This is a genomic window from Rhizobium sp. rho-13.1 (assembly GCF_007000305.1).
GTDB classification, from domain to species: Bacteria; Pseudomonadota; Alphaproteobacteria; order Rhizobiales; family Rhizobiaceae; genus Rhizobium; species Rhizobium rhododendri.
The window spans coordinates 57672-145242 of record NZ_SCFL01000012.1 but is presented as its reverse complement, the minus strand read 5'-3'; the positions used below and the strand labels follow the sequence as shown (position 1 = coordinate 145242).

80 protein-coding genes, 1 tRNA gene and 4 pseudogenes (1 of these 85 running past the window's edge) are annotated in these 87571 nt (G+C 60.3%); 44 read left to right on the top strand and 41 right to left on the bottom strand.

Going from position 1 to position 87571, the window contains the following annotated elements; translation table 11 throughout:
* Positions 1–505: 505 nt before the first annotated feature.
* Positions 506–1978 (bottom strand): sensor domain-containing diguanylate cyclase, encoded by a 1473-nt coding sequence (locus EQW76_RS22130; protein ID WP_142831434.1) that lies wholly within the window; start codon positions 1976–1978, stop codon positions 506–508.
* Between the two features lie 325 nt (positions 1979–2303).
* Here EQW76_RS22130 and EQW76_RS22125 point away from each other — a divergent pair, with 325 nt between their 5' ends.
* The 3 genes and pseudogenes from EQW76_RS22125 (at position 2304) to EQW76_RS22120 (ending at position 4208) form a co-directional block, all read left to right on the top strand.
* Positions 2304–2897 carry a hypothetical protein gene (locus EQW76_RS22125; RefSeq protein ID WP_142831435.1) on the top strand — a complete coding sequence of 198 codons (594 nt, stop codon included), beginning with the start codon at positions 2304–2306 and terminating at the stop codon, positions 2895–2897.
* Positions 2898–3151: 254 nt separating this feature from the next.
* Positions 3152–3368 (top strand): annotated as a pseudogene (locus tag EQW76_RS29905) (IS3 family transposase); the annotation flags it as partial.
* Between the two features lie 231 nt (positions 3369–3599).
* A complete protein-coding gene (locus EQW76_RS22120; protein ID WP_142831436.1) occupies positions 3600–4208 on the top strand; it encodes an MFS transporter in 609 nt (202 codons plus the stop codon).
* 215 nt (positions 4209–4423) lie between these two features.
* On the opposite strand, the gene EQW76_RS22115 is transcribed toward EQW76_RS22120, so the two are convergent.
* From EQW76_RS22115 to EQW76_RS22090, 6 genes are all read right to left on the bottom strand, one after another.
* A complete protein-coding gene (locus EQW76_RS22115) occupies positions 4424–4924 on the bottom strand; it encodes an NUDIX hydrolase (protein ID WP_142831437.1) in 501 nt (166 codons plus the stop codon).
* Between the two features lie 142 nt (positions 4925–5066).
* Entirely contained in the window at positions 5067–5954 is an 888-nt protein-coding gene (locus EQW76_RS22110; protein ID WP_244615495.1) for a glycerophosphodiester phosphodiesterase family protein, read from the bottom strand.
* 30 nt (positions 5955–5984) lie between these two features.
* On the bottom strand, positions 5985–6845 hold the full coding sequence (locus EQW76_RS22105; protein ID WP_142831438.1) for an ABC transporter permease: 861 nt from the start codon (positions 6843–6845) through the stop codon (positions 5985–5987).
* Entirely contained in the window at positions 6842–7702 is an 861-nt protein-coding gene (locus EQW76_RS22100; protein ID WP_161990993.1) for an ABC transporter permease, read from the bottom strand. The genes EQW76_RS22105 and EQW76_RS22100 overlap by 4 nt, the downstream gene beginning before the upstream one ends.
* Positions 7699–8739 carry an ABC transporter ATP-binding protein gene (locus EQW76_RS22095; RefSeq protein WP_142831439.1) on the bottom strand — a complete coding sequence of 347 codons (1041 nt, stop codon included), beginning with the start codon at positions 8737–8739 and terminating at the stop codon, positions 7699–7701. Before EQW76_RS22095 ends, EQW76_RS22100 begins: the two co-directional genes overlap by 4 nt.
* Before the next feature lie 98 nt (positions 8740–8837).
* On the bottom strand, positions 8838–10061 hold the full coding sequence (locus tag EQW76_RS22090) for an extracellular solute-binding protein (RefSeq protein WP_142831440.1): 1224 nt from the start codon (positions 10059–10061) through the stop codon (positions 8838–8840).
* Between the two features lie 137 nt (positions 10062–10198).
* On the opposite strand from EQW76_RS22090, the gene EQW76_RS22085 reads away from it, so the two are divergent.
* From EQW76_RS22085 to EQW76_RS22075, 3 genes are all read left to right on the top strand, one after another.
* Entirely contained in the window at positions 10199–11347 is a 1149-nt protein-coding gene (locus EQW76_RS22085) for an ROK family transcriptional regulator (RefSeq protein ID WP_142831441.1), read from the top strand.
* Positions 11348–11809: 462 nt separating this feature from the next.
* Complete coding sequence (locus EQW76_RS22080; RefSeq protein WP_142831442.1) at positions 11810–12910, top strand: porin; 1101 nt, start codon at positions 11810–11812, stop codon at positions 12908–12910.
* 227 nt (positions 12911–13137) lie between these two features.
* Positions 13138–13923, top strand: a complete 786-nt coding sequence (locus EQW76_RS22075) for a class I SAM-dependent methyltransferase (protein WP_142831443.1) — start codon at positions 13138–13140, stop codon at positions 13921–13923.
* 106 nt (positions 13924–14029) lie between these two features.
* Here EQW76_RS22075 and EQW76_RS22070 read toward each other — a convergent pair whose 3' ends face one another.
* Complete coding sequence (locus EQW76_RS22070) at positions 14030–15007, bottom strand: acyltransferase (RefSeq protein ID WP_161991072.1); 978 nt, start codon at positions 15005–15007, stop codon at positions 14030–14032.
* A gap of 468 nt (positions 15008–15475) precedes the next feature.
* Between EQW76_RS22070 and EQW76_RS29460 the strand changes: the two genes are divergently transcribed.
* Together EQW76_RS29460 and EQW76_RS22060 are read left to right on the top strand one after the other, a co-directional pair.
* A complete protein-coding gene (locus EQW76_RS29460) occupies positions 15476–16084 on the top strand; it encodes a helix-turn-helix transcriptional regulator (protein WP_202617196.1) in 609 nt (202 codons plus the stop codon).
* Positions 16081–17442 (top strand): HipA domain-containing protein, encoded by a 1362-nt coding sequence (locus EQW76_RS22060; protein ID WP_142831336.1) that lies wholly within the window; start codon positions 16081–16083, stop codon positions 17440–17442. Before EQW76_RS29460 ends, EQW76_RS22060 begins: the two co-directional genes overlap by 4 nt.
* Positions 17443–17742: 300 nt before the next feature.
* Here the strand turns inward: EQW76_RS22060 and EQW76_RS22055 are convergent.
* From EQW76_RS22055 to EQW76_RS22020, 8 genes are all read right to left on the bottom strand, one after another.
* A tRNA-Val gene (locus tag EQW76_RS22055) sits at positions 17743–17818 on the bottom strand.
* A 222-nt stretch (positions 17819–18040) separates the two neighbouring features.
* The gene (locus tag EQW76_RS22050) at positions 18041–19321 is read right to left on the bottom strand and encodes a TRAP transporter large permease (protein WP_142831335.1); all 1281 of its coding nucleotides are present in this window, start codon (positions 19319–19321) and stop codon (positions 18041–18043) included.
* Positions 19312–19887 carry a TRAP transporter small permease gene (locus tag EQW76_RS22045; protein ID WP_142831334.1) on the bottom strand — a complete coding sequence of 192 codons (576 nt, stop codon included), beginning with the start codon at positions 19885–19887 and terminating at the stop codon, positions 19312–19314. Before EQW76_RS22045 ends, EQW76_RS22050 begins: the two co-directional genes overlap by 10 nt.
* A 98-nt stretch (positions 19888–19985) precedes the next feature.
* Positions 19986–20960 carry a TRAP transporter substrate-binding protein gene (locus tag EQW76_RS22040; protein WP_142831333.1) on the bottom strand — a complete coding sequence of 325 codons (975 nt, stop codon included), beginning with the start codon at positions 20958–20960 and terminating at the stop codon, positions 19986–19988.
* A 176-nt stretch (positions 20961–21136) separates the two neighbouring features.
* Positions 21137–22018 carry an amidohydrolase family protein gene (locus tag EQW76_RS22035; protein WP_142831332.1) on the bottom strand — a complete coding sequence of 294 codons (882 nt, stop codon included), beginning with the start codon at positions 22016–22018 and terminating at the stop codon, positions 21137–21139.
* 1 nt (position 22019) lies between these two features.
* Positions 22020–23156 (bottom strand): mandelate racemase/muconate lactonizing enzyme family protein, encoded by a 1137-nt coding sequence (locus tag EQW76_RS22030; RefSeq protein WP_142831331.1) that lies wholly within the window; start codon positions 23154–23156, stop codon positions 22020–22022.
* A gap of 4 nt (positions 23157–23160) precedes the next feature.
* Complete coding sequence (gene kdgD, locus EQW76_RS22025) at positions 23161–24066, bottom strand: 5-dehydro-4-deoxyglucarate dehydratase (protein ID WP_142831330.1); 906 nt, start codon at positions 24064–24066, stop codon at positions 23161–23163.
* Positions 24067–24135: 69 nt separating this feature from the next.
* Positions 24136–24873 carry a FadR/GntR family transcriptional regulator gene (locus EQW76_RS22020; protein WP_142831329.1) on the bottom strand — a complete coding sequence of 246 codons (738 nt, stop codon included), beginning with the start codon at positions 24871–24873 and terminating at the stop codon, positions 24136–24138.
* 143 nt (positions 24874–25016) lie between these two features.
* Here EQW76_RS22020 and EQW76_RS22015 point away from each other — a divergent pair, with 143 nt between their 5' ends.
* From EQW76_RS22015 to EQW76_RS21980, 9 genes are all read left to right on the top strand, one after another.
* Positions 25017–25814: an NAD(P)-dependent oxidoreductase gene (locus EQW76_RS22015; protein ID WP_142831328.1), complete on the top strand. Its 798-nt coding sequence runs from the start codon at positions 25017–25019 to the stop codon at positions 25812–25814.
* A 397-nt stretch (positions 25815–26211) separates the two neighbouring features.
* Positions 26212–26301 carry a K(+)-transporting ATPase subunit F gene (kdpF, locus tag EQW76_RS22010; protein ID WP_111221508.1) on the top strand — a complete coding sequence of 30 codons (90 nt, stop codon included), beginning with the start codon at positions 26212–26214 and terminating at the stop codon, positions 26299–26301.
* Positions 26302–26334: 33 nt separating this feature from the next.
* Positions 26335–28038 carry a potassium-transporting ATPase subunit KdpA gene (gene kdpA / locus EQW76_RS22005; protein WP_143123246.1) on the top strand — a complete coding sequence of 568 codons (1704 nt, stop codon included), beginning with the start codon at positions 26335–26337 and terminating at the stop codon, positions 28036–28038.
* A gap of 10 nt (positions 28039–28048) precedes the next feature.
* Positions 28049–28204, top strand: coding sequence for a hypothetical protein (locus tag EQW76_RS29455; protein ID WP_162854780.1), 156 nt, complete (start codon positions 28049–28051; stop codon positions 28202–28204).
* Between the two features lie 43 nt (positions 28205–28247).
* Complete coding sequence (kdpB, locus tag EQW76_RS22000) at positions 28248–30314, top strand: potassium-transporting ATPase subunit KdpB (protein ID WP_142831326.1); 2067 nt, start codon at positions 28248–28250, stop codon at positions 30312–30314.
* Positions 30315–30369: 55 nt separating this feature from the next.
* Positions 30370–30936, top strand: coding sequence for a potassium-transporting ATPase subunit KdpC (kdpC, locus tag EQW76_RS21995; protein WP_142831325.1), 567 nt, complete (start codon positions 30370–30372; stop codon positions 30934–30936).
* A 50-nt stretch (positions 30937–30986) separates the two neighbouring features.
* Positions 30987–33698 carry a sensor histidine kinase KdpD gene (locus EQW76_RS21990; RefSeq protein WP_142831324.1) on the top strand — a complete coding sequence of 904 codons (2712 nt, stop codon included), beginning with the start codon at positions 30987–30989 and terminating at the stop codon, positions 33696–33698.
* Entirely contained in the window at positions 33695–34387 is a 693-nt protein-coding gene (locus tag EQW76_RS21985) for a response regulator transcription factor (RefSeq protein WP_142831323.1), read from the top strand. The genes EQW76_RS21990 and EQW76_RS21985 overlap by 4 nt, the downstream gene beginning before the upstream one ends.
* Positions 34388–34563: 176 nt before the next feature.
* On the top strand, positions 34564–35625 hold the full coding sequence (locus EQW76_RS21980; protein WP_142831322.1) for an aldo/keto reductase: 1062 nt from the start codon (positions 34564–34566) through the stop codon (positions 35623–35625).
* Between the two features lie 45 nt (positions 35626–35670).
* On the opposite strand, the gene EQW76_RS21975 is transcribed toward EQW76_RS21980, so the two are convergent.
* The 8 genes from EQW76_RS21975 to EQW76_RS21940 form a co-directional block, all read right to left on the bottom strand.
* Positions 35671–37521 (bottom strand): ABC transporter ATP-binding protein, encoded by a 1851-nt coding sequence (locus EQW76_RS21975; RefSeq protein ID WP_142831321.1) that lies wholly within the window; start codon positions 37519–37521, stop codon positions 35671–35673.
* A gap of 35 nt (positions 37522–37556) precedes the next feature.
* Complete coding sequence (locus EQW76_RS21970; protein ID WP_142831320.1) at positions 37557–38315, bottom strand: DUF1028 domain-containing protein; 759 nt, start codon at positions 38313–38315, stop codon at positions 37557–37559.
* Position 38316: 1 nt separating this feature from the next.
* Complete coding sequence (locus EQW76_RS21965) at positions 38317–40104, bottom strand: gamma-glutamyltransferase family protein (RefSeq protein WP_142831319.1); 1788 nt, start codon at positions 40102–40104, stop codon at positions 38317–38319.
* Between the two features lie 21 nt (positions 40105–40125).
* Positions 40126–41010 carry an ABC transporter permease gene (locus EQW76_RS21960; RefSeq protein ID WP_142831318.1) on the bottom strand — a complete coding sequence of 295 codons (885 nt, stop codon included), beginning with the start codon at positions 41008–41010 and terminating at the stop codon, positions 40126–40128.
* Positions 41007–41954 (bottom strand): ABC transporter permease, encoded by a 948-nt coding sequence (locus EQW76_RS21955; protein ID WP_142831317.1) that lies wholly within the window; start codon positions 41952–41954, stop codon positions 41007–41009. Before EQW76_RS21955 ends, EQW76_RS21960 begins: the two co-directional genes overlap by 4 nt.
* A 57-nt stretch (positions 41955–42011) precedes the next feature.
* Complete coding sequence (locus tag EQW76_RS21950) at positions 42012–43520, bottom strand: ABC transporter substrate-binding protein (protein WP_142831316.1); 1509 nt, start codon at positions 43518–43520, stop codon at positions 42012–42014.
* 69 nt (positions 43521–43589) lie between these two features.
* The gene (locus EQW76_RS21945; protein ID WP_142831315.1) at positions 43590–44321 is read right to left on the bottom strand and encodes a FadR/GntR family transcriptional regulator; all 732 of its coding nucleotides are present in this window, start codon (positions 44319–44321) and stop codon (positions 43590–43592) included.
* Positions 44322–44563: 242 nt separating this feature from the next.
* A complete protein-coding gene (locus EQW76_RS21940) occupies positions 44564–44803 on the bottom strand; it encodes a hypothetical protein (RefSeq protein WP_142831314.1) in 240 nt (79 codons plus the stop codon).
* A gap of 263 nt (positions 44804–45066) precedes the next feature.
* Between EQW76_RS21940 and EQW76_RS21935 the strand changes: the two genes are divergently transcribed.
* From EQW76_RS21935 to EQW76_RS21920, 4 genes are all read left to right on the top strand, one after another.
* The gene (locus EQW76_RS21935; RefSeq protein ID WP_142831313.1) at positions 45067–46857 is read left to right on the top strand and encodes a GGDEF and EAL domain-containing protein; all 1791 of its coding nucleotides are present in this window, start codon (positions 45067–45069) and stop codon (positions 46855–46857) included.
* Positions 46858–47082: 225 nt separating this feature from the next.
* A complete protein-coding gene (locus tag EQW76_RS21930) occupies positions 47083–47442 on the top strand; it encodes a PAS domain-containing protein (RefSeq protein WP_202617198.1) in 360 nt (119 codons plus the stop codon).
* Positions 47443–47454: 12 nt separating this feature from the next.
* Entirely contained in the window at positions 47455–48765 is a 1311-nt protein-coding gene (locus EQW76_RS21925) for a sensor domain-containing diguanylate cyclase (RefSeq protein ID WP_142831312.1), read from the top strand.
* 98 nt (positions 48766–48863) lie between these two features.
* A complete protein-coding gene (locus EQW76_RS21920; protein WP_161991073.1) occupies positions 48864–49991 on the top strand; it encodes a 4-coumarate--CoA ligase in 1128 nt (375 codons plus the stop codon).
* A 70-nt stretch (positions 49992–50061) separates the two neighbouring features.
* Here the strand turns inward: EQW76_RS21920 and EQW76_RS21915 are convergent, their stop codons facing one another.
* The 5 genes from EQW76_RS21915 to EQW76_RS21895 form a co-directional block, all read right to left on the bottom strand.
* A complete protein-coding gene (locus EQW76_RS21915; RefSeq protein WP_143123244.1) occupies positions 50062–50268 on the bottom strand; it encodes a hypothetical protein in 207 nt (68 codons plus the stop codon).
* A gap of 20 nt (positions 50269–50288) precedes the next feature.
* Positions 50289–50645: a hypothetical protein gene (locus tag EQW76_RS21910; protein ID WP_142831309.1), complete on the bottom strand. Its 357-nt coding sequence runs from the start codon at positions 50643–50645 to the stop codon at positions 50289–50291.
* Positions 50646–50665: 20 nt separating this feature from the next.
* Positions 50666–51136, bottom strand: a complete 471-nt coding sequence (locus tag EQW76_RS21905) for a hypothetical protein (RefSeq protein ID WP_142831308.1) — start codon at positions 51134–51136, stop codon at positions 50666–50668.
* Between the two features lie 25 nt (positions 51137–51161).
* Positions 51162–52568 (bottom strand): efflux transporter outer membrane subunit, encoded by a 1407-nt coding sequence (locus EQW76_RS21900; RefSeq protein WP_143123243.1) that lies wholly within the window; start codon positions 52566–52568, stop codon positions 51162–51164.
* Between the two features lie 121 nt (positions 52569–52689).
* Positions 52690–53310, bottom strand: a complete 621-nt coding sequence (locus EQW76_RS21895) for a TetR/AcrR family transcriptional regulator (protein ID WP_142831343.1) — start codon at positions 53308–53310, stop codon at positions 52690–52692.
* 107 nt (positions 53311–53417) lie between these two features.
* On the opposite strand from EQW76_RS21895, the gene EQW76_RS21890 reads away from it, so the two are divergent.
* From EQW76_RS21890 to EQW76_RS21870, 5 genes are all read left to right on the top strand, one after another.
* Positions 53418–54494: an efflux RND transporter periplasmic adaptor subunit gene (locus EQW76_RS21890; RefSeq protein WP_142831306.1), complete on the top strand. Its 1077-nt coding sequence runs from the start codon at positions 53418–53420 to the stop codon at positions 54492–54494.
* Complete coding sequence (locus tag EQW76_RS21885) at positions 54491–55570, top strand: efflux RND transporter periplasmic adaptor subunit (protein WP_142831305.1); 1080 nt, start codon at positions 54491–54493, stop codon at positions 55568–55570. The genes EQW76_RS21890 and EQW76_RS21885 overlap by 4 nt, the downstream gene beginning before the upstream one ends.
* Positions 55567–58638, top strand: coding sequence for an efflux RND transporter permease subunit (locus tag EQW76_RS21880; RefSeq protein WP_142831304.1), 3072 nt, complete (start codon positions 55567–55569; stop codon positions 58636–58638). Before EQW76_RS21885 ends, EQW76_RS21880 begins: the two co-directional genes overlap by 4 nt.
* A 149-nt stretch (positions 58639–58787) precedes the next feature.
* A complete protein-coding gene (locus tag EQW76_RS21875; protein ID WP_244615468.1) occupies positions 58788–59858 on the top strand; it encodes an alpha/beta fold hydrolase in 1071 nt (356 codons plus the stop codon).
* 41 nt (positions 59859–59899) lie between these two features.
* Positions 59900–60334: a hypothetical protein gene (locus EQW76_RS21870; protein ID WP_142831302.1), complete on the top strand. Its 435-nt coding sequence runs from the start codon at positions 59900–59902 to the stop codon at positions 60332–60334.
* A 34-nt stretch (positions 60335–60368) separates the two neighbouring features.
* On the opposite strand, the gene EQW76_RS21865 is transcribed toward EQW76_RS21870, so the two are convergent.
* Entirely contained in the window at positions 60369–60896 is a 528-nt protein-coding gene (locus EQW76_RS21865; RefSeq protein ID WP_341798994.1) for a GNAT family N-acetyltransferase, read from the bottom strand.
* Positions 60897–61139: 243 nt separating this feature from the next.
* Between EQW76_RS21865 and EQW76_RS21860 the strand changes: the two genes are divergently transcribed.
* Positions 61140–61385 (top strand): hypothetical protein, encoded by a 246-nt coding sequence (locus EQW76_RS21860; protein ID WP_142831300.1) that lies wholly within the window; start codon positions 61140–61142, stop codon positions 61383–61385.
* A 64-nt stretch (positions 61386–61449) separates the two neighbouring features.
* Here EQW76_RS21860 and EQW76_RS21855 read toward each other — a convergent pair whose 3' ends face one another.
* Entirely contained in the window at positions 61450–61686 is a 237-nt protein-coding gene (locus EQW76_RS21855; RefSeq protein WP_143123242.1) for a DUF2934 domain-containing protein, read from the bottom strand.
* Between the two features lie 125 nt (positions 61687–61811).
* Here EQW76_RS21855 and EQW76_RS21850 point away from each other — a divergent pair, with 125 nt between their 5' ends.
* Complete coding sequence (locus EQW76_RS21850; RefSeq protein ID WP_143123241.1) at positions 61812–62054, top strand: hypothetical protein; 243 nt, start codon at positions 61812–61814, stop codon at positions 62052–62054.
* 83 nt (positions 62055–62137) lie between these two features.
* Here EQW76_RS21850 and EQW76_RS21845 read toward each other — a convergent pair whose 3' ends face one another.
* From EQW76_RS21845 to EQW76_RS21825, 5 genes and pseudogenes are all read right to left on the bottom strand, one after another.
* Positions 62138–62884 (bottom strand): GGDEF domain-containing protein, encoded by a 747-nt coding sequence (locus tag EQW76_RS21845; RefSeq protein WP_142831297.1) that lies wholly within the window; start codon positions 62882–62884, stop codon positions 62138–62140.
* Between the two features lie 235 nt (positions 62885–63119).
* Positions 63120–63227: pseudogene (locus tag EQW76_RS29900) on the bottom strand (IS630 family transposase); the annotation flags it as partial.
* A 66-nt stretch (positions 63228–63293) separates the two neighbouring features.
* Positions 63294–63845: pseudogene (locus EQW76_RS21835) on the bottom strand (transposase).
* A gap of 132 nt (positions 63846–63977) precedes the next feature.
* Positions 63978–64175 (bottom strand): hypothetical protein, encoded by a 198-nt coding sequence (locus EQW76_RS21830; RefSeq protein ID WP_143123240.1) that lies wholly within the window; start codon positions 64173–64175, stop codon positions 63978–63980.
* A 559-nt stretch (positions 64176–64734) separates the two neighbouring features.
* Entirely contained in the window at positions 64735–65046 is a 312-nt protein-coding gene (locus EQW76_RS21825; RefSeq protein ID WP_142831296.1) for a hypothetical protein, read from the bottom strand.
* A 388-nt stretch (positions 65047–65434) separates the two neighbouring features.
* Here EQW76_RS21825 and EQW76_RS21820 point away from each other — a divergent pair, with 388 nt between their 5' ends.
* The 6 genes from EQW76_RS21820 to EQW76_RS21795 all read left to right on the top strand — a co-directional run bounded on the left by EQW76_RS21820 (position 65435) and on the right by EQW76_RS21795 (position 71891).
* Complete coding sequence (locus EQW76_RS21820) at positions 65435–66415, top strand: sugar phosphate isomerase/epimerase family protein (protein ID WP_161990991.1); 981 nt, start codon at positions 65435–65437, stop codon at positions 66413–66415.
* 55 nt (positions 66416–66470) lie between these two features.
* On the top strand, positions 66471–67535 hold the full coding sequence (locus tag EQW76_RS21815; protein WP_142831294.1) for a substrate-binding domain-containing protein: 1065 nt from the start codon (positions 66471–66473) through the stop codon (positions 67533–67535).
* 70 nt (positions 67536–67605) lie between these two features.
* Positions 67606–69129 carry a sugar ABC transporter ATP-binding protein gene (locus EQW76_RS21810; RefSeq protein ID WP_143123239.1) on the top strand — a complete coding sequence of 508 codons (1524 nt, stop codon included), beginning with the start codon at positions 67606–67608 and terminating at the stop codon, positions 69127–69129.
* 25 nt (positions 69130–69154) lie between these two features.
* Positions 69155–70135 carry an ABC transporter permease gene (locus tag EQW76_RS21805; protein WP_161991074.1) on the top strand — a complete coding sequence of 327 codons (981 nt, stop codon included), beginning with the start codon at positions 69155–69157 and terminating at the stop codon, positions 70133–70135.
* On the top strand, positions 70132–71007 hold the full coding sequence (locus EQW76_RS21800; protein ID WP_142831292.1) for a MurR/RpiR family transcriptional regulator: 876 nt from the start codon (positions 70132–70134) through the stop codon (positions 71005–71007). The genes EQW76_RS21805 and EQW76_RS21800 overlap by 4 nt, the downstream gene beginning before the upstream one ends.
* Positions 71004–71891: a ribokinase gene (locus tag EQW76_RS21795; protein WP_143123238.1), complete on the top strand. Its 888-nt coding sequence runs from the start codon at positions 71004–71006 to the stop codon at positions 71889–71891. Before EQW76_RS21800 ends, EQW76_RS21795 begins: the two co-directional genes overlap by 4 nt.
* Here the strand turns inward: EQW76_RS21795 and EQW76_RS21790 are convergent.
* On the bottom strand, positions 71888–72328 hold the full coding sequence (locus EQW76_RS21790; RefSeq protein WP_142831290.1) for an RbsD/FucU domain-containing protein: 441 nt from the start codon (positions 72326–72328) through the stop codon (positions 71888–71890). The two genes, EQW76_RS21795 and EQW76_RS21790, sit on opposite strands and share 4 nt — an antisense overlap.
* A 364-nt stretch (positions 72329–72692) precedes the next feature.
* Here EQW76_RS21790 and ugpC point away from each other — a divergent pair, with 364 nt between their 5' ends.
* The 5 genes from ugpC (at position 72693) to EQW76_RS21765 (ending at position 78673) form a co-directional block, all read left to right on the top strand.
* Complete coding sequence (ugpC, locus tag EQW76_RS21785) at positions 72693–73754, top strand: sn-glycerol-3-phosphate ABC transporter ATP-binding protein UgpC (protein WP_143123237.1); 1062 nt, start codon at positions 72693–72695, stop codon at positions 73752–73754.
* Positions 73755–73827: 73 nt separating this feature from the next.
* On the top strand, positions 73828–75489 hold the full coding sequence (locus tag EQW76_RS21780) for a sugar ABC transporter substrate-binding protein (protein ID WP_142831288.1): 1662 nt from the start codon (positions 73828–73830) through the stop codon (positions 75487–75489).
* Between the two features lie 128 nt (positions 75490–75617).
* A complete protein-coding gene (locus EQW76_RS21775; protein WP_143123249.1) occupies positions 75618–76712 on the top strand; it encodes a sugar ABC transporter permease in 1095 nt (364 codons plus the stop codon).
* Between the two features lie 10 nt (positions 76713–76722).
* Positions 76723–77655 carry a carbohydrate ABC transporter permease gene (locus EQW76_RS21770; RefSeq protein ID WP_142831287.1) on the top strand — a complete coding sequence of 311 codons (933 nt, stop codon included), beginning with the start codon at positions 76723–76725 and terminating at the stop codon, positions 77653–77655.
* A gap of 91 nt (positions 77656–77746) precedes the next feature.
* Complete coding sequence (locus EQW76_RS21765; protein ID WP_142831340.1) at positions 77747–78673, top strand: ribokinase; 927 nt, start codon at positions 77747–77749, stop codon at positions 78671–78673.
* 36 nt (positions 78674–78709) lie between these two features.
* On the opposite strand, the gene EQW76_RS21760 is transcribed toward EQW76_RS21765, so the two are convergent.
* A complete protein-coding gene (locus EQW76_RS21760) occupies positions 78710–79639 on the bottom strand; it encodes a LysR family transcriptional regulator (protein ID WP_143123236.1) in 930 nt (309 codons plus the stop codon).
* Positions 79640–79798: 159 nt separating this feature from the next.
* Between EQW76_RS21760 and EQW76_RS21755 the strand changes: the two genes are divergently transcribed.
* Together EQW76_RS21755 and EQW76_RS21750 are read left to right on the top strand one after the other, a co-directional pair.
* Complete coding sequence (locus EQW76_RS21755) at positions 79799–80626, top strand: alpha/beta hydrolase (protein WP_142831285.1); 828 nt, start codon at positions 79799–79801, stop codon at positions 80624–80626.
* 72 nt (positions 80627–80698) lie between these two features.
* Positions 80699–81601 (top strand): glyoxalase, encoded by a 903-nt coding sequence (locus EQW76_RS21750; RefSeq protein ID WP_143123235.1) that lies wholly within the window; start codon positions 80699–80701, stop codon positions 81599–81601.
* 207 nt (positions 81602–81808) lie between these two features.
* Here EQW76_RS21750 and EQW76_RS21745 read toward each other — a convergent pair.
* Positions 81809–81979, bottom strand: a pseudogene (locus EQW76_RS21745) (Fic/DOC family N-terminal domain-containing protein); the annotation flags it as partial.
* 324 nt (positions 81980–82303) lie between these two features.
* Between EQW76_RS21745 and EQW76_RS21740 the strand changes: the two are divergent.
* Together EQW76_RS21740 and EQW76_RS21735 are read left to right on the top strand one after the other, a co-directional pair.
* On the top strand, positions 82304–83461 hold the full coding sequence (locus tag EQW76_RS21740; RefSeq protein WP_143123234.1) for an alpha/beta hydrolase-fold protein: 1158 nt from the start codon (positions 82304–82306) through the stop codon (positions 83459–83461).
* Between the two features lie 221 nt (positions 83462–83682).
* On the top strand, positions 83683–84711 hold the full coding sequence (locus EQW76_RS21735; protein ID WP_142831282.1) for a GH25 family lysozyme: 1029 nt from the start codon (positions 83683–83685) through the stop codon (positions 84709–84711).
* A 31-nt stretch (positions 84712–84742) separates the two neighbouring features.
* Here the strand turns inward: EQW76_RS21735 and EQW76_RS21730 are convergent, their stop codons facing one another.
* Positions 84743–86068, bottom strand: a complete 1326-nt coding sequence (locus EQW76_RS21730; RefSeq protein WP_143123233.1) for an FAD-binding oxidoreductase — start codon at positions 86066–86068, stop codon at positions 84743–84745.
* Between the two features lie 238 nt (positions 86069–86306).
* Between EQW76_RS21730 and EQW76_RS21725 the strand changes: the two genes are divergently transcribed.
* Positions 86307–86783: an Lrp/AsnC family transcriptional regulator gene (locus EQW76_RS21725; protein ID WP_111218735.1), complete on the top strand. Its 477-nt coding sequence runs from the start codon at positions 86307–86309 to the stop codon at positions 86781–86783.
* Positions 86784–86796: 13 nt separating this feature from the next.
* On the opposite strand, the gene EQW76_RS21720 is transcribed toward EQW76_RS21725, so the two are convergent.
* Positions 86797–87571 carry the 3' portion of an ABC transporter ATP-binding protein gene (locus EQW76_RS21720; RefSeq protein WP_143123232.1) on the bottom strand. Its footprint extends 887 nt past the window's final position, so 775 of the gene's 1662 nt are visible here — the last part of the coding sequence; its start codon lies beyond the right edge, outside the window — the gene reads right to left on this strand; it ends in the stop codon at positions 86797–86799.

Genomic DNA, 87571 nt, shown 5'->3' with positions numbered 1-87571 from the left:
ACCATCAAATCCTCAAACGTACTTTCGGGATCATTTGAATGAGGGGATTCCTGAGATGTGTGACCAGAAAATACGGCATTGCTCACCTGTCGAAATCTGCTCTTACACAGTATGGCTGCGGTAGTACATGTCGAATGATATGCGCGGATTTATTCGGGGCGGACTCGATAGCTACACTATTTGATAAATTCGCAGCCAATTAACGGCCTTCCCCAGTGGAACAGTCAGCCAACATAGAAGGGTGGAAATTAGTAGATTGAAAAGGGCCCGCCGGGCAGTGGATGGCGGGCCCTCTTTGGCACAGACGCGCTACAAATTGTGACATCGGCACTGTAACCTGCGATGGTTAACAAATTTCGGACGACTATTGGGGAAAGCGCTATCGAATATGCGATAGTTACAGCTAGCGCTCGCCAAAGCGATCAAGCATTTCTCGCAGCTGCTGGTTCTGCTGAACCAGATGCGCCTGTAGCTTCACGGCTGGTTGGCCGGCAACCTGCTTATCTCAGCTATCACGGCTCTGTCGCCCGTCAGCCACGCCCAGTTGGCTCCGAAGCCTTTCGTAATGTGCGCGTTTTGCTTCGTACATCTTGAGGTCTGCGCGTTTAACGACGTCTTCCATGGAGTCGTCGGCGAGACTGGTTGCGACACCGCATGAGATGCTGAGGGGCATGCTGGAATAAAACTGGTTGTTGATCGACAGCAGTTCGTTGATGGTTTCAACGGCTATGCTTGCGGCCTTGGCGTCTGCGCCTGGCATCAGAACTGCGAACTCGTCGCCGCCGATGCGACAGGCATGGTTGGGGGGTGAAATCGCGCCGCTCAGAATTTCGCCGAACCGCCTCAGCAGAGCGTCACCCACGTCATGCCCGTACTCGTCATTGGCGCGTTTCAGGCCGTTGAGGTCGATGATGATGGCCGAGACGGGTTGAAGCGATTTCCGCTCCAGACGGCTCAATTCTTCGCTGTAAAAAGCGCGATTGTAGAGCTTTGTCAGGACATCGTGTTTGCCGAGATATTCGAGATAGGCTTCCGCCTTCTTGCGGGCAGTAATGTCAGCGAGTGCGACCTGCACCCTCGACCAATCGCGTTCGTAACCGGGGAAGACGGAAAAGTGCAGCAGGATGTGACGGGGCGACCCATCGAGCGCATAATTGACGACCTCGCGATGGTGATGCAGGTTGCCATTCCACAACTCCATCAGTTGCTCCCGAAACGGCTTTTCCATATCGTCCCGGAAAATCTCGGTGATCCGCTGAAGAAGTTGCGACCGATCCGCCGCGCAGAAGAGATCGAGTGTCGCCTGATTGACGTCCAGCACGCGGATCTCGCTCATGCATTGCCTGACGAATTCCGGATGGACGTCCATGAAAGTGCGGAAATCCGTTATCCCGCGATCCCGTATGGTTTCCAGCAATGTCCTGATCTGGCTGAAGTCTTCAATCCAGAGAGATACGGGAGAATGTTCAAAAATCCCTTCGGCGTAGCTGCGTTGCGCAATCTCTGCGCGGCGGGCCGTCTCACGGTCCGTGACGTCTTCAGTCGTCAGCAACACCCTTGAGAGCGTCTCTTCGGCGCCCGGCATAATCATGCCGCGAAGCTGAATATCAAGCCTTCGGCCAGTCAGGGTGTAATTCACCGTCGCGCTTGAAAACGATGGCTTGCCGTCAAAAAGCGCTGCAAGCTCGTTCACATGCGTCTCGAGCATGTCGTCACGAAACACGGTGGCCATATTCGCCCGGAGATGTTCGACGTCTCTGGCCTCGACCAGATCGAGCGTCCACCTGTTCACGTCGAGGAGGCGAATGCGCCTGGAGCATTCGGCGACACGGGACAGATCCTCTTGCAAGAATCCTCGAATATCGGTTACGCCTTCCAATCGCCAGTCATCGAATAGCTTTTTCACCTCGCTGAAATCTTCGATCCACATGGCGATTGGGGCGAGGTTGAAAAGTTCGGAATCAGGCACAGACGACATCACGTGTCCTTAGCGTCAATCGAGTAGGCTTCGTTTTATACAGTCTGCTATTAACGAACGGTTGGGGACGGCACGATGACGGCTTTTTCCACCACCACCACGCTCTTGGTGTCCGTGGCCGGGATCATCAACCCCGACCAATCCATTTAGGCGGGTCGGCAGCGCTTCCAATGTCAACGGCTTTGCAACGATTTATATTCCTCAAGAAGTTGAGACGCACCCTAGCTCTGGCATGGCCTTTTCAGCGATGCCAGGTGCGCTATGGTAAACACACCCGCATGGACGATAGCCGGGCAGTCGTGCGGCGCAACGAGAGGAAGCGTATATGGCATTGGATGCGGCTGGTATGAGCGCCGAAGGCTTCTCACATGTGCGTGTCATAGTCGGGATGGTTCTTGGCTTAAGTCTGGCGAGATTGGTCAATGGCCTGACGCGCTTCGTGCAGCACCCTGGAAGTATCAAGATCTACCCGATCCATTTGGGCTGGGTCGTTTTCCTTCTCATCACCATCATTCATTTCTGGTGGTACGAATTCAATCTCAGGCTGGTCCCGATATGGACCTTCCCGATTTACTTCTTCCTGATTGTCTATGCGATGCTCTACGCGGCGTTGACAGCCCTGCTTTTCCCCGATCAGATGAGTGAATACAGCGGCTACGAGCAATATTTTGAAGCTCGCAAACGCTGGTTCTATGGCGTTTTCGCCCTGACGTTCATCATCGACCTCGGCGACAGCCTGATAAAGGGATCAGACTATTTTGCAGCCCTCGGAACCGAATATCTTTTTCGCCAGTCCATATTTGCGTTCTGCGCCGTAGCCGCGATGTTCGTGCCTGGCAAAGGTTTCCAGGCACTGTTTCTCATCGTCGGAACGCTCTACCAGATCAGCTGGATTCTGAGAGTTTACGATCTGCTCTAACGGCAATCCTCGTCACGAAAACCCAAGACCACCGCGTTCTGGCCGAGCGGGAGATCATGTCGCAGCATCAGCCTATTTTGATGCCTAACTGTTTGAACTGAAATGCTGCAATCGCCATTCGATCCACGCGCATGGACCGCCCGGGTTTGTCGCAGGACCCACCACGAGAGACGCAGGGTCTATGTCCCCGCAAGACGGCGAACAAATTTTCTCCTGAAGTCTCCGTGCCGTGCGAACGGTGCCAGAGCAGGTCACATGACGCCCGGCATCCGTCGCAGTGCACTGCCCTTTCCTTTATCGCAGAATAGATCGGCCGCTCGGCACAGACGCTCAAGGCGTGGACGAAGAAGGCACAGGTCGAGGGAGGCAAGCGGGCAGGCCTGCCAAACGACGTGACCGAGACGGTGAAGGCTCCGGAACGGGAGAGCCGGGGGAGGTCGTCACGAGAACGAGAATTTGCGCAAAGCCTCTACAAATTTTGGATTGGACCTATCCCCGCAGCCCAGCCTTTGGTCACAATCGGACAATGTTCGATTTTCCCAAGCGGTAAAGCAACTAGATGAGGACATGAAACGGGAAGCTGCGCCCCAGCGACGAAGTCACCGATAAACATCGTCCCCGTCTGTTGAATTTAAGTGAGATGTTGGCGCTCCCTCCGGTCTTTGTCATGACCGGCATGCTCGGACTGGTCGCAGCCGTTCTTTGGGCGACGATCTACAGGATCCTCGACACTTCAAAGGCACCAATCAAGCCGAACTTAATCTCATCAAAGAGAGGGGAGGGGTGCCGGAACTGAGCGACCGACTACAAAGCGAGCAGGCAGGAAGGAGTGCATTTTCGTGGCACGACCTGAAATTTGTCCTGAGCAAGAAGAAGCTGTGGGGGATCTACATCGGACAATTCAGCTATCTGGCATCGGCCAATTTTTTCTTGAGGTGGTTTCCGACCTACCTTGTTCAATATCGCCACCTGGATTTTATCAAGGCGGGATTTTACGCATCAGTACCGTTTCTTGCACGGTTTGCTGGCGTGTTGGTGTCGGGCTTCCTGTCAGATGCGCTGCTTCGGGCAAAATTCAGCCTCAGTGCATCGCGCAAAATTCCGGTCCTCACCGGCATCGCTTTGTCCATACTGATCATTGGTGCTCAGTTCGATGATAGCCCGCCGTTGATTATCCTCTTTTTGGCAATCGCGTTCTTTGGCACCGGCATGGCTTCGATCACCTGGTCTTACGTTTCAGCGCTGGCGCCGGAGCGCCTTGCCTCCATCGAGGCGGCGGCCGTAAAAATGCAAACCCGTCCACTCCGCTAGCGGCATGTCGCTCGAGATAGGTAATCGACAACAGAAACCGGTGGATGCTGACGGCTTTTACCGAATGTCGGATCCGGCTTGCGCCCCTCAGGTGCCGACGGCTGTGATCCGCGAACAATCGCCGGCCCCGAGCACATCAGGAGCCGCGTGGACATCGCTTGCAGTCCAACTGCGGATGTCAAACGTCGGCGGAAGTCAGAAAGTTGGTCAACCAGTTACCAGGTATCGGGCTTGGGGCATATGAACTGGTTTGCCAATTCCCGCACGCTTGAAATCAGGCACTTCAAATCGGGCTCGTGGACGGCTGCCGCGGCTGCGCCGGGGGAAAACCAGCGAAGTTCCCGCTCATCCTTCTGAGGGAACTGGCTGTCCAGTTCGAGAACGTTGAGAAGATGGACCTGAACAACGGTCAGGACGCTCTCCTCCTCACTCAGCTTTTTCTTGTAGGTGTAGTAGCCGCAAGGCTTCTTGCGAACGCGCCCTCGTACCCCGGCTTCGTGCCATGCCTCACGCTGGGCGACTTCGTGAGGTTTTTTCTTGGCAAAGCCCCAGCCTTTCGGGATGATCCAGCGGCCAGAATTACGGCTCGTAATCAGCAGGACCTGAATGGGCTCTTCCCAGCCGGGCACGAGCCTGAAGCAAAGGGCAGCATATTGCTTGTCGGTAGGCGACGATCGCTGCGCGCATCGTCGGCGTTTTTTCTTCTCATTCAGCATTGGTCCGGGAACTCAACGAGAAAGACCTTATCGGCAAGCATCGGATTGCCGGTTGGGACGAAGTCACGGTGCCTGCGCTTAAAAGCGATTGCTTGAACAAAAAGGGTCAATGCACCGACCATGCCTCCGTCCACGATTGCCATCATGCGGGGCCTTGCGCGGCATCGCTTGTCAACCAGGCCTTGAATGCCTCAACTTCGTCTGTCTGGATTGCGCCGACCCCGGCTTCCTTCAGCGCGCCCCAAACCTGACTTGGTTCGCTTAACGCCCGTGTGTCGTTGTAGGCGAGGCAATGGGAGACATCGAGCGTGTTGATCCATAGCCGGATGTTCTGGCGCTCCAGTTCTTCGCGGCCTGCGGCGAGATCGGCAATGTCGGAAAATTTTACTTCTATCATCGGCGCGCGAAGCCGTTCGATACGGCGGAGATCCTCCGCAAATTTGCCGTTTGGACGCACCTGGAACATCGGCATATGTGGAATACGTCCGAACCAGTCCTGGTCGATGAGCGCGAAACGGTCCGCCGTCGGATCAATATCCGTCTTTACCAGAACTTGTCTCTCCATTCCGAGCCTCAGCACCGTACTCATGACGAGCGGCAGATCACGGATGAACTTCGTATCGATATTGATGGCAATGCGTCCGCGCGCTTCTTCGAGCATTTCTGCAAGGGTTGGCACGCACTCTTCGGTGGCGGTTGCATGCGCTCCACCGGCGCCAGCGCGCAGCATGGCGCGACGGAGGGAGGAAAACGGCATGTTGCCAACTTTCCCCGTTGCCGTTGTCGTTCGATCGAGAGTTTCGTCATGAATGACCACAAGCACCCCGTCGGCGGACGACTGGGCGTCGATTTCCACCATCTCGACGCCGAGCGCGATTGCAGCACGAATGGAGGCAAGCGAGTTTTCCGCCGTCGTCTTCCAGACGCCCCGATGGGCGATGGTCAGGATCGCGGGGTTGCTGCGCGTCGTCATCTCGAGGACGTCGCCGTGGAAAGCAGGAATACGGTCAGTGGCAGGCGCGTGTTGCATAGTTTTCGACTTTCGACAGGTTGGGACGCATCAGATCTTGCCCATGCCCGCTGCCATCAGGTCGTCGCGCAGGATGCGTCCGGCAATGATGAAAACGATGAGCGCAGGCAGGAGGAGGATGAAGGAGATGATAGAGGCCAGCGGGAGCTGTATCGAATAGGGATCGAGATACATGTAGAGCTTGATCGGCAGCGTCTCGACGACCGGCGCGCCGACGATGAAGGACTTGTCGAATTCCTCGAAACTGCCGATGAACGACATCAGTCCACCGGCGAGAAGCCCGGGGACGGCAAGTGGCAGTATGATGTGGGCAACGATGCCGGCAGTGCCCGCGCCAAGCGAGCGTGCGGCATGGATCACGTCGTCAGGAATGGTTTCGAGCGTTGCGCTCATCAGCCGGATCATCAGCGGCAAGGTGCCGACGATCTGCACGAGGACCACGCCTAAGATGGAGTAAGAGAGCCCGAGCGTCATGAAGAGCTTCCCGATGCCGATCGCCACAACGAGGCCCGGAATGATGATCGGCGCAAGAATGAAGATCTCCACCAACCGCTTGAGGCGGAATGGAAAGCGGGCCATCGCCCAAGCCGTGGGGAGCGCCAGGAAGGCGGTTGCCGATGTCACGACCACGGCAATCAGGATACTGTTGATTGCGGCCCGCAGAAGGCCCGGATCTGACAGGATGATCGTCCAGCGGCTTGCGGTATAGTTCCGCGGCACGACAAGCGGCGGCTGCCATCCGTCCGCAATGCTCCAAAGGAACATCAGTGCCAGTGGCAGCGCAATGGCAAGAAAAAGGGCGCCGTAAAGGCCGATCGCCACCGGGAGACGATCTTCCTGTGTGAAGTAGCGGCGACGGCGCGGTGGTGCCGCGGCAATGGAGAGCGTCATTGATGGCCTCCCTTCGCATTTCCAGCGCCGATACGATCGGTCAGCGCGTAATAGGCCATCAGGACCAGAACCGCGAAGAGGCTCAGCAACATGCCCATCGCATAGACCTGCGGAAAATGTCCCTGATTGAACTCGTTGACCATCAGGACCGAGAGCGGCCGGGCAACGGGCGGACCGACGATATCGGGAATGGCATATGAGCCCATCGAGCCGATGAAGGTCAGAAGAATTGCAGCTGTGATACCGGGCATGGCAAGCGGCACCTCGACGAACAGGAACGTCTTGATCCGCGATGCGCCGAGGGTTCGCGATGCAAAACGGATATCTTCGGGAATGGCCGCGAAAGCGCTGGTGATGATCAAGGTCATGAACGGGATCTGTTTCCAGACGCTGGCCAGAATGACGCCAACACCCCAGTCGTCGCGCACCAGCTTGGGAAGACCGAGGCCAAAAGGTGCGATGACACGATCGACAAAGCCGCCGCGTTCGAACATCACGATGACCATCAAGCCGACGATAATGCCGGGCACCGCCATGGGAAGTTTGTACAGGCCGCTGAAAAGCTTGCGTCCGAGAAAGCTCCTGCGGATCAAAAGAGCGAGTGGCACCGACACGAGAATGGAAACGATAACGGGTGCGACGCCGTAATAGATCGACGTCTTGAGGCCGCGCAGCATGGACGGCCTGGTAAATATCCGAACATACCACTGCAGCGTCAACACTCCGTCGTCATTGAGAAAGCTGCCAACCAAGGTGGAAAACAGCGGCCCGCCAAAGAAGAGCAGCAAATAGCCAACGCCCGGCGCCAGCAACAGCGGCACAAAGAAGCGCCGGTCTCGAAGAAGAACGCCCATCATGCCGCTTCCCTTGCTGGCCGGTCATCGAGACGATGGGCGACGTCGGGAAGAGCGAGCGCAACCCTGCTGCCGACCTCGATCAGGTTGTCGGCCCCGGCCTTGCTGACCTTGATCACCTGGCCGGCAATCGAGATGGTGTAGAGCGCGCTGGCACCCAGGAAGGAAAGGGCGGTGACAGTGCCGGGTCCCTCGGCGTCGACAATGATTTTGATATTTTCCGGTCGCACGGAAATCTGGGCCGCGCCCGCAGACCCGGAATCGAGCAACACCGACTGCCCCCAGGGAAGCCGCGCATGTCTGCCATCGGCATGGACGGCGATGATGTTGGTCTGGCCGAGGAAGCCTGCCGTGAATGCGTGCCTCGGCGAGCGGTAGAGATCGAGCGGCGTGCCAATCTCCACCACCCGGCCTTCGTTCATCACGACGATGCGGTCCGACATCGCCATCGCTTCGGCCTGGTCGTGGGTGACATAGAGGCTGGTGGTGCCGATGCGCCTGTGCAGTTCGACCAGTTCGTGGCGCAGCATTTCGCGCAGCTTGGCGTCGAGGTTCGACAGTGGCTCATCGAACAGCAGCAAGCCGGGCTGCATGACAATGGCCCGTGCCAGGGCAACGCGCTGCTGCTGCCCGCCCGAAAGCTGACGCGGCATGCGATCGACAAGTCCGGTCAGGTTGCAGATCTCGAGCGCATGGGCAATGCGGCGCTCGCGCTCCCCTGGGGGTACCTTTTTCATCCTTAGCCCGAAACCGAGATTTTTCGCCACCGACATGTGGGGAAACAGTGCGTAGGACTGAAAGACCATCGCTATGTCACGCGCTTCCGGCGGCGCCGTATCGATCCGCCGCCCGGCCAGGTGAACTTTTCCGCTGCTCGGTGTCGTGATGCCCGCCAGAATGCGAAGGAGCGTCGACTTCCCGCATCCAGACGGTCCGAGAATGGTTACAAATTCGCCCCGCTCAACGCTGATCGAAACCGGATGCAACGCCCGGCTCAGGCCGTAGGCCTTGGATATATCGGTGATTTCGAGTTCGCTCATGGCTATCTACTCCGGCCGGGGGCGATGCTGGTCCTTGATCGACGGAGATCACAGCACGGCTGATGGGCCGATCTGAGATGTCTCCGGTCGGTTGGCCGCTACTGGTTGAGCACTTTTTCGTCCAGTGCCTCGCCGAGCGCGGTCGACATATCCCAGAAGGCTGGCACCGAGAGGCGCGGATAGACGCTGGCCGGCAGCATGTGGGTTTGGGCGGATGCGGAGATCAGGTTGTCCGTCACGTCGGTGCGAGGGGACCGCGAGGCCTTGTTTTCCAACTTCCAAAGCTGGAATTCCTTGCTCATCGCCATGTCGACCAGCAGGAGTGCTGCCGCAACATGCTTGGCGTTGGCTGGCACGATCATGGCGTCGCCCGAACCGACCTGGCCTTTTTCCAGCAAGGTGAGGCGAAAGGTATCAGGCAGTTGTTTCGTCGAGAGGAAGGTCATCACCTGGTCTTCCCAGACCGTGCCCATGTACAACTGTTGATTATTGATCAGGTTGAGTGTGTCGGCATTGCCATTGGTGAGTTCGGCGACGGACAGCAGGCGGCGGTAGTAGCTCCACACCGGATCGAGACAATCCGATTTCATAGCCCAATCTTCGGCTTCCTGAGCGGTCTGGGCATAGTTGGTCAATTGCTTGCGGCAATCACCGGTGAGGTAGCTGAGCGCCACGGAGTAGATGAACCCGCTGCCGGATCCACCCTTGGACGGAAGGGTGACGCCAAGACGTTTTGGATGCTTCTCGGCCCACACGAGCAGTTCGTCGAAATTCTTCGGGACTTCCTCCGGCTTGACGAAAGCAGCGTCATAGCCGATCGCCGTCTGATTGAGGTGAACCAACGGAAAGCTGCCGCCGTGCGGTTTGCCGAAAACAGTGTCGGCAAGCGTCGGATCGTAGCTCCTCATATTCGGCAAGATCTTGGTCAGCGCAATATTGCCTATCACGCCTTTCGAAGAGAGAAGCGGAAAGCTTCCCCCTCCTGTGAAATAGGCATCCACAGGCGCATCCTGCCCGGCCTGCTGAACGACAATGAGTTGCTGGTTGGCCTGCTCGCCATTGACGTCGTGATATTCGACGTTGATGCCATATTTGGCTTTGAAGCGGGTGATCAGTTCCTGCCACGTATCGCTGAAGCTGCCAGCGAAATTGTACATCGTTACCGTACCCTCGGCCTTCGCGGCGGGAACAATGATGTCGTAGAAATTGTCGCGGGTCACCTTTGCCAGATCGAAGTCGAGATTTTTCATATTCGTATCTGCTGCTATACAAGGCGAAGCAAACATCGCCAGTAAGGCAATCGCACAGGACTTCAATGACATGGGTTCCCCTCAGCCGCATTGGAAGATGGGGCTAAATACTACACATTAGGTGTAATATTTATGACAGTTTCGTGAAGTCTGCTTGAGAGCGATACTCACCGTTGCAGATAATAAGCCTACCGGTTAATCCAGACGCCATGGTTTCAGCAACAGACGCCTCTTTTGAGCTCGATCGCCGCCCTCTCGCCAGCGATAATGAGCGATTGATACTTGATATCGTCAGACGGCACGGGCCGATCGCGCGTGCGACAATTACTGCGCACACAAACCTGGCCCAGCAATCGGTTCACCGGCTGGTCGAGGGGCTGATTGAGCGCGGGTTGCTCCAGACCGGCAAACCGCTACGAGGCAGCCGGGGCCAGCCAAGCCCGACGATTGAACTGGTCAAGACCGCAGTCTTTTCGATCGGGATATCCATCAATACCGATTCGGCGGTGTTGTGCATCTCGGACTTCGGCTGTGGCGTCGTTGCCCAGGAGAAGCTTTCAATCGCACCGCATGACCGGACGGAAACACTGGTCGCCCTGACCCGGACACTGGATGCGTTGCTTGTGAAGCACGCAATTGCGCGCGAACGGCTGATTGGCCTCGGCTTTTCCATGTCCGGCTTTTTCGTTTCGAAAAACCACATTTTCAATGCACCGGAACCATTGCGGCAATGGTCCCTGATCGATCTTCAGCCGATCATGGAAAGTGCATTCCGATTGCCTGTCTGGTTGGAGAATAATGGAACCACGGGCGCGATCGGCGAGAGCCTTCGCGGCGTCGGTCTGTGGTGCCAGACATTTGCCTATCTCTCGTTCAATTACGGATTCGGCGGCGGCCTCATCCTCGATGGCAAGCCATTCCATGGTTTCTATGGAAACGCTGGCGAATTGAGCGGCATTTACAACGCGGATGAGGCAGCGCGCAGGCCGGCGCTTCAGTATCTCATGCAAAGGCTGCTGGAGAACGGCGTTGATGTCTCGTCGGTGGAGATGCTCTGCGAAACGTTCGATCCGGCGTGGCCGGGCGTCAGCGACTGGCTGACGGAAGTAATGCCGCAACTCAATCGGCTCATCGCAAGCTTGATTGCGGTCATCGACCCCCAGGCGATCGTGCTCGGCGGCCAGTTGCCTCGCGCGCTCGGAAACATGATGATCGAACGCGCCGTCATGCCCTCGACGCGCAAGCACCGCTACGACATTGGACCGCAGGAGGCCAAACTTCTCCTTAGCCAGACCGATGGCGATGCAGCAGCTCTCGGCGCCACCCTATTGCCGCTCAAAGTCCGATATTTCCTTTAGAGACTATCTCAAAGCCTCGAGCATCCCGACCCGCGCCACGTATCTAGCCCGTCAGCGCTGCATGGACGGATAGTCGCTTGCGAACGCATAAAGGACCGCCGGCGCGAGCCAATCAGCGTTCGACGGCAGGCCAGACTCGAAGCCATCTGATGATGGATCGGCCTCATGCGGCCATAAATTGTAGTCCGCTCACCCGGTTTCTCGTTGCCTGCCGGGTCGCACGTTGCAAATGAGCAATGTCCCAACATCGCTTTGTACCTAAATTGCATCACCGAGTAAGTCGGCGTATTTTCTGTGTAACGGCTGGCGTTTCAGCGGATCGTGCAATGCCCAAATGCATCCGATATGCGTTGGCGCTCGCGACCCGGTTTGTAATCACTCCCCCGCGCAAATCTGTTTGACGCGCATTTTCACTTGTCGGCAGGCTCATTATTAGCCTGCTACATTTATGGGGGTTGATACGTGAATATGGTAAAACCGCTTCTGGGCTTTGGGTCCGCGCTCTTTGCAATCTCCCTTGCCCACGCTGCCAAGGCAGCCGATGCAGCAATTGCTGCAGAGCCCGAGCAGCTTGAATATGTTCGTCTCTGCGACGCCTATGGCGCAGGCTATTTCTTCATTCCAGGCACTGAAACCTGCCTCAAGATCAGTGGCACGGTGCGAACCGAGGGAAAATGGCATAATCCGTATAACCCGGGAACGGGTGGCGACTACGGCACGCTTTGGCACTCGCGCGCCCAGATCGCGGTCGATACCGCATCGGATACCGAATACGGCGCGCTGAAGACAGACAGCATCTACCGCTTCGACTGGCAGGAAGGCGTGACAACCGATAAACTGGTCTGGGCCAATATCAGTCTGGCTGGCTTTACCATTGGCAAGATAGATTCGGCATATAACCTTTACATGGGTTACGCCGGAAACGTCATGAACGACGATATCGTCTATGACGGCCCGCCCGAAATCAACCAGATTACCTACAACTACGATGCCGGAAACGGCATCACGGCTGTCGTTTCGCTGGAAGATACGAACTCTGGCGCTGACCTGTCCGCCTATAACGGCGCCTGGGTCCAGTCCAAGACCAACGAATATATTCCGAACGCCGTTGCCGGTATTGGTTTTAAATCCGGTGCCTGGCAGATCCGCTTTGTCGGTGGTTACGATGCTATCGTTGAAGAAGGAGCCGTCAAAGCGCGCGTCGATGCAGATTTCGGCATCTTTAAAGCGTTTCTGATGGGCGGTTGGAACACGGACGGCAACAAGCTCAACAAATATGCCGGCTCGAACCTTGATCCGTCGGCTTGCCCGGCTGGCCATGCCGAACTGTGCGGCTGGGGCGACTGGGCATTGTGGACCGGCGTCACTCTGCCGATCGACGAGAAACTGCAGGCAAATGGCCAGGTAGCCTTCACCGACTCGAAAATCCTTCAGGTGACAACCAATATTCGGTGGAGCCCGGTTAAAAACATGCTGGTCGAGCCGGAAGTTACCTATACCAAGTTCGACTCGGTAAATCAGGAGCAATGGGCTGGCATCCTGCGCCTGCAACGCAGCTTCTAGTGCGACGACAATTACTCTGAGACAAACAGGAGAAGCCTGGCATTTCGCCCGGCTTCTCCAACACGCTTCGAGCCGAAGTCTGCAACTTTGTTGTTCTGACCAACAGCGCTCGATGTGCCGCTTACGACTTTCATACGAGTGCCGAGATGGAATGGTAAAACTGCTCTCGGCGCGCAGAGATGCCTACATCCTCTGTTCCTGATGGCTCACCTGAGCGGAGATGCAAAATGAAATCAAATGAAGTCGCCAACTGCTGGGAGGCCAACGCCGAAGCCTGGACCCGGCTGACCCGTGCTGGCTATGATGTCTATCGCGACGTTCTCAATACGCCGGCTTTCCTGGATATGCTCCCTCCGGTGGCTAACCTGAAGGGGCTGGACCTGGGCTGTGGCGAAGGGACGAACACGCGTGCGGTCGCACGTCTCGGTGCACACCTTACCGGGCTCGATATCGCGCCAACTTTCATCCGACATGCCCGCGAGGCGGAGCAGCAGGATCCCATCGGTATCGACTACGTGCTGGGCGATGGCCTGACGATCGATTTTCCGGATGCGAGCTTCGATTTTGTCGTCGCCTTCATGTCGATGATGGATATGGCAGATCAACGAGCGGTCTTCTCCGAGGTGCAAAGGGTATTGAAGCCGGGTGGATTCTTCCAGTTCTCGATTTTACACCCATGCTTTGTACCGCCAACCCGGAAGAATATTCGCAACGAAGCAGGCGAACCCATCGCTGTGCAGGTCGCGGACTATTTTGAAGAACCGGACGGCCAGATTGAGCGATGGACCTTCTCCGCGATACCCGCAGAACAGCGAGTGACGGAGAAGCCCTTCGAGGTACCGAGATTTCATCGAACGTTGACCACTTGGGTATCGATGATCGTCGAAGCCGGGCTGCAAATTGAAGCGTTTGGCGAACCTCGCGCAACCAAACAAGTCGCCAAATCTCAGCCATCTGTGGCGGACACGCGCATTGCCCCACTCTTTCTCCACATCAGAGCACGAAAGCCGTAGGCTCGTCGTTGACCGATCCTGGGACGAGAACATCAGCACGCCGGATCTGCCTACGGTTTCGCAATGAACCCTCTTGCATGGCGGTGATGCGGCAGGGGCCGTTTCGCTACAAATCCTGCGATTTTGGTCGTTCGAGCTTCGTCCAGCTGGACTTCGAGGCAAGGCGGTTGATCGGGCGTTCCACCAGCAGGTAACAGACTTCTGCGATGGCAAGGGCAGCGACGATTGAAACGATGGCGTTCATGTGGCCCAACCGGTCGAACTTGAGGACGGCGGCGAGCACGATGCCGTGGGTGAGATAGAGCGAATAGGACGCATCGCCGAGTTTCTCCAGAGGCGACAGCAGGCGCGCGGGCCAGCGCCCGCAATCCTCGAGCGCAATGCAGCTTGCAAGCAGCAGCCCGGCGGGTAGCCCCCAGACGATAATGCGGTAGGGCGTCATGTCGATGTGGGCAAAGGCTGTTGCGGCCAGGAGGACGACGCTGCCGGCCAGGCCTATCAGTGCGACGCCAGCGGGGATGGGTTTGCGCAACTGTGAAATGCCGAGACCGAGGACAAACTCCAGCAGCATCGGCGTGGTCCACTGGATCATGGCGGGCGCCTGCCAGTCGTAGAGGCCGAGGGCGACCAGTGCGCAGAGCAGGGCGGAGGCGACCACAATCGGACGGGTGGTGAAAAGCGCTGCCGCAAAGACGGCATAAAACAGCATTTCGAGGTTCAGCGTCCAGCCCGGCACGAACAGCGGCCAGATGTGACCGCCGGGGTCGAAATGCGGAATGAACAGCATCGACAGGATGATCCGCCGGGCATCGAACGAGAAGTTTGACAGTAGGCCGAGGGCCGATGCGCCGCAGACGGCAAAGGTGACGAGCCAGTAGAGCGGGGCTATCCTCAGCAATCTTCTGGCCAGGAAAACACGCGGCGTCTCGCGCGTCCCGACGGTGCCCATGATGAAGCCCGAGATCAAAAAGAATATGTCGATGCCAGCTCCACCAGCATCAAAAGCGCCGTCGCTTAAATGATAGAAAAGGACAAGAAGGGCTGCAATTGCCCTCAGGCTCTGTACAGAACGTAATTTTTCCAAAATGAAATCCAGGTACGGTTGCTCTTCAAAGACGACCGATAGCCCCGTGACGTGACCATATTGTGCTGTTCTGTCATTGGGGTGGCGGTGGCTGATTTTGCCACCATCGCCCGTTGCGTCATGCCATCCTCGTTGACTGGTGTAGCATGGTGGTCAGTTTGACCAGCTGAAAGCCTCGCCACGGCTCGTCTTCGAGCCAACTAATGGTCTATCGCGTGATAAACAGTGAGGCGAAGAATAGGCTGTGAAAGCCTGCCTTTCTCACATGACGAGGATGGCATCACACACACCAGATACGTTGTTCGAGTTTATCAAGCTGCTCCCGATCGGGTGCAGACCACTACGGTATTATTCAATTGTGCGACTTATGATCCCGTACAGGATCAATGACTGAGTTGCTCCCATACGGGATCAATGTCCATTGATTTGGCGGACCTCCGCTGCTATGTTCCCGCTCGGGAGCGAAATATGGCAAAGAACCCTAAATTTCCGAAGAAACAGCACGCTCTTGTTGGCACTGATAATGTCCAGGATTTGGCGCGACGGCTGGCGGCCGGCGAAGCTTCTGCCGATGTGATCAAACGCATCAACGAAAGTATGGCCGCCCATAGCAGCATCATCAAAACGATATCGTCGGCCGGAGAGATCGCCAAGGTATTATCGCAGATCAGCGAGACCGGGAAGATCATGGAGAGGTTCAAGGTCTCGCCCCCAAAGGTCGATCTTAAGCTCCCCGATCCTTCGCAAAGGATACAGGCCTCGCTACCGCGGCCTCTCGACGACTTGCCGTCGTATATCCCGCCAACGATGGCGGACACCTGCCCGGACGTGCCTCACTCAAACCTTTCAAGCGCACCCAAGAAAGCCACGCAGATCAACACGCCGGGCGATCTCGGCCAAATGATACGCCGTGCCCGAGAAACGCGCGGGCTTTCCCAGCAAGCCTTTGCGGACCTAGCCGGCGTTGGTCGACGGTTCATTTCCGAACTTGAAAACGGCAAGGCAACGCTCGAATTCGACAAGGTGCTGACGGTGCTGCGGGCCGCCGGCATCTCGATGTTTGCAAGAGACCGATGACGTCGATGGATGTTCTGGCTCTTGATGTTCGCCTCGACGGCTACGACCACCCTGTCGGCATTCTGGTACGCGATCCAAACGGCGCAATCGCATTCGCCTATCGCAGCGACTATGTTTCCCGTAGCGATGCCACGCCGTTGTCGCTATCCTTACCGCTTGGGACAAATCCATTTGAAGATTTGGTTGCTCGGCCATTCTTCGACAATCTGCTACAAGAGCGGGACAGCGCGTTGTCGGACATCATGGCGCGCGAGGGACTGTCGCGTGACGATGTTGTGGGGCTTCTGTACCATCTCGGCAAGGATTGCGCCGGTGCGCTCTCCATCCTGCCGGCCGGCGCGGCACCGACAAAGGTGCCCGGCGAATACGGAAAAGATTACCTTCCGCTCGACCTCAACCGCCTTGAGGCGATCGTCGATGCGCTACACAAGCGCAAACGCTTGCCTGCTGGAATAGAAGACCCGTCGCCCCTGGCAGGCATGCAGAGCAAGATCGCTCTGACACTCCTGCCGGACGGATCACTTGCCGAGCCTGTTCCAGGCTCAGGCGCACCGACCACACATATCCTCAAGGTGCCGGACCAGGACCATCTGCAAGACGCCCTTCTTGAGAACGAGGCAATGCGCCTGTCGCGGTCGCTCGGTTCCGATACCGCCGACACGGTGGTTTTGCCACTCGGCGGGCTTAATACGCTGCTTGTGACCCGATTTGACCGGGCCCTTAACCAGCAAAACCGCATCGTCCGAATCCATCAAGAGGACTTTGCCCAGGCCTTGGGCTTGCCTGCGTCCCTGAAATACGAACGACGTGGGGCAGGCAACCGCCGCTTCGACGTGTCTGCGATCCGACGAGTCCTCGAAGCGACGATTGATCCGGCCGGCGCCAAGGAGATTTTCATCCGGGCGACACTGTTTGATCTCCTGGTCGGCAACGCCGACGGTCATGCCAAGAACTTCGCCCTGCTTTACGAGCGGGGAGGTCGCATACGCATGGCGCCACGCTATGACATCCTGCCAACTCGACTGGATGAGGCTTTAACGGATGAGCTCGCCTATCGGATCGGCGAAGCGGAGACGCTCGACGAGATAACGACCGACAATTTCGACTTATTCCTCAAGACGCTTGGTGTCGATGGTGCCGCCGCGCGCCGGCGCATCCGCGTCAACTACACCACATCCATTGGCGGCGAGCTTGACGACCATCTAGACGATCTTGGACAACGCGGCCTGAAACGGCTTGCGGATCTCATCGCATCGAACATCAGGACGCTTTTCGATGCGTTCGGACTGGAGGTTCCAGAGAAAGCGAGGGATCGCGATGCCTTTATCGGCAGAGGTGGCGGATGGCTGTTAAGTTGATTGCGGCGGCATAGCCTTGACGACGGCGGCGGTGAAGTAGCGTCGTTTCGACACTGGCCAACAAGAGCCTTTGGCAAGCCACGCAGCTCTCAGCTAATCGCTCAGACGCGCAGGCAGAACTCCGTGACCCGGGATGCAGAACTTTGATGTGTTCGACCAGCCAGGCCTCATGCGGGATTTCGTAGGGGCAGAATAGCGGGCGCCGACATCGTCGGGCAGAGTACGAAAAGACGGAAATTGTCCCACTTTTGGCGGTGGAAAAGCCAAATAAAAGTCAAAGAAAATATGATTTTGGTGAGATGGTGGGCGATGACGGACTCGAACCGCCGACATCCTCGGTGTAAACGAGGCGCTCTACCAACTGAGCTAATCGCCCGTCGCATTCGCTGGGAAACTTCCAGCTGCGTTCGGTGGCCGCTTTCTAGTCTTTGCGAAAAAAATCTGCAAGAGCGAATGTTCATAATTCTCGGCTTTTTTTCGGGTGGTGACAGCGGTCGGTCGCAAATTCCCTCGCCTGTCAGGGCGACCGTCTATCGCCACTCGGCCGGTCATACAGTGGCCTCCCGATCAGGGGATCCGGTGGTTCCGGCGGCCCAGCTTATCGGAAGATATCCTGCACCAGCATGGACGTTTCCGGAACCAGCGTTACGATCATCAGCGTCACCCAGAGTGCGAGCATGAACGGCCAGATCGACTTTACCACCGTGCTGACCGGTACTTCGCCGATGGCGCAGCCGAGGTAGAATGCTGCTCCAACCGGTGGTGTGTTGAGGCCGATGGTCGAGTTCAAGAGTACAATGATGCCGAACTGGACGGGATCCATGCCGTAATGGGTGACGATCGGCAGGAAGATCGGCGTGCACACCAGGATATGGGCGGCCATATCGAGGAAGATGCCGAAGATGAACAGCGCGATGTTGACGAGGATGAAGATCACCCAGGGCTGCGTGCTGATATGGCTGAGCGCATCGCCGGCCATGTCGGCAACGCCGTAGATGCTCATGAGGTAGCCGAACATGGTGGAAATGCCGATCAGAAGCAGCACCACGCCCGTGGTTTTCGTCGCCTTGGCCACCGCCTTCAGGAAGCTCTCAAAGGACAACGTGCGATAGACGAACACCGTCAACAAAAGGGCATAGAGTACGGCGACGGCGCCAGCTTCTGCGGCGGTAAAGACGCCCGAAAGGATGCCGCCGACGATGATGACGATGATGAAGAGGCCGGGCACGGCTGCCGCAAGGCTTCGCCAGACTTCGGTCCAGCCGGGGAAGACGCCCTTGGCATAGCCGCGCGACCGCGCCACGAAGTAGGCGGTCATCAGGTTGGCGATGGTGAGAATCAGGGCGGGAATCGCGCCGGCCATGATCAGCGAATTCATCGAGACGAGGCCGCCGGCCGCCAGCGAATAGATGATCATGTTGTGGCTTGTCGGCATGAGAGCGCCGACGAGAGAGGAATAGGTGGTGACGTTGACCGCATAATCGGCATCGATGCCTTCGCGCTTCATCAGCGGAATGAGCGCCGAGCCCATGGCGGAGACGTCGGCGACAGGCGATCCGGAAACGCCCCCGAACATCGTGCAGGCTACGACATTGGTCATGCCGAGACCGCCCCTGACATGGCCGACCATCGCCTTAGAGGCGCGGATGATGCGGTCGGCAATGCCGCCATACATCATCAGCTCACCGGTGAAGATAAAGAACGGGATCGTCAGGAAGGAGAATGTCCCCATGCCAGACGCCATGCGCTGGAAGACGACCGCCAGTGGCAGGCCCTCATAAAGCACGGTGGCAATGGAGGAGAGGCCGATGGCAAAGACCACCGGCATGCCGAGTATCAGGCCTACGACGAAGGTCGCGCAGAGAATGATCAATGCCATGAGGGGATTACCTTGATTTTCAGGATGGCGGCGATGATGCGTTCGACGGCGAATAGGGCGATCAAAAGGCCGCCGGCGGCCAGCGGCACGTAACTCCAAGCCTGTGAAATCGGCAGGCCGGCATTGAGGTAGGGTGCCATCTCCACCGCAAGCTCGGCGCCGCTGTAGGCCATCGACAATCCGAAGACGATCATGCCGAGATAGACGATGATCTCTGCAGCCATCCGAAATGGCTCGGGCGCCAGATTGAGCAGCGAATCCATGCCGATATGCCGCCCGTCGCGCACGCCGACGGCCGCCGCAAAGCAGGTGACATAGAGAATGACGACCAGCGCGAAGATTTCCGTCCAGGCCGGCGAGTCGTTCAGCACGTAGCGCCCGAAGATCTGGTAGAGGACGGCCGCAACGATCAGCAGCGTACCGAGCACCGCAAATTTCAGGCAGATCCGCGAGAGCCAGGCGTTGAAGGCGAAGAAGCGGCCAAGCGGGCCCGTCGTATTGACGGTCGTCCGGATCGTCTCGGCACGCGCGGGGTCGATGGGCGGTGCATGCGGATGCGCAGCCATGGGCGGTCTCCTCGGATGATGATCGTCAGGCGGAGTGGATAGCCGTCACCGCCACGCAGTGGTCAGGGCCGACGCGCTGTCACGCGCCGGCGGAGACGTTATTTCGTGGCCTTGATGGCGGTGATCATGTCCTTCAGGGCGGGATCGGTGACGAACTGATCGTAGATCGGCTTCATCGCGGCCTCGAACGGTGTCTTGTCGATGGTGATGACCTCGACGCCGGATGCCTTGACCTTCTCTTCGGACGTCGTTTCCATGGCGTCCCAGAGCTGGCGCATATAGGTGACCGATTGTTTGGCGAGCTGGCGGACCTGCGTCTGTTCGGCCGGTGTGAAGCTGTCGTAGACGCGCTTCGACATCAACAGGACATCCGGGGACATCGAGTGTTCGGTGAGCGAGTAATACTTCGCCAGCTCATAGTGGTGGAAGTTGTAGTAGCTCGGCCAGTTGTTTTCGGCACCGTCGATCAGCCCCGTCTTCAGGCCGGTATAGACTTCACCCGTCGGCATAGGCGTGGCGTTGGCGCCGAGCGCCTTCATCATCGCCACCCAGACATCCGACTGCTGGACGCGGATCTTCATGCCCTTCAGGTCTTCCATCTTGCGCACCGGCTTGGTGGTGTAGAAGGAACGCGAGCCGGAATCGTAGAAGGCAAGGCCGACCAGTCCGTGGGCATCGCAATCGGCGAGGATCTTGTCGCCGATCGGCCCGTCGAGCACTGTGCGCATCTGCGCCTTGTCGTGGAACATGAAGGGCAGGACCGGCACCATCATCGCCGGGCAAATGGTGTTCAGCGTTCCGGCATTGACGCGGATGAAGTCCAGCGCGCCGAGCTTGACCTGCTCGATCGTGTCCTTCTCGCTGCCGAGCTGCGAGTTCGGGAACACCTTGATGGTATATTTTCCGTCCGACGCCTTGCTGAGCGCGTCGCTCATGAACTGCACGGCTTTGACGGTCGGGTAGTCCGGTGCCTGGACGTCGGCCGAGCGGAACTGGCGCGCCTGTGCCGGCGCGAACGTGCCGAGTGCCAGCAGGCCGGCAAAGGCAGCAGTGATGATCTTGCTGTGCGTCATTGTTTCTCTCTCTCCCAGTACGAAACAAAATGGCCGTGCGCTTTGGCTCTGTCAGAGAGCGAGGCGCCGGTTAGGCGTAGAAATCGATGTTGCAGGGGATCGGGACGTTCAAACGCTACTCGACGCCCCGCTGTCCTCCCATGCCGATGCCGAAACCTCCCCGTTCCGGCAAAACCTCAAGCCACCGTGCCGTTGGCAGGCAAAAATCCAAAAAGCTGCTGCGGATTATCGACCAATGCCAGCTTTCGGGCATGGTCATCCGAAAGCCAGCCAAGCACGGTATCCGCCAGCGCAGCATCGTCAGGATATTGCTCCTGCTCCCGCGCCAGATTGTGCGGCCAGTTGGTGCCCCAGACGATCCGCTCCGGCGCATGGGTTGCGATTGCACGGGCGACCGCCGCGATATCGGCAAAGTCAGGACCGCCGGATTTCGACGATTCATAGCAGCCGGCAAACTTAAACCAGCAACGGCCGCCATCGATGAGCCGCTTCAGCGCTGCGACCTCTGGTCCGTCAGGCGCCGCGCCCGCAAAAAACTTGCCGTGATGATCGAGAACCCACCGTGATTTCAGCGTCGCGAGCCGCGGTTCATGGCTGATGATGTCGCTGCCGTCGAACTGTATCGCCAGCATCCAGCCCCGGACATTTGCCTTTGCGTCAATATCCTCGAGAGCCTCCAGCCCGATCCCCCCGCCAGGCAGATCCATGATCCGCGCTCCCACGACGCCGGCCTTAGCGAGCGCGTCGAGTTCGGCGTCGGTCGTGTCTGCATCGATGACCGCAACGCCGCGAGCGCTGCTGCCCATTTCGGCCAGGCAGGCCATCAGGTTGCCATTGGCGCGCTGGTGGGAATTGCCCTGCGTGATCACCACGCGCTCGATGCCGAGCCACCCCATCAGCTGACGATATTGCGATGGTGTCGGCAGGTCGTCGGCGGGCAGAGGCGGTCCGCCGGGAAGTGCCGGGAAGCCGGGCAGGTACATATGCGTCTGGCTGTCGATCGCACCGGCGGGAAGGGCGATGCGCGGCTTGCGGCCGGAGAGGGGGCGGACGAGCATGTCAGTCGTCTCCCATGCGGAACTCGGCGAGTGCCGCGCGGTCGATCTCGATGCCGAGCCCCGGACCATCCGGTATCGCCACGACGCCGTCGACGTGTTCGATGGGCGTCGTGATGACGGCCTGGCGGAAAGGATTGTCGGTGCGGTCGAATTCGAGGATCGGCTCGATAGGATTGACCCGCACCGGGTTGGGGATCATCGACGCCATGAACTGCAGTGCTGCGGCGATATGGACCGCAGTGCCCCAGACATGCGGCACGACGCGCACGCCATGCAGCGCCGCCATGTCGGCGATGCGGCGGGCTTCGGTGAAACCGCCTACGCCGCAAAGGTCCGGCTGGATGATGTCGATGGCGCGGCTCTCGATGGGCTCCTGCATGCCCCAGCGCGTGTGCCAGGTCTCGCCTCCCGCCACCGGGATAGGCTGGCCTGCGCGCACCGCGCGATAGGCGCCCAGTTGTTCCGGCACGACGGGCTCCTCGAACCAGTCGATGCCGTGTTCGGCGGCGCGCTTGCCGAGCGACACTGCCTCGATGACATCGTAGCCGTGGTTGGCGTCGATCATCAGCCGGGTGTGCGGTCCGATGGCTTCGCGCACGGCGCGGATGACGCGCAGGTCCTCCTCGACATCGAAACCGATCTTGATCTTGACCGCATGAAACCCTGCCTTGGCATGGGTTCCCATCTCGTTGGCATTGTCCTCAATCCGGTCGACGCCATCGCGTTTGAAGCTGCCGGTGGCATAAGCGCGGACGCTCTTGCGGAAACGACCGCCCAGAAGGGTGGAGATCGGCACGCCGAAATGCTTACCCTTGATATCCCAGAGCGCAATGTCGATGCCGGACAGGGCGGTAATGGAAAGGCCTCGTTGGCCCTGGTCGCGCAGCGCGTTGTAGAGGACCGCCCAGATCTTTTCGGTCTCCAGTGGATCGGCACCGATCAGCCGGCTTGTATAGGCAGCCACAACTGCCGCATTCGGTCGCGCGGGGCCGAGGCATTCGCCCCATCCGATCGTGCCGTCGTCGCAAACGATCTCGACGAGCATATGCGCGCGGCGGTCGAAGCGCATCGATGCACTTTCGAAGGGCACCGGCAGGCGGTATTCGAGCAGGTGCGTGTTGACGGCAGCGATCTTCATCGGCCTAGCGCTTCCAGGGCGAAATGAGCTTCTCGAGCATGGCCTCTTCGTCCCGCGTCAGGTCTTCCAGCGGCGGCCTGACCTTGCCGGCATCGAAACCCTGCAGCCGCACGCCGGCCTTGATGGCAGCGACGGCATAGCCCTTGCGGCGATTGCGGATCGCCATGAACGGATAGAAGAAGTCCTTGAGGATCGTCTCGCAACGGGCACGATCGCCGGAACGGAGTGCTTTGTAAAAGTCGACGGCAAGATCCGGCACGAAGTTGAAGACGGCCGACGAGTAGGTGGTAAAGCCGGCGCCGAGATAGGCTTCGGCGAAAAGCTCGGCCGTCGGCATCCCGCCGAGATAGGTGAGACGATCGCCGAGGGTCGCGGTGATCTGGCGGACGTTGCCGATCTCGCCGGTGCCATCCTTGAAGCCCACCAGATTAGGGCAAGCATCGCAAAGACGCTGCAGGGTGTCGACCGACAGCACCGAGTTGTCGCGGTTATAGACCATGACGCCGATATCGACCGACTGGCAGATGCGCTTGATGTGGGTGAAAAGACCTTCCTGCGGCGCATCGATCAGGTAATGCGGCAGCAGCAGGATGCCATCGGCGCCTGCCTTCTCTACGGCCTGCGCCAGTTCGACGCCGACATGGGCGCCGAAGCCACAGCCGGAGACGATGGCGGTCGAGCCGGCCGCTTCCTTGGCGGCCTTGACGATTGCCGGAATTTCATCGGGCGACAGCGAGAAGAACTCGCCAGTGCCGCCAGCTGCAAAAAGCACCGGCGCATCGTAGCTGGAAAGCCATTCGATGTGGCGCTGATAGCTTTCCGGCTGGAATTTTTCGTCCGCCCCGAAATGGGTGACGGGAAAGGATAGAAGGCCGGCACCAAGCGCGGTCTTGATTTCTTGTGGTGTCATCGGGTTCCCCTCCAGGCTCCTCCAGCTGCATTTGTCGTATAGGCAGCAGAGCCCATTGTCAACAACTCATCATACAGGTTTGCGTTGCCCGCGCAACAGTGTGCGGTAGCGGTCCTGGCTGCCCCTGAGGTGGCGGCGCATGGCGGCCCGGGCGGCTTCCTCGTCGCCGGCAGAAATGGCGGCGACGATCTGTTGATGCTCGTCGTCGATGAGGAGGATGTAGGTCGACTGGTCGGCTTCGTTCTCTCCGTCACGGATGGCAGCACGGGGAATGATGCGCGGTCCGATCATCGACAGGAATTCGCGAAACCGACCGTTATTGGTCGCTTCGGCGATGGCCAGATGCAGCGCGAAGTCGGCCTCGCTGGTCGGCACCCCGGCGTCGAGACAGTCGCGCACGGCGTGGTGGCGCTCGAAGATAGCCTCTTCCTGGGCCGGCGATCGGCGTAGGGCAGCAAGGCCCGCCGCCTCGACTTCGACGGCTGTTCTTAACTCCAGAAGCTCGATAACCGAGGAAACACGGGCGTGATCGAGGCTGCCGAAGGCCTGGATCTGGGCAGGCGGGTCCAGCACGAAGACACCTGCACCCTGTTGCGCCTCGACCAAGCGGTCGGCGCGAAGAGCAGCGATGGCTTCGCGCACCACCGTTCGGCTGACCCCGTGGGTTTCGGTCAGTTGCGCTTCGCTCGGCAGCTTGCTGCCCGGGGGGAACTGGCCGGCGGCGATGGCGCGGCGCAATGTGTCGCTGAGACGGGCCACCAGGGTCTGCGACTTTGCTTCGGTTTGTGACTTAGGCTGTAGGGCCACGCCGTCGGTTCCTTCGATCTGCAAGACTTCTATCGTGGAAATGCCTATATCATATCGGCGACATAAGCCATGACGAAGCTGCATCGTTGACGCAAATCCGCCAACATGTATGATGAGTTGGAATGGGTTTGGAGGAGTTGGATATGAAGAGATTGCTGGTGACCGGCGCTGCCGGCGGTTTGGGCCGGGCAATGCGCACACGTCTGGCGTCGATGGCGGATGTCATCCGGCTGTCGGATATCGTCGAGCTCGGTAAGGCTGAAGCCCACGAGGAAGTGGTGACCTGCGACCTCAGCGATGCCGAGGCCGTCGATCGGCTCGTGGAGGGTTGTGAAGGTATCCTGCATCTGGGCGGCATCTCCGTCGAAGACAAGTTTTCCAAGATCCTGAATGCCAACCTGCTCGGCCTCTACAATCTCTACGAGGCGGCCCGTGCCCACGGAAAGCCGCGCATCCTGTTTGCGAGCTCGAACCACACCGTCGGTTTCTACAGGCAGGATCAGCACCTCGACACAGTCGCGCCGATGCGCCCCGACGGGCTTTATGGCGTGTCGAAATGTTTCGGCGAGGCCCTCGCGCACATGTACTTCGACAAGTTCCAGCAGGAGACTGCCATCGTGCGGATCGGCAGCTGCATGGAAAAGCCATCCAATCATCGGATGCTGTCGACTTGGATGTCCTTTGACGATTTTGCCAGCCTGATCGGCTGCGTCTTTCGCGCGCCGATGCTGGGATGCCCGATCATCTGGGGCGTGTCGGACAATGACAGCCGCTGGTGGGACAATTCCGCCGCCTCCTTCCTGGGTTGGCATCCGAAGGACAATGCCGAGCGCTTTCGTGCCGAGCTGGACGCGGCCGTCGTTCGCCCCGATCCCCGTTCGCCCATGGCCGTCTACCAGGGCGGGCAGTTCACGCAGGATCCGATCTTCGTCGAGGATTGAGGCAACTCTGCCCACCCGCTAAACCCGGCTGCCTCCTCGAGACAGCCCGCAGTCGCGGCCTCTGCTCGCGGCTGTGTCACACGCATGCCGCATTTTTTTTGCGAGCGCTCTCTGCCCCGAGCCCACGCAGACTGCAAAACCTCCAAATCTTTATAGCTTTTTTATATGGGCCGCCGCGATCACGTCTCGAACGTTTATGCGGATCGGGTACATATCATTGGTGCGGGAAGCGCGTGCTTTCTCGCCGGGCGTAAGCCCTGTGGCTCCCTGTTTCTCGACAATCTGAAAGGACATGCGCGCGATGGATATCGCCATGCTTGGCATCGTCATCATCTTTTTCGGGCTTTGTTTTGCCTACACCAAAGCCTGCGACCGTCTCTGAAGAGGAATAACACCCATGCTGTTCGACTACATTTTGAGCGGTGCGGTGACCGTCTTCCTGACGGTCTATCTCACCTATGCCCTCATTCGCCCAGAGCGCTTCTGATCCGCCCGGCGCCGGGACCTGAAAGATAACCCCATGACCCTCAACGGATGGCTTCAGATCCTGCTTTTTTGCGGGATCGTCATAGTGCTCGTCAAACCGCTCGGCGGTTACATGACCCGCGTGTTTGCGGGCGAGCGCACTTACCTCTCGATCGTGCTCGGCCCTGTCGAGCGCGGCCTTTACCGACTTGCTGGCACCAGCGAGCGCGAGGAGCAGCACTGGACCTCCTATGCGTTCTCATTGCTGATGTTCAATCTTCTCGGCGTCGTCGTGCTCTATGCACTGCAACGCTTCCAGGCGGTGCTCCCCTACAATCCCGCCGGCATGGCTACCGTGCCGACAGACCTGTCGTTCAACAACGCCGTGAGCTTTGTCACCAACACCAACTGGCAGAACTACGGCGGCGAAAGCACAATGTCGTACCTGACACAGATGGCAGGCTTCACGGTCCAGAACTTCCTGTCGGCAGCGACCGGCATGGCCATCGCGATGGGCCTCATCAGGGGCTTTTCGCGCGCCTCCGGTAAGGCGATCGGCAATTTCTGGGTCGATATGACCCGCGCCACATTCTACATCCTGCTGCCGATCTGCATCGTCATGACGCTGGTCTTCGTCTATCTCGGCGTGCCGCAGACGCTGGGCGCCTATGTCACGGCAACGACGCTCGAAGGCGCGCAGCAGACCATCGCTGTCGGCCCGGTCGCCTCGCAGCTGGCGATCAAGATGCTCGGCACTAATGGTGGCGGCTTCTTCAATGCCAACTCAGCCCACCCGTTCGAAAATCCGGATGCGATTTCCAATCTCATCCAGATGGTGTCGATCTTTGCCATCGGCGCGGCCCTCACCAATGTCTTCGGCCGGATGGTCGGCAATCAGCGGCAGGGCTGGGCAATCCTCGCAACGATGGGCATCCTGTTTGTCGTCGGTGTCGGTGTCACCTACTGGGCCGAGGCTGCCGGTAATCCCTTGATGCATGCCTTCGGTCTGCAGGGCGGCAACATGGAAGGCAAGGAAGTGCGCTTCGGCGTGGTGCTTTCCTCGCTCTTCGCCGTCATCACCACGGCGGCCTCATGCGGCGCGGTCAACGCCATGCATGGTAGCTTCACGGCGCTCGGAGGCCTTATTCCGCTGATTAACATGCAGCTCGGCGAAGTCATCGTCGGCGGCGTCGGCGCAGGCTTCTACGGCATCGTGCTGTTCGTGATCATCGCCATCTTTGTTGCCGGCCTGATGGTCGGCCGCACGCCGGAATATCTCGGCAAGAAGATCGAGGCCAAGGAAATGAAGATGGCGATCCTTGCCATTCTTTGCCTGCCGACCGCGATGCTGATCTTCACGGCGATTGCCTCCGTGCTTCCGAGCGCCGTTGCCTCCATCGGCACGGCCGGGCCGCATGGCTTCTCGGAGATCCTCTATGCCTACACCTCGACGGCTGCCAATAACGGTTCTGCCTTCGGCGGCCTCTCGGGCAATACGCCCTGGTACAACATCACGCTTGGCATCTCGATGCTGATGGGTCGCTTCCTGGTGATCATCCCGGCTCTGGCGATTGCCGGATCGCTGGTCACCAAGAAGCGGGTCCCGTCGTCCGCCGGGACATTCCCGACCGATGGTCCGCTGTTCGTCGGCCTACTTGTCGGCACGATCGTCATCGTCGGTGGCCTGACCTTCTTCCCGGCGCTGGCGCTCGGACCGGTGGTCGAGCATCTGATGATGATCGCCGGACAGACATTCTGAGGTCTTCCAGATGATCCTGCGACACATGCTGCGCAAACGTACACGCCCTCGCGCCGGTTCGCCGGCACGAGGGCCGGCAGCCACGACCCGCGCCTCGGACGTCATCCTGATGATGATGGCCATCCTGCTGGTCGTGCTTGCCGCTTTCAAAATCCTTCACGGCTGACCGGCCCATCCGATCACGCTTCCTCTTTCGCTGGAGTCTCTCAATGAGCCAGGCAAAATCTGCGAGTATCCTCGATAGTCGCATTCTCATACCCGCCATCGGCGGTGCATTCGCAAAGCTTAACCCGCGTACGCTTTCCAAGAACCCGGTCATGTTTGTCGTTGCGACAGTTTCCCTGCTGACGACGGTGCTGTTCATCCGTGATCTGGCCACCGGCGGAAGCAATCTCGGCTTTTCGCTGCAGGTCAATATTTGGCTCTGGTTCACGGTCCTGTTTGCCAATTTCGCCGAAGCTGTTGCCGAAGGGCGCGGCAAGGCGCAGGCGGCCTCGCTGCGCAAATCGCGCACGGAAACCCAGGCCAAGCTGCTGCAGTCGGGAAGCCGGGATGCCTTCACCATGGTGTCTGGCACGAGCCTCAAGGTCGGCGATGTCGTGCTGGTCGAGGCCGGTGACATCATCCCGTCGGACGGCGAAGTGATCGAAGGCGTTGCCTCCGTCAACGAGGCGGCAATCACCGGCGAATCCGCCCCTGTCATCCGCGAGTCCGGCGGCGACCGTTCGGCTGTGACCGGCGGCACGCAGGTGCTATCCGACCAGATCCGGGTCCGCATCACCGCGGCTGCCGGCTCGACCTTCATCGACCGCATGATCGCCCTGGTGGAAGGCGCCGAACGTCAAAAGACCCCGAACGAGATCGCCCTCAACATCCTGCTCGCCGGGATGACGCTGATCTTCGTTCTCGCTACCGCCACGATCCCGAGCTTTGCCTCCTACGCCGGCGGCTCGATCCCGATCATCATCCTGGTCGCGCTGTTCGTCACGCTCATCCCGACCACCATCGGCGCGCTACTGTCGGCCATCGGCATTGCCGGCATGGACCGTCTGGTCCGCTTCAACGTGCTCGCCATGTCGGGCCGCGCCGTGGAAGCTGCCGGTGACGTCGATACGCTGCTGCTCGACAAGACCGGCACGATCACGCTCGGCAATCGCCAGGCAACATCCTTCAGGCCTGTGCGGGGTGTTACCGAGCAGGATCTTGCCGACGCTGCGCAGCTGGCCTCGCTTGCCGATGAAACGCCGGAAGGCCGCTCGATCGTCGTGCTCGCCAAGGAGAAGTACGCGATCCGTGGCCGCGACATGACGGCGCTGTCGGCCACCTTCGTGCCATTCACGGCGCAGACCCGCATGAGCGGCGTCGATGTCGATGGATCGTCGATCCGCAAGGGTGCCGTCGACTCCGTGCTTGCCTATGTCACCGGCGCCGGTGCGTCTTCCGGCAGTGCCGATCATGACGTCGTGCGCGAGTTGCAGGCTATTGCCGACGAGATCGCAAAATCGGGTGCGACACCGCTGGCCGTTGCCCGCGACGGGCGCCTGCTCGGCGTCATCCAGCTCAAGGACATTGTCAAGGGCGGCATCCGCGAACGCTTTGCCGAACTGCGCCGCATGGGCATCCGCACCGTGATGATCACGGGCGACAATCCGATGACCGCAGCGGCCATCGCTGCCGAAGCCGGTGTCGACGACTTCCTCGCCCAGGCGACGCCTGAAATGAAGCTGGCGCTGATGCGCGAGGAACAGGCCAAGGGCAAGCTCGTCGCCATGTGCGGCGACGGCACCAACGACGCCCCGGCGCTGGCCCAGGCCGATGTCGGCGTGGCTATGAACACCGGCACGGTTGCGGCACGAGAAGCGGGCAACATGGTCGATCTTGACAGCGATCCGACCAAGTTGATCGAGATCGTCGAGATCGGCAAGCAGTTGCTCATGACCCGCGGCGCGCTCACCACCTTCTCGATCGCCAACGACATCGCCAAGTATTTTGCGATCATCCCGGCCATGTTCATCGCCTTCTACCCGCAGCTGAAGGCGCTCAACATCATGGGGCTGGCCTCGACGCAGAGTGCTATCCTGTCAGCGATCATCTTCAACGCATTGATCATCATCGCCCTGATCCCGCTGTCGCTGAAGGGTGTCAAATACCGGCCTATCGGTGCCGGCGCGCTGCTCAGCCGCAATCTGCTCATCTACGGTCTCGGCGGCGTCATCGTGCCTTTCATCGGCATCAAGGCAATCGACATGATCGTCACGGCGCTTGGCCTTGCATAACCCGCGTCGCCACCGCCGCATTCTCGCTTTCACCCCAACCAGGGAGTACTCATAAATGCTGAACCAGCTCCGCCCCGCCATTGTGATGATCGTCGTGACCACGGCTCTCACCGGCCTTCTTTATCCGCTGGCAATGACCGGCGCCGCCCAGGCGCTGTTTCCGACACAGGCCGCCGGCAGTCTTGTCGTCAAGGACGGCAAGGTCATCGGCTCCAGGCTGATCGGACAGGCGTTTGCCAGCGACCGATATTTCCACGGACGTCCGTCTGCTGCCGGCGATGGCTATAATGCTGCCAGTTCCGGGGGCTCCAACCTCGGCCCGACCTCGAAGAAGCTGATCGACCGCGTGAAGGCCGACTATGAGGCCGCCAAGGCTACTAATCCGAATGCAGAGGTGCCCGCCGATCTCGTGACCGCTTCCGGCAGCGGCCTCGATCCGGCCATTTCTCCGGAGGCGGCATACTTTCAGGTACCCCGGATTGCCAAGGCTCGCAACTTGGACGAAGCCAAGGTAAAGACGTTGATTGACACTGTCGTCCAGGGCCGCGAACTCGGCATTCTGGGCGAGGCCACGGTCAACGTTCTGGCTCTCAACCAGGCTCTTGACGCCATGGCCACCTAACAGGCCTTGGCCCGCCCCCGGGCATGGGCCAATTGCGAAAGAACGACGTCATGTCTGCAGGCGACCGCGATCAATTGCTGAGACCTTCACCCGACGCCCTGTTGGAGAAGGCCCGGGCGGAAACACGCGGTCGCCTGAAGATCTTTCTGGGTGCTGCTCCGGGGGTCGGCAAGACCTACGAGATGCTTGTCTCCGGGCGAGCCAAGATCGCCGACGGTTTCGACGTCGTCATCGGCGTCGTCGAGACCCATGGGCGCACGGAAACGCAGGCCCTGCTTTCCGGCTTCGAGATCGTCCCGCGCGTCAAGCTGCCCTACAAGGGGCAGCTGCTCGAGGAGATGGATCTCGACGCTATCCTCGCCCGGCGACCGGACTGGGTGCTGGTCGACGAGCTGGCCCACACCAACGCGGAGGGCAGCCGCCACCCGAAACGCTACCTCGATGTCAAGGAGCTGCTCGACCGCGGGATCAACGTCTACACGACCCTGAACATCCAGCACGTCGAAAGCCTCAACGACGTCGTATCGCAGATCACCCGAATCCGGGTTCGCGAGACAGTTCCGGACTCGATCATCGACATGGCCGACGACGTCGAGATCATCGACTTGACGCCGGACGATCTCATCAAGCGCCTGCACGACGGCAAGGTCTATGTCGCCAAGACGGCGGAGCGGGCGCTGACGAACTATTTTACGCCGGGCAACCTCACGGCCCTGCGTGAACTGGCCTTGCGCCGCACTGCCCAGCGCGTCGACGACCAGCTTTTGACGCACATGCAGGCCAATGCGATTGCCGGGCCCTGGGCCGCCGGCGAGCGTATTCTCGTCTCCGTCGATGAAGATCCGCGCTCGGCATCGCTGGTGCGCTACGGGGCGCGGATGGCATCGCGCCTTCGGGCGCGGTGGTCGGCGGTCTATGTGGAGACAAACCGTTCGATCAATCTCTCGGAGACGGAGCGCGACACGATCGCGGCCACCCTGAGGCTTGCCGAACAGCTGGGCGGCGAGGCGATCACCATTCCGGGGCGGGACGTCGCCGAGGAACTGCTGCAGCACGCCGCCAGCCAGAACGTCACCCATATCGTCACCAGCGCACCGCGCAAGCGGCGCTGGCGGGACACCTTCTTGGGGTCGGCATCGGACGCGCTGATCCGGCGCGCCGGCGATATCAGCGTCCACGTCATTTCCGGCAACGACAAGGATGCGCCGGTGGCAGGACGGGGTGTCGCCAGCGCCACAGCCGTTCCGTCGTTCGACTTGAAAGCCTATCTCCTTGCCACCGGTTATGTCGTCATCGCGCTGATGGTCGGCGCACTCCTCGACCAGTTCCTCGATGTCCGCAACCTGGCACTCGTCTTCCTGATGGCGGTGCTGACCTCGGCTGTCATGCACGGGCTGCGGCCAGCGCTCTATTCATCGGTGCTCGGTTCGCTGGCCTTCAATTTCTTCTTTCTGCCGCCGCGCTACACCTTCACGATCAGCGATCCCGAAAGCGTGCTGGCGCTGTTCTTTTTTTTCGGCGTGGCGATCATCGCCAGCAACCTGACGGCAACGGTGCAACGGCAAGCCGCTGCCGCCCGCCATCGCGCCCGGACCACTGAAGACCTGTATCTGTTTTCGAAGAAGCTCGCCGGCACCGGCACGCTGGACGACGTTCTGTGGGCAACGGCCTTCCAGCTGGCCTCCATGCTCAAGGTTCGCGTCGTGCTGCTGTTGCCGGAAGACGGCACGATTGCCGTCAAGGCGGGCTATCCGCCGGACGACACGCTGGACGACGCCGACATCGCGGCTGCGCGCTGGGCCTGGGATCATAACCACGCCGCCGGTCGCGGCGCCGATACGCTGCCAGGCGCCAAGCGCCTCTATGTTCCGCTGCGCACCGGCCGCTCGGCCGTCGGCGTGATCGGCCTCGACAGCGATCGGCGCGACGGCCCGCTGCTGACGCCGGAGCAGCAGCGCCTGCTGGACGCGCTGGCGGATCAGGCCGCACTCGCCATCGAGCGCATTCAGCTCGTCGGCGACGTCGACCGCGCCAAGCTTGCCGTCGAAGCGGATCGGTTGCGATCGGCATTGCTGACCTCCATTTCCCATGATCTGAAGACGCCGCTGGCGGCCATCCTCGGTGCTGCCGGGACGTTGCGCGACTATCTGGATTCGATGACTGCCGAGGACCGCGCCGACCTACTGTCGACCATCGTTGACGAATCCGAACGGCTGAACCGCTTCATTGCCAACCTTCTCGACATGACGCGCATCGGGTCGGGCGCGATGGAGCCGAACAGTGCGCTGTACTTCATAGAGGATATCGCCGGCAGCGCGCTTCGGCGGAGCGCCAAAATCCTCGCCCACCACCAGACGCAGCTGCAAATTGCCGCAGACCTGCCGATGGTGCGCGTCGATCCGGTGCTTCTCGAGCAGGTGTTCTTCAACCTCCTCGACAACGCCGCAAAATATGCCCCGGAGGGGTCGACCATCAGTATCCGCAGCTGGGCCAATCCCTACAACGTCTTCGTCGAGGTGGCCGACGAGGGACCGGGCATTCCGGGCGATGACCTCGAACGCGTGTTCGACACGTTCTACCGCGTCCGCAAGGGAGACCAGGTGCGCGCCGGGACAGGCCTCGGATTGTCGATCTGCCGCGGCTTCGTCGAGGCGATGGGTGGCACCGTCACGGCAGCAAACCGTATCGACCGGGCAGGCGCCGCCTTCACCATTCGCCTGCCGCGCGCAATCGACGCTCACCCAATGGAAGATCTCAGATGACAGGCGCAGCGATCAAGATCCTCATCGTCGACGATGAACCACCGATCCGTCGGCTCCTGCGCGTCGGGCTGACGGCGCAGGGCTACGATGTCATCGAGGCTGCCGATGCCCTCTCGGCGGCCCGGCTTGTCAAGAACGAGCCGCCTGACCTCATCATCCTCGATCTCGGACTGCCGGACAAACCCGGTCACGAAATGCTGCAGCAATGGCGCGACGAGGGGGTGATCATCCCTGTCGTCATTCTCTCCAGCCGGACGGACGAGGGCGGCATCGTCCAAGCGCTGGAAATCGGCGCTGACGACTATGTGACCAAGCCCTTCGGCGTCAACGAACTTGCCGCCCGCATACGCGTCGCCTTGAGACACCGGCTGCAGCAACAGGGTGAGAAGGCCATTTTCCAGACCGGAGGACTATCCGTCGATCTCGTCAAGCGGATCGTCCGGGTGGATGGCGTCGAGGTCAAATTGTCGCCAAAGGAGTACGACATCCTCCGCGTCATGGCGCAACATGCCGGCAAGGTGCTGACGCATCAGTTCGTCCTGAAACAGGTCTGGGGACCTGCCGCCGACGTGCAGTATCTGCGCGTCTATGTCCGTCAACTCAGGCAGAAGATCGAGGCATCGCCCGACCAGCCGGTTTATATCACCACGGAAACGGGCGTCGGCTACCGGCTGCGGGCACCCGACTGACGCATTGCACGTCTGACATCTGTAATAACGCAGGCAACTTCACCAGCAGCTGGCCCTATACTGTACATAACGTCGCATGTGTCATTTGATAAGGATGCAACTGTCGGTCTTATCATTGGTTCAGTCGGGGCGGAATTGACCGGCGATTGGAGCCGGTGCGAAAATGGGAGAGAGAAATGGAATATCGGCAACTCGGCCGTTCGGGCCTGAAAGTCTCGACGATCACGATGGGCACCATGACCTTCGGCGGTGTCGGCTGGGCGAAGACCGTCGGTGATCTCGGCGTCAACGAGGCGCGGCGCCTCGTCGATATCTGCGTCGATGCCGGCGTCAACCTAATCGACACGGCCGACGCCTATTCGCAAGGTGTCTGCGAGGAAATTCTCGGCGAGATCATCGGTGGGCCCCGCAAGAACGATGTGCTGGTCGCCACCAAGGTGCGCTTCCCGATGGGCGAAGGCCCGAACAGCAGCGGCCTCTCCCGCCAGCACCTGATCGCCGGTTGCGAAGCCAGCCTCAAGCGCATGAAGACCGACGTCATAGACCTCTATCAAGTCCACGAATGGGACGGGACGACGCCGGTCGAGGAAACCATGGAGGCGCTGGATACGCTCGTGCGTCAGGGCAAGGTCCGCTATATCGGCTGCTCCAATTTTTCCGGCTGGCACATCATGAAGGCGCTTGGCGTTGCCGAGCGTGATCGTTACCAGCGCTTTGTCAGCCAGCAGATCCACTACACGCTGGAAAGCCGCGACGCTGAAAACGAACTCATCCCGATCAGCATCGACCAGGGTCTCGGTATCCTGATCTGGAGCCCGATTTCCGGCGGTCTTCTGTCAGGCAAGCATCGCCGCAATCAGGCAGCTCCCGAAGGTACGCGCCAGTTTGCCGGCTGGACCGAACCGCCGATCCGCGACGAAGACCGCCTCTGGAAGATCGTCGACGCGCTGGTCGAAATCGGCGACAGCCGTGGCGTGTCTGCCGCCCAAGTGGCTCTTGCCTGGTTGATCGGCCGCAAGGGCGTGACCTCCGTCATCATCGGCGGCCGCACGGAAGCGCAGTTCAGGGACAACCTTGCTGCTGCCGAACTCAAGCTTACCGACGAGGAGCGGGCAGGGCTCGACAAGGTCAGCCAAGCCTGGCTGCAATACCCCTACTGGCACCAGAAAAACACCGCCACCGATCGCCTGAGCGAAGCCGACCTCAGCCTGATCGCGCCCTATCTGCAGGACGCATGATGATCACGACATCAGAGCCCGGATAGGGTCTGCGCAAACTGCCGGTCAGGCGGGCTCGTCGAGCCGCACGAGGTGACCGGCAGATACTTCGCGGTAGCTGCGTACAGGCGGCTCATAGCCGATGGCACGGATCGGGCTTCTGAGCTCATCCGTCGACATATCCCGCTTGATGCCCCGGCGCGAGGGATCGGGGACTGGAACCGCCGCGATGAGTTTCTTCGTATAGGGATGCTGCGGGTTTTCGAACACCGCCGCGCGCGGTCCGATCTCGACGATCTCACCCAGATACATCACGGCGACACGGTGACTGACGCGCTCGACAACCGCCATGTCGTGGGAGATGAACAGGAAGGCGAGGTGCAGGCTCTGCTGCAGGTCCATCAGTAGATTGCAGACCTGCGCCTTGATGGAGACATCGAGCGCCGAGACGCTCTCGTCGGCGACGATGACCTTCGGATCGAGCGCCAGGGCACGGGCGATGCAGATGCGCTGACGCTGGCCGCCGGAAAACTCGTGCGGGTAGCGGCTCATCATGTCGGCCTTCAGGCCGACACGTTCCAGCAGGTCGGCCGCCTTGTCGCGCGCCTGGGTGCGGGTCGCGAGGCCGTGCTCGATCACGGGCTCGGCGACGGTAAAGCCGATGGTCAGGCGGGGATTGAGGCTGGCGAACGGGTCCTGGAAGATCATCTGGATGCTGCGACGCATCTGGCGAAGGGCCAGTGAATCCAGCTTCATCACGTCGTAGCCGTCGAGATGCACCTCTCCGCCATCGGGCTCTATGAGACGCATGATGGAGCGCCCGGTGGTCGACTTGCCGCAACCGCTTTCGCCGACAAGCGACAGCGTTTCGCCCTGAAAAAGATCGAACGAGACGTTTTCCACCGCATGGATGGCGCCGGTCTTTCGCCCCAGCAGGCCGCCATGGATATCGAAGCGGGTGGTGAGGTTCTTGACGTCGAGGATCGGCGTCTGGCGGCGATCGACGGTGTCTGCCACCTCGCCCGGTTGCTGGAGGACACCGGTTGCCGCATCGACGACGGGGAAACGCAGCGGCCAGGCCTTGTCCGTCATCGAACCGAGGCGGGGGACGGCGGAGAGGAGAGCCCGGGTATAGGGATGCTTGCCGCGATGGAAGATATCGTCGGTCGCGCCGCTCTCGACCGCTTCGCCGCGATACATGACGATGGTGCGGTCGGAAATTTCGGCGACGACGCCCATGTCGTGGGTGATGAAGAGGACGGACATGCCTTCCTCCTCCTGCAGGATCTTGATGAGGTCTAGGATCTGCCCCTGGATCGTTACGTCGAGCGCGGTGGTCGGCTCGTCGGCGATCAACAGCTTCGGCCTCGAGGCCAGCGCCATGGCAATCATCACCCGCTGGCGCATGCCACCAGAGAACTGGTGCGGATACTCATTGAAGCGCGAGGCGGCGTTGGGAATGCGCACCTTCTCAAGGAGGCGAATGGTCTCTGCCTTTGCCTCGGCCTTCGAAATATCGCCGTGGCAGGTGAGTGCTTCCGAGATCTGGCGGCCGATGGTGAAGATCGGATTGAGCGAGGTCATCGGCTCCTGGAAGATCATCGCGACGTCCTTGCCGCGAACGCCTCTCATTTCCTTGTCGGACAGTGAAAGGATATCGCGGCCTCCAAGCAGGATGCTGCCCTCGATCCGGCTGCTGTTGGCAGCAAGCAGGCGCATGATCGACAGCGAGGTCACACTCTTGCCCGACCCGCTTTCCCCGACAATCGCCACGGTTTCACCGGGCATGACATCGAAGGAGATGTCGCGGACGACCGAACGCCACTGGCCATCGACGCGAAAAGAGGTCGTCAGATGGGAGACTGACAGCACCGGCACTGCACCGGTCATGGTCTTCTCAGCGGCTGTATCGGTCATGGAGTACCTCGATATCTGCTATGGGCGGCCGAGTTTCAAACGGATTTCGGCGAGGTGGCAAAGGAGGCCGACGATAGCCCGGCGGCCTTGCGCTCGGCCTCCATCCGCGCAATTTCCGCATCGATTGCGCTGCGGTCGATCATGCCGCTCGGGTTCTCCCGGGTTGGCGCGGTTTCGGCGACGGGCAGGTAGCGCTCCTTTGCCACGGCGTAGAGACGCCGCAGTTCGGCGAGCGGTTCGGCGTGGTCGTCGACGCGGATGTTGAGCCAGGCATAGTCCTGGTCGCGGTAAATCACGAGCGCTGCAGATTGCTGCCCGCGCTTGTCGCCGCCGGCGTCTTCGCCGGCCTGCATCGCTTCCAGCAGCCGTTCGGCCAACGGCGCTCCGGACGTCTTCTTGAATGTCTCGAGCGTTTTGGCGATCACCTGCGGGCCGGACAGCATGTTGCCGGCAACGGAAACGTTCTCGTCGACGAGATGGCCGGCCCAATCGATGCATTTTCCCCCGGTAAAGGCTGCGTTGCGGCCCTTGCCGTCGATCAGGTGCAATTGACGCTGCTCGTGGCCGTCGTCGCGATTTGTGAGTGCAGCAATGGTCTGCTGCGGCGTCTTGCCCTCGGCCAACATGATCAGGCCGTCCGTTCCATAGAGCGGGCTCGAGAAAGCCTGCGTCGCGATGGCGCCGACACCCCCGCGTATATGAGGCACGATGCTGCCGACCGCGAAAAAACGCGTGGCGACGGCGATGGCGAGGTGGCCGGTTTCGGGATCGCGGGTAACGATGGACCAGGTCATATCAACGCCCCACTGCATAGGCTTGCATTAGCCGCGGTGTGGCCGCTGCCCGGAGCAAGCCGCAGGCGTCGCGTCCGGCCGCAGTCAGCCGGCCAACGGTCCACTCGTCCGCAACCGTCAACCGGTGACCCTTGGCGCGCAGGGCTTCCAGCACCTCCGACCCGAAATTCGCCTCCACCGTCAAACCGCCTGGCTCGCGGGTGCGGGGATAGAACGAGCTCGGAAAATGGGTCGTGTGGAACAGCGGCGTGTCGATCGCCTGCTGCAGGTTCATCTTGTGGTGGACGTAGTGCAGGAAGAACACCAGCTGCCACTGGTCTTGCTGGTCGCCACCGGGCGTTCCGAAAGACAGAGCCGGGCGGCCCTCGTGGAGTGCTATCGACGGCGTCAGGGTGGTCCTCGGCCGCTTGCCGGGTGCAAGCGACGAGGGCAGCCCAGGCTTCAGCCAGAACATCTGGGCCCGGGAATTGAGGCAGAAGCCGAGGCCCGGAATGGTCGGAGACGATTGCAGCCAGCCGCCCGAGGGTGTCACGGACACCATGTTGCCCTCGCGGTCGATCACGTCGATATGCACGGTGTCGCCGCGCTTTTCGGTCAGATGCGACATGGTCGGCTCGTAGACGGCGCCCGACTTGGCAGCCGAGTTATCCAGCATGGCCATCGTCGCGTCCCACTGGGCCTCGAAACCCACAAGCTTGCCGGGGCGCAGGTCGATCGAGGCTTCGGGTGCGATCAGCTTGCGACGTTCCGCAGCATAGGCTTCCGACAGGAGGTGGTCGAGCGGTACGTCGCAGAAATCGGGATCGCCGTAGTAGACCTCGCGGTCGGCAAAGGCGAGCTTCATCGCCTCGGTGACGGTGTGGACGAAATCGGCGCCCGCCGGGTCCATCGCGGCGATATCGAAGCCTTTCAACAGCGACAGCGCCTGCAGGAAGACGGGTCCCTGACCCCAGGTGTCGGTCTTTGCCACCGTCCAGCCATGATAGTCGAACGTCTGCGGCGCCTCGACGGTCGCCGACCAGCCGGCCATGTCTTCGCCGGTCAGTACGCCCTTGTGCCTTGTTCCGCTCGCGTCCATCACCGCATTGTTGCGCACGTAGCCATCGATCGCCTCGGCAATGAACCCTTTGTAGAATGCGTCTCGGGCAGCATCGACCTGCGCCTCGCGGCCGCGCTTGCTTTCCGCCTCGGCGATAACCCGGCGCCATGTTTCGGCCAGTGCCGGCTGTCGAAAATTCGAATGTGGCTCCGGATGAGAACCGCCGGGAAGCCAGTGGGCATGGGATGTAGGCCACTCCGTTTCGAAGAATTGGGAAAGGCCCTTGATGGTTGCCGAAACCCGGGGAAGGACTGGATGGCCATTTTCGGCGTAATAAATAGCCGGCTCAAGAACATCGCGGACGGTCATCGTGCCATAGTCGCGCAGCATTAGCATCCAGCCGTCGAAGGCGCCCGGAATGACGGTCGATAGCAGCCCATCGCCGGGAATGAGCGTCAGGCCTTCACTCGTGTAGTGCTCGATGGTGGCGCCGGCCGGGGCGGGACCCTGGGCGCAGATCACCTCCACCTTGCCCTTCTTCTTCGAATAGATCAGCGCCGGCAGATCGCCGCCTGGACCGCACAGATGCGGTTCTATGATCTGCAGGACGAAACCGGTAGCAACAGCGGCGTCGAATGCATTGCCTCCCTTTTCCAGGATGCTCATACCGACCGCCGAGGCGATCCAGTGGGTGGATGTGACAACACCGAAGGTGCCGAGGATCTCGGGGCGCGTGGTAAAAGCGTTCATGGCAAAGTCCTTTGAGAGTTATCAGGCATCGCGCGGGTCGAGGGCATCGCGAAGTCCGTCGCCGAGAAGATTGAAACCGATAACGACGAGGAAGATCGCCGCTCCAGGCCACATGGCCATCCACGGCGCCTGGCCGAGAAAGTTCTTGGCGACGTTGAGCATGGAGCCCCAGCTCGGTGCCGGCGGCTGCTGGCCGAGGCCGAGGAATGAGAGGCTCGCCTCGGCAATGATTGCCGTCGCGATGGTTAGGGTGGCCTGTACGAGGATCGGGGCGAGCACGTTGGGCAGGATGTAGCGGGTGATGATGCTGAAGTGACGAAGACCGATCGAGCGGGCGCCTTCGACATATTCCTCGGTCTTGACGGCCATCACCTGGCCGCGCGTCAGGCGGATGAAGACGGGCATGGCGGAGAGGCCGATGGCAATCATGGCGTTGGTGAGGCTTGGTCCGAGGAAGGCGGCAAGCGCGATGGCCATGATCAGGAAAGGCATGGCGAGAAACGCTTCCGTCACACGCGAGATGATCATGTCGATCCAGCCGCCGAAATAGCCGGAGATAAGGCCGAGCGGCACGCCGATGACGACTGCGATGGCCACCGAGAAGATGCCGGCCATCAGCGACGCCCGCGCGCCCCAGATCATGCGCGAAAGGATGTCGCGACCGATGTCGTCGGTGCCCAGCCAATGGGCCGCTGAGGGTGCCTTGCGGATGGAAGACCAGCTGGTGGCGATAGGATTGGGGATGGGCAGGAGGGGTGCTGCAATCGCCATGACGACAAAGAACAGGATGATGACAAGCCCAATGAGCGCGCCCTTGTTGGCTTTGAGCTTGCGCCATGCGCGGTTGGTCGAGCGCGGGCTGGCGGTTGAAACCGGGATGGAAGCGACGGGGTTGATCGTGCTCATAGGGCGGCCCTTAGTCTCGGATTGAGAAGGACGGAAAACACGTCGGCAACGAGGTTCATGAAAATGAAGCCCACGGCGGTGCAGAGCACCACGCCCTGGACGACCGCATAGTCGCGGTTGAAGACGGCATCGACGATCAGCTTGCCGAAGCCGGGAATGGTGAAGATCTGCTCGGTCAGCACCGCGCCCGCCAGCAGTTCGCCGAACAGCAGGGCACTGACGGTGATGATCGGCAGCAGCGCATTGCGAAACGTATGCTGCAATACCACGGCAGATTCCTTGAGACCCTTGGCGCGCGCCGTTCGGATGTAATCGGCGCTGAGCACGCTCAGCATGGAGGATCGTGTGTGGCGCATCAGGGTTGCCGCCAGCGCATTGCCCAGCACGAAGGCGGGCATCAGCATCGTCTTGATCGATTGCAGCGGATCGTCGAAGAAGGGCTGGTAGCCGGAGGCCGGCAGCCAGCCGAGCTTTACCGAAATCAGCAGGATCAACATGATGCCGAGCCAGAAATTCGGGATCGACAGGCCGCACAACGCGACGATGTTGGCGAAAAAGTCGATGATCGTGTTGCGCTTGACGGCCGCGAGGATGCCCATCGGAATGCCGATGACGACGGCAAAAATCATCGACATGATGGCCAGCTGCAAGGTCACCGGCAGTTTCTGGGCGACCAGGGTGAGGACGGGCTGGTTGGTGCGCAGCGAGATGCCAAGGTCGCCCTTGAGCACCGCGCCCAGCCAGTACCCGTATTGATAGACGACGGGATCGTTCAGCCGGTATTTCTCACGCAGGAATTCTATGACCTGCGGGTCCCGCTCTTCGCCCGCCATGGCAAGGACGGGATCGCCGGGCAAAAGCTTCTGCAGCGAAAAGACGAAGATCGAGATGATGATGAGCGTCGGTATGGCGACGAGCAGTCTCTTTCCGATGTAGGTGTACATGGCCGATCCCAACCTTTTGCATCGGCCGCGCGAGAGTTCCCCGCGCGGCTGGCTCGATTAGCCGCTCTTCTTGACGCCGACCATGCGGATCATGCCATCAGGCGAGGGGACAAAGCCGGTGACGGCCTTGTTGTAGGCCCAGATCCAGGCGGAATGGCCGAGATAGATGATCGGCAATTCATCGTTGAGGATGGCGAGCGCCGCATTGTATTTTTGCTTGCGGACTGCGGCGTCTTGCGACTGGCGAGCTTCGACCAGCAGCTTGTCGACCTCGGGGTTGCTGTACTTGGAATCGTTCAGTCCGGCGCCGGTGGTAACGAACTGCTGGATGTTACCATCCGGATCGGCCCGTCCCGACCAGTCGGAGCGGCTGAGCTGATAGTTTCCGGCCGTCTGGGCATCGAGCAGGGTGGCGAATTCCGTCGGCTTCAGCGTTACGTCGAAGCCGGCTTCGGCGACCATCGACTGGATGATCTGCATCATCTGCAGGGTGACGGGATCGTTGGTGACGGCGATTTCTACGGGCACGCGCTCAAAGCCGGCCGCCTTGATCAGGGCTTTGGCCTTGTCCACATCGCGGGCGGGCACCGGGATATCCTTGTCGAACCAGGGGCTATTGGGCGAAAACGGCTGGTTTCCGGCCAGCGCCGTGCCGTCGAAGACGATCTGCATTGCCGCCTCCCGGTCGATGGCAAGCGAGAATGCCTGGCGCAACCGCTTGTCCTCACCCATCGGGTTCTTGGCGCGCGGACCGTTGCCGATGTTGGCGTAGATGCCGAGCCAGCCCGTGCCGACGGCGTCGGCATAGGCGAGCTTGGGGTCGCCCTTGACCGTCGCCACATCGGTGGCTGAAACGCGCTCGATCATGTCGAGATCGCCCGAGCGCAGATTGGCGAGGCGCACTGTCGTGTCCGGGATCGGAAGATAGGTAATCTTGTCGATGAAGATATTGTCCTTGTTCCAGTAGTCCTGGAACTTCTCAAGCACGATGCGGTCCTGTTGCACCCGCTCGACGAACTTGAACGGGCCGGAGCAGACGGGATGATCTCCGAATTTTGCACCGGCGGCCTTGGCGGCTGTGGGCGACACCATCATGCCGGCGCGGTCGGAGAGCTGGGCAAGCAGTGTCACATCCGGCGCTTTCAGCGTGAACTTCACCTCGTATTCGCTGGTTGCCTCGATGTTGGTGACGGAGGAGAGTTCGCTCTTACGTCGCGATTCCGGCATCGTCTTGTTGCGCTGGATATCGTCTACGACAGCCTGGGCGTTGAAGGGTGTGCCGTCGTGGAACTTGACGCCCTGGCGTAGCGTCATCGTCAGCTCCTTGCCATCAGCCGACCACTTCCAGGCTGTCGCCAGCTGCGGAACGAACTCGAGCTTCGGCGTCACATCGACCAGCTTGTCGCACAAGGCCGTATAGACGATGCGGCCGACGAAGGTACGGGATTGGGCGGGGTCGAGCACATCGGCGTCGTCCTGCAGCCCGATTTTTAGCTCGGCACCGAGCGCCGGCAGGGCGCAGAGGGTGCCGATGGAGAGGAGCGATAGAAATTTGGCGATTTTCATTTTTGTTTCCCCTGTTTATGGCGCGGTCCGGTCAAGGCCGGATCCATCTGTGGTATTCTCAATGCTGCCTCAGGCATCCTCTTGCCGCAGTGCCGGCAGTTGGGCGTCGAAGGAGGTGACGCGGATCAGGCTTTCCTGCAGCAGCAAAAGGTGCTGTCGCATCGCTTCGGCGGCGCCCATCGGGTCGCGTGCCGCGATCGCGTCGATGATGGCCCGATGCTGATCGTGGGTCCGCTCCCGCGTGCGGCTGTTGCTGCGGGCCAATTCGCGAATGGTTTGCCACGCTTCGTCCTGGCGAACGTGATTGATAAAGTCGAAAATCGTCAGGAAGAACTGGTTACCGGCGCTCTGGGCGATCAGCCGGTGCAGGGCGCCGTCCCACAATTCCCGACCGTCCGCATCGTCGCTGCGGTAGATCTTTTGCGCCAGTTCGTACATGCGCCTGATCGAAATGTCCTTGGCGCGGATCGCGGCAAGCTGGGCCAATTGCGGTTCGATCCGCAAGCGGACTTCCATGATTTCCGTAATATCGGTGCTGGCGACGATCGAGCCGACGTGCTCGCTCCAGCCATCGGGGCGCGGTCCGGCATAGGTGCCGGATCCCTGCTTGCGCCAGATCAAACCCTCTGCCTCCAGCACCTCGAGAGCCCTGCGCAGGGCGCGACGGCTGACGTCGAACTGTTCCGACAGCGCCCGCTCGGTGGGCAGCTTGCCGTCTGCATCGAGCTCGCCCGAGTGCAGCAGGCCTCTCAGCCGTTCCAGAGCATAGGTCGAATTTTCCGGCAGGTTGCTCACGGTCATATTCCAGCTCAAGGCGAACCAATGTTTGATTGGTTCCATTCAAGCCACGTTGCAGCGAGGCGTCAAGCGCTTTTTTGTGCATCCATGAAATTGCATAATTATTGGGCTAAGCGCTTAGGCCGCAAATGTGCCCGAGCCGGGTCGGCTCAAGCGTGCTGCCGGGATTGGCTGCCCCGGCAGATGCTGCAGCGCGCTTGGATGGGCGCACGGTGCAAATGACTATTTGTTTTAAAAGACCGAGCCTACTTCCAGCTCTTGCCGTCGGCAGCGGCGCAGCCGTATGGGGGCAGGTTGTTGGAAAACGTCGTCTTCAGGCGCGCGCAGCCCCAGGCGTTGATCGGGGCGGGCATGGAGGAATTGAGCGTGATGCCGACTTCATCATAGGGGCTGTCGGTGTTGGTGACGTAGCGATACCAGCGAAAACCGACCGTCGCGACCAGTGCGATGACGATGACGAGGATCAGGCGAACCAGCATTTTCATAATCTTTTCCTTGCTTCAAAACGCCGCCCTCTAGCAGCCTTGTCGGCAAAGCAAAAGCGTTTGTATCGAACATCGAGGGAACGGCGGCTCCGGCGCCGACAGGCCGGAGCAAGGCCAATAGGCGATGAAATGCTTGGAATTGCCGGTGAAGCGCCTCATCTGGCACATTGTTAAAATAAGATATGCTTTCTTCTGTAATCGATAATCGACAGGTGTTAGCTTGTGATCAGACGCATTGGAGCGTCAGCTTGAACAGATTTCCCATGACAAACTCAACAGAGCAAGAGCGCCTCGAGGCGCTATACAATCTCGGGCTTCTCGATACGCCAGCCAGTGAAAATTTTGATCGCATAACGCGAATGGCAAGCAAAATTTTCAATCTACCGATCGCTGCCGTGTCACTGACAGACGTCGATCGGCAATGGTTCAAATCCCGCGTCGGCGTCGATCACGACTCCATTCCTCGGGATCGCGCGCCGTGCGCGCAAGTGGCGGAATCCAAGGACCTGTTGGTCATTCCGGATATGGCAGGGGACAGTTGCTACCGGGAAAGCGTTCTTGGCAAAAGCGGCATTCGCTTCTATGCCGGCGCCCCTTTGATAACGCGCGAGGGGCACGGCCTCGGCGCCCTCTGCGTCCTTGGAACGGAGCCGCGCACCGCGACGGAGGAAGAGCTTTCGGGCTTGCGGGACCTCGCCGCGATGGTAATGTCGCAAATCGAACTGCAGCATTCCATCGGCCGGATCGACCCGATCAGCGGTCTGCCAAACCGGGTGCAGTTCTTCGACGACCTTTCCGACCTCGTACTGGACGATGCCAGCGGGCTTCAACGTTTTGCCGTTCTGGTCGATCTTGCCGATAGCGCGCAGATCGATACGCTCGCGCGGGTGATGGGTCCGGCCCATGTAGACACCTGCATTCGGGAGGCCGGACGGATCATCCGGTTGTCCCTCGGCCACGCAAGAACCACCTATCACGTGTCATCGACGCAATTCGCTTTCATCGCTCCGAAAGCGGTCCGAAAACAAAAATATCTTGCCAGACTTGGCGTTATGCTGGCGCAGATCGAAGCTGGATTGAGCCTCAGGTTCGTGATGACGCCGGTGATGGGTGTTGCGCCGTTTATCGCCAGAAAAATCATCCCGGCGGAACTTTTGCAGCAATTGAACAGTGCCGCCCAGGATGCACGTAGCATCGAGGCCCGGGTCAGCCTTTTTTCGGCCTCCAGCCACGCCAAGCACGAACGCGCCTTCCGGTTGCTGGAGGATTTCGGCACGGCTCTCGATTCAGACAATCAATTGTCGGTCGTGTTCCAGCCGCGCATAGATCTTGCAAGTGGTCGCTGCGTGGCGGCCGAAGTGCTGTTGCGCTGGCGCCACCCGGACTTTGGCGCCGTCTCGCCCGGCGAGTTTGTGGCGATCGTCGAGCATTCGCCGCATGTGCGGAAAATGACAGCCTGGGTTCTGGATGCCGCCCTTCGCCAGACAAGGGCCTGGAAGGACACCGGCCTGCATATGCCGCTGTCCGTTAACGTCTCTGCAGCCAATCTGGAAGAGGAAGACTTTGCCGAGCAGGTCGGTCTTGCTTTGCGTCGCCACGAAATTTCGGTTGAGATGCTGGAGCTGGAGGTGACGGAAAGCTCGATCATGAAGGACGCGGCAAAGGCAATGGAAAAGCTGCGCTCTCTGGCGGAGGCCGGCATCCGTCTCTCCATCGATGATTTCGGCACCGGCTACAGCAGCTTGTCCTATCTCCAGCTGCTGCCGGCAACCGTCGTCAAGATCGACCGGTCCTTCATCAGAAACCTGGAAGACGGAACGCGCGAGCGCAACCTCGTGCGATCGATGATTTCCCTCAGCCACGACCTCGGCTACCGCGTCGTCGCCGAGGGTGTGGAAACCAGGAAAGCCCGGGACATTCTTGCCGGCATCCATTGCGACGAGGCGCAGGGCTATCTCTTTGCAAAGCCGCTGAAGCCTCGCGAGTTCGAACGCTGGCATGATTCGCAGCAGAAGAGTCTGGCTGCCACCGGCGACACTTATCGGTCGGCTTGAGGCAAGTCCCTGATGTCAATTGCACCCTTGGATGGCGCGGCGCCGCGCCGGTGTTTCTGCCATGGTTGTGACGCGATCCCTAAGGGCGCCCGGATCGTCACGGAGGCCGCTAAGTGTTTGTGTTTTCACTTCTTGTCAATTTACGATATTCCACCACTTTGGAGGTTCTGCTAATTTCTGCAGGGCTGGCTCCGACGGGGCCATGTGACAGAGTGGGGATCAAGGGTGACGGCTTCGTTCGAAGGTATTTCTGGGCTGGCTCTGGAAAAGATGGATGACACGACGTTCGACAGCCTCGCATTCGGGGTGGTCGGCCTCAATGCAGACGGTATCGTCGAACGCTATAATGCGACGGAATCATCTCTTGCCGGGCTTCGTCGGGAAACCGTCCTGGGTTCGGACTTTTTCGATGAAATTGCCCAGTGCATGAATAATTTTCTGGTCGCGCAACGGTTCGAGGACGAAGATCAGATCGACGACATCATTCCTTATGTCCTGACATTGCGTATGCGTCCCACCCCTGTTCGGCTTCGCCTGCTGAAAGGGTCGGATTTGGCGCTGAGATACATTCTGATACTGCGCTGATCGGGCACCGTCATGGAACAGTCGCAAGAGATCGAATACGAAAAGCTTCTGCAATTCGTCTACGCATGTCCCGTCGGCCTTGTCGACATGGCGCGCGACGGCGCGATAAACCTGATGAACCCGCTTGCCATGAAACTCGTCATACCGCTGGCGACAGACGGCATCATGACAAACTTGCTGACGGTGTTTGAAAACACGGCTCCCGAATTGCGCTCGCTGATCCAGGATTTTGCCGGCAGGCGGGGAACGATTTGCGATAACCACCGCATTTACGCTGGGCCGATAGCCGCCGACAAGCCCGACGAGCAGCGCATCCTGAACTGCACCATCGTCAAGCTGAAGGACGAGCGTTACGTGGTGACGCTGACCGATGTGTCGCTTCAGGTCCGCCAGGAGCGACGGCTGAGGGAAGCCGAGACGTGGTTCGGGTCGCTGCTGGAGGGTGTCAAGGATTTCGGCGTCGCATCGCTTGGTACGGATGGCGTGATCGATGCGGTAAATTCCACCCTTCTGGAGCAGACCGGCTTCGACGCGTTCGAGTTGGAGGGGATGCCGATTGGCGATCTGGTCGAGCCGCAGCCGGGCGGACAGGGGGCCTATATGGACCGTCGCCTCGAACACGCACGAAGGGACGGCTGGCATATCGACGAAGGCTGGGGCCTGCGACGCGACGGCGAGCGTTACTGGTGCCAGAGCCTCATCGCCGTATGCGCCGACAAAACGGCTGGCAGCGACACGTCGATCCAGGGATACACCGTCATCATGCGCAAGGTGGAGCGGCGTGACACGGATATGCTGGAACTCAAGCGGCTGTTGCGAACCGACCACCTGACCGGCGCCTACAACCGCGGTGCGTTCTTCGAAGCTGCCGAAAAAGAGTATGTGCTAAGTCGCGGCTCCGGACGATCCTTCGCCATCCTCATGTTCGACATAGACCACTTCAAGCTGATCAACGACAGCTACGGCCACAGCGTCGGCGACGATGTGCTGCGTTCGGTGGCCAACGCATGCCAGACAATGATGCGGCCCGGCGACACGTTTGCGCGCATCGGCGGCGAGGAATTCACAATCCTCCTGCCCGACACGTCTCTGGAGGAATCGGTCGAAATCGCCGAGCGCGTCCGGATCGCCATTGCCTCCGTGCCCGTGAGTGTCGGAGATTCGCTGCTGAAGGTTACGGCAAGCTTCGGCTGTGCAGCCGGTCCCTTGTCAGTCGGAAGTGCGGCAGCACTGCTTGCCGCTGCCGACGGAGCGCTCTACAGGGCCAAGCGCGCGGGCCGCAACCGGACGGAATCCGCACCTATGAAAACCGTGTTGGCCTGATCCTCATGCTCAGCCGCGCTGCGACTGCCCGCGTTCTGCAAAGCCTGATCGAGGCGGAGGTGAAGAGCGCGAGAAACCGGTCAAGCGGAGCCCGCAGCGTGAGAGCCTCCACTGCGGGGTCATGGTCCGAGGACCTGTCCATGGGGCGCGACGACAACGCAGGCCTTGGCTTGGATTCGCTGGAAATGATGATGGTCGGGTCTGCCATCAACGAGATGTTTCACCTCTACGAAGGCGAGCAGGATCTCGATCCGACCGCAATGGACACGTTCGGCGATTGGCTCGATGCTATCGAGGCCGCCTGGGCGGACGGTGTTTCGAAGATGACCTTCCTGACGTCGGGCTCGACAGGCCTGCCGAAGAGATGCGTGCATGGCGCTGCTGTGCTGAACGGGGAGGCTGGATTTCTTGCCGGCCTTTTCACCTCGCGCCGCCGCATCATTGCGCTTGCACCGGCACATCACATCTACGGTTGCCTGCTGACTGCCTTCCTCGCCGACCGGCTTTCTGTGGATGTCATCTCCGGCGCGACCTCATCTCCACGATTTCTGAACAACGGGCTGTTGCCGGGAGACCTTGTCGTCTCCTTCCCAGACAGGTGGGCGGCAATCGATCGCACTGTCTCCACCTGGGTCGCCGACGTCGAAGGTGTCGTGTCTACCGCGCCATGCCCCGCTCCGCTGATGACGTCCCTGATCGATCGCGGGCTTGGCGGCATGACCGAACTCTACGGATCGAGCGAGACGGCGGGGATCGGCTGGCGCCGGCATCCATCCGACCGATACACCTTGATGCCGCACTGGAGTTTCGAAAATGACCGCGGGGAAGTCGCTGCGGGCGTGAGGCTGCGCGGTTTGGACGGAGCGGTCCATGATGTTCCCGACACCATCGAGAGGATAACCGACCGGGCGTTTACCGTCGGCAGCAGGCGCGATGGCGCCGTTCAGATCGGTGGAATAAATGTCTGGCCGCAGCGTATCGCGGCCGTGCTGGAGCAGCATCCCAAGGTACAGGCGGCGTCGGTGCGCGTCGCGCAGATGCCGGCCGGCGCTCGCCTGAAGGCGTTCGTCGTCCCCGTTTCGAGCTGTGCCGAAGAGGAACTTTCATCCGATCTCGAGACGTGGTGCAGGCAGCGGCTTTCAGAAGTGGAATGCCCACGCATCTGGACGTTCGGCGCCACGCTGCCCGTTAATGAATTCGGCAAGGCGGCGGACTGGCGCAACTAGGGCCGGTGGCTGAGAGGAAGATGCTTCTCTCGTGCCCGGTAGAGACTCTCGCAGCAATCCCGTGACGAATTCACGGATTGGTCGCGGCGTGCGTGCCTGATGCAGCGGTGTCGGCGGGCGGCGCGGTGGCGAGGATCTGCGAGGCATTGTTGTCGTCCGATGTCGGTCCTGCGAGCCACCATCCGATGGCGGCTGATGCCACCATCAAGGTGCCCGCAACCAACCATTTCGATTTTCGCCTATCGTTTTCGGGCTTTGCGCCCTTGCCGGTGTCCATGGGGTCGTCCTTTCCAGAATTTAGATGCTGATGATAACGGGGCTGCTTGCCAGCGGCTGATTGCGCCCGCTGAGCGCTTCGACGGATACCCGCAATAAGGGGCGTTCATCGATGCCTTTATCACTGACGAAAGAGCTGTGGTCGCCTGAGGCTATGCTGCCGCCGACCCATAGCGACCACATCACTTTCGTCAAGAGAACATCCGTCAGTGCCGCAGCTTTCTTGAGGACGTCAAGCAACATCGGTGCCGGGAACAAGACAGCGCCGGCCACGGCAGCGACAATCACGGTGCTCAACAGGATCCGCGCCGAACTGCGCTTGCGGTTACGCGGCGCTGCCCCGTTGTTGCGCCGCAGACCGCACTTGGTCATTGCCATCGGTTGGTCCTTTGCAGGTCTTAACAGCCGGGTCTGTCGCTGGCAGAGGCGTTGGCCGTCGGGTGGGGAGGGACATGCCTCAGCACTTCGCCGAGCGATTTCGCCAAGCCCTTCAAGATATCGGGCGGGACATCCTGGAGGGCATCGACATAGGCGCTGGTGGTGGAGGCCTGCAGATGCCGCAGGTTTTCAGCGCCCTTTTCGGTGAGCGAAAGCCGGCCGTTCTCATCGGCAATGCTGCCGCCGTCGCACAGCGACCACATGACTTCCGTCAACAACTCGTCCGTGACCGACGCCGTTCTCTTCAGCGCATCAAAGGTCGTGGGGCCAGAGATGACGAGATGGCGGAGCACGCTGAGTTCGACAAATGTGAATTTGTCGTCCGAGAAGGCCGACGGGATGGTGTCGCAGACAACGCCGGCAACCAACGCGGTTATCCGGTCAAGGCCGATGGCGACGTCAAGCACGGTTCCTTGGTCCAGTTCAGTCATGGTTGGCTCCTGCAAAAGCGGTCGTCTATGTCCGCGGGCCCTTGTCGGTACCCGCATATCCCGCGCCGATTGCAACGTTCAAAGACACGTAATCGGTGGCGCTCTGCTGGATTGCGGCAGCCAGGCTTTCCTTTGCGGTCGCAAGCGAAAGCTGGGCGTCGATGACGTTCAACAGAGACGACGCGCCGTCCTTATAGCTATCGGTCGAGAGTTGCAGGGCCTCCTGGTAGGAATTGACCTGGGCACGCAGGGCGGAGATCGTCTGTGCATCGCGACGAACAGCCGAAAGTGCATTCTCCACGTCTTCGACGGCGGTCAGCACGGTGGACTTCCATGTCAAATAGTCGGCTCGAGCGTTGGATTCGGCGATCTTGACATTGGCGCGTAGCGAACCGCCGTCGAGGATCGGAAGATTGAGCGTCGGCCCGAACGACCATGAGGTCAGGCTGCCATGCGATCCGCTGGATGTGACATAGGAGGGCGAAATCGAGCCGCTGAGCGAGATGCTCGGATAGAGCTTGGCTTCGGCGACGCCGATCTGGGCCGTCGCTGCTGCGAGGTCCCGTTCTGCCTTACGGATGTCCGGGCGGTTGCGGATGAGGTCGGCGGGAACGCCGGTGGCGACATTGCCGCGGAAGACAGGTTGCCTGCCCCCACTGCGCATGTCGGCAATGACGGTTGCCGGGGGCATGTTCAGCAATGTCGCGATGTGATGGACCTGCTGTCGGTAGCTGATTTCGAGGCCCGGCGCTTCGGAAAGCGTCGAATTGACGAGACCTTCGGCCTGTACCACGTCCAGGCGCGAGGCCGCTCCCGCAACCATCTGGAACTTTGTCAGCTCCAGCGTCTTGCGGCGGGAGGCGAGACTATCGGCAGCGATGGAAATGCGCGCCTGATAATAGCGGGCATTGATATAGCTTGTCACCAGATCCTGGAGATAGGTCAGCCGCGTGACGTCGACCGTGGCGTAGGCGGCGTCGAGCGAGTCGAGTGCCCCTTCGCGGGCGCGGCGATACTGGCCGAAAAGATCGAGCAACCAGGATGCCGTCAGGTCGCCGGCAGTCGAGTTCGTGGTGGCCAGCTGGGTGCGTAGCTTGCCTTTTTCGCCGCTGGTGGTGTTCGACCCATCGGCCGAAAGGCTGGGAAGGGCGCCGGCACCGGCAACCGTGACGTCGCCCTGGGCGGCGACCGTGGCCTCGATCGACGACAGGATCGATACGTTCTGGGCGAGGCCGGTGGCGACAAGGCTCTCGAGCTTCTTGTCGTGATAGGCCGACCACCACTGGCGGCCGGCGATGTCTTCGTTGGGCTTCGTGGTCCCTTCCGAGAAAGTAGGAGGCAGCGGCATCACCGGCGGCTTGTGATCAGGACCGCTCACGCAGCCGGCGAGGAGAAGGAGGATGGCGGGGGAGGCCGCGCGGGGAAAAATCATGAAGCTATCTCACGAATTGATCGAACCGAACCGTTCGGTTCGACTCTCGAGTATAGAGTTTGGCCCGTTCCGACAAGGCCGGGCGTGTTGCCATTTTTCGCCCGTGCGTCTGGTGTCTGGGTTAGCGGGGCAGCAATCCGTTGAAAATCATGTCGAAATGCGCCGCGAGAGAGGTCTCCCTGTCGAATGCGCGTCGATCGTCGAAGATCAGCCTGAAAACCATGGCCAGCATGATGGGAGACATCACGACTTCGGCCGTCGAGGCAGGTCCGGTCTTGAACTCGCCGTTGCGCTGGCCCTCATCGATGATGGACTGGGCAAAGCTTATCAGCGGTTCGATGAACCGCCTGTGATTCTCGTCGATCACGTGGGGAAAGCGCGTGCCTTCTGCAATCACAAAGCGCAGGAGTTCCCGCATCCGCCGGCTCCCGAGAAAATTGTCGTAGAGGATCTCGATCAGCGTCCGCAGGCGATTTTCACAGTTTCCCTCGAGCTTCCTACCGCTTGTCAGTATATCTTCAAAAGGCGTGGAGATGTGGTTGATCATGGCTGAGAACAACTCCTCCTTCGTTTCAAAATAGACGTATATCGTCCCCTTCGTAACTCCGACGCGTTCCGCAATGTCTTCAACCCGCGTCGCAACATAGCCGCGCTCGACAAACTCTTCGAAAGCAGCATCGAGAATTTGCTTCGGCCGCCGTGCTTTTTGCTCGGCACGGGTGATTTTTACTTCATTAGTCATTTGTATGTCTCTCTGCTTAACTGTCTGTGGAAATTTGGCGCAAAAATCCATTGACTGTTGAGTTAGTCAATTATATCAAGCGGAGACTGATAACAAGAGGCCACTTCATGAAAAGCGTTTTTAGCATCGCGCTGCTGGCTTCGGCTGCCGCCGTGCTGTGCTCCTGCGACAAACAGCAGAGCAGCGAGGCCAAACCGAAGCTGGTGGAGACGGTCGTCGCTTCAACCGCGCCAATTGCTGCGAGCAATTCCATTACCGGCGAGATAGACGCACGCGTCCAGAGCGACCTTTCGTTCCGGGTGAGCGGACAGATTATCGAGCGGCTCGTCGACGTCGGTTCGGCCGTCAAGGCTGGACAGGTTTTGGCAAGGATCGATCCCGCCGAGCAGAAGGCCGATCTGGCGGTGGCAAAGGCCACCCTTGAATCGGCGCAGGCCGTAGAGACGCAAGCTCAGCTCGCCTACCAGCGCCAGCTCAACCTCTTCAAGACGCAGGTGACCACCAAGGCCTCGCTCGACCAGGCGCAGGAGACGCTACTGACGGCACAGGGGACCACCAAGTCCGACCAGGCCTCGCTCGAGACAGCGCAGGACGCTCTCTCCTATACAGAGTTGCGGGCTGACTCCGATGGCGTGATCACCGCAAGGAATGCCGAAGTTGGTCAGGTCGCCCAGGCAGCATCCGCGGTCTTCACGCTTGCCCATGACGGGCCGCGCGATGCCGTGTTCAACGTCTACGAGTCGCTTTTCCTGAAGAACAAGCCCGTCGACAAGGTCACCATCACGCTGCTCTCCGACCCGACCCGCCATGTCGAGGCATCGATACGCGAGATCTCGCCGACGATCGATTCCACGACGGGGACCATCAAGGTCAAGGTTGGCCTCGAAAATGCTCCGACGATGCCACTGGGAGCACCGGTTGCAGGAACGTTCCGCTCACAGGCCGAGCCGATGATCGAGCTTCCATGGTCTGCAATGGCCTCCAAGGCCGGGCATACGGCTGTCTGGGTGGTCGACCCCGCATCCTCGAAAGTTTCCATCCGTCCCGTCGATGTCTCCACTTATGGAACGGGGAAATTCGGCGTCATCAAGGGCGTCGCGCCCGGCGACATCATCGTCGTCGATGGCACCAAGTTCCTGCGTCCCGACCAGGTCGTTTCCTACGGTAAAGGCGCCGCCCAATGAATTTCCGTCATTACGTCTTACCCATTCTCGGGCTGGCCATGCTGACATCCTGCGAAAAGCAGGAAGCCCACCAGGAGCCCATCCGTCCGGTGCTCTCCATCGTCGCCAAGTCCTCGGAGGCGTCCACGCTTTCGCTGCCGGGCACGGTGGAAGCCAGGATCGAGACGCAGCTCGCCTTTCGCGTGCTCGGCCGGGTCATCGCCCGCAACGTCAGCGTCGGCGACCTCGTCAAAAAGGGTGATGTCGTCGCCGCGATCGATCCGATTTCGCTCGAACTTGCGGTCAGGAGCGCCCAGTCCGATCTGGCAAACAGCCAGGCAACGCTTGCCAATGCCGCGTCCAGCCAGGAGCGCCAGCGCGCTCTAGCGGCCAGCAAGTCGGGAAGCCAGGAATCGCTCGACGAGGCGGTTCAGGCCTATAAGAGCGCCATTGCCGGTGTCGGTAAATCGCAGGCCAGTCTCGACAAGGCGCAGGAACAACTCGGCTACGCCAAGCTGCATGCCGAGTTCGATGGCGTCGTGACGGCAACCTCGGCCGAAGTCGGCCAGGTGGTTTCCGCCGGATCGAGCGTCGTGACGATCGCTCGCCCCGACCAGCGCGATGCGGTGATCGATATCCCGGAAGCAAGCTTCGGCAAGCTCACCGTGGGAGCCCCGTTCCAAGTGGCGCTGCAGCTCGATCCGACCGTGGTCGCCAAAGGCGTGATCCGCGAGGTCGCCCCAGAGGCCGAGTCGCTGACCCGCACAAGCCGAACGAAAATCACGCTCATCGACCCGCCCGACGCATTTCGCATCGGCTCGGTGATCACGGCGTCGGCGACCATTCCTTCCCAGCCGTTCATCGTGCTGCCGTCCTCGGCCATTCTGCTGAAAGACGACAAGCCGAATGTCTGGCTCGTCGATACGGCTGCGGCCAAGGTCTCCCTTCATCCGGTGACGCTTGACGGACCTGTCGTCGACGGCGGCTCCGTGAAGGTCACGGGCGGCATCAATCCTGGCGCACGCGTTGTCGTCGCCGGAGTTCATAAACTGAGCGACGGCCAGGCTGTCCGGATCGATCAAGGTGAAAATCCGTGAAAAAATTCAATCTTTCCGACTGGGCGCTCGAGCACCGTTCGCTCGTCTGGTATTTCATGATCGTCTTCGTGATCGCCGGTGTGTTTTCTTACATCAATCTCGGCCGCGAGGAAGATCCGAACTTCACGATCAAGACGATGATCATCCAGGCCCAGTGGCCGGGTGCATCGGCCGACGAGATGAGCCGGCAGGTCACCGACCGCATCGAGAAGAAACTCGAAGAACTGGATGCGCTCGACGTCACGCGTAGCGAGACCACAGCCGGGCAAAGCACCGTCTTCGTGGATCTGCTCGATACCACCAAGGCCAAAGATGTTGCGGGGATCTGGGTCAAGGTTCGCAACATGATCGCCGACATCAAGGGCGATTTCCCTTCCGGTGTCACGGGACCGACCTTCAACGATACATTTGGCGACGTTTACGGCAACATGTACGCCTTCATGGGCGACGGCCTGACCCAGAGGCAGCTGCGCGATCTCGTCGAGACCGCCCGCTCCAGGATCCTGACCGTCCCGAACGTCGGAAAGGTCGATGTCATCGGGGCGCAGGACGAAGTCGTCTACCTGGAGTTCTCGACCCGCAAGATCGCAGCATTGGGGATCGATCGCCAGTCAATCATCGATACGCTTTCCAACCAGAACGCTGTCACCCAGTCCGGCTTCGTTGATGCCGGGCCGGAGCGGATCGCGTTGCGCGTCGGTGGCCAGTTCACGTCTGAAGAAAGCCTGAAATCCATCAATCTTCGTGTCAACAACCGCTTCTTCCCACTCTCGGACGTTGCCACGATCAAGCGCGGCTATGTCGACCCACCCTCGGCCCTGTTCCGCTACAACGGACAGCCGGCAATCGGCCTCTCGATCGGCATGCGCGCCGGCTCCAACCTCCTGGAGTTCGGCAAGGGTCTCGATCAGAAGATGGATGCCATCATCGCCGACTTGCCAATCGGCGTGGACGTGGCACGCGTTTCCGATCAGCCGGCAGTCGTCGACGAAGCGGTATCGGGCTTCACACGTGCGCTGTTTGAAGCCATCGTCATCGTTCTTGCCATCAGCTTCATCAGCCTTGGCGCCCGCGCGGGCCTGGTGGTGGCGATCTCGATCCCTCTGGTGCTGGCGATCACCTTCCTCGTCATGTCCTACAGCGGCATCTCGCTGCAGCGAATTTCGCTCGGCGCGCTGATCATCGCCCTCGGATTGCTGGTGGACGATGCGATGATCGCGGTGGAAATGATGGTTGCCCGCCTCGAGGAGGGCGACGACCTGAAGACGGCCGCGACCTATGTCTACACTTCGACGGCTTTCCCGATGCTGACCGGGACATTGGTGACTGTGTCCGGATTCATTCCGGTGGGCTTGAACAGCAGTGCTGCCGGCGAATTCACCTTCACCCTGTTTGTCGTCATTGCAGTTTCCCTGGTGGTCTCCTGGATCGTCGCCGTGGTGTTCACGCCGCTCCTCGGCGTCACATTCCTGCCAAAGACCTTGAAGTCCCACCACGACAACAAAGGTCGCGTCGCACGCACGTTTTCCTGGTTGCTGCGGCTCGCCATGCGCTTCCGCTGGATCACCATCGGCCTGACCGTGATTGCCTTTGCACTCTCCGTCGGCGGCATGGGCATCGTGCAGCAGCAATTCTTTCCGTCGTCAGACCGCCCGGAACTCGTCGTCGACTGGAACCTGCCGCATAACAGCTCGATCTCCGAGACCAACAGGCAGATGGCGCAGTTCGAGAAGGAAGCGCTTGTCGGCAACACCGATATCTCGCACTGGACCAGCTACGTCGGCCAGGGCGCACCGCGCTTCATCCTGTCCTTTGACGTCCAGACCCCCGACGTGTCGTTCGGCCAGATGGTGATCGTGACCAAGAGCGTCGAGGTGCGCGACCAGGTGCGCACCAAGCTGCAGGCCTATCTGAACAAGACGTTCCCAGGCACCGACGCATTCGTCAAGCTGCTCGACATCGGGCCTCCCGTCGGAAAGCCTGTCCAGTATCGTGTCAGCGGCCCGGACATCCAGCAGCTGCGCGACATCACCCAACGGTTTGCCAGCATCGTCGGCAACCACCCGCTGCTGAGCAACATGACCTTTGACTGGAACGAACCCTCGCGCGTGGTGAAGGTTGACGTTCTCCAGGACAAGGCCCGCCAGTTGGGCGTGACATCCGCCGATATCGCCACTGCGCTGAACAGCGTCGTGCAGGGGTCTTCGGCCACGCAGATCAGGGACGATATCTACCTGATCGACGTCATCGGCAGGGCTCAGGGTGCTGATCGCGGCTCGATCGAGACGTTGAAAAATCTTCAGCTCCCCGGTACCAGCGGCAACTCCGTTCCACTGTCGGCGGTTGCCAACTTCCACTATGAGCTGGAACAGCCGGAGATATGGAGGCGCGACCGTGTGCCGACAATCATCATCAAGGCAGCGGTGGTCGGTCCGACGCAACCTGCGACCATCGTCCAGGATCTGAAGGGGAAGGTCGACGAATTCCGCAAGACGCTCCCTCCCGGCTACAGCATCGTCGATGGCGGCGCCGTCGAGCAGAGCGCAAAATCGCAAGGGCCGATCGTTGCCGTTGGACCGCTCATGCTGTTTGCCATGGCGACTATCCTGATGCTCCAGTTGCAGAGCTTCAGCCGGCTTTTCCTGGTGTTTGCTGTCGCTCCGACCGCATTGATCGGCGTGGCATCGGCACTGCTCATCAGCAACTCGCCCATGGGCTTCGTGGCGATCCTTGGCATCCTGGCGCTGATCGGCATCCTTATCCGCAACTCAGTCATCCTGGTGGTGCAGATCGAGCACCTCAGAAGCGAGGGGCGGCCTCCATGGTTTGCCGTCATCGAGGCGACCGAACATCGTATGCGGCCGATCATGTTGACGGCGGCGGCGGCCACCCTAGCTCTCATCCCGATCTCCCGCGAGATCTTCTGGGGACCGATGGCTTACGCCATGATGGGCGGCATCGTCGTCGGCACCGTCCTGACGCTGCTGTTCCTGCCGGCACTCTATGTGGCCTGGTTCCGCATCCGTCGGGAAGAAGAGCCGGCCAGGCACGAGCCCGCCGCCGGATAACCGACTTTGCTGCGAGCGCCGGTGTTTTCGTCGGCGCTCACCTATCTCACGAATGATGCCGTCGAGAGCGGTGTCGCGCCAACAAGGGCCGTGCCTCCATGATGTTTCCAGACAGATCGTACCGCCGCGCGGTGCAATTGACGGTCGTAATGGCTATAGGCCTTTCCGGCTGTGCGTCCCGGCCATCCGCCGCCGTTCTCGACCCAGCACGGCTGACCAACCTCCCGCAAAAACGCATCGTTCTCTTGACTGCGACAAACCGCAACGCGCTCGGGCCTTCAAAGGGTTACGGGGTCAACTGGTCCGAGACCGTCGCCTATCAGAGCTATGAGATGTCGGTGCCGCCAGCCCATAAGGTCTCGGCGATCGAGTACCCCACGGATCGCCCGGATCCGCAAAAGCAATTCGTGGTGACGAAACGTCAAGACCTGTCCGAGGGCGATTTCACCGCCGCTGCGGCTCGTTCCGTCGGCAGCGACGGAAGCGTCGAAGTCTATGTTCATGGCTACAATAATTCTTTCCAGGAAGCGCTTTATCGGGAAGCACAAATGATTACCGATTCAGGGCTCGACAGTCCCATCATGTTTTCTTGGCCGTCGCAGGCATCGGTCGTCGGATATGTGGCTGACAAGGACGCTGTGCTCTATTCCCGGCATGATCTTGAAACTGTCGTCAAAGCCCTTTCATCGGCAGACAAAGTCAAGCGCATCGTTCTTTTCGGCCACAGCATGGGCGGCTTTCTCGTCATGGAGGTTGTGCGCCAATTGAGGCTCGAGCATCGTGAGGACGTCATCGCCAAGTTGCAGGTGGTGCTTGCCTCGCCCGACATCGACCTCGACGTCTTCAAGTCGCAGATGAAGGAGATCGGCAAACTGCCTTCTCCGCTCACCCTGCTGATCTCCAAGGACGACCGCGCCCTTGAGGTATCCAGCCTTCTGGGTGCTGAGCGACCGCGGATCGGACGGCTGGATATCAGCGATCCGATTATTCAGCAGGAGGCCGTCAAGAACCACATCCGGGTTGTCGACCTGAGCTCCCTGAAGGCCACCGACGGCGTGGGACATGACAGGTTTGCATCGCTTGCCCGGTTCGGTCGGCAGCTTGAAATGCTGGACAGAAAGCCATCGGCTGCGCGGGTTGGCGCATTCGTCTTCGACGCGGCAGGCTTTGCGGTATCGAGCCCGTTCAAACTGGCCTCGAGCGTCGTGACGCCGCGGTAACGTCGCTGCGGGCGGGCACCTCATTTGAATAGGAGGTCCTTGTGGACGCTGCTTATGTTTCGGCCTTTTTCGGCCTGGCTGGTGCATTGGTGGGTTCTGTCACGTCATTCACCACGTCCTGGATCACCCTGTCGTCACAGGTGAAAGAGAAACGGCGCGAGGCCAATCGCACCCGTCGTGAAGCGCTTTTCGAAGGGTTCCTGTCGGAGGCTGCCAGATTATATGGTGATGCTCTCAGTCACGAGAAGGACGATATAGGCGATATCGTCATGATCTATGCGATCCTCGCCCGCATGCACCTGGTGGCGTCAAAGGCTGTCACCGACGCCGGCGAGCGGGTCATGGACGCCATCGTCGGCGAGTACATGACGCCGAACCGGAGCCTGTCAGAGCTCCGTCTTCTTGCTCGCAGCGGTCATATGAACGTCCTCGAAGAGTTCGCTGTCGCGTGTCGCAAGGAGCTGGATGCTTTCTAGGGCCGCAAATCCGAAAACGCGATTGCGAGACCGCCTATGCTTCAAGCAGCGCGACATGCGGAGCGGCAGTTTTCGGTATCGAGCCTGAAAGCCGCGGATCGGCGATGATTTCGACCATAAATTGAAACGGCTTAAAACCAGACCTACAGTAAAATGCGTAAGCTGATGGATGATCGAAGTGGCAGGTATGCAACCATAGGCGATCGATGTCCCTCGACCAGGCGGCGTTCAGCGCACTGGCCATCAGGTATCGTCCGCCACCTCGGCCGATAGCGCTGGCCACAAGCCCGCAATAGACGATTTCGCACTGGCCCGCTTCGCGAAAGTCGAGTTCAAGGAAGCCGATCTTCTGCGAACCGGCTTCGAGATAGTAGGTCTCGACATCGCGATCCGCGAGGGTTGCGGTGAGTTCGTCGTCCGGCATCTCGAGACGCGATACCCACAGCCAGTTTTCGCCGACCGCTCGGTATAGTGCACGATATTCGCCGAGGGACGGCGATTTCCAGCGCTGAAATGACATGCCGTCTTGCTCCGGGACGCTGATTTCCGGGCGCTGGCGCATCTCCAGACACGTGACGACGCTTGCAATCTGGCCAGGCGATACGGTCGAGTAGCCAGGCGGCAGCGGCGGCTTCAGTTCCATCAGTCATATTCCTTGTCGCGTACGGGGTAGAATGCGCTGCCCGTTAAAATTAACCTTAATTGATGATGAACAAAGTTTTGGCTAAGTCCCATGGATACCATAGGGCATTATAGGAAGTGATCACCGGGACGCCAGCGCGTTTCCAACAGCATCGAGGTCTCCATGAGCCGCCGTGCAAATCATTATGCCGAACTGTCAGGCCGCATCGTGTCGGCAGCGAAATTTTGCGAATTCCTTGACGCGGGGGGACGGGTGATGACGGGGGAGGACAGCAGCGGCTGGCGCGATGTCACGGCTGATGTCTTGCACAAGGAACGCATCAAGGTGCGAGAGCTCGAACGTATCCGCTCGCTTCTCTACTCCGACATGGTCCGAAAGGACAATGAGCCGAGCTTTATGATGCACTGACGTTGACAGACGCAAGCCCCCAGTGAATGGGGGCTCGGAACGAGCATGCGGCTGGGACGTCGCATTATCGTCCGGTTGCACCCAGCTGCGATCTGAACCGGGTTCCCGAATGTCCGGTCCTGGCGCGCGCGCGAAACTGCAGAATCTCTGCTCCGTCAACTGATGCCCGCGTTTTCATCATCATTTCGTATTCCGCAACAGCCTTGCACCACGTTTCGTGATCCCTGCCGTTCGGTCTGCCGGCCTCCTCCCAGAGGGCGTAAGCGCGTTTGCTGATCCATCCGTCCCTGTCGATATTCATCCTCTCCTCCTCCTTGGCCAGAATCAACCAGCAACTGTGGTTTCAGTTCCCGGAGGACTGGGGAACCATTGGGCAGAACACAGGTTGGAGCTGTGTAATTGCTGTGGACACGATGGAGGTAAGAGATGGCCAACCCGGACAACCCAAGCAAAGCCAAGGCTGCCGATGTCCAAGAAGACGCCGCCGGCCAATACCGCAAGCTCATCAAATCAAGCGACAACAATGGTGTCGCAAGTGCCAAGCCGCGTGTCCTCACGGGCTCGGACGACGCCACGGTCAACAAGGCACCCGATGGCAAGGAGCGGAAGAAAGACTGGGAGCTGAACTATGACCCCGCCGACATGGACGAAGGTAAGTTCAGGGGTTAACGGCTGGGTTTGGGGCGCTTGCATTCGCCAAGTTGCCCGGACCGGACGGAGGCAGCGATGCGTTCGATTGCGCACACTGGTATTCACCCGGTTACAATATTGACCCGGTTTCGGCCGCTAGCCTTGGCGAGGTACAAGTGTTGGTCCGCAATGGAAAACAGTTCGTCGTACGAAGCGGGGCGTTGGAAGGTGACGCCTCCGACGCTCACCGAAAGCGGGTTTGTGTCGTTTCCGGCGGGAAACTGGGCGTTTCGGATTGTCGACCGAATACGCTCGGCGATCTTGGATGCCTCCGTCACCGCCGCACCTGGCAGAAAAACGCCGAACTCCTCGCCGCCAACCCTGCCGACAAGGTCCGCTGGTCCGAGGCAAAGCTTAATGCTCTGCGAGATGATCTTCAGAGCTTCGTCGCCCTTTTGATGCCCGAAAGTATCGTTGATAGCTTTGAAATGGTCGGCGTCTATCAAGAGGAGTGAACCGGAACGCAGCGTAACCTGCTCCTCGGCTCTTGCCAGATAGCTTTCGACCAGAAGAGTGAATGCGCCTCGGTTTAGGACCGCTGTTAAGCTGTCTGTCGATGCTGTGATGGTCAGTTCGCGGTGGGAGATTGCGAGTTGCTGAACTTTCCTCAACAAGAGAAAAAGCAATGGGCCAGCCAAGCATACGGGCAGAAGGATATCCACGACAAGCGAGCGGTTTATTGCCTCGTCCGTCAAGTTCACGAAATTGAACGAGTCAACGAACACTGAAATGCCTACGCACGCCAGTGTGATGGAGATCGTGCCAGCGATGACCCGCGTCCAGCCGGTTGGCGTCCAGTCCAGTTTCATTCAGAAGTCCTAGTACAATTTCGGCAAGGCGGCATTTATTCGGCAAGGATATATGCATCATAGCTTTAATTCATTAAGCAAATTTGCAGGCCGACGTTGAGCTATGCCCGCCATAACGGTGTGGCTGCGTGCGTCAGAGGGATTATCGAGCGACCGCAGCACCAGAGTTTTTTTAAACATCAGAAGCAATGGGAACAGTCGGCATCCCTTCTATCCGTCAGCATTAATCCGCATTCAGAAAGTCGAGGAGTTTGCTCGCTCGGTGGTGTTTGTAACACTGGCCAATCACAGCGCTAGTGGCAACGTCCAACGCAGCAAACAGCTGCGACGTGCCACTACGAACATCGTGTCCCATGTTGTGGTGTAGCTCCGGCTGTCGCCGTGCCTTCCGGACAGAGCCGGGAATGGATCAGCTTGCGTCTGGCAGGCTAATGAGCGGATCATCGCTCATTGTGGCGATGGTCTCAAGTGTCATGTATCGGGATCGCTGAACGACCCACTCGTCATTTTGCTCAAGCAGTAAGGGCACCGACCAATCTGACGATGGCATCGTGTTGGGGAAGATGCCGACGACCTCAGTGCGCCGTTTGATCTCACCATTGAGGCGCTCGATCGGGTTTGTCGAATGAAGCTTTGCCCAATGCTGTCTGGGAAAGGTCATGTAGGCGAGCACGTCATGCTCAGCGCTATCGATGATATTGGACATTTTCGACACCTTCGACCTGATCTGGTCGGCGACATTGCGCCACTGGTGCTTGCAGCTTCGGGAGTGTCATGGGCAAGGGCCGTTGCGATGAAGGCGGACACGACACGCCGTCCGCTCTTTCCGGCATTGGCCAGGGCGTTACGCACGAAGTGGAAGACGGCACCTCTGCCAAGTGGCGGAGAGCACCTTCGACGCGGCTGCCTTGATACCCTCGTGCGCATCGGAGACGGCCAGCTTCACGCCCCGCAGGCCCATCAGTGGTATCCTTCAGGTTGGCTCTAAGCAACCCGACCCTAACGGAACACACTGGCGCCTCGTCAGCGACACCACGGTGGGGGACACGATCGCTACGAATGTGGGTGTGGGTTCGCGCCTCAGCGACGCCCGTCAGCGCAAGTGCTGGAAAATGCCATGGTGATCCCCCGCATCCACGCGGGGATTGATAAATTCCTCCCAATATTGGTCTGCTTCCGGTGGGTCCAAGCCCTCGTCTCTGCTTATTGTTTCACCATCTTCCATTAATCGGCCTACGCCGCCTCGCGATCTGTATTCTTTTGCAATTTCTAGGTCTCGTTCTTCGGACATCTGAATCTGCTCCGCAATGATGGAATTTCCGCCTTGTCGAGCGAACGCTCGGCACGTGGTAGAGTGATGAAGGTCGTTCGGCGAGTGCATCGCGCTCGGCTCAACGCCTAGAACGCGCTAAGCCCAACGGGCGAAGGTCTGATGGGTTCCGGCTTAAATACAAAAACAAGCCCGGCCATAGAGGTAGCCAAAACACCGAGCTTTCGGGTCGGCTAGCACTATGGGCGCCATCCAAACAGCGATCGTGCCCGATTTCTGTCCTGGTGATAAGAAAATTCAACACGGCCTTTCAGGTGGATCATCCTCCTTCGGTTCAGTGCGTGTCACCTCTCCGGCATCGATCTGAAGCGAATGAGGTGTTTGTGTCGACGAATCTGAGATTCAAGAACGTTTCCATCTTCATGCTCAGCGTCACCCTCGGCATGAGAAGGCGATCACCTGTCTGAGGCGCCCCGTCTGGAAGTCAGATGTCGATACCGAACCCAGGATCGAAGGTCTGGTAGCATTCCTGGCCGAGGTAACCAGAACCCGCGTCGATCCCACGACGTGGTCCGGCCTGCTATGCAGGCGACGTGGAGCTAAATTTCAGGTCGCGGGAGGCTGCCTTCATGTATCCCAAGTTCCAGGCGTCAGCCGCCGATAGCGGGTCTGCCCGCTGCCGGTCCTCGCCCGAACGCTGGCTCGGCGCGTTGAGAGGCAAGAGCACGAGGCTGCCGTCGCCGCCCTTGCAAACGCTGTCTTCGAGGAACCGTCGGCTGACACCGTGCTTCTGGACCGTGTGAACCGGATGCAAGGGATTGAACGGCAGCTTGGAATCCTTAGGCAGCCTGTACTCGTCAAGCTCCGCCGCCTTGTCCTCCAGAGTATGCAAGTTTTCGCTTCCCTTGTCGTGACGGCAACCCCGATGCTACCCCGCAGGAAGGCGCGGCAGGACGCGTGGTTCCCGGCGCAGAAGCCGACCGGCATGCGGAGTGCCACGTTCCCGTCCAGAAGTCGAAGACTTGGAAGGGCGCCGATTGTCAAAACGTCCCCAGCGACCACACAGGACCGGGCAAGCCCTTCGACAGAAGACTTCAGCTAAGGGCCAAATGCTCCGCGTGCAGGATGACATTTGTGAACGCCTATTGAGAAGAAGCACGCCGCGCGGCGGCGCAAGAGCGATTTGTTGCACAGCACAACATTTCATAACTTTACAAAAAAACATAAATATGTGAAGTAAACGCGGTCGATAACGATGCGAGCGTAGTCCAGTGACCCAGTTGAAATTCGCCACCCGCCTCAATTCATTTGCTTCCCGGCCGCAGGCGGAATGGCCGGACCTTTCCGGCAAGCCAACCGTTTCGCAGATGGTCGCCCGGGCCGCGAAGGTGAAGGGCCTGACGGATCTGGATCTCAACTACCCCGACCACGTTTCGGAAAATCCCCGCGAGCTGGCCAAAAAGATCAACGATCTCGGCCTTTCCATCAACGGCTTTGCTATGCGCTACTATACCAACCCGGCTTTCAAGATCGGCGCTTTCACCAATCCTGACGCTGCGGTCCGTCGTGAAGCGATCGAACTGACCAAAAAAGGCATCGACGCAACGCGTGAAGCCGGTAGCAACCTGATGACCATCTGGCTTGGCCAGGACGGTTTCGACTACGCGTTCCAGGCCGACTACGCCACGCTGTGGAAATACGAATTGGACGGTATTCGTGAAGTCTGCGAGCATGACAAGGATTGCCTGATCAGCATCGAGTACAAGCCGAACGAGCCCCGTTCCTATAGCCTGATGCCCGACTGCGCGACGACGCTGCTGGCGATCAAGGACGTCGATATGCCAAACCTCGGCGTCACGCTCGACTTCGCCCACGTGCTCTATGCCGACGAGCAGCCGGCCTTCGCGGCAGCATTGATCGCCCGCTACAGCCGCGTGCTCGGTGTGCACCTGAACGATGGCTACGCCAAGCGCGACGACGGCCTGATGGTGGGCGCGGTTCATACGCTGCAGACCATCGAGCTGCTGCGCCAGATCCGCAAGGACGGCTATGACGGCGCCATCTATTTCGACACGTTCCCAGACATGACCGGGCTCGATCCGGTTCACGAATGCGAGGTGAATATCCAGACCGTGCAGCGGATGCTGAAGGTCGTGGATCGCCTCGAGCAGGACAATCGCCTGTCCGGCGCGATTGACCGACAGGATGCTGTTTCCGCTCAAGCCGTCATCCAGGAATTGATGTTCGGCGCGGGAGCATAACGCAATCTCCGCAGCGCAGACGCTGCTGTTTCCATTTCATATTCGGGAGGAACCGATGAAGACTTTTCTGAAAACCACGCTTGCCGGCGGTTTGGCGGCGACCTTGCTGTTCAGCGCCGCCATGGCACAGGAACTGGCGCCCTTGAATTCGGACACCGAGAAGGACCGTATCGACTGGTCGCAGCTCGATGCGAAGCTAGGCCCGCTGCCCAAGCCAGCCGCTGGCACCAAGGCTGGCGCCGTCTCCAAGACGCTGACCAACGAATACTGGCGCTCGCTCGGCGATGGCTACAAGAAGTTCGGCGAAAAGATGGGCGTTTCCGTCGCCTACCAGGCAGCCCAGAGCGAGGGTGACCAGCTCGGCCAGCTGACGATTGCCGAAGGCTTGATTACGCAGGGCTTCAACGTGCTGCTGGTATCGCCCCAGACCGATGCCAACCTGCAGCCGGTAATGGAGCAGGCAAAAGCGGCCAATGTTCCAGTGGTCAACGTCAACGATGCCGTCATTCCACAGGCGGAACACTATGTCGGCAACGTCCAGCGCGATAATGGCGCCCGCGTCGCCAAGTGGTTCATCGAGAACCGCCCTGAAGGTGGCAAGGTTGCCATCGTCGAAGGCCAGGCCGGTGTCTACGCTGCCGTGCAGCGCACCGACGGCTTCAAGTCGACGATCACCCAGAACGGCAAGTTCCAGGTGGTTGCCAGCGTTCCAGGCAACTGGGATCGCCAGACGTCCTACGACGCTGCCACCAACATCCTGCAGCAGCATCCCGATCTGATCGGCTTTTATGCCAACAATGACGGCATGGCGCTCGGCATCGTCGAGGCCGTCAAGTCGGCCGGTCTCCAAGGCAAGGTCGCAGTCTTCGGCACCGACGGCATTTCGGACGCCTACAAGTCGATCAAGGCCGGCGAACTCACCGGCACCGTCGACAGCTTCCCGGTTCTAACCGGCGAAGTCGCTCTGGAAACCGCCCTGCGGCTTGTTGCCGGCCAGAAGGTTCCGCGCGTCGTCGCAACGCCCCAGGCGCTGATCACCAAGGACAACATCGCACGCTACCAGGGTGACGACACCGCCATCCGCGCCGTCCTGATGGAAGACGCGGCCAAGGCTCCCTGACATTCAGCGGCCAGTTATCCGACGCCGGCCAGCAATGGCCGGCGTCTCCGAGTACAAGAGGTGCCGAGACATGACGCAGACGCCCAGACTAAGATTTGAATCCATATCCAAGTCGTTCCCCGGCGTCCTTGCCCTGTCGGACATATCCTTCGATGTTCCGCCGGGCGAAATCCACGGGCTTCTCGGGGAAAACGGCGCCGGAAAATCCACGCTTCTTCGCATCTTGTCCGGCGTGTTCCGGCCAACCAGCGGCAGCGTATTCGTTGATGGCGAGGCGGTCTCCTTCCGCAACCCGTCCGACGCCCGCCTGGCCGGCATTGCCATGATCCACCAGGAACTGCAGCAGGTGCCGCATCTCAGCGTCGCCCAGAACATGTTTCTCGGCCATCCCCTGACCAAGGCCGGCGGCATTTTCGTCGCACGGCACGAGCAGGAACGCAGGGCCGCCGAAGCGCTGGCGATGATCGACCCGACCATCGATCCGGCAGCGCCGATATCGACGCTGAAGGTCGCCCAGCGCCAGATCGTCGAGATCGGCCGTGCGCTGCTCGACCGCGCCAAGATCATCGCAATGGACGAACCGACTTCGAGCCTGACACCCAGCGAGTTCGAAAAGCTCGCCGAGGTCATCGCCAATCTTGCCGCGACCGGCGTCTCGATCATCTACGTCTCGCACAAGATGGACGAAGTGTTCCAGATCTGTCAGGGCGCCAGCGTCATGCGCGATGGCAAGCTGGTCGGTCGCGTCGATATCCGCACGGCATCCCACCAGGATGTCATCACCATGATGGTCGGCCGCCAGCTGATGCAGGAAAAGCATGTGTCGCATGCCACGACCACGGTGAAGCTCGAGGCCAAGAGCCTGTCTTCGGCGACCAAGATTAGCGATGCCTCGTTTCGGCTGCACCGGGGCGAAGTGCTCGGCGTGGCCGGGCTCGTCGGCTCCGGACGCACCGAACTGCTGCGCCTGCTCGCCGGCGTTGACCGTATCATCTCGGGCTCGGTCGAAATCGACGGGAAGCCGCTTCCTCTGCGCAGCCCGCGCGACGCCATCGCTGCCGGCATCGGCCTTGTGCCAGAAGAGCGCAAGCGCGAAGGCATCATTCCCGGTCGCTCGGTGACCAACAATATGGCGCTTGCGTCCTTGGGCAGCTTTTCAAAGGCGGGTATCATCCGCAATGGCAAGCTTCGGGCGACTGCGACCGACCTGCTGCGCCGTGTCAACCTGCGGCCTTTCCAGCTGGACCGGCCCATTCGGCTATTCAGCGGCGGTAACCAGCAGAAGGCAATCATTGCGCGCTGGCTGGCGGCCAAATCGCACATATTGTTGTTCGACGAACCCACGCGCGGCATCGATGTCGGAGCGAAGTCGGAAATCTACCAGCTGATCGAGGCCCTGGCCGCCGACGGTCACTCGATCATCGTTGTCTCCTCCGAGCTGCCAGAAGTCATTCGTCTCTCCGACCGGGTGCTTGTCATGCGCGAGGGGCGGATTGCCGCCGAGATCGAGCGCGCCGATCTGTCCGAAAGCGCCATCGTCGCCCATGCCATTCCCGGCGTCAGTCAATCCCCCATGTCAGCTCCGGCTGCGTGAGCGCTGAAAAGTATAGGAGCTCAACATGAACCATACGTCACCCGCCGATGCGACAAAGCTTTCCTCCGGGTTCGGCCGCTTCTCCTTTTCGCTGCGTGACGCCGGCACCCTGATCGGACTGATCGTCATTCTGGCGGTGTTTGCAGCGATCGTCCCGGGCTTCATCTCCGAACGCAACCTCGTCAATATCCTGCAGCAGTCCAGCATCAATGCCTGCCTCGCGCTCGGCATGACCCTGGTCATCATCTCCGGCGGCATCGATCTTTCGGTGGGCCCGACGGCTGCCATCGCGGCCGTGATATCGGCAACAATGCTGCTTTCCGGCGTTCCGATCCCGCTGGCGATCCTTGCCGGCATCGGCATCGGCGCCGTCTGCGGTTTCATCAACGGCGTGCTTGTGGCCTATGTCGGGCTGCAGCCGTTCATCGTCACGCTCGGTACGCTCAGCACCTACAGGGCGATTGCGCTGATCTACACCGGCGGCAATCCCGTGCTCGGCATTCCTGTCGGCTTCCGCAGCCTGTTCAATGGCAACCTCCTGGGCTTGCCGACGCCTGTCTGGATCGTCGCAGTCGTGGCAGTTGCGGCATGGATCCTGTTGAAAAAGACGCCGATCGGCGAATATCTCCTGGCCGTTGGCGGCAACGAGGAAGCAGCCTACGTCGCCGGCGTCCCCATCGCCCGCACCAAGATCACCGCCTATGTCATCTCCGGCGCGCTTGCGGCCCTGGCTGCCCTGATCCTTGTCGGCCGCCTCGGTGCTGCCGAACCGATCCTCGGCAATCTCTGGGAACTCGACGCGATTGCGGCCTCTGCCATTGGCGGCGCTTCGCTGATGGGCGGCAAGGGGAGCGTGCTTGGGACAATCCTCGGGGCGATCATCCTCGGCGCGATGCGCAACGGTCTTACCCTGATGAATGTGCAGGCCTTCTATCAACTGCTCGCCACTGGCCTTATAATCCTTGTCGCAATGATGATCGATCGCGCCACAAGGGGACGAGGATGAATACCGAAAGCTTCGATACTAAGGCTGTTGGCCCACGCATCCGAATGATGATGCCGCTGCTGACGCCACTCGAAGCAAAGGTCGTCGATACCGTCTTTGCCCTCCGTGACTTCAGCGACAGCACGTCGCTGAAGCAGATCGCCGACGATGCCGGCGTCTCGGAAGCCATGGTGGTGAAAATCACCAAGAAGCTCGGATTTGCAGGGTACCGTGATTTCCGCACCGCCGTTAGCCAGTACAACCGCCAGCCGACGGCGGAGATGCATCAGGAACTGTCGGCAGACGATACGTCTCAGGAAATTGTCCAGAAGGTGTTCCGAACATCCATCAATGCGCTTGAGGAAACGCTGTCGATCCTCGACATGGAGGCGTTCGATCGGGCCTCCGACCTCATACACCGCGCAAGGCAGCGCGATTTCTACGGCGTCGGCGGATCGGCACAGATTGCCCGGGATGTTGCGCACAAATTCCTGCGGATCGGCGTGCGGGCGAATATGTTCGACGACAGCCACATGATGCTGATGTCGGCCTCGTTGCTCGGCGACGGCGATATCGCCATCGGGTTTTCCCATTCGGGAAATACGACGGCAGTGATCGAGGCGATCCAGCTTGCGCGCCGCAACGGCGCCCGGACGATTGCCATCACCAACTACAATTCTTCTGCCCTGGCGCAATCTGCAGACGTGGTGCTGTGTTCGACCGCACAGGGTTCGCCGCTGATGGGTGAAAATGCTGCAGCCCGCATAGCGCAGTTGAATATCCTCGACGCCATCTTCGTGTCGGTCGCCCAACGCGATTATCAGGCTGCCGAACGAAACCTCGACCGGACCATGTCCGCAGTTACATCCAAACGGAAAGAGCGACCTTTATGACGTCTTTGCCCCTCGTGACCGTGTTCGGAAGCCTGCATTACGATATCGCCGTCAATGGACCTGCGCGACCGCGCAAGGGCGAAACCATCACAGGCGTGTCGTGGCACCCGAAGAGCGGCGGTAAAGGGGGCAACCAGGCAGTGTCTGCCGCCCGCACCGGCGTTGCGACCGCCATGATCGGCGCTGTCGCCGATGACGATTTCGGCCATGCGCTGCTTGCCAACCTCGAGCGTAAAAAGGTCGACGCCCGGTTCGTACGGCGAAAAGCGTCGCTGTCCACCGGCATGAGTGTCGCGATCTTCGACGCCGACGGCGACTACGGTGCCGTCATCGTCTCCGGCAGCAATCTGACGCTCGGCGATGACGATATCGCCGCTGCTGCGAACGTGCTGCAAAAGACAACGGTCCTGGTCCTGCAGAACGAGGTGCCGGATGCGGCCAACGTCGCTGCAGCGCGGGCCGTCAGGAATGCGGGCGGCCTGGTGCTTCTCAATGCAGCCCCGGCGCGCGCCCTGTCGGACGAGCTCCAGTCTCTTGTCGATGTCATCGTCGTCAACGGGATCGAGGCGGAAATGCTGGCAGGCGTGCCGGTGGTCGAGACGCTGGAAGGCGCTCTCGCCGCCGCGCGGCTCTTGTCGAAAAGCTTCCGGCAGGCGGTGGTGACCGCCGGCGGAGCAGGGGTTGCCTATGCGGACGCCGATGGCAAGGAGGCTTTCATGGCCGCCCTGCCGATCAAGGTCGAGAGCACCCACGGTGCGGGCGACGAATTCATCGGCGTGCTGGCCGCAGGCATGGCGTCGGGCAATGAGATCGAGATCGCGCTGCGTCACGCCAACGAGGCGGCCGCTTTGCTGGTCTCGACGCCTGAGAGCGAGCGGGGCTAGATGACGCCCTTGGTCAGAATAAAGCAGCCGTAAGGTCCGGGATCGGACGTCCTGACGATGGCAAAGGCGCGCTTGGCGACATCATAGAACGCAAATCGCTCCAGCGCCTCGACGGTGATGGGCCGGCCTTGCGCCGCATCGAAGACTGCCTGCATCACCGGAAAGATCGGCATCTGACCGTCGGGATCGCCGACCACCTGCATGCGCTTGACGGGGGCATCGACGAAAGTATCCAGCGGCATCAGCGTCAAAATTGCTTCAGTCGCCCGCGCCAGACCGCATCCCGATATGTTCAGCAACTGGCCATGGGTCGTCTGCCGTGCGATCGTCTGGGCCGGATGGTTGATATCGCAGACGACAAGCGTATCGCCGTGACCCATCAGCATCAAAACGTGGATGAGTTCCGCGCTGATGACCGGATCTATGCCTTTGAGCATGGCTGTTCCTTCCCGAAAAAGCTTTCCATGACTTCACGAAGTACACAATAATCGTGATGCATGCAATCCGGGCCCAGTGTGCACCGCAGTGAAATCCAGGTTATCCATTTTCCTGCATCTGCAATGAGGTTAAGATCGAAAAAAGAACCTTTTCAAGAGAGACATTTAGGCAATAAACTCAATTCACCAAACTTTTACACTTTACAGTTCGAATTTTACGTGTGAAGTTTTGGCTATGTGATTGAGCCTCCCAGGGCAGACTGCACGGGGCGGGTGTCGGTGATCCGGCGCTCGCCACCGCAGGTAGCCGAGACCGATCGCATGCTGCGGGGAGAGCGCGGCTCAATGGGCAGGAGATTTGTTTTTGGCATCGATGAATATCGTCAATGTCGGTAAGGCCTACGGTAGCCTGACGGTTATCCACGGCGTTTCCGTTGAAATCCCGGACGGCGAATTCGTCGTTCTGGTCGGGCCGTCCGGCTGCGGAAAATCGACCTTGCTGCGCATGGTCGCTGGCCTTGAGCCCATCAGCTTCGGTGACATCGAGATCGACGGGAAGGTGGTGAACAACCTGCCGCCCAAGGATCGCGACATCGCCATGGTGTTCCAGAGCTACGCGCTCTATCCCCACAAGACCGTGGCCGACAATATGGGTTTCGCGCTGAAGATGCGCGGCGAGCGCAAGGCCGATATCGACGCCCGCGTCCGCAAGGCAGCCGAAATCCTCGATCTTGTGCCCTATCTTTCCCGCTATCCGCGCCAGCTTTCCGGGGGCCAGCGGCAGCGTGTGGCCATGGGACGTGCCATCGTGCGGGATCCCAAGGTGTTCCTTTTCGACGAGCCGCTCTCTAACCTCGATGCCAAGTTGCGCGTCCAGATGCGCGCCGAGATCAAGGAACTGCAGCGCCGCCTTGCGACGACGATGATCTACGTGACCCACGACCAGGTGGAGGCCATGACCATGGCCGACCGCATCGTCGTCCTCCGGGATGGCAGGGTCGAGCAGATCGGCTCGCCACTGACGCTCTACGACAAGCCGGCCAACACTTTCGTCGCCGGCTTCATCGGCTCGCCGTCGATGAACCTCGTAAGGGGCCATATCCATGCGGGCGCAGAGCCGTTCTTCGAAACCGACGAGGGCATCCGGCTTCCGCTCTCCGGGGCACCGGCAGGGTCCGATCGAACGCCTGCCTATTACGGGATCCGACCGGAGCATTTCGTGCTCGGCGGCGACGTCAGGGCTGATCTCACCATTGTTGAATCAACCGGCTCCGAGACGCAGGTCTTTGCACGGCTCGGGCAGCAGAAGATCATCGGCGTCTTTCGCGACCGCGTCGAGGCTGCACACGGCCAGCCCTTTGCGATGACGCCCAATCCGGCGATGGTGCATCTTTTCGATGCGCAGAGCGGCTTGCGTCTCGACTGAGTTTTCATGAATGCGCTCCGAGGGGGAGCGCCAGACGCCACGATGCGTGGCAACTTCACGGGAGGAGAGAGAAATGAAAGTTGGCGATTACGAACGAATGATGGCCATGGCGCTGAGCCGCCGCGCCATTTTGAAAACCAGCGCGGGCCTTGGGGCACTTGCTGCCGCTGGCAGCGTGCTTGCACCATTCGGCAATGCCTTTGCGGCCGACGCGTCGCTGCGCTCGCAGATCCTGCAGGTGCCGGGTGTCGGCAAGGGGTCGCCGACCGATGCCGACTGGCAGAAGGTCGGCCAGATGTGCCTCGATGCGACCAAGGCCAACGTCAAGCAGGGTGAGTTCGCCGGTGTCCAGCTCTCCTTCATGGGGCTCAACAACCAGAACCTCCACAACCTCCTCTTCCGCGGCTTCCTGAAGCCCTGGGAAGACTATACCGGCGCCAAGATCACCTGGATCGACCTTGCGCAGGCCGACTATAATCCGCGCCTGCAGCAGGCGATTGCCACCGGCACCGTTGACTTCGACATTCTCGAAATGGGCGCACCGTTCGAGGGTGACGTCTGCGGCAAGGGCCTTGCCTCCGTCATGCCCGACTGGGTCAAGGCGCAGATCGACATGGACGATTACGTCGACTATTTAAAGGCGCCGGTTGGCACCTGGGATGGCAAAACCTACCGCGTCTCCGTCGACGGCGACTGCCACAACTTCAACTACCGCACCGACTATTTCACCGACGCCGACCTTGCCAAGGCCTGGAAGAGCGAAGGCCATGAAGGCGAGTGGGGCGTGCCGAAGACCTGGCAGAAGGTCCAAGAAGTCACCAAGTTCCTGAAGGGCAAGAAGATCGCCGGCGCCGATGCCATCGGCTACCTCGATGCGCCCAAGGCCTGGGGCGGTTTCGGCTTCTACTTCCTCGGCAGCCGCGCCACCGCCTATGCCAAGCACCCGGACGACAAGGCCTGGCTGTTCGACATCGACACGATGAAGCCACGCATCAACAACCCGGCCTGGGTGCGCGCAATCCAGGACGTGGTCGATGCGTTGCCATCCGAATCGGGCGACCAGCTGAACGCCGATCCAGGCACGACGGCCTTCCAGCAGTTCCTTGCCGGCACCGGCTCGATGATCTCCTGGTGGGGCGACGTCGGCCAGAGCGCGCAGACCAGCGACAGTTCCGTGGTCGGCACGACGGTCGCCTTCGACATCCTGCCCGGATCGGACGATGTCTACAACGCCAAGACCGGCACATGGGACAAACTCGCCAGCGGGCCGAACTATGCGCCGAACATGGCCTATCTCGGCTGGGGCGTCTACGTGATGGCCCGGGTGGACAGCGACGAGAAGAAGAAGAAGGCCGCCTGGAGCGCTGCTGCCCATCTCGGCGGCAAGGACCTGGCACTCTGGACCGCCGCCTATCCTTCCGGCTTCCAGTGTTACCGCAAGAGTCAGTTCGACATCAAGGAATGGGTCGCGGCCGGCTACGAGGAGGCCTACATCTCCAACTACCTCGCCTCGCAGTCGAACTCCTACAACCACCCGAATGCGGCAATCGAACCCCGCATTCCCGGCATCTTCCAGTACTACAGCGTTGCGGAAGATGAGCTGGCCAAGGTGTTCGCCGGTCAGGTGAAGCCTCAGGACGGCGCCGATGCGATCGCGGCGGCGTGGGAGAAGATCACCGACCAGCTCGGGCGCGAAAAACAGATCGCGCTCTACAAGGCCTCGCTCGGCGTCTGATTTCGCCGGAGAAGCCTACGCCGTCAGGCGCCGCTGCGTGCGTTGCCTGACGGACTGCCGGACCGGAGTCCGGCCGGCTGCAGAATTTGTCCGGGTTAGCCAGGGATGTGCTTATGTCGCATGCGAATATGCCGGTTATCGGCACGATCGAGCCGGTGGGGGCGCCTAGCCCGTCCGCGCGGCAGGGCCGCCTTCTGCTGATCGGGGCGAGCGTCCTGCTGGTGGCCGTGCTCATCCTGCAGATCCTCGATGCGTCCGGCGTGACGGCCATTGGGCTCGTCAGCTGGCGACCGCTGGTCTATGCCTATGTCGTCTGGTCGGTGGCGCTCTGTGCAGCCCAGGTGATGATCCGTGGCGAAGCCGGACAACGGGCCGCATTCGTGCTTCCGGCAGTCCTGTTCACCGTGGCGATGGTGATCTTCCCGACGGTTTTCGGGCTCTACATCGCCTTCACCGACTGGAACCTCAGCGCTGCGAACGGCAGACAGTTCAACGGCCTCGACAACCTCCGCACCCTGTTTGCGGATGCCTATTTCTGGAATGCGCTGCTGAACATGGTCTATTATGTTCTCTCCGTGCTGGTGCAGTACACGATCGCCTTCGGACTGGCGCTGCTGCTCAATGCCGAGATCCGGGCTCGCAAGTTTTTCCGCGTCGCGTTCCTGCTGCCACTGATGCTGAGCCCGGTTGCCGTCAGTTGGATGATCGGCAAATCGCTGATGGAATATCGCTTTGGCCCGGCGGCAACGCTGGCGCGTCATCTCGGCTGGGAAAATCCCGCCTTCTTCTCGACCCCGGCGCTGGCCCGCGCCTCGATCATGGCGATGGATGGATGGGTTTCCATCCCGTTCATGATGATCCTGCTTTTGGCTGGCCTCCAGGCCCTGCCATCCGAGGTCAAGGAAGCGGCCAAGGTGGATGGCGCCTCGGGCTGGCAAAGCTTCAAGGAAATTACCTTTCCGCTAATGCTGCCGGTCAGCCTGACGGTCGTCATCCTGCGCGTCATCTTCGAACTCAAGCTCGCCGATATCGTCATCAATGTCACCGCGGGCGGGCCGGGCGGCGCCACCGATACGGTCTCGAGCTTCATCTTCCGCGAATACCGGGATCGCTCGAATGTCGGCTACGGCACGATGCTCGCGGAATTCTACCTCGTCGTCATCATCATCTTCGTCTCGCTGATCCTGAAATTGGCGAGCCGGTGGATGCAACGTGCAAATTGAGGGCAGACCGATGTCGACAAGCCAACCCCTTCACGCGCCCACCGAAAGGCAGCCCGGCCTCTGGGCTCGGCGCCCGGCGTTTCTTACCAGCAGCCTTCTGATCTATGCCGCACTGGTGTTCTGGGCATTCATCTCACTCTTTCCGATCTACTGGACCATCACCACGTCGTTCAAGACAGCTGTGAATGTGACGCAGGGCAATATGATCCCCTTCGTCGACTTCACCCCGGACTGGAAAGGCTGGCGCTCGCTCGGCCTGTCGCCGGACACGATCTTCGTGCAGTCGACCGTGCGCGACGAGTTCATGATGCGGTTCCTGAACAGCATCATCGCATCGTCCGGCGGGGCACTGCTTGCGGTCATCATCGGCTCGCTCGCCGCCTATGGGCTCAGCCGGTTTTCCTACCGGTTTCTCTGGATGCGCAACAAGGATATCTCCTTCTTCTTCCTGTCGCAACTGATCCTGCCGCCGGTGGTTCTCGCCATGCCTTTCCTCGTGCTCTACAAGCACCTGATGCTGCTCGACACGCTGGTCGGCCTCATCCTCATCTATACGCTGATGGTGCTGCCGATCGTCATCTGGATCATGCGCGACCAGTTCGACACGATCCCGGTCGAGCTGGAACAGGCAGCCCTGGTCGACGGCTGCTCCATCTGGGGCGCCTTCGTGCGCATCGTCCTGCCGATTGCGTTGCCCGGCATGGTGGCGGCTTTCATCCTGTCCGTCATTCTCTGCTGGAACGAATATTTCTTTGCAGCCCTGCTGACCAGTTCCAGCGCCAAGACCCTGCCGGTCATGGTGGCGAGCCAGACGGGGTCGCAGGGGATCAACTGGTGGTCGATGGCCGCCATCTCGACCGCCGCGATCCTGCCGCTGATCCTCATCGGTATTTTCCTCGAGCGCTACATCGTCAAGGGCCTGACGGCAGGTGCCGTCAAGTAACCGGCTTGCGTCGAAGCTGGCAGTTGCGAGACGGGCGATAGGACGGATATGATCCGGCGCGGACACTGAACGTCGACAAGGGGTGGTCATGGTGGGAACAGGCGTTACGATCCTCGGCATCTTTGTGGCCGACACAGCTTATCTGGCACACCGGATGCCGGATGTCGGCGAAACCATCAAGGGCAGCGGCTTTGCCGTCGGCCCCGGCGGAAAAGGCTCGAACCAGGCGGTCGCGGCCGCCAAGGCCGGTGCCGAGGTCTCGTTCATCTCCAAGATCGGCCGCGATACATTCGGCGATCTTGCGCAGAAAACCTATGCCGATGCCGGGGTTAAGCCGCTGCTGGTGATCATGGACGACGAGCCGACGGGCGCGGCCTTCATCTATGTCAACGACAGCACCGGCGACAACGCCATCATCGTCTATCCGGGCGCTGCCGGGACCATCGGGGTCGATGATGTCGAGGCGGCGCGCGAGGCGATCCGCCAGTCGGCCGTGTTTGTCACGCAACTCGAGCAGCCGGCCGTCGCCGCCTTGCATGCCCTTGCGATTGCCCGCGCTGCCCGCGTCACAACGATCTTCAATCCGGCACCCGCCGAAACTTTTCCCGAGGCGATGCTCGACCTGTGCGACTATATCATCCCGAACGAGACGGAGGCTGCAGCCCTCGTCGGCTTTTCCCTCGACACGATCGCGGATGCGAAGCGGGCCGGCGAAGCGCTGGTCGCGCGCGGTGTCGGTGCCGCCGTCATTACGCTCGGCGGGCGTGGCGTCTATTACCATGACGCAGGCACATCCGTGCATGTTCCGGCCATGAACTACGGACCGGTGATCGACACAACGGGCGCAGGCGATGCGTTCGTCGGCGGTTTTGCTGCCGCGATATCGCGCGGTTCGGCGCCGCTCGATGCCGTCAGCTTCGGCTGCGCCACCGCCGGCATCGCGGTGACGCGACGCGGAACGGCGCCCGCCATGCCGACGCGCAGCGAGATCGAGGCGCTGCTTGCTTCGACAAAGTAGATGCTGGTGTAACGTCCCGTCGTCCAGGCCGCAGCCTCAGGATCTGACTGTGGGCCCAGTCCACTGCGCGCGGGAAAACTCGCGCGTGAAATGCTCGATCACGGCCTTGACCCTGAGAGGCCGCAAGGGGCTGGGCGGAGTGACGAGGTAGAGACCCAGCGATGTCGCCGACCACTCCGGCAGGCCTGTTTCGAGCTTGCCCGCCTCGAGGTCGCGCCACACCATGAAATCCGGCTGCAGGGCGAGCCCTTGGCCGGCCAGCAAGGCGGGGTTCAAGATGTCGACATTATCCGTCCACATGGAGACCGGCGGCGCGACGATCTGCTCGCCAAGGACGGGATGCGTGAATTTCCAAACCCCTCTGGAGGGGCCGCCCGTATAGGCAAGCGCCCGATGGTCTGCAAGCTCGCCGGGAGTTTTGGGGCGTCCGTATCTGTCGAAATAGTCCGGCGACCCCACCAAAAGGATCCGCACGGTGGCAAGGCGTCTGGCAAGCAGCGACGAATCCTCCAGGCTGGCGATGCGGAGTGCGAGATCGTAGCCCTCGGCGATCAGATCGACCTTGCGATCGCTCAGCGAGAATTCCAGCGTGATCTCCGGATAGGCTTTTAGAAGGGGCGGCAAGGTCGCCCCGAGATACGCCGTGCCGAACGACAGCGGTGCGCTGACCCGCACGAGGCCGCGCGGCATATCCGTCTGCTCCGACGCCTCTTCTTCCAGCGCCCGGGCCTCATGAAGGATGCGGGTCGCACGTTCGAGCGACGACCGCCCGGCCTGGGTGACCGAAAGGCGCCTGGACGTGCGGGCGAACAGCGAGAAACCCAGCCGCTGTTCCAGCCGGGAAATCGCCTTTGAGACGGTCGGGTTCGACAGGCCCAGCTCTTCCGCCGCCCGCGAGAATGAACCGAGTTCGGCGACTTTGGCGAAGATGGCCCAGGCTTCCAGATCGGGGAGTCGCGTTTTCATTGTCATTTCAGGAAACAATATGTTTCCAATGTTTCTATTTCGTCAAGTGGAAATCAAGGTCATCTTCAGGGTGTCGGAAAAACGCGGTTCCTAACCAGCCGCCCGGCCGCCAACGACCCGAGCACATCATCATCTGAAACCCCAACATTGGAGACGACCATGCCCACGATCACCACACAGGACGGAACCGAAATCTTCTACAAGGACTGGGGTTCTCGGGATGCCCAAGTCATCATGTTCCACCACGGCTGGCCGCTCTCCTCAGACGACTGGGATGGGCAGATGATGTTCTTCCTCGACAAGGGATACCGGGTCATCGCCCACGACCGCCGCGGCCATGGACGCTCCTCGCAGATCGGCACCGGCCACACTATGGACACCTATGTTGCCGACGTCATGGCGCTCACCGATGCCCTCGACCTACAAGATGCCATCCATGTCGGCCATTCCACGGGTGGCGGCGAGGTTGCCCGCTATGTGGCCAATGCCAAGGCCGGGCGCGTCTCCAAGGCTGTCCTTATCAGCGCTGTTGCGCCGATCATGGTCAAGACGGACCGCAATCCGGATGGCGTGCCCATGGATGTCTTCGACTTCGTTCGCGACCAGACGGCCACCAATCGTTCGCAGTTCTTCTACGATTTCACGATGCAGTTTTTCGGCTACAATCGCGAGGGTGCCGATGTGAAGGAAGGCGTCCGTCGCAACTGGTGGCGGCAGGGCATGATGGGAAGCGTGCTCGCCCACTACCAGGGCATTGCGGCCTTCTCGGAGACCGATTTCACCGAAGACCTAAAGAAGATGGCAGTGCCGACGTTGGTGATGCATGGCGAGGACGACCAGGTCGTGCCGTTTGCTACGACCGGCAAGATCTCGGCTTCGATCGTTCGGGGCGCCGTCCTCAAATCCTATGCCGGTTATCCGCACGGCATGCCAACGACCCATGCCGATGTCATCAATGCCGATCTGCTGGCCTTCGTCCGGAGCTGATCCCCGATGCCATCTTGGGTCCTTCTGAGCCACGATGGCATTCCAATCCTATCAAGGAAATTTCCCATGTGCATGCAAACGACAAGAGCTCGGGCCCTGCGACTGACTGTGGCTGTGGCAATGCTTGCCTTGCCGCCCTTAGCGGCTTTTGCTGACGACGCCGGCGTTGCCGTAGGTCCGCAATACGACACGACCCACGTCTATCTCGACGTTGGTGACGTCGATCGTTTCATTGCCAGCTTCACGGCGACATTTGGCGGCACATCGACGAAGCAGGTGGTCGCGACGGTAACGCCGACGCCGAGCTCCACGACATCGCAGCTGATCCAGACGTCGGCAGGGCTGGTTTCTCTTTTCGGCTTCAAGACGCCGATACCCTATCCATTCGGCACCGAGCGGACCGGCTATCTGGTCAAGGATCTCGACAGCGCCATTGCCGCGGCCCGGAAAGCAGGCGCCGCCGTCGTTGTCGACAGTTATCCCGATCCGATTGGCCGGGATGCCATCGTTCAATGGCCGGGTGGCGTCAACATGCAGCTTTACTGGCATACCAAGGCACCTGCCTATGCGCCGCTTCAAACGGTTCCCGAAAATCGCGTCTACCTGTCTCCAGACGTTGCGGATGTCTTTGTCGCGGATTTCGTAAAATTCTCGCAAGGCAGGGTAGTGTCCGATACCAGTGACGCGGCGGGTACCGACATCGGCCGTGACCGCGCCGACACGTATCGCCGCATCCAGCTGGAATCGGCCTTTGGAACAGTGACGGTGCTGGTGACCGATGGTCATCTGCCTTACCCCTTCGGCCGGGAGACGACAGGCTACGAGGTGACCGACCTTGAGGCAACGCTTGGGAAAGCGACGGCATCGGGTGCGACAATCCTCGTGCCGCCATTCGCAGCCAACGGACGGGAGGCAGCGATGGTGGAGTTTCCAGGAGGCTATATCAGTGAAATACACAGCGTTGCAGAACGATAGGTTCGACCGGTTAAGAAAGCCTCCGCACGAGCACGGACACCGGCCCGCAGCGCTTCTCCGAAAGCGAGATCAGCAAGCTCATGATCGACAAGTTCGAGCAGCCCGGTAGGCGGCTTTCGAAAAGCACATGCGAGACGAGGACATCCGCCTCGGCCGCGTCCAGGAGCTCACCAGGTCGCTAAAGGGTCCTGCCGAAGGGCAGCCGGTCTGCGCCCCGGTCTCGAAGCAGAGCAGGTCCGAAAGGGTCGATTGCGTGCGCTCGATCTGGGACGAGAGGGCCGCGTCCTTCCTCACATACATATAGAGGAACAGCTCCTGGCGCGGGAGCAGCATGGTGATGCCGTCCAGACCCCCCAAGGCGTGCTCCGCCAGGCTCACGAGGGCGCGCACCATGTCGCCCGCAACGGGCAAGTTCCAGGCTCAGACCGAACCCTTACTATAAAGATCCTGTCATTGCAAAACCGAGGGTCAAAGGAGGGGGTATGTCAGAAAAGGTAACCCGTGCCGTGAAGGGCAGGGCGTGCCTATGGCCATTGTCCGGCGAGGAGAGGCTCAAACGCGCTGCTTCCTTTCCAACCCGCTATCTGCCTCTCGATCGGTACCCTTTTCTGCTCCCCAGCGTAATTATGTTGAAAGTTTATGGGCCATCCTTAGGCTGACCAGCCGAGTCGTCTGTTTTGAAATTTTTTGGAGGAGGTTTTCATGCGGTTGCTTTTGCCTGTTCTCTCGATTGCCGGATGCCTGATCGGCATACCCGCGTCTGCTGTCGATCTGCCGGCGGCGGCGCCCTCGGACCGTCCGTTGAAAGAGTTCGTGACCTCGGTCGAGAAAGACGGATCGATCATCTTCCGCTTGTATGCGCCGTCGGCCAAATCCGTGTCTGTGGTGCTGGGGACCGGCGATCCAATGCCAATGCAGCGTAGCGACACCGGCGTGTGGTCTATGCAAAGCGAACCGCTGAAGCCCAATCTCTATGAATACTACTTTAACGTCGACGGGTTCCGCAGCATCGATACCGGCAGCAATGCGCCCAAACCGCAGCGGCAAGTCAATAGCAGCCTCATTCTGGTGCCCGGCAGTATTCTCGACACCCGCAATGTCGCACACGGCGATCTAAGGCTCGTAACGCTGCATTCGAAGGCTCTGAAATCCGAGCGGCAGATGTATGTCTATACGCCGCCCGGCTACAGCGACGCCTCCAAGCGGCTCCCCGTGCTCTATCTTTATCACGGCTTCGGCGACACCGCCGCGTCCTGGATTAGCCAGGGCAGGGCGCCGCAGATCCTCGACAATCTCATGGCGGAAAACAAGATCCGGCCGATGATCGTCGTTATTCCGGACACGGAGACCGATGTGGATGAGGCCATCGCCGAGAATTTCCCCGCCGCAGACCGGCGCAAGACATTCTATCCCGTCAATGCTGAGGCAGCGGACCGCGAGCTGATGGAAGACCTCATTCCCTATATGAAAAGCCATTACCGGGTTCGCAACGACGCCGACGGCCGGGCCGTGGCCGGTCTGTCGCAGGGCGGATACCAGGCGCTTGTCTCCGGCTTTTCGCATCTCGGCACCTTCGGCTGGGTGGCGACCTTCAGCGGCGTGTCGACCACGACTGTGCCTAACAAGGCCGTTGACGATGCCTTGAACGATCCTGCCAGGATCAACAGGAACCTGCGCAATTTCACCGTGACGGTCGGCACCAAGGATCAGGTGACCGGCAAGGACATCGCCGGCCTCAAAGCGACATTGGACAAGAACAAGATCGCTTATGAATACCACGAATATCCTGGCCTGCAGCACGAGATGGATGTGTGGCGGCCGTCATTCGTGACGTTCCTGGAGAGGCTGTTCAGGAAATAACGACCTGCAGACTTTCGGGCACGAATATCGAAACGGAGGGCATTGTCCGGCGGATGACGGAATGTTGAACGAGAAACCTCGCTTTGCGGTGCGAGGAAAAATGCAAATGTCTGCTGCGTAAAGATCGCATTCAGTCTTTTTTGCTAATCTGGTGTTAGTAATTGGCGCCGGCGCGGTCATTCGCCCGTCTCCATGGGCGATTGTCTTGCGTACGGGTTCTCATGCGTTCATTCATTTTGTCAGCAATCGTCTCGGCCTGCGTGCTTTTGTCCGGCTGCACATCGCGTTCGGCGCCCGAGGCTGCCGCCGCCGCTGTCCCCTCACAGGAGACGACGGGTTCGATCACCCGACCATCGGCCGTGGTGCCGCCGGCCAATGTCGGGCAGTCCGCGCCGAAGGTCGTGGCCGCGCGCGGCCAGTCGAATTTGGCAGGGGCAATGCCGGAACCATTGGGCTTTGCCTCTCCTTCCGGCAACATCGGCCTGCCAGTGCCGGGCTCGCGGCCCGCGCTCCAGGTGGCGATGGCGATGCCGGAGATGCCTTCCGCCGCACGCTCCGCCGGGCAGATCTACGGCCATCGGTTCAGGGATGCCAAGCCGATGAATTTCGGGCGATCCAACCCGCGCAAGCTCGAGGTCCACGGCGTCGACGTTTCGCGCTGGCAGGGCGATATCGACTGGGACCGGCTGCGCACGCAAGGGGCGAACTTCGCCTATATCAAGGCCACCGATGGCGGCGACCATCTCGACCCGATGTTCAAGACCAACTGGCGCAAGGCCAAGGAAGCCGGCGTGCGCCGCGGCGCCTACCACTTCTTCTACTGGTGCCGCACGGCCGGCGAGCAGGCAGACTGGTTCATCCGCAACGTACCCCGCGAGGCCAATGCGCTGCCGCCCGTCATCGATGTCGAATGGAACGGCCAATCGGCCTGCAAGCAGCGGATTTCACGGGCAAAAGTGCTCGAAAAGATCCAGGTTTTCGCCGAGAAACTGGAGCGCCATTATGGCCGCCGGCCGATCATCTACACGGCGCCGGATTTCTATCGCGACAACCTGCAGGGCGAACTGCTGGATTATCCCTTCTGGCTGCGCTCCGTTGCCGCTCATCCGTCGGAACTCTATCCCGGGCGCAAATGGCTGTTCTGGCAATATTCCGGCTCCGGCCTGACGGACGGCGTGCGTGGCAAGATCGACCTCAACGTGTTCCACGGCAGCGGCGGCGAGTGGCAGAACTGGGTCGCGTCGCGATGAGCGTCACCGGCGCCCCGTGGCGTCGGCATGCTCAGAAGTCGGCAACCTTGCCCCAGACCGATTTGCTCAACCGCGCGGGGTCGTAAGGTACCGGGTCTACCAGCGGCGGCGTTCCGGCAATGATATCAGCCACCAGATGGCCAGCGCCCGGTCCGATGCCGAAGCCATGGCCGCTGAGGCCGGCCGCGAGGATCAGCCCGGGGAGGCTCGCAATTTCGCCGATGGCGGGAACCCCGTCCGGCGTGCTGTCGATGTAGCCGGCCCAGGCGCTCTCTTGGCCGATATCCTTTAGTCCCGGCAGAAGCTTTCGGGCCCGCCGCAGCGTCTCGTCGATCTGCGATTGATCCGGCGTCGGGTCGAGGACGCGATTGCGCTCCATCGGGGTGGGGGCGTCGAGCCGCCATTTCGTGACGCTCTCGTGTCCTGATCGCCATCCCTCGGCCCCGCCCAGCGCCAGGCTGCGGCGGCGCTTGGCAAACATCGGCACGAACTCGCGGGCAAAGCGCACCTGTTGCGCCGTCGGATCGACACGCGCCCGGCCGCTGATGGCCAGCGTGTAACCGCCATTGCCCCGGCGCGTCACCGAAACCTCGGCAGTGTGAAGCGCATCTGGAATGCCTTCGGCGCCCGGTCCCACCGACAGAATCGACGACCGGACCGAGGCTTGCGGAAAGCGGATGCCGAGCTGGCGGCAGAAGGAGGAGGCCCAGGCGCCGCCGGCCAGCACAACGGTCTTTGTTCGGATGGTGCCGGCCTCTGTGATCACGCCGCTGACGCGCCCGGCCTCGGTTTCAACGCCCCGCGCAGCACAGAGCTGGTGGACGGAACCGCCGGCCGCGATGATGCCGCGTGCCACGATCGGTGCCGCACGGGCCGGGTCGGCGATGCCGTCGCTCGGCGAAAATACGCCGCCTTTCCAGCGCTTGCCGGTTGCCTGTCCGCGCTGTGTGGCCTCATCGGCAGTGAGCACGTGGGTCGTGACCCCGACGGTTGCCGCAAAATCGCGCCAGCGGGCCCAGCCGGCTATCTCGGCTTCGTTGTCGCTCAGATAAAGCAGCCCGCACTTGGTGAAGCCGACGTCCTCGCCGAGATCGCCGGCAAGCTTGTCCCACAGGGCGAGACTTTTCGTCGCCATCGGCAATTCGCGGGCATCTCGATTTTGCTGGCGGCACCATCCCCAGTTTCGGCTGGATTGCTCCGCGCCGATGTAGCCCTTTTCGACAAGTGCGACGCGAAAGCCGCGACGGGCGAGATAATATGCCGAGAAGGCGCCGACGACGCCTCCGCCGATAACGACGACATCCGCTTCCGCAGGCAAATCCGGTGTTGTCTCGATCTTGAAAAGCGGCGCGGGCATGCGATTTCTCCAATGAAGACATAATTATAGCCAGAGGCTTGCGCTAGCGTTTGCCGCAGAGCATGGCCAATCAGCATTTCATGGCGTGACTGCCGTCGCTGGAAGATTATTCTGCTTAACTTGTCAATTGCGCGATTTGCAGGGCGAGAGCGGCCTTGCCCGGCTTGATGCATTTTTCATTCCGCATAATATGCTGCAGCAAGCGCGGTGAATGAGCACCGGACGTCATGGAGCGCTGATGAAACTCGACCGGATCGACATCAAGATTCTCTCCGAACTGCAGAAGAACGGCCGCATCACCAATGTAGAGCTGGCGGATCTGGTCAACCTGTCGCCCAGTCCCTGCCTGATGCGGGTCAAGAAGCTGCAGGCGGAAGGCTATATCGTCAGCTACTCGGCACAGATCAACGTTGCCAAGCTCGGGCAGACCCTGACGGTCTTTACGGAAGTGACGTTAAAGAACCATCGGCAGATCGATTTCGCCCGGTTTCTGGCGGCCATCGAGAAGGTCGACTCCGTCATCGAGTGCCATCTGGTCTCGGGCGGATACGATTATCTCATCAAGTTCGTCACCGGCAGCATCACCGAATACCAGACGATCATGGAACGCCTCATCGACATGGATATCGGCATCGACAAATATTTCAGCTTCGTCGTGCTGAAATCGCCGATTACCCGGTCGCATATGCCGCTGACCAGCCTTTTCCCGATGTAGCCGGCCGCCGATCTCAGCGCTTTGCAAAGGCCGCAACGAGTTCAGGGTCCCGCTCGAGGCCGTCGAGCCAGGTGGGATCGAGCTTCGGCACCGAGGAATAAAGCAGCCGCGAATAGGGATGTCCGCCGGGATTGCCGAAGTCGGACGGCGCGATCTGTTCGATCTTTTCGCCGGCATACATCACCGCGATCTCGTCGCAGATCGCCTGCACGACCGAGAGATCATGGCTGATGAAGATGTAGGACAGCCCGAGCTCGGTCTGCAGCTCTTTCAGCAGATCGATGATCGCCGCAGCCACGACGGTGTCGAGCGCCGAGGTGATCTCGTCGCAAAGAATGAGTTTGGGCTCGGCCGCAAGCGCTCTTGCCAGATTGATGCGTTGTTTCTGCCCGCCCGACAATTCGGCAGGTCGCCGGGATTTCACGCTGCGCGGCAGATGCACCATGTCGAGCAGCTGGTCGATGCGGGCTTGCCGCTGGCCCTTCGCCATGCCGTGATAGAAGGCAAGCGGTCGCTCCAGAATGTCTGAAATCGATTTGGACGGGTTGAGCGCGGTGTCTGCGAACTGGAAGACGATCTGCAGCTTGCGCAATTCGTCGCGATGGCGGCTGGCAGCGTTTGGCGCCAGTTCCTTGCCGTCGAAAATGATATGGCCGGACGCCGGCGACAGGATGCCGGCAATTGCCCGGGCCAATGTCGACTTTCCGCAGCCGGATTCCCCAACGATGCCGAGGTTCTGGCCGTAGTCGAGTTTCAGGCTGACGGATTTCAGCGCCAGAGCCAGCGGC

Bases quoted from the DNA above. Each gene is read 5' to 3' on its own strand.
- EQW76_RS22130 (WP_142831434.1), bottom strand. From the start codon at position 1,978: ATGTCGTCTGTGCCTGATTCCGAACTTTTCAACCTCGCCCCAATCGCC.
- EQW76_RS22125 (WP_142831435.1), top strand. From the start codon at position 2,304: ATGGCATTGGATGCGGCTGGTATGAGCGCCGAAGGCTTCTCACATGTG.
- EQW76_RS22115 (WP_142831437.1), bottom strand. From the start codon at position 4,924: ATGCTGAATGAGAAGAAAAAACGCCGACGATGCGCGCAGCGATCGTCG.
- EQW76_RS22110 (WP_244615495.1), bottom strand. From the start codon at position 5,954: ATGCAACACGCGCCTGCCACTGACCGTATTCCTGCTTTCCACGGCGAC.
- EQW76_RS22105 (WP_142831438.1), bottom strand. From the start codon at position 6,845: ATGACGCTCTCCATTGCCGCGGCACCACCGCGCCGTCGCCGCTACTTC.
- EQW76_RS22100 (WP_161990993.1), bottom strand. From the start codon at position 7,702: ATGATGGGCGTTCTTCTTCGAGACCGGCGCTTCTTTGTGCCGCTGTTG.
- EQW76_RS22095 (WP_142831439.1), bottom strand. From the start codon at position 8,739: ATGAGCGAACTCGAAATCACCGATATATCCAAGGCCTACGGCCTGAGC.
- EQW76_RS22090 (WP_142831440.1), bottom strand. From the start codon at position 10,061: ATGTCATTGAAGTCCTGTGCGATTGCCTTACTGGCGATGTTTGCTTCG.
- EQW76_RS22085 (WP_142831441.1), top strand. From the start codon at position 10,199: ATGGTTTCAGCAACAGACGCCTCTTTTGAGCTCGATCGCCGCCCTCTC.
- EQW76_RS22075 (WP_142831443.1), top strand. From the start codon at position 13,138: ATGAAATCAAATGAAGTCGCCAACTGCTGGGAGGCCAACGCCGAAGCC.
- EQW76_RS29460 (WP_202617196.1), top strand. From the start codon at position 15,476: ATGGCAAAGAACCCTAAATTTCCGAAGAAACAGCACGCTCTTGTTGGC.
- EQW76_RS22060 (WP_142831336.1), top strand. From the start codon at position 16,081: ATGACGTCGATGGATGTTCTGGCTCTTGATGTTCGCCTCGACGGCTAC.
- EQW76_RS22050 (WP_142831335.1), bottom strand. From the start codon at position 19,321: ATGGCATTGATCATTCTCTGCGCGACCTTCGTCGTAGGCCTGATACTC.
- EQW76_RS22045 (WP_142831334.1), bottom strand. From the start codon at position 19,887: ATGGCTGCGCATCCGCATGCACCGCCCATCGACCCCGCGCGTGCCGAG.
- EQW76_RS22040 (WP_142831333.1), bottom strand. From the start codon at position 20,960: ATGACGCACAGCAAGATCATCACTGCTGCCTTTGCCGGCCTGCTGGCA.
- EQW76_RS22035 (WP_142831332.1), bottom strand. From the start codon at position 22,018: ATGCTCGTCCGCCCCCTCTCCGGCCGCAAGCCGCGCATCGCCCTTCCC.
- EQW76_RS22030 (WP_142831331.1), bottom strand. From the start codon at position 23,156: ATGAAGATCGCTGCCGTCAACACGCACCTGCTCGAATACCGCCTGCCG.
- kdgD (WP_142831330.1), bottom strand. From the start codon at position 24,066: ATGACACCACAAGAAATCAAGACCGCGCTTGGTGCCGGCCTTCTATCC.
- EQW76_RS22015 (WP_142831328.1), top strand. From the start codon at position 25,017: ATGAAGAGATTGCTGGTGACCGGCGCTGCCGGCGGTTTGGGCCGGGCA.
- kdpF (WP_111221508.1), top strand. From the start codon at position 26,212: ATGCTGTTCGACTACATTTTGAGCGGTGCGGTGACCGTCTTCCTGACG.
- kdpA (WP_143123246.1), top strand. From the start codon at position 26,335: ATGACCCTCAACGGATGGCTTCAGATCCTGCTTTTTTGCGGGATCGTC.
- EQW76_RS29455 (WP_162854780.1), top strand. From the start codon at position 28,049: ATGATCCTGCGACACATGCTGCGCAAACGTACACGCCCTCGCGCCGGT.
- kdpB (WP_142831326.1), top strand. From the start codon at position 28,248: ATGAGCCAGGCAAAATCTGCGAGTATCCTCGATAGTCGCATTCTCATA.
- kdpC (WP_142831325.1), top strand. From the start codon at position 30,370: ATGCTGAACCAGCTCCGCCCCGCCATTGTGATGATCGTCGTGACCACG.
- EQW76_RS21990 (WP_142831324.1), top strand. From the start codon at position 30,987: ATGTCTGCAGGCGACCGCGATCAATTGCTGAGACCTTCACCCGACGCC.
- EQW76_RS21985 (WP_142831323.1), top strand. From the start codon at position 33,695: ATGACAGGCGCAGCGATCAAGATCCTCATCGTCGACGATGAACCACCG.
- EQW76_RS21980 (WP_142831322.1), top strand. From the start codon at position 34,564: ATGGAATATCGGCAACTCGGCCGTTCGGGCCTGAAAGTCTCGACGATC.
- EQW76_RS21975 (WP_142831321.1), bottom strand. From the start codon at position 37,521: ATGACCGATACAGCCGCTGAGAAGACCATGACCGGTGCAGTGCCGGTG.
- EQW76_RS21970 (WP_142831320.1), bottom strand. From the start codon at position 38,315: ATGACCTGGTCCATCGTTACCCGCGATCCCGAAACCGGCCACCTCGCC.
- EQW76_RS21965 (WP_142831319.1), bottom strand. From the start codon at position 40,104: ATGAACGCTTTTACCACGCGCCCCGAGATCCTCGGCACCTTCGGTGTT.
- EQW76_RS21960 (WP_142831318.1), bottom strand. From the start codon at position 41,010: ATGAGCACGATCAACCCCGTCGCTTCCATCCCGGTTTCAACCGCCAGC.
- EQW76_RS21955 (WP_142831317.1), bottom strand. From the start codon at position 41,954: ATGTACACCTACATCGGAAAGAGACTGCTCGTCGCCATACCGACGCTC.
- EQW76_RS21950 (WP_142831316.1), bottom strand. From the start codon at position 43,520: ATGAAAATCGCCAAATTTCTATCGCTCCTCTCCATCGGCACCCTCTGC.
- EQW76_RS21945 (WP_142831315.1), bottom strand. From the start codon at position 44,321: ATGACCGTGAGCAACCTGCCGGAAAATTCGACCTATGCTCTGGAACGG.
- EQW76_RS21940 (WP_142831314.1), bottom strand. From the start codon at position 44,803: ATGAAAATGCTGGTTCGCCTGATCCTCGTCATCGTCATCGCACTGGTC.
- EQW76_RS21935 (WP_142831313.1), top strand. From the start codon at position 45,067: ATGACAAACTCAACAGAGCAAGAGCGCCTCGAGGCGCTATACAATCTC.
- EQW76_RS21925 (WP_142831312.1), top strand. From the start codon at position 47,455: ATGGAACAGTCGCAAGAGATCGAATACGAAAAGCTTCTGCAATTCGTC.
- EQW76_RS21915 (WP_143123244.1), bottom strand. From the start codon at position 50,268: ATGGACACCGGCAAGGGCGCAAAGCCCGAAAACGATAGGCGAAAATCG.
- EQW76_RS21910 (WP_142831309.1), bottom strand. From the start codon at position 50,645: ATGGCAATGACCAAGTGCGGTCTGCGGCGCAACAACGGGGCAGCGCCG.
- EQW76_RS21905 (WP_142831308.1), bottom strand. From the start codon at position 51,136: ATGACTGAACTGGACCAAGGAACCGTGCTTGACGTCGCCATCGGCCTT.
- EQW76_RS21900 (WP_143123243.1), bottom strand. From the start codon at position 52,568: ATGATTTTTCCCCGCGCGGCCTCCCCCGCCATCCTCCTTCTCCTCGCC.
- EQW76_RS21895 (WP_142831343.1), bottom strand. From the start codon at position 53,310: ATGACTAATGAAGTAAAAATCACCCGTGCCGAGCAAAAAGCACGGCGG.
- EQW76_RS21890 (WP_142831306.1), top strand. From the start codon at position 53,418: ATGAAAAGCGTTTTTAGCATCGCGCTGCTGGCTTCGGCTGCCGCCGTG.
- EQW76_RS21885 (WP_142831305.1), top strand. From the start codon at position 54,491: ATGAATTTCCGTCATTACGTCTTACCCATTCTCGGGCTGGCCATGCTG.
- EQW76_RS21875 (WP_244615468.1), top strand. From the start codon at position 58,788: ATGGCTATAGGCCTTTCCGGCTGTGCGTCCCGGCCATCCGCCGCCGTT.
- EQW76_RS21865 (WP_341798994.1), bottom strand. From the start codon at position 60,896: ATGCGCCAGCGCCCGGAAATCAGCGTCCCGGAGCAAGACGGCATGTCA.
- EQW76_RS21860 (WP_142831300.1), top strand. From the start codon at position 61,140: ATGAGCCGCCGTGCAAATCATTATGCCGAACTGTCAGGCCGCATCGTG.
- EQW76_RS21855 (WP_143123242.1), bottom strand. From the start codon at position 61,686: ATGAATATCGACAGGGACGGATGGATCAGCAAACGCGCTTACGCCCTC.
- EQW76_RS21850 (WP_143123241.1), top strand. From the start codon at position 61,812: ATGGCCAACCCGGACAACCCAAGCAAAGCCAAGGCTGCCGATGTCCAA.
- EQW76_RS21845 (WP_142831297.1), bottom strand. From the start codon at position 62,884: ATGAAACTGGACTGGACGCCAACCGGCTGGACGCGGGTCATCGCTGGC.
- EQW76_RS21830 (WP_143123240.1), bottom strand. From the start codon at position 64,175: ATGTCCGAAGAACGAGACCTAGAAATTGCAAAAGAATACAGATCGCGA.
- EQW76_RS21815 (WP_142831294.1), top strand. From the start codon at position 66,471: ATGAAGACTTTTCTGAAAACCACGCTTGCCGGCGGTTTGGCGGCGACC.
- EQW76_RS21810 (WP_143123239.1), top strand. From the start codon at position 67,606: ATGACGCAGACGCCCAGACTAAGATTTGAATCCATATCCAAGTCGTTC.
- EQW76_RS21805 (WP_161991074.1), top strand. From the start codon at position 69,155: ATGAACCATACGTCACCCGCCGATGCGACAAAGCTTTCCTCCGGGTTC.
- EQW76_RS21800 (WP_142831292.1), top strand. From the start codon at position 70,132: ATGAATACCGAAAGCTTCGATACTAAGGCTGTTGGCCCACGCATCCGA.
- EQW76_RS21795 (WP_143123238.1), top strand. From the start codon at position 71,004: ATGACGTCTTTGCCCCTCGTGACCGTGTTCGGAAGCCTGCATTACGAT.
- EQW76_RS21790 (WP_142831290.1), bottom strand. From the start codon at position 72,328: ATGCTCAAAGGCATAGATCCGGTCATCAGCGCGGAACTCATCCACGTT.
- EQW76_RS21780 (WP_142831288.1), top strand. From the start codon at position 73,828: ATGAAAGTTGGCGATTACGAACGAATGATGGCCATGGCGCTGAGCCGC.
- EQW76_RS21775 (WP_143123249.1), top strand. From the start codon at position 75,618: ATGCCGGTTATCGGCACGATCGAGCCGGTGGGGGCGCCTAGCCCGTCC.
- EQW76_RS21770 (WP_142831287.1), top strand. From the start codon at position 76,723: ATGTCGACAAGCCAACCCCTTCACGCGCCCACCGAAAGGCAGCCCGGC.
- EQW76_RS21760 (WP_143123236.1), bottom strand. From the start codon at position 79,639: ATGAAAACGCGACTCCCCGATCTGGAAGCCTGGGCCATCTTCGCCAAA.
- EQW76_RS21755 (WP_142831285.1), top strand. From the start codon at position 79,799: ATGCCCACGATCACCACACAGGACGGAACCGAAATCTTCTACAAGGAC.
- EQW76_RS21750 (WP_143123235.1), top strand. From the start codon at position 80,699: ATGCAAACGACAAGAGCTCGGGCCCTGCGACTGACTGTGGCTGTGGCA.
- EQW76_RS21740 (WP_143123234.1), top strand. From the start codon at position 82,304: ATGCGGTTGCTTTTGCCTGTTCTCTCGATTGCCGGATGCCTGATCGGC.
- EQW76_RS21735 (WP_142831282.1), top strand. From the start codon at position 83,683: ATGCGTTCATTCATTTTGTCAGCAATCGTCTCGGCCTGCGTGCTTTTG.
- EQW76_RS21730 (WP_143123233.1), bottom strand. From the start codon at position 86,068: ATGCCCGCGCCGCTTTTCAAGATCGAGACAACACCGGATTTGCCTGCG.
- EQW76_RS21725 (WP_111218735.1), top strand. From the start codon at position 86,307: ATGAAACTCGACCGGATCGACATCAAGATTCTCTCCGAACTGCAGAAG.